Raw genomic sequence first — 115,343 nt, 5'->3', positions numbered from 1 at the left:
GCCGCCTGCGTGCCCGCGAGCGTGCTCGAGCCGCTCACCGAGGAGGCGTCGCGCTTCGTCGATCTCGCGCTCGTCGCCGCGCCGCTCGACGAGGTCGCCGAGGTGAAGCTCGCCGCCGGCGAGCGTTCGCTGGAGCTCGCGCGCGCCGGCAGCGAGTGGCACCTGCGGGCTCCCCAGGACCGGCCTGTCCCGACGGAGACGGGCCGCGCCCTGGTCCAGGCGATCCTCGACGTGCGCGCCGCGCGCCTCCTGCCCGGGGCGCGCGATCGCGCGGCGATCGGCCTCGCCTCGCCTCGGGCCACCCTCCGCGTCGTCTCGACGCCGCCGGGCGCGGTCGCCGAGGGCGAGCCGCAGGAGCGGATCGAGACGCTCGAGATCGGCGCCGAGCAGGCCGGCGTGGTGCACGTCCGGCGGCTCGAGGACGGCGCGATCGCCGAGATCCCGGCCGTGGCCGCCGGCGCGCTCCTTCCTTCCGAGGTGTCGCTACGCTCCATGAAGGTGTTCGATTTCACCCCCGATCGGGTCAGCGCGCTGCGGATCGAGCGCCCCGGCCTGGTCCAGCGGCTCCGCCGGACGGGCGAGGGCGCCTGGCGGCTCGTCGATCCGACAGGCGAGGGCCTCGCGGCCGACAGCGGGCTGGCCGACGAGCTCGCCGAGCTGCTCGCCGGCCTCCAGGCCGAGCGCTGGATCGCCGAGGAGGCTGGCCAGAGCCACGGGCTCGGCGCGCCCCGGCTCGTGGTCGAGGCCGAGCTCGACCCCGCGCCGGAGCCCGGCGGTGGAAGCACCGGCGCGGCGACGCGCGCGGCCCGGGTGGCGCTCGGCGCGCGCGCAGGCGCGGGCTCCTTCGCGCGCGCCGGGGACGGCGCTGCGGTGTTCGTCGCGCCGCCGGCGCTGGAGGCCGCGGCCGGTCGCCTGCTGCTCCGCCGCGACGTCTTCCTCGTCCCGCCTCACGAGATCGCGCGGGTGACGCTGGCCCCTCGGGAAGCGAAGCCGGTCGTGATCGAGCGCTCGCCGGAGGGCTTCACGATCGCGGGAGCGGCCGATCAGGCGACCGCCGCCGCGCTGGCCGCGAGCGTCCGGGACGCGCTGGCCGATCTTCGGGCCGAGGGCGCCGTCGCGCTGGGCGAGCCGGAGCGGCGCCATGGCCTCGGCCCGCCGCGCCTCCGGGTCACCGTCGAGCTTTCCCGGCCGCAGGCCGCCCCGGCGGAGGAAAGCGGCGCGGTCCCGTCGCGGGCGCCGGTGGGGTCGTTCACGTTCGCGATCGGCGCGGGCGACGCCTTCCGCGGCACGAACGTCGTCTACGCCCGGCGCGACGACGTGCGCGCGGTCTACGCCATCGCGCAGTCCCGGGTGCGACCGCTCCTCGAGGCGGCGGGCATCGCGGGCGACTGAGCGGTCCGCGGCCCGATCGAACGGACTATTTCGTTCTGATGGCTCACCTGTGCTAGGCGACGTGCTGGACATGGCGAAGGCGGACATGGCGAAGAGGCAGCGCCCGCTGACGGTCGACATCCCCCGTCCCGGCGATGAGCAGCCGGTCTGGTCGCGGGTCGGGGTGATCGCGCTGGTGGGGTTTGTCGTCGGCGTCGCGTGGCCCAAGCTCGCCGGCGTCCGCATCGGCCCGACCGTGCCTTCCGACGTCAAGGCGACGGCCGAGGCCACGGCGGCGCCGGCGTCCCCTCCCCCCGCGGCAGCGGCGCCCGGGACCGCGGAGCCCGAGGCCAAGCCTCCCGAGGCCGCCGCGAAGAACCAGCAGCAGATCGTGGTCGGCCCTGGCAGGATCACGCGCTGCTCCGACAAGAAGAACAAGAAGGTCGAGGACTGCGGAGAGCTCCAGTTCGATCCGATCGCGCTGCCCCGGCTGAAGGAGCTCGCCCAGTGTCCGGCGGCGCTCGGCGTGAACGGCAAGCTCCCGATCGGCTTCGAGCTCAACTTCGAGAAGAAGGAGGTCCAGGTCGTCAAGGGGAAGAAGACGAGCCTGCCGGCCTCGACCGTCAGCGGCATTCTCCAGTGCGCAGCGCGGGAGTTCTCGAACGTGTCGCTCGAGGAAGTCCCGCACAAGTACCGCCGGTACTCCCTCGTTTACACTGCCACCTTCTATCCCCCGGGCGCGCAGGCCGACGCCGGGAAGGCCGAGGCCGGCGGCGGCGAACAGGAGCAGGCCGCCGGCACGACCACGAGCGAGACCGCCGTGAGCGGCCTGGCCACGGTGAGCTGGGATACTGCGCTCGTCCGCGGCGCGCCCAAGGAGGGTGATGTGGTGATGCGGCTGGTGCGTGGCACTCGGGTCAAGCTCGTTGGCCGGCAGAACGATTGGTACAAGATCGAGCACCGCGGCAAGACGGGGTGGATGTACCGGGGCGCCATCGGCCTGTAGCCGGGGGCCGCGAGCGTCGGCCTGATGGGAGACACGCGGGCGGCTTCAGGCGCGGATCCCAGGGCCGCGCCCGAGCGATGGCGCGTCGGTTCGCGTAGAATGGTTGGGCCGATGACGCGCAAGTTTTCGCTCCCCCTGCTCCACCTGGCCCACGCCGACCGCGCGACGGCGCCTGCGTCGGCCACGCCCACGGTGGACGCGGTGCGTGAGCGCCTCGGCGGGCGCGCGTCGACCGAGCCCGGCGTGGGCGAGCTGGTCCTGCTGACCACCACCACGGGCAAGGCGCTCCCCGGGGTGGTCCTGTACAGGGGTGGCACCACCGTCGATGTGTGGATTGACACCACCACAACGGCATCATCCACCCGGGACGAAGCGCGAGGCCTGGACCTCGCGAGCGCCGCGACCCGCCGGGGCGTGGTTCACCGAGCGCGCCCTGCCGATCTCGCGCCGTTGCGCGTCGCTGCGCCGGAGTCGCTCCTCGCCATCGCGGCCGACGCGCGCGTCTTCGCGGCCCTGAGCGAGGGCCAGCGCATCCGGTTTCAGGACGGCGGCGATCTCGCCGAAGGCACGCTGGTGGAGAAGTGCCGCTTCGGCGGCCTGGTGCGGCGCGACGACGGCACCCTCCTCGGCATCGGCTTCCGCCGGCTCTGGCCGGCGCGGTCCGAAGGAGCCAAACGAGGCCAGCGGAACTGAGGGGGAACTGAGGGGGAACTGAGGGGGAACTGAGGGGGAACTGAGAGGGAGACGGTATCGCACACTGGCCAGCTCCCTGGGGTACGGCCGGCGGCGCACGTGCGGGCTTGTGCCTCCTCCGCGGACGCGATAAGAGAGCCACCGTCATCGTAGCTCGCGCGCTGCGCGTCCAGCTCGGAGGATACCCCTTGAAGCTCGCCCCCTCGTTCACGATCGCCCTCGCGCTCGCGCTCGCCATGCTTCCGGGCTGTGGTGCTTCGCTGTCCGGCCTGTGCGAGGACAAGTGCGATTGCACTGGCTCGTGCAGCGAAAGAGACGAGGTGGAGTGCGTGGACGCCCTCGAGGACGCCGAGAGATCCGCGGAGTACGACGGCTGCCAGGACCAGTTCGACGAGGCCATCTCCTGCATCGACGATGAGTTCGTGTGCGACGGCAGAGACGTCGCCATCGCCGGGTGCAACACGGTGATAGAGAACCTGCGCGAATGCGCCGGACTGCCCGTGTCCGGCGCCGTCGTGGCCCAGTTCTTCTGATCGACGGCCGGCGCCGGGCCTGTCGCGCGCGCCGCGTGGCTCCTCTGCGCCCCTCGCGACAGGGCACCTCGCGCGGGGCGCGCTCGCGGCGCTCGGGTAGGTGTCGCGGCAGGCCTCACGCGGCGCCTGCCGTCCCGTCTTCCTGCAAGCTGCTCCTGCGCGCGGAGGGCCTTTCCGGTCGCCAGGGTTCGATCGAAGCAGCGCCTGGCGCGCGCCGAGAGGGCGAGATCGCTTATTCGCCGAGGTGGGTGCGGACCTTCGTGAGCAGCGTATTGCTGTCGAAAGGCTTGATGAGGTAGTCGGTACACCCGTTCGCGAAGCCGATCTTGATGCTCGTCTGATCGCTCCTCGTCGTCATCATGATGATCGGCACGGTCTTCGTCGCGTCGAACGCGCGGAGCCACCTGCAGGCCTGGAAGCCGTCCATCGCCGGCATGACGACGTCCATCAAGATGAGATCGGGGCGCTCCGAAATCGCCTTCGCGATGGCCTCCTTGCCGTTGCGCGCGATGACGATGTCGTAGTCGTCCACGCCGAGCGTCAGCTGCTGTGACAGCAGCGAAGTCAGCGAGTCGTCGACGACGAGGATCTTCTTCTTTCGAGCGGTCTCGCTGGGCTGGCTACTTGGCGCGGACGGCCGGCTCCGCGGCGCCGAGTCGGAAGCGGAGGCCGTTTCCGGAGAGCTCTTTCGCGAGGAGTCGACACGACGATCGGCCATGAGGGAGCCTCCATGAGGAGGCGCCGTTCCCTGGGACGCCTCCGGAGTGTTCAGGTTGCAACGAGTGATCCCCCCGTCACCTTATCAGGATCGCTACCGCACCGGAACCAAGTTCCACTGTCACCCGATGTGGCCAAACCCGCGAAAGTACTCCTGAACAGACAGCTGCGCGCTCCCCCGCAGCGAGCCGCCGAGGCCAGCTGGCGAGAGGAGGAGTTACCCGCAGACCTGCGAACCCACGACAAGCGGCTGCGCCGTGCGGAACGGCTGCTCACGCTAGCGTGTGAGGACGGTACGGCGGCGTTTGCTCGCCGATCCAAGCAAGAGAACGGTAGTGCCCAGGGACGGAATCGAACCGCCCACACGAGGATTTTCAATCCTCTGCTCTACCAACTGAGCTACCTGGGCTTGCTGCGGGCCCCGCGCTTACGCCGGAAGCGTCGGTCACGGGCGGGCTACGTTACGCGGATGTGGTCGAATGTCAAGGAATTCTTCGGCGCGCTCCGCGGAGCGATCGAGCAGCCGGAAGGCGGCCGCGAGCCACGAGGCGCGCAGGTAGGCCGCGGCGGCGAGCGCCGCGAGCTGCGCGGCGAGCGCGGCCGCGACGCGCGGGCCGCTGCTGACCCCGGCGAGGTGCATGCCCAACGCCCCGCCGGCGAGCGCGACGGCCGCGAGGGCGCCCCGGGACGCACAGGCCCAGACGGCCGCTAGCGGAGCGCCGCGCAGCGCGTCGAGCCCTCTGGAGACGGCGGTGTAGAAGCCCCGCTGCTCACCGACCACGGCGACCCGCGCGAGATCGTGGAGCAGGGCGATGGCCGCGACCGGCACCAGCGCGACAACGGCGACGGCGATCGCCGCAAGGTCGCGGCCGCGCGGCAGGATCGGGAGCTCCGCGCAGAGCTTCGTCCCGGGGAGCAGGACGAGCGCCGCAGCGGCGACCTGCGCCGCGAGCGCGACGCCCCAGAGCAGCGCGAGCGGGCCCAGGGCGCGCGCCGCGCGGCCTCCCAGGTCCTGCGCGGAGAGCGGTCCCTTCTGGCTCAGCGCGGCGAGGAGCACCGCGAGCGGGAGCAGCCCGAGCGCGGCGGCCAGCAGGGTGCCCAGGCCGAGCTGCGTGGCGAGGGCAGCGGCGGCGTGCGCCGAGAGACGCGCGAGCTCGCTGAGCATCAGGCCGCCGGGCTCGAAGAGCATCGCGTCGCCGCGCGGGTATTCGCCGACGATCTGGGCCACGAAGACGGACAGCGGCGCCGCGACAACGAGCGAGGCGAGCGCCCGGTAGCCGAAGTACAGCGCGACCGCCGCTGGCCGCTCGTGCGCGGCGGGGCGCCCCGCCGCGCGCCCTGGCTCGGCCCCCGCGGCCCCCTGCGAGCCCGGATCGCTCGCGCCCCGCTCCGCCGGCGCGCTCATGGCCCGAGGAGCGTGAGCGCGAGCCCCACGGCGAAGCTCGCGCGCGAGAGCACGCCGGGCGCGAGGAGGTCGGGGCGCGATCGGCGCGCGTTGTTCGCAAGGTCCTCGTCGAGCAGCACCCGGTGGTCGGGGTCGATCACCACCGCGACGAGCGGAGAGGCGCCGGCGTAAGGGATCGCGGCGGTGCTCTCACGCGCATCCCACCGCGCCCGCTGCACGCTCCCGTCCTCGCCGTGCAGCGCGACGTCGACGGGGAGCACGAGCGAGCCGCGGCGCCGCACGACGGCGCGGCCGCGGTAGCCCGCCGCCTCGATCCCGGCCTCGCCCGGCGCGGGCGCCGCGGTGTCCGCGGGCCATGCGTCGAACGCCTCGACGGTGTAGTCGACCCACGCACGCTCGAAGAGCCCGGCTCGGAGCGCCTCGGCCGCCTCGTCGCCCACCTCCCGCCGCACCGCGTCGAGCAGCGCCTCGGGGCCGGGGTGCCGGAACCGGTTCTCGCGCGCGTAGCGGCCGACGGCTCGCCGCACGAGGTCCTCGCCGTACACGCCCTCGAGGGTCGCGAGGAGCACCGCGGGCCTCCCGTACACGAGCCCGAGGTAGTCCTTTCCGTCGACGAAGCCCGCGGCCGGCTGGGCGACGGCGCCGTTGTGGCCCGACGTGAGCGCGTCGGCGCGGTACTGCGCGCGGAGGTCGATCTCGAGGCCGAGCAGGCGCGCCCACGAGCCGTCGCCGTAGCGCGCGCGCAGCGCGCCCGCTTCCGCGTAGGTGGTGAGGCCCTCGTCGAGGAACGGGTAGCGGTGCTCGTTCGTCGCGACGAGGCCGTAGAACCACTGGTGCGCGAGCTCGTGCACCGTGACCGCCTCGACGAAGCGCACGCCCACGGCGGGCCAGAGCCAGCTGCCGCCGGTCGTGATGAGCGTCGGATACTCCATGCCGCCCGCCTCCTCGGCGCCCTCCGGCGGGTGCACGATCGTGAGCGTGCCGTACGGGTAGCGGCCGAACGCCGCGCCGAAGCGCTCGAGGCCGAACCGGACCAGGTCGATCTCCAGCGCCGCCTCGCGCTCGCTCCCCTCGGGGAAGAGGCACCGGATCGCGACGCCGTCGCCGGTCGTGGCGCGCAGCTCGCGGAAGCGGTCCCACGCGGCGAAGGCGAAGTCGTGCACGTCCTCCTGCACGAACCGGCGGATCGCTCGCCCGTCGGCCCGCCGCTCCTCCACGAGCCGGCCGGTCGCCCCGACCGCGAAGCGCTCCGGGACGTCGACCGTCACGTCGTACGCCCCGAAGTCGGCGTAGAACTCCGAGAGCCGGTGGTAAGGGAAGTGCGCCCAGCGCCCGTCGGGCTCGAGGCGCGCGATCTTCGGGAACCACTGCCCCACCATGTGGAAGCTCCCGTGGTGACCCGTCCTGAGCGCGAGCGACGGGAGGTCCGCGTCCCACGCGAGATCGATCGTGATCGCCTCGCCCGGCGGTACGGCCCGCGGCAGCTCCACCCGGATGTCGGTCTCGTCGTCGGGATCGCCGGGCGTCGTGGGCTTCCCGCGGGGCCACACGTCCGCGCCTTCCATCTCGCGAACCGCGAAGCGGGTCACCTGGATATGCCCGTAATCATAGAGCATTTCGCCACCGCGAAAGCCGTCGATGGACGAGCGGAGGAACACGGTGCGCGGGTCCTTGAAGCCGTTCAGGTAGAGGTGGACGAACAGCTCGCGCTGCGGCTCGCGCGACGCGTTCCGCCAGACCAGCGTGCCCTCGCCGTGCATCGTGTGCTGCGCCGGATCGAGGCTCGCGCGCAGCGTGTAGCTCGCGATCGGATCGGCGTGGGCCGCGAGCTCGGCGTCCGGCGGAGGCGCGGGCGCCGGAGCTGCCAGCGCCGGCGCGGCGCTCGCGCCGGAGGGAGCGGCCGGCGACCGCCGGGCCGGAGCGTCGGGCTCGATCGGCTGGACCGTCGAGAGGAGCGACGCGCCCATGCGGCCGGCGAGCAGCGCGAGGAGGAGACCGACAGCGGCCTGGAGAGCCGTGCGCACCGGTGCAACCTAGCGAGGTTGCGGCATCGCGGAAAGGCGGGTCTGGGGACGCGGCGGTCGCGGCGGTCCGCTCGGAGCGATGAGGCGACGCCGCGACGTCAGGGGAGGCCGGCGCCTAGACGCTGCAGACGATCCCCTCCTGCACGAGCTCGTACAGGAGCCGCAAGGCCTCGAGCGACTGCATGCCCGACACGTCGAGGATCTCGTCGATCGAGCTGTAGCCGTCGATGCACGAGAGCAGGAAGCCCGCGCGGTGATCGAGGTTCAGCGAGCGGAGCTGATCCGGCGACACCGCGAGCCGCAGCACCCGCGAGCCGTCTCCGAGGCGCGACTGGTACATCTGCCGGAGCGCCTCGACGCAGCTGTCCGCGTACTGCCGCGCCATCCAGTCCTTCGGGTTCTCCTCGAGCAGGCCCTCCGCGAGGATGAGGGCGCCGCCGAAATCGCCCTGATCGAAGCGGTGCTGCATCTGCTCCCGCGGCCCCTGGGCGCTCAGCTGGGGCTCGGTCGCGCGTGAATGAACCCCCTTGTCGACCTTCGCGACAGCCGCGGGCGCGCGCTCGGTCTCGGAGCGGCGCGGAGCGCGCGCCGCGCCCTGCGCCTCGCCCGAGACCCTGTACGAGGTCGAACCGGCGAGCGCCCCCGTCCCGCCACGGAACGCGGGCTCGTCGTCCTCCACGATCAGGCCGTAACGGAGCGTGCCGGGCGGCGGCGTGATCGGCGGCTCGTCCACCGGAGGGCCCGGCTCCTCGAACCCGAGATCGAGGCGGAAATCGATGCCCAGCGGCCCGCCGTCGTCCGGACGAGGGGCGCGCCCCTTCGCCGCCGGGGGGAGGTGGACGTCCCGCGCATCGACCGGCGGACCACCGAAGACGTCGATCTCGCCAAAGCTGCGCGGGTACGACGGGCCCGGCTCGCGCAGGAGATCGTCGTCGAGCTCCGACCCGAAGTCGCGCTCGGGGTCGAGCGATCCGAACCCCATCCGCCCGCCGGGCCGCGACGGGACCCCGGGCTCGTCGCACTCCAGGCCGAGCCTCGCCGCCTCTCGGCCGAGAGAGCCGTGTTTGGCCGAGAACGAGGAGCCGGGCGGCGGCTCCCAGGGGATCGTCCTGCGCGGCGGCGGGGCGGGCGGATACCCCTCCGGCGGAAAGGCCTCCGGAGGGCGCTGCCGCTGGGCGGTGATCTCGGAGCTCGAGTGAGAGCGGCGGGTCATCATCTTTGCCACGTAGTCGCTGACGGGGATCGGCGGCGGGAGCGTGATCTTGCCCTCGCCGTCCGGCTGCAGAGGCGTGCCGGCGGGCGGGGTTTCCATGCGGGGTGAGCCCTTCTCCTCGCGGGCGAGCGCAGCGAGCGCGAGGAGCTCCTCCGAGGCGACCGGTTGGGTGTCCTCGAGCTCGTCCACCTCGTCGAGCCCCCAGGAGGAGTCCAGGGTCTTGGAGTCAGGCGGCACCGACCGCATCGTCTTCCCTCATCGCGGCCACCCATCACCCCTGTGGCCTGGCTACGACGCCCTTGAACATCCGGTGGGTGCGCGAGAGCGCCTCCATCTGCTCCTTGACCGCGGCGGCGTCGCGCCGGCCGATGGCCTGACGCGAGCGATCCACGATCCCGCGCGCCTTGCCGATGGCGTCGCGGCCGAAGTCGCTGGACGCCACGATCTGCTCGACCTGCGGGAACATCCGCTCGATCTCGGCGATGAGCTTCTCGGCCTCCTGCCGGACGCCCTCGAACTGGTCGCTCGCGCGGCGATCGACGAGGTACTCCTTCGCCGCCTCCATCATCTCGCCGACCTCCTCCTTCGTGAGGCCGCTCGACGCGGTGACCTGGATCGACTGCTGCTGGCCCGTCTCCAGATCCTTCGCGCTCACCGAGACGATGCCGTCGCTGTTGATCTCGAACGTGACCTCGATCTCGACCTGCCCCTTCGGCGCGCGGCGCAGGCCGGTGAGGATGAACTCGCCGAGCAGCTCGTTGTCCGTCGCCTTCTGGTGCTCGCCTTGCATGACCAGGATCTTCACGGCGGTCTGGTTGTCGCGGCTCGTCGTGAAGATCTTCGACCGGCTCGTGGGCACCGTGGTGTTCTGCGGGATGAGCTCCTCGAAGTTCGACCCGAACGTCATGATGCCGAGCGCGTGCGGCGTGACGTCGAGCAGGATCATCTGCTTCGTCTCGTCCACGAGCGCGGCGCCCTGCACCGCCGCGCCGAGCGCGACCACCTCGTCGGGGTGCACCCCCTTGCAGGGCTCGCGCTCGAAGAAGTCGCGGACGGCCTCCTGCACCCTCGGCATGCGCGTCATGCCGCCGACGAGCACGACGTCCTCGATCTCGTCGCGGTCGAGCCGCGCGTCCTCGAGCGTCTGGCTGCAGATCTCGATGCACCGCTCGACCAGGTCCTCGCACAGCTCCTGCAGCGTGGCCCGCGAGAGCGTCCGCTGGAGGTGCAGCGCCTCGTTCCGCGCGCTCGAGATGATGAAAGGCAGGTTGATCTCGGTCTCCAGGACGCTGGACAGCTCGCACTTCGCCTTCTCGGCCGCGTCCTTGAGCCGCTGGAGCGCCATCCGGTCCTGCCGCAGATCGACGTCGTGCTGCTCCTTGAAGCCCTGCACCAGCCAGTCGATGACGCGCGCGTCGAAGTCCTCGCCGCCGAGGAACGTGTCCCCCGCCGTGGCGATGACCTTGAAGACCCCGCCCGCGCCGATCTCGAGCACGGAGATGTCGAACGTGCCGCCGCCGAGGTCGAAGACGGCGATCGTCTTCTCGACGTTCTTGCCGAACCCGTACGCGAGCGCCGCCGCCGTCGGCTCGTTGACGATGCGGATGACGTCGAGCCCCGCGATCTGGCCCGCGTCCTTCGTCGCCTGCCGCTGGTTGTCGTTGAAGTAGGCGGGGACCGTGATGACCGCCTTGGAGACCGGCTCGTTGAGGTAGTCCTCGGCGAACAGCTTCATCTCCTGGAGGACCATCGCGCTGATCTCGGGGACCGAGTACGTCTTGTCGCGCAGCTGGATGCGGACGTCGCCGTGCGGCCCCTCGACGATCTTGTACGAGGCGGTCAGGATCGCGTTCTTCACCTGCGGGGACGACCACTTCCGGCCGATCAGCCGCTTCGCGGCGTAGACCGTGTTCTCGGCGTTGGTGATCGCCTGCCGCTTCGCGATGTGCCCGCAGAGCCGCTTCCCGGCCTCGGTGATCGCGACCATGGACGGCGTCGTCTTGTACCCACCGCGATTCGGGATGACGGTCGGGACGCCCTCCTCGACGATGGCAACGCACGAGTTCGTGGTGCCAAGGTCAATGCCGATGACACGCTCCATCGATGCCGCTGCTCCTCTTGTGATCTTCGGCCCGAACGGCCGCTGAGGCCACGATGCTAGACCGTTTCGCGGAGCCGAGCGGGCCAATCGTGCGCCGGCCATGCGGAAGGCGCCGCCCCGGGCCTGCCCGAGGCCGGCGCGCCTTCTGTAAGGGCCGGCGCTAGACTTGCTTCCCCTGCTGTTTGGCCTGCTCGCGCGCCTGCGCGACGAGACCGCGCAGCCTACCATCGTTCCCTGCGAGCTCGGCGGCGCGATCGAGCTCGCCGGCCGCGCTCTTCGCGAGCCCCGCGGCCGCGTACGACAGCGCGAGCGTGATCCGGTACTCCACGGAGGTTGGCACGAGCTCCACCGCTCGCCGCGCAAACTCCACCGCCCGCCGCGAGCTCTCCCCGGCCAGGAGCGTCGCGTGCGCGACCCGCTCGTGCGCACCGGCGTCGTCCGGGCGGCCGTTGCACACCTTCACGTAGCTCAGCGCCGCCTCGACCCAGCGGCCGTTCTGTGCCTCGTACTCGGCCTGCTTGAGGTACCCGTCCGCCAGCGCCACCGCCGCGAGGCGCTCCACCTCGGCCGACGCGCTCTGGAGCTCGGCGTCCTCCGGAGCCAGCGACGCGGCGATCCGGTACGCGTTGGCCGCGCTCGCGAACTCGCTCCGCTCGAGCGCGGCCCGAGCCACGTCGGAGTACCGCGCGATCTGGCTCCGGAGCGCCTCGTTGCGGGCGTTCTCGTAACGCGCCTTGAGCGCCTCGACCGCCCGTATCGACTCCGGCGAACGCACGCCGGAAGGGGTCTTCGGCGGCGCCGCAGGGGCGCCTGCCGCCGCAGCTGGCGCGACGGCCGCTCCAGGCGCAGCGGTCGCCACGGCCGGCGGGGTGGCCGCCCGAGGCGCAGCGGTCACCGCGACCGGCGGGGTGGCCGTCCGAGGCGCAGCGGTCACCGCGGCCGGCGTTGCAGCCGCCCCGGACGCAGCGGCCGTCGATGCAGAGGGCGCCCCTGGCGGAGCGCGCCGCAAGCCTCCGGTGAGCTTGCGCGCGAACGTCTCACGCCGGTCCTTGGCGGTGGGGGCAGGCGCGACAGGCGAGGCCGGCGCTGCGCTCCGCGCCGGCGCGCCTCCGTTGTCGGGCGAGCGTCCTCCTGCGGGCGGCTGCGCCGGCGACGGCTGAACCGGCGCGGCGGCGCCGGAGGACACAGCGGGCGCGCCCTGCTCTGCGGGCGCGCGCTCGGAGGAATAACGCCCGGGCGACGCGCCCATGTCGCGCGGATCGGCGAACGCGGCGCGCACCGTGGCGTCGACGGCGGTCGTTATCGTGGCGATGTCGCGCGGCGTCTGCTCGATCAGCGCCGCCATCGTCCGGTTCTTGTGGGTCTGCTCGAGGTACGCGTCGTACTCGGCGCGCCGCTGCTTCGACGTCAGCGTGTCGTGCGCCAGCGTGATGCGCGTGAAGATGGCCTCGATCTTCGGCTTGTAGGAGCCGAGCTGCTTCCGGAAGTAGGTGTCCGGGTGGAACTCCGGCGCGAGCTGGTAGTAGGCGCTCTTGATCTGCTTCTTGTCCGCCTGATCCGCGACGCCGAGCAGCGCGTAATAGCTGAGATCCTCGAGGCGGTAGTAGAGGTCGAGGATCCGCCGCTTCCGGTCGGAGGCGAGCTCGACCGGCTCGTCGAGCTCGGCGGGATCGTAGAGCGGCAGGGACTCCACCTGCTGCAGCGCGTCCCGACCGAGCGGGGCGGCCTCGGACCCGGACGGCATCGTCTTCTCCGGATCCACCGCGGCCGCGCGCCGCGCGGCGTCCCGCGGCGGAGGCTGTCCGGAGGGCTCCCCGTCCAGGAGGATCGCGCCGAGGTCGCGCAAGCGGCGCAGCGCCTCGACGGTATCGCCGTGCGACATGCCCGTGATCAAGGACAGATCCCGATCCGTCAGGACGCCGTCGATGCGGGACAGGAGGAACGCCTCCGCGGGTTTCAGCGGGAGCGACTTGAGATCGTACCCGGGCTTCGGCCTTGGAACACGGAACGTCATCGGGTCGAGCGGCGGCCCCCTCCCGCTCGAGTCTAGCGACGAACGCGCGCCCGTCGCAATTGCAGACCACGGCGAGCGCGCCCTTCAGCGCGGCTTTTCCCCGGGGCCCGTCAGGGCCTCGGTGATCACCCGGTCCTGGATCGAGATCGCCCGCTCCAGCAGCCCGACCGCCCGCGCGCGGGCCTGCGTCGCCGCCTCGCGATCCCCCTTCGCTTCGAGCGCCTTCGCGCGGCGCTCCTCGACAACGCCCGCGACCTCGTAGAGGTGGCCCTGATAATGAGAAGGCGCCGGCGCCAGCCGGAGGCCCGCGTCGATGTCGCGCGCCGCGGCGTCGAACTCGCCGGCCTCGCTCCGGAGCTCCGCCAGCCGGGCGTACGTGTCCGCCGTCACCTCGGCGACCTCCGGCGGGGCCCCCGGCGGCCTCGGCGCGGCGATGATCCCCTCCAGGGCGCGGAGCGCAGCGGCGCGATCGCCCGCGCCGAGCGCGACGTCGGCGGCATGGTGCGCCGCGCGCGCCCTCGAGAGGAAGGCGAGGAGCGTGGGATCGACGACCTGGGCCGGGGCGCACGCGCACGCCGGATCGCCCGGGCCCCCGGCGGCGCGCGCCCGCTCGTCGCCCGGGGCGCACCCGAGGTGCGCCGCCGCGAAGAGCCCCAGGCAGACGGCGACGAGGCGCGGGCCCCGCATCAGCGCACCCCCCACGCCGCGTAGCGGTTCTGGCGCAGATCGGACGCGCGCGCGGCGGCGATGCGATCGATCCGCTCCGTCTGACCGCCCTCCCGCGGAAAGGGCGCGGCCGGATCGAAGAGCGCGGCCGTCGAGCGCGCCTCGATCAACAGGGGCCGCGCGGCGAGCGCCGCGGCAGGAGCAGCGGCCGCGGGCGCGCGCGCGACGGAGGCGCGCTCCTCCCTGAGCTGGCCGACGATCAGCGCCACGGCCGCCGCGGCCGCGGCGAGGGTCGAGAGCGCCGCCATCGTCACCGGCGCGATGCGCCGGGGGCCGCGCGCGGGCGCGGCGCGGAGGGCCTGGTCGATGAGCGCGCGCCCCGGGAGCTCCGGGAGCGCCGCCGGACGCCACGCGGCCCGGAGCGCGACAGCGAGCTCCGCGAGCTCGTCGCGCGCGTCAGGCGAGCCGAGCGCCCCCTCGCCGCCGGAGCCGCCACCCCGCCCCGGCCCGCCGCCGGAAGCGGCGCGGGGCCCCAGCGCCTCCCGCAGGCGCTCGGCGGCGCGCAGCTCGGCCTTGGTCGGCGGCGCGCCCTCGTCGCCGAGCGCGCGCGCGAGCAGCGCCTCGTGGTCCGCCCTGTCGAGCCCGGCCGGGCGGGCCGCCGCCCTGAGCGCGTCCGCGAGCGGGACCTCGCCGCGCTCGAGCGCCTCCGCGAGCGCGCGCGCCGCGCCCAGCTCGTCGTCGGACGCAGGCGCGACGGGCTCCGCGCCGGGCACGACGAGCGCGAGGCGCCGGCCGCGATCCGCGCCGGCGCGGCGCTGAAGGGGCCCGTCGCCGGTCGGCGGCGAGCGCGGATCCGAGGGCGGCCGCGGCTTCATCGCGCTCCTTCCTTGCGCTCCGCGCGGGGCGCGGCGAGCGCCTTCTTCAGCGCGGTCATGGCGCGGTGCAGGACGACATCGAACGTCGCCACGCTGACCCCGAGCGCGAGGGCCACCTCGTCGCGGGGCCGCTCGTCGAGCACCCGCAGCCGGATCGCCTCGGCGTAACGGGGGTTGAGGCGCCCGAGCGCGTCCTCGACGCGCGCCCGCGCGTCGGCGAGATCGCGCTTCTCGCAGAGCTCGGCCTCTCCGCGCGCGGTGAGGTCGGTCTCCGCGGCGTCGATCTCGCGCTGGAGATCCTCGGGCTCGAAGAGCGCCTCGCGGCGGCGCGCGCGGAGCATGTCGAGCGCGATGCGCAGCGCGATGACGCGGAGCCAGGGATAGATGCCGCAGCTCTGCCACTGGAACTGATAGAACCGCTCGATCACGCGCGCGTACGTCTCGGCCAGAGCGTCCTGCGCGGCCGCGTCGGAGCCGAGGCGGGGCAACAGCACCGCGCGGTACAGCGCTGGCCCGTGCTTGCGGAGCAGCTGCCCGAGCGCGAGGCGATCGCCCTGCGCCGCGCGGTCGCACAGCAGGCGCTCCGCCTCGAGATCGGGCCTCGCTGCTGCCACCGCCGTCACAGCGGCGACGATACCCGGACGCAGAACGGAGCGCACCGGTGTCCGCCTCGCGCCCCTCTCGGGCCGGCGCGCCCCGCGGGGAAGGAGCGCCTGCGCGCCGCCGGCGAGACGCCGCGCGCCCCCCGCGAGGAGGGCGCGCGGCGGCTCGCCAGCGGCAGGCGGAACCGACCGCGGGAGGGCCACGGCATTCACCCCTCGACAACGGCCCAAACCCGTGGACCTTACGGCCAGGAGCCGCCACATTGTGCCGGACTCCACGCCGAGCGTCCGGCGTGAAAGGAGCCCAGGTGACCCTCGATACAGCGTTCAGGTCCCCCCCACACCCCGGCGCCGGGCAGCGCTTCGGGGCCGCTCTGTGACGGCGGGGCCGTCCGGCGAACGGAGGCGCGCGCTGCACTGCGCGCGCTGCGGCGCCCTCAACGGCGGCGACTTCAGCCGCTGCATCCGCTGCGGCGCGCCGCTCCTCGCGCCTGTCGCCCACGCCGCGCCCACCCGAGGACGCATCGACGGGCGAAGCCTGCTCGCGACCAAGATCCTGGGCGGGCTCACGGCGTTCGTGTTCGTCGGCCAGCTGATGGCCGCGCACTCCCGCGATCTCGGCCTCCTCTCGGCGTGGGACACGTCGAGCTACCTCCGCTTCGGCGCGCTCCTCCTCGCGCCCGGCGTGCCCTTCGAGCCGTTCCGGCTGCTCTCCGCGGTCTTCGTCCACATGGGCGTCCTCCACTTCGGCATGAACATGGTGACGCTCGGCATGCTCGCCCGCGCCGCCGAGCCCGCCGTCGGCTCGGCGCGGTTCGCGATCGCGTACGTGCTCACGGGCCTGTTCGGCTTCGGCGCGAGCGCCGCGTGGAACGTCTTCGTGCAGCCCGAGGTCGTGTGCACCGCGGGCGCGAGCGGCGCCGTGTTCGGCGTGATAGGCCTCCTGCTCGGCTGGCTGCTCCGCCGCCGCGACCCGCGGTGGAAGGACCTCGCGCTCCAGGCCGTGTTCTACATCGTCCTCTTCGGCTTCGTCGTGAACGCGTCGAGCACGGGCGTCCGCATCAACAACGCCGCGCACATCGGGGGCCTCGTGAGCGGCGCGCTGCTCGGGCTGAGCTACGCGGGCCCCTCGCGCGGCCGGTACGAGGGCGTGATGAACGCCGGCGCGCTCGCCAGCGTGCTCGCCTGCCTCGCGGCGCTCGCGCTCGCCCAGCGCTCGCCGGTCTGGCGCGCCGTGGAGTCGCTCGACGGAAACGCGCGGCAGGAGGCGCCCGGGCCCGAGCTGCACGGCCAAGCCAAGGGGCGTCCCGAGGACGCGCTCGCGGCGCTCGGCCCTCGACCGGCGGGCTCGCTCGTGCCGGGGGCTCCTGACGCGACGCGACGCTGATTGCGGCGCACGGCTCGAACGTCTAAGCGCCATCCTCGCATTCACGTGGGGGCGGGCCAATCCGTCCGTTCCCTCTCAGGAGACGTCATGGTCCGAACCTCGTCGCACATCGCCTCGTGCGTGCTTGCCGCGTCTCTCCTCAGCGGCTGCCATGTCACCATCCAGAGCGGCAACACGCCGGCAGAGGCCTCGCCGCCGCCCCCGCCGCCCGCCAAGAAGGCCTCCCGGTCGCGCAAGCCGGCCAAGCCCGACCCGGAGCCCGAGCGGCGCAGGACCCCGAAGTGGCGCCTGCCCACGAACAACGCGCCGCGCATCGCCGCCCCGAACGCGTTCGGCAACGGGGAGGGCGGCGCCTTCCGGGGGCTCGCGTACGTGATCCCCGAGAACACCCAGAAGCTCCCGACCTTCGACGGGCTCGTGCCGTTCGCGGTGCTGTTCACGGACAAGTTCGAGGTGAAGTCGCAGGACTTCTCCGGCGGCTTCCCGGGCGCGCTCGCGCAGAACGAGTGGTTCGCGATCCGGTTCGAGGGCGAGTTCAAGGCGCCCCAGGAAGGCGTGTTCCAGCTCAGGCTCACCTCGGACGACGGCGCGGTCCTCTACATCGACGACAAGCGCGTGGTCGCGAACGACGGCGTCCACAGCGCGAAGACCGTGGACGGCGAGGCCCGCCTCACGGAGGGGACGCACCGGCTGCGGCTCGATTACTTCCAGGCGCAGCGGGGCCAGGTCGCGCTCATGCTCCAGATCGGCCAGAAGGACAAATTCGAGCCGCTCGTCGGCCTCCGCTGACGGCGCGCCGCGCCGGCCGCGCCTCCCGTGCCCCGCCCTGGCGGGCACGGGACGGGGGTGGCGCGCGCGCGCGCGGCTGGCTTTCATGCGCCCGCGCACGTCCCGGCGCTCTCGTTCGCCTTTTCGTGTATCGTCGCCGCCGCCCATGGCGTCGGTGAACCCACTGTCGCGCGAGCTCGTCTTCAAGATCGTCTATTACGGGCCCGGCCTGGGCGGCAAGACGACCACGCTGGAGTACTTGCACGCCACGGCGAAGCCCGAGTACCGCGGCAAGCTCGTCTCCCTCGCGACGCCGGTCGATCGAACGCTCTACTTCGACTTCTTGCCGGTCCGGCTCCCGCAGCTGCGCGGGATGAACGTGAGGCTCCAGCTCTTCACGGTGCCAGGGCAGGTCTACTTCAACGCGACCCGGAAGCTGGTGCTCACGGGCGCCGACGGCATCGTGTTCGTCAGCGATTCACAGGCCGTTCGCGCCGACGCCAACATGGAGAGCATGGAGAACCTGCGCGAGAACCTCGCCGAGCAGGGGCGGGCGCTGGAGCACGTCCCGCACATCTTCCAGCACAACAAGCGCGATTTGCCCGGTTTGCTGCCGCTCTCGGAGCTCGACGCGATGTTGAACCCGTCCCGCGTCTTCTCGCTGGCCACGTCGGCGAAGACGGGGCTTGGGCTCTACGAGGGGCTCGAGGAGATCAGCGCCGCGGTCCTGCGCGCCTTCGAGAGCCGCCTGCCCGACGCGATGGGGAGCGGGCTGGGCGGGTTCGACGCGATCGAGGGCGGGCTCGCCACCGCCCTGCGCGACGCGTCGCCGCCGCCGTCGGCGCCGCTCGACGCGGTGATCTCGCGGCTCGCGCCGCCCAGCAAGCCGTGGTCGACGATGCCGCCGGACTCGACGATCGCGACGATCGGCGATCCGAGCGAGGGCGCCGCCGCGCCCGGCGCGACCACGTCACCTGGCGGTGAGCTCGCGCCGCGCAGCGCCGGCGTCAGGGATCCGGTGAGCCGCGGGCTCCCTTCGTCGCTGCGGCTCGCCGCCCGGAGGCTGGCCGCGCCGGCGGACGCCCCGGCGACCGCGCGCGCGGACGGCCCGTCTGCGGGGACGAGGCACCTCGCCCAGCCGGGCCTCTCGTTCGTCGCGCTCTGGCCGACCGCCGAGCGGGAGGCGATCGCAGAGATCGAGGCGACGATCGCCGCGGAGCGGTATGCCGTCGCGCTCGAGCGCTGCGACGCGCTCGTCGCGGGGATCTTCGACAAAGCGGCGGAGCTCGCGGGCTCGAGCGGCGCGGCGCGCGATCCAGCGACGGTGCCGGCGCTGCTCGGCCTGGACGGGCGCCGCTACCTCGGCTTTCGCGCCGTGGTCCGCAGAGCGCGCGCCGGCGGCGAGATCACCGAGCGCGACGCGCTCAAGGCCCTCGCGTTCGTCATCGAGGCGCGGCTCGCAGAGAGCGCGATTTGACGCGAGCCACGCGGCGGGCGCGCGCCCGCCGCGCCGTCAGAGCCGATCGAGCGAGGCGACGCCGGAGTAGCGGCGCATCGACACGCTCATGAGGAGCGCGATCGCCACCATCACCGTGGTCACGCTCGATCCGCCGTACGAGAACAGGGGCAGCGTGACGCCGACGACGGGCAGCACGCCCGACGTCATGCCGAGGTTGATGACCGCGTGCCAGAAGATGATCGCCGCGCAGCCGACGCCGAGCACCGCGCCGAAGCGATCCTTCGCCATCGACGCGATGCGGATCCCCCACACGACGAGGAACGCATAGAGGCACACGAGGACGATGCACCCGACGAACCCCCACTCCTCGGCGAAGACAGGGAACGGGAAGTCCGTGAACTGATCCGGCAGGAAGAGGAACTGGTTCTGGGTGCCCCGCAGGTACCCGCTGCCGAACAGACCGCCGTTGCCGATCGCGACGCGCGAGTGGTGGGCGTGCCAGCCGCGGTGCAGGAGATCCTCCTCGGGGTGGAGGAACACGAGCACGCGCGCGCGCTGGTAGTCGAGCAGCACGTACTCCCAGATGATCGGGATCGCCACCGCGATGGACACGACGAACAGCGCCGCGCTCCTCCACCGCACGCGCGTGACCGCCGCGATCGTCAGGAAGACGAACACGAGGATGGTCGCCGTCCCCAGATCGGGCTGCTTGAGCACGAGGAGCGCGGGGACCGCCGTCAGCGCCGCCGGGATCGCGAGATCGCGGAGGGTGCGGCCCTCGTTGCGCGGATCGTCGTGCAGGAACTTCGCCAGCGCGATGACCAGGAACACCTTCATGAACTCGCTGGGCTGGAACCGGAACGCGCCGAACTCGATCCACCGGGCGGAGCCGCGCACGTCGCGCGCGAGCACGAAGACGAGCGCCAGCGAGAAGACGCCGAACGTGTAGAGCACGTAGCCGAGGCGCTCGAGGTGCCGGTAGTCGAGCGCGATCAGCACGCCGCCGATGATGCCGCCCATGAACAGCCAGTACACCTGGCTGATGTAGAGCTCCGCGCGCGCGCCGGAGTAGACGCTCGTCGCGCTGTAGAGGTTGACGACGCCGAGCACCGCGATGGCCACCGCGGCGATGAAGAGCGGCCAGTCGAAATGATCGCGATCGCGCGAAGAGAGAGAGTCACCCCGGATCATGGCGTGCGCCCCGACGCGGCGGGCGCGCGGCCCGCGCTGCTCTTGCCAGCGCGCGGCCCCTCGTTCGGGCCGCCGCGGCGCTCCTTCGCGAGCTCCTGGTACGCGCGGACGACCTCGAAGGCGACCGGCGCCGCGTGCTTGCCGCCCGTGCCGCCGTGCTCGACGAGCACGACCACGGCGACCTCGGGCGAGCGCGCCGGCGCGTAGCCGGCGAACCAGGCGTGCTCGCGGTTGAAGTACCAGACCCGCTCGGCCTCGACGCCGCGGGTGAGCCGGTGCGAGACCTGCGCCGTCCCCGTCTTGCCCGCCATCTCCACGCCCGCGACGCGCGCCTTGAACGCCGTGCCGCCCTCCTCGTTCACGCCGGCGACCATCGCCCGGTGCACGAGGGAGAGGTTCTCCGGCCGGATGTCGATCTGGCGGCGCACGCGCGGCGTGAACTCCTGGACGACCGTGCCGGCGCTCGTCTCGACGGCCCGCACGATCTGCGGCTGGTACAGCGTGCCGCCGTTCGCGAGCGCCGCGTACGCGAGCGCGAGCTGGAGCACCGAGACCGTCGTCGCGCCCTGGCCGATCGCCGCGTTCAGGCCGAACCCGAGGCGGAACTGGCCCTTGTTCCGGAGCGTCATCCACGCCCGGGTGGGCATCCTGCCCCCCGCCTCGGCGTTGATGCCGAGCCCCGTCCGCGCGCCGAGCCCGTAGCGCTGGCCCATCTCCGCGATGACGTCCATGCCGACGCCGTACTCCGCCGCGAGCCGGTAGAAGTAGACGTTGCACGACTCGGCGATCGCCTGCTGCATCGCGACCGGCCCGTGCACGTGCGTGCACCGGAAGGTGCGCTTGCCGAACGTCAGCGCGCCCCGGCACCGCGAGGACTGGCGGGGATCGATGAGCCCCTTCTCGAGCGCCGCCAGCGCGGTGAACGGCTTGAACGTCGAGCCGGGCGGGTACGCACCGGACAGCGTCTTGTCGAGCGCGGGCTTCAGCGGATCCGAGTAAAGTCGCCGGAACGCGTCGCGGATGACCTGCTTCCCCGAGCCGCCGGAGAGCGCGTTCGGGTTGTAGCCGGGCTTCGAGTACAGCCCGAGGATCCGCCCGGTGCGCACGTCGATGACCGCGACGCCGCCGGCGAGCTCGCCGCGCATCGCCTTGTCGATCGCCTTCTGGATGTCGGCGTCGAGGGTCAGCCGGAGATCGCGGCCGGGGATCGGGTCCACCCGCCGCGGCTCCTCGATGATCCCGTCGCCGCCCGTCCTGCGCCGCCCCTTGGCGTCGACGAGCACCTTCTCCCAGCCGCGCGTGCCGCGCAGGTAGCTCTCCCAGGCGCGCTCGATGCCGGTGACGCCGATGCGATCGCCCTCGATGTACCCGACGCTGCGGAGCGACGCGAGCCGCTCGGCGTCCACCTCGGCCATGTAGCCGAGGACGTGCGAGCCGACCTCCTCGTACGGGTAGTAGCGCACCGGGACGGGCACCACGTCGACCCCCGGCAGCTCGGCGTCGTGCGTCGCCAGCGTCGCCACGGCGTCGCGCGAGATGTCCTCCTTGAGCAGGATCTGCTGGTTCTTGCGCGGTCCCTCGTCGGCGCGGATCGAGGTGATCAGCGCCTCCAGCCGCGCGCGCTCCTCGATCCCGATGCCGAGGTACTCGACGAGCTTCGGCCAGATCGTCTCCATGTCGAGGCGCCGCGGGACGACGTAGACGTTGTACGATGGCCGGCTCGCCGCGAGCACCTTGCCGTTCTTGTCCCGGATGATCCCGCGCGTGGTCGCGAGCGTCACGCGCCGAACGATGTTCTCGCGAGCGATGGCCTGGTTCTCGTCGACCTCGAGGATCTGCAGGTAGAACAGGCGCCCGAGGAGCACCATGAATCCGACGACCATGCCGAGCGCGATCCACCGGAAGCGCCGGCGGAACTCGCTCACGTCGGAGCGCTGGACGAGCAGGCTCACCGCGGGCTCTCCCCTGGCCGCGGGACGTTGATCGTCGCCTGGTGCACGCGCTCGGCCATCCGGAAGACGAACGGCGCGAACAGCGCCGTCGAGACCGCGTGCGGCGCGACGAGCCGGGCGAGCGCGCGGGTGCGCGCGGCGTCGCCCCCGAAGATGGCGGTGAGGATCACGATGAGCACCCCCTCGACGAGGCCGAAGACGAAGGCCAGCGCGATCTTCGTGAGGAGCGTCTGCGCGGCGAGCCGCACGCCGGCCGCCCGCGAGACGACGAAGGTCGCGACGGTGATGAAGGTGAACAGGCCGACCGGCGCGCCGGTGAAGAGATCGAGCAGGTACCCGAGCAGGAACGCGAGCGCGGCGCCCCGCGCGATCGAGTACTCGTGCACCCCCATGAACACGACGAGCGGCAGGAGCAGGCTCGGCGTGGAGCCCGGGATGTTCAGCTTGCCGATGAGCCGGAACAGGTTCGACTGAAGGATCAGCAGGGCGGCCCCCATCGCCAGGAACGCGGAGTTTCTCATCGCGTCACCTCCGCTGCGCCTGGGGGGGCGTCTCCTCCGGGGGTGTCGTCGTCACGATGAGCACCTCCTCCAGCCGGGAGAAATCGACCGCCGGCGCGACGTACACCTGCTGGTAGATGCCGAAGTCGCGGCGGACGACCTGCGTCACGGTCCCGACCGGGATCCCCTTCGGGAAGCGCCGGCCGACGCCGCTCGTCACGAGCAGATCGCCGACCTCGATCTCGTCGGTGCGCTGCACGTACTCGACGCTGCAGGAGTACTTGCTCTCGTCGCCCGTGCCGCGGACGAAGCCGCGCGCGCCGGTGCGCTCGACCACCACGTCGACGCCGCTGCCCCCGTCGACGACGAGCCGCACGTCGACCGTGTCGCCGGCGCTCTTCAGCGTGGTGCCGACGACGCCGTCCGCGGAGAGGACCGGCAAGTTGGAGCCGATGTCCCGCGCCTCGCGATCGAGCGTGACGCGGACCACCCGGAAGAAATCGTTGGTGCTCTTGCCGACGACCTGGGCGCTCACCACGTCGGTCCGGAGGCTCTGGCGCAGGTCGAGCAGCCTGCGCAGGCGGCGGTTCTCTTCCTCGAGCGCCTCGAGCTTCCGCACCCGCTCCCGGAGGCGGGCGATCTGCGAGGCCTGCCTGGCGTTGTCTTCCTTGACGTCGACCAGGTAGATGTAGTCGCCCCAGAGGTTCGAGAGCCCGCGCGCCAGCGTCGCGGCCGCGTACTGGATCGGCGCCGCGATGCTGATGATGATCCGATCGGCCCCCGTGTTCTGCTTGGGGTCGCGCATGCTGGCGCGCAGGAACCAGAACGGCACCGCGAGCGCCAACAGCACGATCACGAAGTCGCGGTAGCGTTTGAGGTTCACCGTGGCTCCCGGACCCAGGTAGTACGAGGCGCCCCGCGAGGCCACCCCTCTCGACGCCGCGCGCGGCGCCCACCCCGGCGCGGGGCGGCTCGCCGCGCGCCGCAAACACCCCCGCCGGCGTGCTCACGGGCGGGACACGAAGACGACCCTCAGCTGATCGTGACCTCTTTCAAGAGCTCGAGGTGATCCAGCGCCTTGCCGCTGCCGAGCACCACGGCGCTGATCGGGTCGTCGCACACCATCACGGGCAACCCCGTCTCCTCGCGGAGGAGCACGTCGAGGTTCTTGAGGAGCGAGCCGCCGCCGGTGAGCACGATGCCCTTGTCGACGATGTCGGCCGCCAGCTCGGGCGGCGTGCGCTCCAGCGCGATGAGCACGGCGTCCACGATGGCGTTCGTCGGCTCGCTCAGCGAGTCGCGGATCTCGTCGGAGTTGACGACGACCGTCTTGGGGATGCCCGCGACCATGTCGCGCCCCTTGACCTCCATCGTGAGCTGCTGCTCGAGCGGGTACGCGTTGCCGATCGTGATCTTGATGCGCTCCGCGGTCTGCTCGCCGATGGCCATGTTGTACTTGCGCTTCATATAGGCCATGATCGACTCGTCCATCTTGTCGCCGCCGACGCGCACGCTCTGCGAGTAGACGATGCCGGCGAGGGAGATCACGGCGACCTCGGTCGTGCCGCCGCCGATGTCGACGACCATGTTGCCGCTCGGCTCGGTGATCGGCAGCCCGGCGCCGATCGCGGCCGCCATGGGCTCTTCGATGAGGTAGACCTCGCGCGCGCCGGCGCCCTCGGCGCTCTCCTTCACCGCCCGCTTCTCGACCTCGGTGATGCCGAACGGGACGCAGATGATGATGCGCGGCTTGACGAGCGTGCGGCGGTTGTGTGCGCGCGCGATGAAGTACCGGAGCATCGCCTCGGTGATCTCGAAGTCGGCGATGACGCCGTCGCGCAGCGGTCGCACCGCCTGGATGTTGCCGGGGGTGCGACCGAGCATCTCCTTCGCCTCGCGGCCGACGGCGAGCACCTTCTTGCCGCCGCGAGCATCGCGCTGGACGGCGACCACCGAGGGCTCGCAGGACACGATCCCCTTGCCCTTCACGTAGATGAGGGTGGTTGCGGTGCCGAGATCGATCGCGAGATCGTTCGAGAACAGGCCGTAGAGCCAGTCGAAGATCATCGCTTCGCCCTAGAAAGGAAAAAGGTTAAGCCGAGCACCGCGGAGGACGCAGCAGCCCGACCAGGCGCCCGCTTGCGCGGGCCCTGCGGCAGCGGCCAGCGGTGCAGCGTGGCCTAGCCCTTCGAGATCTTGCCTTCTTTGTGCTCGGTGTGCTTGCGCTCGGTCGGGCAGAACTTCTTGATGACGAACTTGTCCGTCATCGTCCGCTTGTTCTTCGTCGTGTGGTAGTTCGCGCGGCCGCAGTTGCCGCACGTCAGCTTGATGATGTCGCGCATCGGAGGTCTCCGAAGACAGGGCCGACCTGTTTCCACAGGCGGCCCTGGTTGAACCCAGGCACGGGCAGCACGGGAGCGCTAGCACCGCAACCGGCGGGGGGCACCAGAGGACGTGTGCCGGATCAGCGACGCCCGACCGCCCGTCTGGAGGGCGCTACCCTACGAGAAACGATGCAGTTGTCAACCGGGAGCGCTCATTCGTCGTCCCAGTCATCACCGCCGCGGCCGCGATCCCAGTTCTTGTTGTTGCTGCGCCGGCCACCACCACCGGCGCCACCACCGCCGCCGGGAGGACCGTCCCCGTCGTGACCGCCGCGCCGCCGGCGATCATCGAAGGTCTTGCGCGCAGGCGGCGGAGGAGCTCCGCCGCCGCCACCACCACTGCCGAAGCCGCCGCCGCCGCCGAAGCCACCGCCGCCGCCGCCGACGAAGCCGCCGCCACCACCGCCGAAGCCGCCGCCACCGCCGCCGAAGCCGCCCGGACGGTCCTCGCGCGCCGGCCGCTCACCCTTCGGGTGAGCGAGGTTGACGACGAGCCGCCGACCGCGCACGTCCACGCCGCGCAGGGCATCGATCGCGGCGCGCGCCGCCTCGGCGCTCGCCATCGTCACGAAGCCGAACCCGCGCTTGCGACCGTCAGGATCCATGGGGAGGTGGACCCGCACCACCGGACCGGCGCCGGTCGAGCCGATGAGCCCCTCGACTTCCTCGACGCTCGCGTCGTAGGGGAGATTGCCGACGTAGAGGGTGCGATCGGGCGCTGCAGCCGGCCCGCCGCCGCCCATACCGCCACCGCCGCCAGGGCCACCTGGCCCGCCGCCGGGGCCACCGCCGGGGCCCATCGGGCGCCCCTCGCGCCGCGGCGGCTCGGCCTGGAAGGGGCGGACCGAGATGGACTTGCCGCCCTGAAATGAACCGTCGAGCGACTCGCGCGCGGCGTTGGCTTCGCCGGTCGTCGAGAGTGTGACGAAGCCGAACCCGCGCGGACGACCCGTCGCGCGATCTTTCGGAAGACTGACCTCGACGACGTTGCCGCCGGTGGCCTCGAAGAGCTGCCGCAAAACGTCTTCGGTGATGGAGTCGGGCAAGCCCGCCACGAACAACTTACGCGAATCTTCAGCCATTGTAGAAAAACCTGGGGTTGGCCCCTGCGTTCCCTCTTATTTGGTCCACTCGCTCCGTGATCGATGTCGATGACGCGGAGCCTTTCGCGAGCGCGCCTCTCGATCGCCCCTCCCGCCCCTCCGTCGGCGGAAGGAGCGACCGAGCTCAATCGAGCGAAGGTCGGCGGGCCGACCCTCTGGTGCAAACTCCACCCCACGATATCTGGCGCCCCTGGCGCGTCAAGGGACCCGCCACGGGCGGGCGAGCCAAATGAAGGCCCGGAAGGAGCCGTCCGTGACCAGGCCGCACCCGGCCGCACCCCGCCGCGCCTTCGTCCCTCAGGCGAGCGCCGGTCCAGGCGACCAGGGACCCAGCAGCGCGCGCTCCGTCACAGGCGGGTTTCGCCAGGCCGGCGCTCGGGAAACCCGGCGCTCGGGAGGGCCGAGCGGCCCAGCGCCGCCCGGCGAATGAGCGCATCGCGCGGCGTGGATCTGCCCGAAACCCGAAACGACCGGTCCAAGGCGCCCAGGTGCGGGATCACCTCTCGGCCCGGGCGCGGGAGGCCCGAGGCGCCTCGGCCTCATCGTCCTCGTCGGACGGATCGTCGTCCGCGACGCGCGAAGCGCCGTCCAGCGGGCTCGCCCCGGCGCTCGACGGCTCGCCGCGCGCCGCCATGCGCAGGAAATAGAGCCCCACCGCGAACAGACCGAAGCATGCCCACTGCGCGGGCGTGAGACCGGCATAACGCGGATCGCCGCCGACGACCGTGCCCTCCCGCTCGCGCAGGAAATCGAGCGCGAACCGCACCGGAGCGTACGCGGTGCACATGATCCCGGTGTAGAAACCGAGCGGACGATGGGGGTTCCGGCGCCAGAGCACCGCGAACGCGATCGCGAGCGGGATCGCGAGCACACACTCATATAGGCCCAGATCGAACCGGCCGACATGTCCCGTCCCGAGCGGGTATTGGACCGCGAACCATGCGTCGGAGATACGGCCCGGATGATCGTGGACCGACGCGCAGCCCGCGCGCCCGAAGACCCACGCGAGCGGAAACGCGCTGTTGACGACCTCGCAGTAGGGCATGATCCGCTCGCGGCGATAGAAGCGCCACGCGAAGGCGCCGCTCAGCGCGCCGGTGAAGCCGCCGAAGCTCGACAGGCCGTCCCAGAGCGCGAAGAGGTAGAGAGGATCTCGGGCGACCCGCTGCGGGTGATAGAAGATCGCGTCGAGGACGTGCCCACCGATGAACCCGGCCGCCACGACCCAGAAGATGAACTCGCTCATCTTCTTCTCGTCGAGGCGCCGCTCGCGCGCGTGCCGCGTGGCGACCACGGCGCCGATGTAGACGCCGAGCGCCACCAGCGTGCCGAACGGCTTGATCGAGGGCGGCTTCGCCGGATCGATGAGCTGCCCCACGAGCGGGATGTGCTCCAGGAAAGCGAGCGGGATCTCGGGGAGCTCGATGTAAGGGATCAGAGGGCCTGACACGTCGCTCCCCTAGCGCAGCGACGAGGCGAAAGCCATCCGCCGTCGATGACGTCGGAGCGACAAGGCCGCGGCGGGGGCGCGCTCAGCGCGGCGGGGGCGCGCTGAGCGCGGCGGGGGCGCCGGGGACGCAGCGAGGCCGCCTTCGCCCGGTCGAGCGCCGCGCCGCCGCGCCGCGAGGCCACCGCGCCCGCGCTAAGTCCGCCGCGACGCCGCGCCGGCGTCGTCAAGAGTTCGCCAACCGCGGGGGACAGGCGTAAACCTGCCGCATGAGCCGCTCCCCCGTGCGCGTCGCCACGCTGACGCTCAGTGACACCCGCACCCTCGACGATGACGAGGGCGGACAGCTCCTCGGCGAGCTCCTGAAGCGCGCCGGCTTCTCCGTGACCTCCCACGCCGTTCTCCGCGAGGAGCCCGAGCTGCTGCGAGCGGCGATCGTTCAGATCGCGGACGCAGGCTCGGCCGACGCCGTCGTCACCACGGGCGGGACCGGGATCGCCCCGCGCGACAGGACCCTCGAGGCGCTCGCGCCGCTCTTCGAGAAGACGCTCGACGGCTTCGGCGAGGCGTTCCGGCGCCTGAGCTGGGACGCGATCGGGCCGAACGCCATCCTGTCGCGCGCCGCGGCGGGCGTCGCGCGAGGGCTCGTGGTGATCGCGCTGCCCGGCAGCCCGAAGGCGGTGGAGCTCGCCGTCACGCAGATCATCGGCCCCGTCCTCGCGCACGCGGTCACGCTCGCGTCCGGCAAGGGCGGCCACCACCACCGGCACCCGCAGCCCGCGCAGGGCGAGGAGCAGCGCGGATGATCCCCTTCGAAGAGGCGCTCGATCGGCTGCTCGCGACCGCTGCCCCGGTCGGCCCCGAGCGGGTGTCGCTCGACGACGCGGCTGGGCGCGTGCTCGCCGAGGACATCGCGGCCGCCGATGCGATGCCCGCCTTCGACTACAGCGCGATGGACGGCTACGCCATCGCCTCCGCCGACCTCGCGGGCAGCGGGCCCTTCAGGCTGCCCGTCCGCGGCGAGAGCGCCGCTGGCCGCCCGCTGCCGGCGCTCCAGCCGGGCACGGCGTGTCGGATCTTCACCGGCGCGCGGCTGCCGCCCGGCGCCGACACGATCGCGCCGCAGGAGGACGCCGCGCGCAGCGGCGACGAGATCACCCTGCAGGAAGCGCCGCGGGCGGGCGCCTGGGTGCGCCGCCGGGGCGCGGACCTCGCGGAGGGCGCCGTCCCTCTGCGCAGAGGAGCGCGGCTCACCCCGGGGAAGGTCGCGCTCGCGGCCGCGCTCGATCGCCCGAGCGTCCTCGTCGCGCGCCGCCCCGTGGTCACGGTGATGTGCTCCGGCGACGAGCTGCGCGCGCCCGGCTCGCCCGGCCCCGCGGGCACGATCCCGGAGTCGAACAGCTACTTCATCGCCGCGACCGCGCGCGCTGCGGGCGCCGCGGTCCGCATCGCGCCGTTCGTCCCCGACGACGCGGCGCGCGCCGCCGAGGCGGTGTCGACGGCGCTGCGCGGGTCCGATCTCGTGGTGACCGTCGGCGGCGTGAGCGTCGGCGACCACGACATCGTCCGCCCCGCGCTCGAGGCGGCCGGCGTGTCGCTCGATTTCTGGCGCGTCGCCATCAAGCCGGGCAAGCCGCTCGCGGTGGGGCGCGCCGAGCTCTCGCGGTGCGGCGTCGTCCACGTGCTCGGGCTGCCAGGCAATCCGGCCTCGGCCTCGCTCACGTTCGTCCTCTTCGGCGTGCCGCTGCTCCGCGCGCTCCAGGGCGACGCGGCGCCGCGGCCGCCCCGCGTGATCGTCCGCGCGGGCAGCGCGCTCAGGCGCCAGCCCGGTCGCGCCGAGTTCCTCCGCACCCGCCTCGACGCCTCGAGCGGCGAGCTCGTCGCCCGCATCGCCGCGAACCAGGCGTCGGGCGCCGTCACGAGCTTCGCCGAGGCCGACGCGCTCGTCCTCGTGCCCGCCGATCGGGAGCGCATCGACGAGGGTGATCGCCTCGAGGCCATCCGCCTCGCGGAGATCTGACCGCGCGCCGCGCAACGCCGCGCGCTCCCCACGGCGCGCGGCATTGCCTCCAGCGCGCGGAATTGCCACGCGGCCGGCGAATTTACGTCACGAGCCCGCGCCCGATCACACAGCGCTCGGGCGGAGGGCTCACCTTGACCCTCGCGCGGGGGCGCCGGAAGATGGCGGAGCGATGCTCATCCTCGGGATCAACGCCTACCACGGCGATGCGTCGGCCGCCCTGCTCGTCGACGGCCAGCTCGTCGCGGCGGCGGAGGAGGAGCGGTTCAGCAGGATCAAGCACTGCGCGGGCTTCCCGCGGCTGGCGGTCGAGTACTGCCTCGGCGCCGCGGGCGCGCGGGTCGAGGACATCGATCACATCGCGATCAGCCGCGACACGAGGGCGCACCTCGGCGACAAGCTCCTCTACGCGCTGACGCGGCGCTCACCGGCGGGGCTCCTCAAGGGCTCGCTCGGCGCGAGCGACCCGAAGGTGCACCTCGGCGCCGCGCTCGGCGTCGACCCGAAGCGCATCCGCGCCGCGTCGCACAACGTCGAGCACCACCGCGCGCACCTCGCCTCCGCGTTCTTCCCCTCGGGCTTCGACGAGGCGGCGGTCCTGTCCATTGACGCCTTCGGCGACTTCGTCAGCACGATGTGGGCGCGCGGCCGCGGCAACAAGCTGGAGATCCTCCGGCACGTCGGCTTCCCCCACTCGCTCGGGCTGTTCTACTCGGGCCTGACGCAGTACCTCGGGTTCCCCAAGTTCGGCGACGAGTACAAGGTCATGGGGCTGTCGGCGCACGGCCAGCCGGATCTGCTCGACAAGCTCCGGCAGGTGGTGCGCGTCAAGGACGGGGCGTTCGAGCTCGCGCTGGAGTACTTCCAGCACCACACGAAGGGCATCGCGATGACCTGGGAGGGCGAGCCCCGCTACGGCCCCATCCACTCCGAGCGCCTGATCGACCTGCTCGGCCCCGCCCGCAGCCCGAAGAGCCCGATGGAAGATCGCTTCATGGCGGTCGCCGCCTCGACGCAGGCGGCGTTCGAGGAGGTCTACTTCGAGCTGCTCGCGACGGCGAAGCACCTCACCGGCTCGCCGCGCCTCGCCCTCGCGGGCGGCTGCGCCTACAACAGCGTGGCCGCCGGGAAGATCCGCCCGAAGGGGCTGTTCGACGACGTCTTCATCCAGCCCGCGGCCGGCGACGCGGGCACGTCGTTCGGCGCGGCGCTCTACGTCCACCACCACAAGCTCGACAACCCGCGCGGCTTTCACCAGACGCACAGCTACTTCGGCCCGGCCTTCTCGCAGGAGACCATCGACGAGCTGCTCCGGAAGGAGCAGGTCGCGTTCGAGACCCTCCCCGACGAGGACCTGATCCCCCGCGTCGCCAGGGCGATCAGCGAGGGCAAGGTGGTCGGCTGGTTCCAGGGGCGGATGGAGTACGGCCCGCGCGCGCTCGGCAACCGCAGCATCCTCTGCGACCCGCGGCGGCCGGACATCAAGGACGCGATGAACGAGCGGATCAAGCGCCGCGAGATGTTCCGCCCCTTCGCGCCGGCGCTGCCCCTCGAGCGCGTCGGCGACTACTTCGAGCAGACCTCGCCGGACCCGTTCATGGTCAAGGTCTACAAGATCAAGCCCGAGCGCCGCGCCGAGATCCCCGCCGTGACGCACGTCGACGGCACGGGGCGCCTCCAGACGGTGACCGCCCAGGAGAACCCGCGCTACCACGCGCTCCTCAGCGAGTTCGGCCGGCAGACGGGCACGCCCGTCCTCCTGAACACCTCGTTCAACGCGAGCGAGCCGATCGTCTGCACCCCAAAGGAAGCGCTCGACTGCTTCCTCCGGACCAAGATGGACGTGCTCGTCCTCGAGCGGGCCTACCTCGAGCGCGCGCCGGCCCTCTAGGCAGACCGCGCGCGCTCCTGGCAGGCCGCGAAAAGCCCGCCGGAAGCGGCCGGGGAGGCTCGGCCGAAAGTTCGTGGTTGACGTGGAGCGAGGGGACGGCAAATGGGCGTCCCCGGCATGTGGAAGAACGGGACGCCGGGCGCCCTGCCCCACCTCGACGGAGCGCCGGAGCAACCGGTTCCGACGACCGGGGGTGCTCGGACGCCTTGCCTCGAGCATGATGCCGGCCCGCCGCGCTGCGTGCGCGCGGACCTGGTACCCCATGGGCCCACGGCGCTGCATGCGCTCACGGCCCCTCCTGCGTAAGGGTCCGCGCCGCGGCGGCCCAGGCGGTCAAAGAGGATGGATGCGAATCGGATGAAGCTCGTACTCGAAGACGGGACGACCATGACGGGCCGGTGCTTCGGCGCCCCGCGCGCGGTGAGCGGCGAGGTCGTCTTCAACACCGGCATGACGGGGTACGTCGAGACGCTCACGGATCCCTCGTACAGAGGCCAGATCCTGACGATCACGTACCCGCTCGTGGGCAGCTACGGCGTGCCCGCGCCGCGCAAAGCGGGCAGCGTCGACGGGCCCTACGAGGCCGACCGCATCCAGCTGCAGGGGCTCGTGGTCCAGAGCTACGTGGAGCGCTACAGCCACCACGCCGCGGTCCGCTCGCTCGGCGCCTGGCTCGCCAGCGAGGGCATCCCGGCGATCACGGGGATCGACACGCGGACGCTGACGCGGCGGCTCCGGGAGGTCGGGACGATGAAGGGCTGGCTGTTCCCGGCCGAGATGGACCTGGAGCGGGTGAAGCGCTCGGCCGAGGCCGTGGACATGCGCGAGGAGGTGTTCCGCCTCGTCTCGCCCCGCGAGCCCGTCACGTACGAGGGCGGCCCCCTGAAGGTGCTCCTCATCGACGCGGGCGCGAAGGACAACATCGTCCGCTCGCTCCTGCGGCGCGGGGTCACCGTCATCCGCGCCCCCTACCACGCGCCCATCGCCGAGCTCGCCGAGAGCGCCGACGGCATCCTCATCGGCAACGGCCCCGGCGACCCCAAGGACCTCGGCCCGCTGGTCGCCGCGGTGCGCGGCCTGCTCGGGACGTACACGAAGCCGATCTTCGGCATCTGCCTCGGCAACCAGATCCTCGCGCTGGCCGCCGGCGGCGACACCTTCAAGCTGCCGTACGGCCACCGCGGCGTGAACCAGCCGGTGCAGGACCTCCTGAGCCGCCGCTGTTACGTCACGAGCCAGAACCACGGGTACGCGGTGAAGCACGAGTCGCTGCCCGCCGAGTGGGAGCCCTGGTTCGTCAACATCAACGACGGCACCAACGAGGGCATCCGCTCGCGGCTCCGCCCCTTCTTCAGCGTCCAGTTCCACCCCGAGGCGACGCCCGGGCCCGAGGACGCGGGCTACCTGTTCGACGACTTCCTCCGCCTCTGCGGCGCGATGAAGGGGTCCTCCGATTCGCGACTCAAGACCGCGGGGGCCGCTGCCGCGGATCCCCGCGCCACCCCCACCGCAGGAAGGAGCTGAGCCATGTACGGCGCGTATCTCCCCAAGAAACCCAGGCGCGTCCTCGTGCTCGGCTCCGGCGCGCTCCAGATCGGCCAGGCCGGCGAGTTCGACTACTCGGGGTCGCAGGCGATCAAGGCCCTCAAGGAAGAGGGGATCGCCACCGTCCTCGTGAACCCGAACATCGCCACCATCCAGACGAGCGAGGGGCTCGCCGACCGCATCCACCTCTGCGCGGTCACCCCGGAGTTCGTCGAGCGGATCATCGTGAAGGAGGAGGTCGACGCGATCGCCCTCTCCTTCGGCGGGCAGACGGCGCTCAACTGCGGGCTCGAGCTCCACGACTCGGGCATCCTCGACAAGTACGGCGTGCGGGTGCTCGGCACCCCGATCAAGGCGATCCGCGACACCGAGGACCGGCGGCTCTTCATCGAGCGCCTCGACGAGATCGGCGTGAAGACCGCCCGCAGCCGCGCCTGCCGCTCGGCGGCCGAGGCCATGGCGGCGGCGCGCGAGATCGGGTTCCCCGTGATGCTCCGGGGCGGCTACGCGCTCGGCGGCAAGGGCAGCGGCATCGTCGAGAGCGAGCGCGACCTCGAGGACGCCGTGCGCCGCGGCTTCGCCGGCGGCGTGCCCCAGGTGCTCGTCGAGGAGTGCCTCCGCGGCTGGAAGGAGATCGAGTACGAGGTCGTCCGCGACGGGCGCGACAACTGCATCACCGTCTGCAACATGGAGAACCTCGACCCGATGGGGATCCATACCGGGGAGTCGATCGTCGTCGCCCCGTCGCAGACGCTGAACGACGAGGAGTACCAGCTCCTCCGCTCGGTCGCGCTGAAGACGATCCGCCACCTCGGCATCGTGGGCGAGTGCAACATCCAGTACGCGCTCGACCCGCACAGCGCCGATTACCGGGTCATCGAGGTGAACGCGCGCCTCTCCCGGTCGAGCGCCCTCGCCAGCAAGGCGACGGGCTACCCGCTCGCCTACGTCGCCGCGAAGATCGCCGTCGGCTACACCATGCCGGAGATCGCCAACGCGATCACCCGCAGGACGACGGCGTTCTTCGAGCCGGCGCTCGACTATCTCGTCTGCAAGGTCCCGCGCTGGGATCTCGGCAAGTTCCGCGGCGCGTCGATGCGGATCGGCAGCGAGATGAAGAGCGTCGGCGAGGTCATGGCCATCGGCAGGACGTTCCCCGAGGTCATCCAGAAGGCGCTCCGCATGCTCGACATCGGGGTGAAGGGGCTCGACCCCGACGCGTTCACCTTCAAGGACCTCCGCGACGAGCTGCAGAACGCGACGCCGCTCCGGATCTTCGCCGTGGCCCGCGCGCTCCAGGAGGGGATGTCGGTCGACGAGATCCACAACCTCACCAAGATCGACCGGTGGTTCTTGAACCAGATCGAGCCGATCGTCCGGATGCACCGGGATCTGAAGACGCTCAAGGTCGCCGTCCCCGCGCAGGCCGACAAGGCCGCGGCCGCGCAGGAGCCGGCGTTCGAGGAGGCGACCCTCCGGGAGGCGAAGCAGCTCGGCTTCAGCGACCGGATGATCGGCACGCTGACCGGCGCGCCGCGGGGCTCGATCCGGGAGGCCAGGAAGCGGCACGGCATCGTGCCGCACCTCGCGCAGATCGACACGCTCGCGGCCGAGTTCCCCGCCGAGACGAACTACCTCTATTCGAGCTACCACGCGTCGGCCACGGACGTCGCGCCGTCCTGGCGGAAGAAGATCATGGTGCTCGGCTCCGGCGCTTACCGCATCGGATCGAGCGTCGAGTTCGACTGGTGCTGCGTCAACGCGATCCGCGCGGCCTCGGAGCTCGGCTACGAGACCATGATGCTGAACTACAACCCGGAGACGGTCAGCACCGACTACGACACGTGCGACAAGCTGGTCTTCGACGAGATCAGCTTCGAGACGGTGCTCGACATCTACGAGCGGGAGCAGCCCTACGGCATCGTGGTCAGCATGGGCGGGCAGGTCCCGAACAACCTGGCGCTCCGGCTGCACGAGGCGGGGGCGCGCATCCTCGGCACGAGCCCGGGGAGCATCGACACCGCCGAGGACCGGAAGAAGTTCAGCGATCTGCTCGACCGGCTGGAGATCGACCAGCCGCGCTGGGCGCACGTCGTCGACGCGGGCCAGGCGGGCGAGATCGTGAACAAGCTCGGCGGCTTCCCCGTCCTCGTGCGCCCGAGCTACGTGCTGAGCGGCGCGGCCATGAGCGTGGCGCACGAGCCCAACGAGCTCGATCGCATCCTCGCCCGGGCCAAGGCCGTCTCCCCCGTTTACCCCGTCGTCGTGTCCAAGTTCGAGACCCACGCCCGCGAGGTGGAGATCGACGCGGTGGCCGATCGCGGGGAGATCATCCTCTGGGCGATCAGCGAGCACGTCGAGAACGCCGGTGTCCACAGCGGCGACGCGACGCTCGTCCTGCCCCCGCAGTCGCTCTACATCGCGACGATCCGCAGGATCAAGCAGATCGCCCAGCAGGTGGCGCGGTCGCTCTCGATCACCGGCCCGTTCAACATGCAGTTCTTGGCCAAGCACAACACGGTCAAGGTGATCGAGTGCAACCTGCGCGCGTCACGGAGCTTCCCCTTCGTGTCGAAGGTCACGGGGAACAACTTCGTCCGGGAGGCGATGCGCAGGATGCTCGGCGTGGCGCAGCCGGTCGAGAACCGCGGGCTCGACCTCGATTACGTCGGGGTGAAGGCGCCGATGTTCTCGTTCTCGCGCCTCGTGGGGGCCGATCCGATGCTCGGCGTCGAGATGGCGAGCACCGGCGAGGTCGGCTGCTTCGGCGACGACATGCACGAGGCGCTCCTGCACTCGCTGCTCGCGACCGGCTTCAGGTTCCCCAAGAAGGGCGTGCTGCTGTCGCTCGGGCCGCTCGAGGACAAGTACTGGTTCGCCGACGAGGCCCGCGTCATCGCCGAGCACCTGAAGCTCCCCATCTTCGCGACCCCGGGCACGGCCGAGGCGCTCCGGGCGCTCGGGCTCGCGTGCACGAGCCTCGCGAAGCAGCCCGACGAGGGGGAGACGGCGATGAGCGCCATCGAGCAGGGGAAGGTGGATCTCGTGATCAACATCCCCCGCGAGTACGATCAGCTCGGCCGTCCGGACGGCTACCTGATCCGGCGGCGCGCGGTCGACGCGAACATCCCGCTCCTCACGGACCTCCAGCTCGCGCGGGCGGTCATCGGGGCGATGCGCGCGAAGAGGATCGAGGATCTGCGGACCCTGTCCTACGACGAGTACCTCGCGCGGAGCCCGGTGGCGCTCCGGTGATCTGAGGCGCCGACGCGGCGAGGAGTGGCTCCGGGTGGCTCGGGAGGTTGTGCCGAGCCGCCCGGCCCCGCGGCGGATGCCCCCGCACGGGACCTGCCGGCTTCATGGGAGCGGGGGCGGGCTCACGAACCCAGACGGCGGGCTCGCCCTCAGTCGTTCGTGACGATGAACCAGCCGTTCACCATGCCGTTGCCGGTCGACGTGGTCGATCCCTGGATCGAGCTGGTCCCCTCATTGCGGACGCACATGCCGACATTCCATTCGCCCTCTGGCAGCACCGTCGTGGCAGAGACCGAGTAGGTCGTGCGGGTCGGCGTGAAGTAGTGGCTCGCGAAGGCGCCGCCGAAGAAGTTGACGAGCTCGCTGGTGCCGCGCCGCTGGTAACAGAGGCCGAGCGGGGCGACGAACGGAGCGCGGGACGGCTGCAGCCCGAGCGGCGCAGAGGCCGATCCGGTCACGCGCTGGCTGCCGGTAATGGTCACCAACCCCGTGGGGCCGACGAAGACATACGCGGCGCTGCCACCATCAAAAAGGGGAGCAACGTTGCCCGCAATCGCGATTGTCGCGACCACACCCGTCGGCCCCTGAGGCCCTCTCGGTCCCTCCGGTCCCGTCGGTCCCTCGGGTCCCGTCGGTCCCTCGGGTCCCGTCGGTCCCTCGGGTCCCGTCGGCCCCTCGGGTCCCGTCGGCCCCTCGAGTCCCATCGGTCCCTGGGGCCCCATTGGCCCCTCGGGCCCTGTCGGTCCCTCCGGCCCCGTCGGCCCCTCAGGCCCTGTCGGTCCCTCCGGCCCCGTCGGCCCCTCAGGCCCTGTCGGTCCCTCCGGCCCCTGGGGCCCTGTCGGACCCGTCGGTCCCATCGGCCCCGCGATTCCGCTCGAGTTGCCCACCCAGTTGCCGCTCTCGTCGATGACGACCCTGCCGCCGATCTTCACCAGCTTCGGCGTGATCTCACCAACAGCGTTGTTCGCGACCATCGCATACGGGATGCTCCCGATCGAAGCGCGAGGCTGCATCTCCTGATCGTCCCCGACCGTGATTCCGATGTAGCGAACCGAGCCGTCAAAGACCTTCGCGGATTGCTCCTCGGTGAAGTCGAGCACCGTGGAGAAAAAGCCTTCGTCGAACGAGAGCGCGATCACCTCGCTCCAGAGCGGCTCGTCGTCGTCCTCGGCGGCGTAGATGGCGAACGTCACCGAGAGGACGTCATTGACCGGCTCGCCGTTGGCCGTGAAGAGCCGCCCCTGATGCGAGATCTGCATCGGCACGGCGGCGGCCGCGCCGCGCACGAAGCCGACGGAGGCGGCGAGAAGAACACCCATCGCGAGGACACGCCGTCCCATCCCGTTCATGGCACGCTCCCGTTCGCCCCGACCAGACCGCCCTGCACGCGGTAGCTCGGTGAGGTCGTCTTTCCCTGATTCTGCGTCGGCTGACCGAGCGTGAAGACCATGCGATAGCTCGGACTCCTCACGACCTTCCCCGCGCTGACCATCTCGCCCGCGGCGATGCCCCGATCCCCCACCTCGGGACGCCCACCTGCGCCACCCCCGCCCGCCGAAGCCACAGGATCGCCTGCACCAGCCCCGCCGGCCCCCCCGAGCCCCTCACCCCCCGACCCGGCCCCAGCCACGGACACGTCGGGACTGCCACAGCTACAGCCCGGAGACACGGCGAGCGATGCAACAGTCAGGCCTAGCCACACCGGGAATTGCAGTCGCGCCATCAACGTGTTCCCCTCTGCTTCCGGGGCTTACGATCCGGACCAGGAAGGTACGCGCCCGGCCACCAAGGTTCAATCTAATCCCGAGCCATTGTGCGACATCGCCGCTTTACGTCGGGGTCGACAGGCGGCGCCACGGGCTCGAAAGCGCGCCGGCGCGCGCACGCCGCGATCGCAAGGAGATGTCCGAGGCGAGGTGAACGCCGAGAATCCTGTCCCCGCCGGCGGAATGCCCTCGCCCCACGCTCTCCTGCCCTCCGCGCGCCCGCGCGGTAGCAGCTCCGCCGATCGCTGCCTCAACGCGCCGCGCCGCCGGGCCCACCTTCAGCCGCGCCCGGTGCCCCCCGACCGGCGGGGCGTCCGCAGAGGGAACACGCCTTTCCACACCGGTTTCCGCCCACCCCCGCCACGTGCAGAGCGGCGATCACCCGCACAGGAGACGGGCCCAGATCGGCGTTTTCGGCGCGGAAGCGCACGCCGGTGCGCTGAGCACCGAAAACGCCGAGGTGGGCCCGTATCCGAAGCGGGTGACCGTCGCTCGCTCTAGAGATCGTCGCAGGCCGGGGCGGCTTCGCCAGGCCCCTCGCCCGCGACGCCCGGCTGGCCCTGCGCCCCGCCGCCGCTGTTCAGCTCCTCCGAGATCGCCCCGGGGTTGAACGTCATGAACCACCGGAGCGACCACCAGAGCAGGTTGAACCAGGCCGGCACAGGCAGCCTGCGCGTGGCCCCGACCTCGGCGAGCCCCGCCGCCGCGAAGACGACCGGCAAGATGGTGCCCAGATCCGCGCGGTAATCCATCGCCTCGCGCACATCGGCGTTGATCCCGGCAAAGGCGTGCGCGACCGCGCGGGCGACGCGCGTCGGACCAGGGTGCCCCTCGGGCCGCGGCGCCCCGAGCGGGTGGCCGTCGTCCTCGCGCGCCCCGTCGACCAGCCCGGCGAGCCGGGCGCGGAGCCGCTCCGGATCGAGCCCGCCCTCGGAGCGCTCGACGATCACCGAGCCCGTCAGCGGGCGGATCGAGACAACCTCGCAGGCGGGATCGGCCGCGAGCTGCTCCGCGATCCGCTCGCACACCCGACGATGGCCGGCCAGCGCCGGCGCGCGCAGGCGGACGCGCCGCTCCAGGGCGTGGACGACGAGGACCGCCAGCGACGTCATGACGACGGCTCGCCGTGGAGCTCCGAGGCGCCGTTGCTCTTGCGCGCAGCCCGCTCGCCGCGCGCCCCGCCCGCGGCCTTCTGGCGCACCCGCTCGGCGATCTCGGCGAAGAGATCCTCGACGTGCTCCCGCTGGCGCTCGAGCAAGCCGAGGCCCAGCCTGCCCAGGTGGAGCCCGAGCGCCGCGATCTCGACGACCACCGGGCGGAGGTGCTGCTTCTTGCCCATCAGGAGGACGGCCGTGCCGACCCCCAGGGCGAACGACGGTGGATGGAACTTCATGATGCCATGTCTCCCTTGCGCAGCCCCGCGACGCGCGCGGCGCGCACGCCTTGCTTGCGTCTCGCGGCCGCCCCCGCATCCTCGCCTGCGCCCTGGTCCGTTTCCGCTTCCGCTCTCGCGCCTGCTGCTTCCGCTTCTGCTGACGCGTCCGATTCCGCTCCTGACGCCGAGCCCGACTCCGATTCCGAGTCCGACTCCGATTTCGACTCCAATTCCGATTCCGATTTCGACTCCAATTCCGATTCCGATTCCGCGCGCCTGCCGTTGACGATCACGATCTCGCGGCCAGCGCTCGCGGAGCGCCCCAGAGGACCGCGGAGCAGCGCGGGCAGCGCGCCCACGGCCACGGCGAGCGCGAGCTCCCCGGCGCGGAGGCGCTGCGCCCCCAGCAGGCGGCCCAGGGACCTGGAGCCGAGCGCGAGCGCCTGGAGCGCGGACGTGGCCGCGAGCGCGCGGGCCACGTGCGGGCTGTCCCGGCGGAGCGCGGCCGCCGCGGCGCCCTCCCCGGCGCCGGCGCGGCAGGCCAGGATGTGGAGCAGCTGCGCGGTCACCAGCGCCGTGAACGCCCTCGTCCCCGCGGTGGCCCGGCCGCCGAGCGCGTACGCCGACAGCGACGCGCCGGACATCGCGGCCGCGTCCACGCCCAGCGCGCGGAGATCGGCCGCGCCGAGCAGCCGCGCCGCAGGGTCGCGCGGGGGGCGCCGCATGACGCCGGCCTCGGCCGGCTCGAGCGCGAGCGCGAGCGCCGGCGCCACGTCGGTGAGCAGGTTGATCCAGAGCAGCTGCAGCGGCGTGAGCGGCGAGGCCCCGCAGAGGGCGCCGACCAGCATCGTGAGGACCTCGCTCGCGTTCGTCGCGACGAAGTAGGCGATCGCCCGGCGGACGTTGTCGTGCAGCCGCCGCCCCTCGCTGACCGCCTCGGTGAGGCTCGGCAGATCGTCCTCGGCGAGGACCACGTCGGCCACGGCCCGCGCGATGTCCGTGCCGCGCTTGCCCATGGCCACGCCGACGTCGGCCGCCTTGAGCGCGGGCCCGTCGTTCACGCCGTCGCCCGTCATCGCCACGATCGCGCCGCCCTGCTGGAGCGCCCGCACGATGTCGAGCTTGGCCTCCGGGGTGACCCGGCTGTGCACGGCGTCCGGCGGGATGCCGAGCTCGACGCCGATCGCGCGCGCGGTCCGCTCCTGGTCGCCCGTGAGCATCAGGGCGCGGATGCCGGCGCCGGAGAGGGCCTCGAGCGCCTCCCGCACGCCGGGGCGCGGCGGGTCGCGGAGGCCGACGAGGCCGGCGAACTCGAGCGGAGCGTCGTTGTCCGGCCGGCCGTTCTGCCGCCACGCGAGCGCGAGCACGCGCAGCCCCCGCGAGGCCATCGCGTCGTTGTGCCGGAGCGCCTCGCCGCGCTCGTCGCCGGCCCCCTCGCGCCGAGGCGGCGCGTCGCAGCGCGCGACGACCTGCTCGGGGGCGCCCTTCACGAGCTCGATGTGCCCGAGCTCCGGGTGGTCGTGGACCGTCACCATGAACGCGCGCTCGGCCGAGCGGCGCGCCTCGCTCACGCGCCGCGCCGCGAGGCGCCGCGCCGACACGGGGTAGCCGGCGGCGAGCGCGAACTCCACGAGGGCGCGCTCGGTGCCGCTGCCCTGGACGACCTTGCCCGCCTCGCTCAGCTCGACGTCGGCGTTGAGGGCGGCGATGCGCGCGAGCGCGTGCACGCGCGGGGCGGCGGCGTCGACCTCGCGCCCGTCCTCGCCGATCAGCGCGATCGCGCGCCCAGGCCCCGCGCCGCCGCCCCGGCGCGCGGCGCGCTCCACCCGCAGCGCGCCCTCGCCGGGGAGGAAGATCTCGGCCACCTGCATCCGGTTCTCGGTGAGCGTGCCGGTCTTGTCGGCGCAGACGACGCTCACCGCGCCGAGCGTCTCGGCAGCGGCGAGGCGGCGGATCACGATGCCGGAGCCGCGCAGGCGGCGGCTCGCGAGCGCGAGCGCCGTGGTGCCCACGGTGGGGAACCCCTCGGGGATGGCGGCGACGCCGAGCGCGACGGCGCTCCGCACGAGCGCGCGGAGCGGCCTCCGGCGCGCGAGGCCGACGACCATCACCGCCGACGAGCTCGCGAGCGCGAAGGTCGCGAGGCGCCGGCCGATCCAGGCGAGCTCCTGCTCGAGCGGCGGGGTGCGCTCGGACTCGCGGGAGAGCGCGCGCTGGATGTCCCCGAGCGCGGTCCATCGGCCCGTCGCGACGACCACCGCCGCGCCCTCGCCCGAGGCGATCGTGGTGCCCGCGTACACCATGCCGCGGCGCTCGGCGAGCGGCGCGCCGCCGTCGACCCTCGCTGGGCACTTCTCGGCGGGCTCGCTCTCGCCGGTCAGCGTGCTCTCGTCGGCGGCGAGGCCGTGCGCGTCGACGACGCGCGCGTCCGCCGCGACCGGCTCGCCGGCGCGCAGCGCGAGCACGTCGCCCGGCACGATCTCCGACGCGGCGAGCCGCTGCTCGCGCCCGTCGCGCACGACGCGCGCCCACCCGACGCGGAGGTCGCCCCACGCGTGCAGGAGCTCCTCGGCGCGCGACTCCGTGTACGTGCCGATCGCGGCGTTCGCGCCGACGACGAGGAGGACGGCGCCTGCGTCGATCATGTCGCCGAGCGCGAGCGACAGGCCCGCCGCGCCGAGGAGCATCGCCGTGGGCACCGTGAAGATCTGCCCGGCGAGGATCTCGATCGACGAGCGGGTCGCGACGCCGGCGAGCTCGTTCGGGCCGACCGCGCGGAGGCGGCGGCGCGCCTCGGCGGCGGGGAGCCCCTCGCGCGGATCGACGCCGAGCGCGCGGGCGACCTCGCCCGCGTCCTCCGCGTGGGCGCAGACCGTCACGTCGACGCGGCGGGCGCGCTCGCCTCCGCCCTGCCCGGCCGGCGCGCCCTCACCCTGCCCGGCCGGCGCGACCTCACCCTGCCCGGCCGGCGCGCCCTCACCCTGCCCGGCCGGCGCGCCCTCACCCTGCCCGGCCGGCGCGACCTGGTTCCCCCAGGCCCGCGCATGCCACGCGCGGCGCTCGCCCTCGCCCGCCGCGCCCTCGCGGGGGCGCGCGCAGCGGCGCGCCGCGCGCACGAGCGCGCCCACGCCCTCGGCCATCGCCCGCACGGCGCGGCGCGCGGACGGCGGCGGCGGGGCGCCGGGCACGGCGTGGGCGCCGAGCACGAGCGCGGCCTCGTCAGCCGCGTCCTCCCCCACGCGCACGAGCACCCGCCCGGTGCGCGCGCTCGCCCGCGCGGACACGACGCCGGGGATCGCCGCGAGGTCGCGCTCGATGCGCGCGGCGCGCGCAGCGTCTCCGAAGAGGCCGGCCACCTCCGCGCGCACCCGCGCGATCCCGGCGGGCCCGTGCAGATCGCGCGCAGGCGTGCGATCTGCGCGAGCGCGCCGCCGCGCGCCGCCGCCGGCCCTGCGCCCGCCACGAAGATCGATCCAGCCCTTGCCCCGACGCTCCATGATCCTCCGCGCTGAGGCGGAGGCCTTTTCAAAGGTCGAGCCAGCGCCTGTGTGCGAGCGAGCCACATCGAGCCGCCGGGCCGGCGCAGCGGCGCGCCAGCGCCCTCGTCGCTGTCACACCAGCGCCCTCGTCGCTGTCACACCAGCGCCCTCGTCGCTGTCACGCCCGCGTCGCCACGGAGGCCAGGAGGCTCTGCAACGAGCCCGGATCGATCGGCTTGACGAAGTGCATATCGAACCCGGCCTCGCGGACCCGGCGCTGGTCCCGCTCCTGGCCATAACCCGTCAGCGCGATCATCAGCGAAGGGGCGACGTCCGCGCTCTCCTCCAGGGCTTTCAAGGTCCGCGCCACGCCGCAGCCATCCATCCCGCCGGGGAGGCCGATGTCGCACAGGATGACCTCCGGCCGGAACGAGCGGGCCGCTTCGACCCCCGCGGCGCCCGACAGGGCCACCTCGACCTGGTGGCCGTTCATCGCGAGGAGCGCCTGCAGCATCTCGGCGGCGTCCTCGTTGTCCTCGATGATCAGGACGCGCAGCGACCTCACGACGCCCGCCGACCTCGAGTCGGGGCCCGGCGGCGGCCCGGCGCGCTCCGTGGACGCCTCGGGCCCGCGCGCGAGCGGCAGGCGGAGGACGATCTCCGTCCCGCGGCCGACGCCCGCGCTCTCGGCCGACGCCGCGCCGCCGTGGAGCTCGACAAGACCCTTTACGAGCGCCAGCCCCAGCCCGAGCCCACCCCGGTTGCGGTCCAGGCTGCGCTCGGCCTGGCTGAACGGCTCGAACATGCGCGCCAGCGTCGCCGGCTCCACGCCGACGCCTGTATCGCGGACGCGGATCACGGCGGAGCCGTCCGGCGTCGCCGACAGCGCGACCGTCACCCGACCGCCGGCGTCGGTGAACTTGTTGGCGTTGTGGAGCACGTTGCTGACCGCCTGCGACAGGCGCGTGGGATCGCCGGAGACCCAGAGCGGCTCGATCGGCAGATCCAGCCGGAGCTCCAGGCCGCTCGCCTCCAGCGTGCTGCGGTAGTCCTCCGCGGTCTGCCGGAGCAGCCGGGGCAGGTCGCAGCGCTCCGCCCTCAGCTGGATCCTCCCGCGCGCCACGCGGGACACGTCGAGGAGGTCGTCCACCAGCCGGGCCATGTGCGCGACCTGCCGCTCGATCACGCCGCACGCCCGCAGGAGCGACGGCTCCTCGATCCCGGTGCTCCGCAGGATCTCCACCGCATTGCGGACGGGCCCGAGCGGATTGCGCAGCTCGTGCGCCAGCATCGCCAGGAAAGCATCTTTGCGCTGGTCCGCTTCCCTCAGCGTCGCCTCCCAGGCGACGCCGGCCCGCTTCCGCTCGGTGATGTCGTAGGCGATGGTGACCAGGAGCCGCCGGCCTGCCGCGTCCCTCCCCAGCCGAGCGGAGCTGAAGACCCACGTGCGCTCGGCGCCGCTCGCCGTGGTGAGGGTGAGCTCGTTCTCGCCCGAGGCCTCATCCATGTCGAACAGGGACGCCACACGGGCGTGGATGGCAGCGCTCCTCGCCCCGAACGCCCTGTCGAGCCACGCCGTGACCGTGGGGATCTGCTCGCGGGTATAGCCGCTGATGTCCGTCCACGCGCTGTTGACGCAGACGACGTGCCCGTCCTCGGCGTAGATCATGATGGGGAACGAGGTCGCCATGATGGCGCGGCGCAGCCCCTCCTCCCGCTCCCCCAGCTGGAGCTCGGCCTCCTTGCGCTCGGTGATGTCGATGATCGAGCCGACATAGCCGAGGAACTCGCCGCCCGGGCCGAGCCGCGGAGCGGCCGAGTCGATGCACCAGCGGTACACGCCGTCGCGGCGGCGCACGCGGAAATCCACCCTGTAGGCGTCGCGCCGCTCGCTGGCCCGCACGAACGCCTCGATGGCCACCGACCGGTCCTCCGGGTGCACCGCGTCGAGCCAGCCGATGCCCAGAGCCGCCGACTCGGTCTGGCCCGAGAAGTCCAGCCAGCCCCGGCTCACGTACGTGCAGCCGCCGTCGGCGCCCGTCATCCAGCTCATGACGGGCGCGAGATCGGCCACCTTGCGGAAGCGCGCCTCGCTGTCGCGCAGCGCTTCCTCGGCGCGCCGCTGGGCGGTGCTCTCGCGCCCGGTCTCCACGACGAGCCGCCGGCGCTCCGCCCCTTCCACGAGCCGCAGGCGGCTCTCGACGAGGATCTCCCGGCCGTCGCGGGTCGTGCGCCGGATCTCGCCGTCCCAGAGGCCGTCGCGCGTGAGCGCCGCCTCGATCTGCGCGAGCGGCGCCGGCAGGACAGCGCGCAGGAGCTCGTGGCTCGACCGCCCGAGGGCGTCGCGCGCCGGGAAGCCGTAGAGCTGCTCGGCCCCGGCGCCGAAATACACGATGGCGCTCGCGCCGCCGAGCTCCCACGCGAGGGCCGCCTCGCCGAGCCCATCCAGCAGGGCCGCCTTCAGCTGCAGCTCCCCCGCGGCCTGCCCCCTGCCGCCGCGGCCGTCTTCGGGCGGGGCCGCGTGCGGGACGGGCGAGGGGGCGCAGAGGCGGGGGCGCACCGCCTGATCAGCCAACCCGCAGCAACGCTCCGACCGCACCGTCAGCAGGCATCTCCGTCGAGCGCGCCGGCTCGAAACCCAGGCCAGATGTCCCCGATGAACACACCCAGCATTTGTCCGCCTCGAGCGCATGCTGCAAGCGGCGCGAGCGTGAATCGTCACGCGAGATCCCAGGAATACCAGGCGATCTGCGCGTGCCTGGCGAGCGCGAGCAGGCGGCGCGCTGGTCGAGCGTCGATCGCTGGCCGCGCCGCTAGCCGCGGCCGAACCGCTCCACGAACCGCCGGTGCGCCTCGAGATCGGGGCCCTCGCCGCCGACGAGCTCCCTCTCGCGGTAGCCCGTCGCCACCGACAGCACGTCGATCCGCCGCCCCTCGGCCCTGAACCGCACCCGCCACGACGTCACGGCGAGGCGCATCGCGTCCCCGTCGGCGCGGATCCGGCGGTAGGGGTGCGGCTGCGGGCCGAGCGCGAGCACCCGGTCGACGCGCTCCCGCAGCGCGAAGCCGTGCGCCTCCTCGATCCACGCGGCCTGCTCGGCGGCGCGCGCGCACCACGCGACCTCGAAGCCGGGCTCGGGGTCGACCGGCGCCGCCCCGCCCGGCTCCTCCGCGAGCGGCGTGAGCCAGCCGGTGCGCGCGTGCGGGTGGGCGTCCGCGTACGGCACGTAGGGCTTGAGATCGAGCACCGGCGTGCCGTCGATCATGTCCACGCCGCCGACGCGCAGGGTGAGCCCGTCCACCCCGAGGAGCCTCACCGCGCTGAGGCCGATGGGGTTCGGGCGGTGCGGCGAGCGCGTCGACAGCACGCCGCGCCGCTTGCCGGCGCTCCGCGGGGGCAGCACCTTCGGGCGCCACCCCTCGTTGAGGTGGAACCAGAAGACCACCCAGAGGTAGTCCCACCCCTCGATGTCCGAGAGCGCGTGCTCCAGCCCGAGGCCCGGCACGAGCTCGATGGTCCCCTCCGCGCTGCCCGCGGCATGGGGCTGCCGCGGCGCGCTCACCTTGTCGGAGAACGGCGTGCGCATGACGCCGATGGGCGTGAACGTGACGGGCTTCAGCATCGCGCCCCGGAGGCGTCGGGCACCTCGACGATCAGGACCGACGGCCCCTCGAGCTCCACCCAGCCGCGCTCGATCGGGGGCCGCCGCGCCGCGCCGCCGAACCTCGGCTCCTCGCTGAACGCGAGCGCCCGCGCCTCCGGGCGGCCGAGGTCGAGCGAGAGCGCGCCCCGGAGCGCGCAGAGCGCGATCACGGCGGCCCCGCCGCCGCGGCGCTCGATGCAGATCGCGTCCGGCGAGAGCGCGTCGGCCGAGAAGGCGCCGCGCGCGCGGCTCTGCAGCGCGGGGTGCGAGGCGCGGAGGCGGAGGAGCTCGCGGTACCACGCGAGCACGCCGGCGTGCTCGGGCCGCTGCCGCTCGGCGTGGTCGAGCTTCGAGCGCTGGAACGTCCGCGGATCCTGCGGATCGGGCACCTCCGCGCCCGCGAACGCCGCGAAGTACTGGAACTCGCGCCGGCGTCCCTCGGTCACCAGCCGGCCGAGCTCGGCCTCGTGATCGGTGAAGTACTGGAACGGCGTCCGCGCGTTCCACTCCTGGCCCATGAACAGCAGCGGCGTGTACGGCGTGAGCAGGAGCAGCGCCGACATCGTCCGGAAGGCCGCCGGGCTCACCTTGTCCCCGAGCCGATCGCCGGCGGCGCGGTTGCCGATCTGATCGTGGTTCTGGATGCAGTGGACGAAGCGCGGCGGCGGCACCGGATCCGCGGGCGTGCCCCGCGGCTTGCCCGCGTGCTTGGAGATCTGCCCCTCGTAGAGCCACCCTTTTCGGATCGTCGCCGCGATGTCCTCCGCGGTGCCCGTGTGATCCTCGAAGTAGCCGTCGCGATCCCCGGCGAACAGGACGCGCAGCTCGTGGTGGAAGTCGTCGGACCACACCGCGTCGAGGCCGTACCCGCCCTGCTCGACGGGCGTCACGAGGCGCGCGTCGTTCTGGCTGTCCTCGGCGATCACGAGGACGCGCCGCCCCTCGCCGGCCGCCCGCGCGCGCTCGCCGATCTCCCGGAGGATGTGGGGATCGGAGTCGTCGACGATCGCGTGGGTCGCGTCGAGGCGGAGGCCGTCGATGTGGAAGTCGCGGATCCACATCTCGACGTTCTCGAGGACGAGCGCGCGGACCTGCTCGGCGCCCTCGCCGTCGTAGTTCACCGCGTCGCCCCAGGGCGTCTTGTGCCGATCGGTGAAGTAGCGCATCGCGTACGCGCGGAGGTAGTTCCCGTCGGGGCCGAAGTGGTTGTAGACGCAGTCGAGGATCACGCCGATCCCCGCGGCGTGGGCCGCGTCGACGAGGCGGCGCAGGCCCGCCGGGCCGCCGTAGGCCGCGAGCGGCGCGAAGAGGTCGACCCCGTCGTACCCCCACCCGCGCTCGCCCGGGAAGCTCGCGACCGGCATGAGCTCGATCGCCGTGATGCCGAGCTCCCGGAGATCGGCGAGCCGCCCGATGAGCGCGTCGAACGTGCCCTCCGGGGTCGCCGCGCCGACGTGGACCTCGTAGAGGACGAGATCCTCGAGCGCGACGCCCCGCCACCCCGCGTCGGTCCACGCGAACGAGGGGTCAAAGACCGCCGACGGGCCGTGGACCCCGAGCGGCTGCGCGCGGGAGTACGGGTCCGGGAACGGCCCCTCGCCGTCGATCCGCACCTTGTAGAGCGCGCCGGCCCCGAGGCCCGGCGCCGTCGCCTCGAAGTAGCCGCCGCCGGTCGGGGCCGCAGGCAGCGCGCCCGTGACCTCCTGGCCGTCGGCCCCGTAGGTGACGATCTCGATCCGATCGTGGTCGGGCGCCCAGACGCGGAAGCGGACCGCGCCGCCCTCGAGCCACGCGCCCATCGTGCGCTTCGCCTTCATGTCACTGGCCTCGCTGCGCCGCCCGCAGGAGCAGGGCGACGGGGAAATCGGAGAGCACGCGGTCGAGCGGGAGCGACGCGCCGTCGCCCGGCTCGGGCGGCGCGCCCGAGCCGCGCGGCGGAGCGGCGGGCAGCGACGCCTCGAGCTCGGCGCCGGTGAAGAGATCCGTGTAGAGGCCGGGCTCCACGTCGACCGAGGTGCCGGCCCACGCCGCGCCGATCGGCGGGGAGCAGGCGCCGCCGAGCAGCCGCGCGCTGAACCGGGGCGCGACGACGACGATCGAGCGCCCGTCCGGCGCGCGGCGCGCGAAGGAGACGACGTGGGCCTCGCGCTCGCCGATCGCGGCGCGCGGCACGTAGTCCCCGTCGGCCCCGAAGAGCGCGGGGTGGCGCCGGCGCAGCTCGAGCGCGACGTGCGTGACGAACAGCTTGACGCGGCCGTCGCGCGCCTCGGCGCAGAGCTCGCGCGCGAGCGCGCGGCCCCCGCCGCGGGGCCGCGAGCGCGCGCGGATCTCCGCGAGCGCCCGCTCGCGCACGGCGTAATCGACCGAGCGGCGGTTGTCCGGATCGACGAGGCTGAAGTCCCACACCTCGTTGCCCTGGTAGATGTCGGGCACGCCCGGCGAGGTGAGCTTCAGGAGCGTCTGCGAGAGCGAGCCCCACATGCCGTGGTACGCGACCACGCGCGCGAGCGGCAGGAGCGCGCCCACGACCTCCGCGGACGAGAGCGCCTTGCGGACGAACGCCTCGACGGCGGCGTCGTACTCGGGCTGCGCGTCGATCCAGGACGTGTTGACCTTCGCCTCCTTCGTGGCCTTGCGCATGTAGTCCGCGAGGCGGTCGGCGTACGCCGAGAGCGCGTCGCCCTCGGGCGCGCGCGGGCCGCTGGCGGCGCCGAGCAGCGGCTCGATCGGCAGGCTGCCGAGCAGGGTCTGGTAGAAGAGGTACTCCTCGTTGCTGTCCGGCGCGAGGCGGCCCTCGATCTCGGCCTTGAGCGGCGCGGCGGCGGCGGCGGCGCGGTGGAGCGCCTCCTCCCAGGCCGACGGCAGCTCCGAGAGCACGCTGATGCGCGCCCGCACGTCCTCGCTCCGCTTCGTGTCGTGCGTCGACGTCGCGAGCATCGAGTACGGCCACGCCCTGTGCCGCTGCACGTTGCCGCGGTGGAACGCGAGGACGCTCGATCCGTAGCGCTCGGGCTCGCCCCCGACCTCGTTCAGCGACACGAGCCGGTTGTAGATGTAGAACGACGTGTCCTCGAGCCCCTTGGCCATCACCGGCCCGGTGAGCTGCTGGAACTTCATCACGAAGTCGCAGAAGAGGTGCCGGTCCTCCTCGGGGAAGAGATCCGTGCCGTCGAGCATGAGGACCGAGCGCACGAACGTGAAGATGGAGGCCTCCATCGTCGGGTTCTGCCGGCGCGCGAGCGCGACGGCGCGGCCGATGGCGACGCGGTCGTGATCGGAGATCGCCGGCGTCCGATCGTTGATGTAGGTGCGGTAGACCGGGAAGCACGCGATGACCTCGCGCAGCGCCTCGTTCAGCGAGCCCAGGGTGAAGTCGCGGAAGCGGCGGTCGCGCTCGGTGAGGCGGTTCAGGGCGTGGGTGAGCACGTTGAGCTCGCTCGCCAGGGCCGTCCGGAGGATCACCTTCTTCTTCTCGTAGACGAGCGCCTCGAACGGCATGTGCTCGCCGATGAACCGCTCGTAGATCGCGGTCATCGGCCCCTCGCTCGAGGCGTCGACGAAGAGCTCGCCCACGAGCGCGGTGAAGTCGTAGCCGCTCGTCCCGTGGACGGGCCAGGCCTCGGGCAGCGTCTCGCCGCGCGCGAGGATCTTCTCGACGACGACGTAGAGCGGCGTGCTCGGCGAGCCGCCCGCGCCGCGCTCCGAGAGGGCCGCGCGGAGGGCCGGCTCCAGCCGGGCGAAGCGCGCTTCGGGGCGGCGGCGCGGGTCGAGGAAGCTCTTCGGCTCGGGCTCGTCCGAGGCCTCGGCGAGGAAGCGGCGCCGGCAGCGCTCGATCAGGTAGCCCTGCTGGAGCTGCTCGAAGTAGCCGATCGGGTCCCAGAGGCCGTCGGGGTGGTCGATGCGCAGCCCCGTGACCTGGCCCCGCTCGCAGAGCTCGAAGACGAGGCGGTGCGCCTCGGCGAACACCGGCCGGTGCTCCATCCGGATCGCGGCGAGGTCGTTGATGTCGAAGAACCGGCGGTAGTTGATCTCCTCGGCGGCGGTGCGCCAGAAGCTGAGGCGGTAGGCCTGCTCCTCGAGCAGCGCCTCGATCGGGTCGAAGCTCAGCGGATCGCCCGGCTTGCCGTTGATGCGCAGGACGCCCTCGGCCACCGCCGCCGCGACGTCGGGCGAGTCCGCGACGAGCGACGCGAGCCGCCGCCTGAGGATCTCCTTCTCCCGGCGCCGCTCGATCACCTTGGCCCGCTGCGTCTCGGTCCGCGGCGGCATGTTGCGGAGCCCGGTCAGGATGCTCTGCAGCTCGAGGAGCGCGTCGTGCTCCTCGCCGAGCGCGGCGACGAGCCCGGGCACGAGCGGCCCGATGATCATGCCGTACGTCCGCGGGTTCACCGGGAAGACGTGATCGAAGTACCGCAGGACGAACGCGCCGCTGTCGAACTCGATCTTGAGCTCGCCGCGCTCGAGCACGCGCCCGAAGTGGTCGCCGAGCACGGGGAGCAGCACCTTGTGCTTGAGCTCCGTCTTGAGCGGCGCCCAGTCGATGTCGAAGAACGGCGCGTAGAGCGAGCTCGGGCCGTTCTGGAGGACGTCGTTCCACCAGGCGTTGTCGGAGGTGCCGACGCCCATGTGGTTGGGGACGAAGTCGAGCAGGAGGCCCATGCCGTGCGCCGCGAGCTCGCCGGTGAGCCGGTCGAGGTCGGCGCGCTCGCCGATCGCCGGGTTGAGCGCGTTGTGGTCGACGAGATCGTAGCCGTGCATGCTCTCCGGCCGCGCCTTGAAGAACGGCGACGAGTAGAGATCGCTGACGCCGAGGGCGTCGAGGTAGGCGACGACCTGGCGCGCCTGCTCGAAGGTAAAGTCCTTGTTGAGCTGCACGCGGTAGGTGGCGCGCGGCAGCCGAGGCGCCACGCCCTCGCACGCCGCGTCGGCGAGCCGCGCTGCCGTCGCCTGCAGGCCAGCGCCCTCCACATGGCCGCTCGTCTGCTGTTCGTCCGACGTTCCGGTCATCCCTCGGTTGCCTCCGGCGGCAGAATCTACTGCGAACGAAGCGATGAGCACCCGCGGATCTGCGCAGCTCGCGCGGCTCCTGTCGTTTCGGCGTGCGGCACGAAGGAACGGCCTGATGCGCCTACGGAGAACGCAGCAGCGATGAGGCTGGCGCCATGGATCACGCCGGGGTCACGCGCAGCTGCGGAGGAGCGGTGACGAGCTCAGCCGCTATCGGAGGCACGCCGAGCTCAGCCGTCGTCGAGCGTGCTTCGCACGTTCGACTCGACAGGAGCTCTCCTGCGAGGAGCGCGCTTGCTGCTCAAAGGCATCTGCGAACACGCGCCCCAGCATGACCAGAGAGCGTGTGCGCATCATTCCACCCGAACCGGACGACGCGAATGCGCGGCGCACCCCGCATGACGTTCGCATGACATTCATCGAGCGGCATGACGGGGCATGACGGGAGGCGAGGATCGAAGACGCGTGGGTCACGCTTGCTTTGTGAGGTGGCTCCGTAGTATATCCCACCGGCGTCCGTCAAATTCAGCATGGACGGCTGGTTATGCGCAAGATTGGCGTTGGAATCATCGGCTTCGGCACGATCGGCGAGCGGATCGCTCGCCTCCTCGCGCAGCGCCCCGATTTCCAGGTCGTCGCTGCGTGGGACCCATCCGCCGAGGCGACCCAGCGCATCGAGGCGTTCGACCGGGCTTGCCGGCGGAGGACCGCCGACGAGGTGGTCGCTGCTCCGGTTGAACTTATCTACATCGCCTCGCCGCCGGCGACCCACCTCGATCACCTGCGCCTCGCCGCGGGGGCGGGCAAGGCGATCCTGTGCGAGAAGCCGCTCGCGGTGGACGTCGAAGCGGCGGCGGCGACCGTGGATCGGCTCGAGCGGGCCGGCGTGCGCGCCGCCGTCAACTTCGGCTTCGCCGTCTCGCCGCCGGTGCAGGCGCTCTGGGACGCGCTGCGCGCCGGGCGCCTCGGCGAGGTGCGGCAGGCGCGCATCGACGCCTCGTTTCGCGCGTGGCCTCGACCGTGGCAGCCCGCCGGCGGCTGGCTCGCCGGCCGGCAGGAGGGCGGTTTCGTCCGCGAGGTGCTGTCGCATTTCGTGTTCCTGGCGCAGCGCCTGCTCGGGGCGCTGCGCGTCGAGCGCTCGCGCGTCGATTTCCCGGCGGACGGCATCGGGTCGGAGACAGCGATTCATGCCCGGCTGACCGCGGGGGCCATTCCCCTCGAGGTGAGCGCCTGCGTGGGTGGAGAAGAGGACGACTTCAACGCCTTCACCCTGATCGGCGAGCGTGGAGCGGGCCGCACCCACCACTGGTATAGCGCCGAGATCCAGGACGGCGCGGGCTGGGTCGATCTCTGCCCCGCGACGCCGGAGCAGGCCCTCGCGCGCAACCGGACGGCGCTGCTCGACCATCTCGCGGCGATGATGCAGGGCGGCTCGCACACCCTCGCCAGCTTGCGTGAGGCGCTCTCGGTCCAGCGCTGTATCGAGCGCCTCCTCGCTGGTGGGGCGACGGGCCTGTAATTCGAAGCCGTCGTTCGTCGTCCGTCGCGATCAGTTTCCAGCGGTCATCGTCAGTCTCCGTCAGTCACCTTCAAATACAGTCATTCGCCGCCCGTTCAGCCAGCGGAACGGAGCTCGCTCAGGTCGCCCCGTGGAATGGACTTCACGTTAGCTCACGAGAGTGGACTCCCATGGCTGAAAAACTCTTTACGAAGGTCACCTCGCTCCTGGGGACCCTTCGAGAAACGACCGTGCTCCCCCTCGAGTGTGATGGGGTCAAGCTCTTCGCCAAGATCGAGGGGCACAACCCGGTAGGGAGCTTGAAGGATCGCCCCGCGCTCTGGATCCTGCACCAGGCGATCAAGCGGGGTGAGATCCACGACAAGACCGTCCTCATCGAGTCCTCCTCGGGGAACTTCGCCGTCGCGCTCGCGTTCTACGCGCGCCAGCTCGGCCTCGAGTTCATCCCGGTGATCGATCCGAACACCACGGAGGCCTACGAGTCCCTGTTGCGAAGGCTCTGCCCGAGCGTCGTCAAGGTGACCGAGCCGGACGACATGGGCGGCTACTTGAAGGCGCGGCTCCAGAAGCTCCGGGAGCTGCGGGAGAGCATCCACGATTCGTACTGGACCAACCAGTACGGCAACATGGACGCTGTCGGGGCCCACTACCGCTTCACGGGCGAGGAGATCTGCTCGGCCTTCTCCGAGCTTCACTACGTCTTCGTGGGCGTGAGCACAGGAGCGACGATCGCCGGCATCTCCCGGCGGGTGAAGGAGGCGTTCCCGAACGCACGCATCATCGCCGTCGACGCGCAAGGCTCGGTCATCTTCGGGGGCGCTCCAGGGCCGCGGCACATCGCCGGCATCGGCGCCAGCGTCCGATCCAAGCTTGTCGACGAGGCGAAGATCGACGACGTCGTCCTCGTCTCGGAGGTCGAGACCGTGCGCGCCTGCCGCGAGCTCCTCACGCGGCACGGGCTGCTCGTCGGGGGCTCATCCGGCTCGTGCTACGCCGCGGTGAAGAAGCTCCTCCCGAGGATGCGCTCCACGAGCCGCCCCTCGGTGCTGTTCGTCTGCGCCGACCGCGGCATCTCGTACGCTGACACCATCTTCAATGACGCCTGGACGTCCAGGCTCGGCGCGTAGAGGACACGCCCCGGAGGATCCGGTCAGAGGGGCTCTCCTTTCGCGCCTCGTGACGAGCGAGGCAGAGCGGAGCCCGGGCGGCCGACCACCAGCTTTCAACCCATGTCTCTGACCGGCGATCGCGCTGCCTCGGAGGAGCGACGCCAGGCTCGGGGCCAGCGTGAGACAACGGAGATCGCATCAGAATGGATTTCTCGATCATTACGGGCAAGGTGATCCACGAGATCATCCACGCCGACATCCCGGCCTGCGTGGAGCGCGTCAAGAGCGCCTACCTGATGCACGAGGACGGGCAGACAGTGAACCCGGACAGCTATTTCCTGCGGTTCCCGGAGCAGCCGAAGAACCGCATCATCGCGCTGCCCGCGTTCCTCGGGGGAGACGTCGGCGTCTCGGGCATCAAGTGGATCGCGAGCTACCCCGACAACATTCGCCGGGGGATCCCGCGGGCCTCGGCGGCGCTGCTCCTGAACAGCTACGAGACGGGCTACCCCTTCGCCTGCCTCGAGAGCTCGATCATCTCCGCCGCCCGCACGGCCGGCTCGGCGGCGCTGGCGGCCGAGTGGATGAACGGCGGCAAGCGCGCGGTGAACAGGCTGAGCATCATCGGCAACGGCCTCATCGCGAGGTACATCTACGACTTCCTCCTCGCGCTCGGCTGGGAGATCGGGTCGGTGCTGCTGCACGATCTGAATCAGGCGGAGTCGCAGCGGTTCGCGACCCAGGTGTGCAAGCCGGGTCGCCACGGCGCGATCGACTGCGTCTCAAGCGCCGAGGCCGCGATCACGGGCAGCGATCTCGTCGTCCTCGCCACCGTCGCGGGCGAGCCCTACATCCTGGATCCGGCGCTGTTCGCGCACAACCCGCTGGTGCTCAACATCTCTCTCCGCGATCTCGCGCCGGAGATCCTGCTCGGGTCCTACAACATCGTGGATGACGTCGAGCACGTGATGAAGGCGAGCACGTCGCCGCACCTCGCGGAGAGGCTGAGCGGCGGCCGGAGCTTCGTGACAGGGACCCTCGCCCAGCTCATGCGCGGCGAGCGCCGGATCGGCCGCGACAAGCCGGCGATCTTCTCGCCCTTCGGGCTCGGGGTGCTCGACCTCGCGGTCGGCCGATGGGTCTACGACGTCGCGAGCGCGCGAGGCCAGCGCGTCGTGGTCGACGACTTTTTCTTCGAGATGGCGCGCTGAGGCAAATGAACCGCGCGCCTCGCGTGGCGCGTCCGTCCGGTGGCGACGGCGATCAGGAAGCTCGATGTCGCCGGCGTGAACATGCCGTCTGTAACAGAGGTAGCTTGTAGATGACGACGCTCGAACAAGAACCGCGGTACGCCACACTGATCGATCTGCTCGAGGCGCGGAGCGCCGAGACGTGCGGAACCAGCTTCCGCGACGACAGCGGGAAGATCGTGGCTCGCATGAGCTACGCCGACCTCGCCCGCCGCGCCCGCCAGGTCGCCTCCGCGCTCCGCCAGGTCGCGGAGCCCGGAGAGCGGGCGATCCTGCTGTACGAGCCTGGGCTCGAGTACATCGTCGCCTTCTTCGGCTGCGTCTACGCGGGGCTCGTCGCCGTGCCGGCGTACCCGCCGGATCCTGCGCGCATCGAGCGGACGCTGCCGCGGCTCTGCGCCATCCTGAAGGACGCGCGGGCCGGGCTGGTGCTCTCCACGGGCGCGATCACGTCGATGGCCGTGCACCTGTTCCAGCGCGCGCCGGAGCTCGGCGCGGCGCGCTGGGTCGCGACCGACGAGCTGCCGGCGGAGGGCGAGGGCGCCTTTCGGCCGCCGGCGGTCGGCCCGGCGTCGCTCGCTTTCCTCCAGTACACGTCGGGATCCACGGGCACCCCGAAGGGGGTGATGCTGAGCCACCGCAACCTGCTGCACAACCTGGAGAGCATCTCACGGTGCTTCGGCGCGCACCGGGGCAGCACAGGGGTGATATGGCTGCCGCCCTACCACGACATGGGGCTCATCGGCGGCATCCTCGAGCCGCTGTACCACGGGTTCAACGTGGCGCTGATGTCCCCGCTGACGTTCCTGCGGCGCCCGTTGCTGTGGCTGCAGGCCATCTCGGAGGAAGGAGCCACCATCAGCGGCGGACCGAACTTCGCCTTCGAGCTGTGTGTTCGCAAGAGCTCGCCCGAGGAGCGGCGCGCCCTCGATCTGCGCTCGTGGGAGGTCGCCTTCTGCGGCGCGGAGCCGGTGCGGGCGGAGACCCTCGATCGGTTCGCGGCGGCCTTCGGGCCGTGCGGCTTCAGGAAGACGGCCTTCTATCCCTGCTACGGGCTCGCGGAGGGGACGCTCATCGTCTCCGGCGGGGAAGCGGGCAGCGGCGCCATCGTCGGCGCCTCGAGCGCGGCGGCGCTGGAGCAGGGGCGCGCCGAGGAGGCGGCCGCCGGTGAGCCGGGGGCGCGGCTGCTCGTCGGCTGCGGCCGCTCGCTGCCGGACCAGGAGCTCGTCGTCGTGCACCCCGAGACGCTCACCGCCTGCCCCGCCGGGCACGTCGGCGAGATCTGGCTCCGTGGTCCCAGCGTGGCCCAGGGCTACTGGGGTCGCGCCGAGGAGACGAAGGGCACCTTCCGCGCGCGGCTCGCGACCGGCGAGCCGGGCGAGTTCCTCCGCACGGGCGACCTGGGCTTCCTGAAGGACGGGGAGCTCTTCGTCACGGGGCGGCGCAAGGACCTGATCATCCTCCGCGGCCGAAACCACTACCCGCAGGACATCGAGCTCACCGTCGAGCAGAGCCACCCGGCGATCCGGTCGGGGTGCTCGGCGGCGTTCCCGGTGGAGGTCGACGGCGAGGAGCGGCTCGCCCTCGCGCTGGAGATCGACGTCCGGAAGGAGCGAGACCTGCGCGCGCGCCTGTCGGCCTGCGAGGCGGCGATCGGGGCGATCCGGGAGCGGCTGGCCATGGAGCACGACCTGCAGCCGCACGCGGTGGCGCTCCTGCCGCCGGGCAGCATTCCCAAGACCTCCAGCGGCAAGATCCAGCGGCACGCGTGCCGCGCGGCGTTCCTCGGCGGAGAGCTCCAGACCGAGCTGCTCTGGCGCGCCGACGAGGTGAGGAGCGGCGCGCGCCTGGAAGCGGACGCGGACGCGGCCGCGGCGCCCGCGATCCAGCCGGCGCCGCCGCGCGCGGCGCCCCGAGGTGACGCGGCGACCGTGGAGGAGCTGCGCTCGTGGCTCTGCGGTTACCTCGCGAGGGCGCTCGGCGGGCCCGCGGGCGGGCTCGATCCGGAGGCGCCGATCACGCGCTACGGCCTGGATTCGCTGCGCGCTGTCGAGCTGTCCTCGAGCCTCGAGCAGGAGCTCGGCGCGCCGGTGCCGCTCGACGTGCTCCTGCGCGGTCCGAGCCCGGACGCGCTCGCGCGGCACGTGGCGGCGCAGCGCGCGGCGGCGTCGCGGCCGGCGGGAGGGCTGGCGCCGGCGCTGGCTCCCGCGCTCACGTCCCGCCGAGCGCCGGGCCCGCTGCCGCTCGCCCCCGTGCAGCAGCGCCTGTGGTTCCTGGCGCAGCTCGATCCCGACAACCCCGTCTACAACATCCCTGTCGCCGTCGATCTCTCCGGCGAGCTCGACGTGGCGGCGCTGCAGCGCGCGCTCGACGCGATCGCGCGCCGCCACGAGCCGCTGCGCGCGAGCATCGAGGAGCGAGACGGGAAGCCGGTCCAGGTGATCGCGGCGGAGGGGGCGCTGCCGCTCGAGATCGTGGACCTGACGGGCCTGCCCCTGTCCGCCCGGGAGGTCGAGGCGCAGCGGCGCTCGCGCGAGGAGGCGCGGCGCCCGTTCCAGCTCACGCGCGGCCCGCTCGCGCGCGCCACGCTCCTGCGCATCGAGCCGCGGCGGCACGTGCTGCTCGTCGTGGCCCACCACCTCGTGGCGGACGGCTGGTCCTTCGGGGTCCTCGCCAGGGAGCTTTCGGCGCTTTACGGGGCCTTCTCGCGAGGGCTCCCGCCCGGGCTCGCGGATCTGCCGCTGGGGTACGCCGACTACGTCCTCTGGAAGCACGAGCGCCTCGACGGCGGCGTCGCCGCGGATCAGCTCACGCGCTGGGGCGCGAGGCTGGCCGGCGCGCCGGAGCTGCTCGAGCTGCCGGCGGACCGCCCTCGACCCGCGGCGCAGACCTACCGGGGCGCGAGGTCGCCGGTGCGCTTCCCCCGCGCTCTCCGCGAGGCCCTGGAGGCGATCTGCCGGCAGGAGGGCGTCACCCCGTACATGGCGCTGCTCGCCGGCTTCGCGCTCTTGCTGGGGCGCTGCGCGGGCCAGGACGACGTGTGCGTCGGCTCCGCCGTCGCCGGCCGCCCGCCGGAGCTGAGCGGGCTGTTCGGCATGTTCACGAACACCGTCGTCCTGCGGGTCGATCTGTCCCGCGCCCGGACCTTCCGGGAGCTGCTCTCGCAGGTGCGCGACGTCGCGGTCGACGCCTACGCGGACCAGGACGTGCCCTTCGAGCGGGTCGTCGAGCACCTGCGGCCGGCGCGCAGCCAGAGCTTCTCGCCGCTGTTCCAGGCGATGTTGATCTTGCTCCCGGACCGGGAGGTCGATCTCCCGGCGCTGCCGGGGCTCGCGGCGCGCACGGTGGAGATCGATCCGGGCACCTCGATGGTGGACCTCACCCTCTCCCTGAGGAGCGGCGAGGACGGGTTCGAGGGGTACTTCGAGTACAGCGCCGACCTCTTCGACGGCGCGTCGATCGCCCGGATGGCCTCGCGCCTCGGCGCGCTGCTGCTGTCGGCGGCCTCGAGCCCCGATCGCCGCCTGTCCGAGGCCACCGTGATGGACGAGGACGAGCTGCGGCTCGTCACGTCGGGCTGGAACGCGACACGCGCGGCATGGACGACCGACGCGTGCATTCATGAGCAGTTCAGCGCTCAGGTCCGCAGGACGCCGGACGCGACAGCGTGCGTGTTCGAGGGCGAAGAGATCACGTACCGCGAGCTCGACGCGCGGGCGGACGCGCTCGCGGGCGAGCTGCGTTCGCTCGGCGTCGGGCCCGAGGTGATCGTGGGCCTGTGCGCGGAGCGGTCGATCGAGATGCTCGTGGGGCTGCTCGGCATCCTGAAGGCGGGCGGCGCTTACCTGCCGCTCGATCCCTCGTACCCCTCGGACCGCATCGGCTACATGCTCGACGACGCCGGCGCGCCGGTGGTCGTGACCGAAGAGCACCTCACGACGCGGCTCGCAGGCTCGAAGGCGCGCGCGGTGATGCTCGGCAGGGGCCAGGGCCGGCCGGAGACGGGCGCGCCGCCCGCGGCCGGCGCACGCCCGGCCAACGCCGCGTACGTCATCTACACGTCGGGCTCGACGGGGAAACCCAAGGGCGTCGTCGTGCCCCACCGGAGCGTCGCGAACTTCTTCAGCGCGATGGATCGAGCGCTCGGGCCCGTCGCTCCCGTCGCGCCGGGGGCGCGCTGGCTCGCGGTCACGAGCATCTCCTTCGATATCTCGGTGCTGGAGCTCCTGTGGACGCTCACACGCGGCCTGACGGTGATCCTCCAGGGCGAGCAGCGGCGCCGGGCGCCGCGGCGGCAGGCGAAGGGCCGCCCCGGCGCGCGCCGGCCGCTCGGCTTCAGCCTCTTCTACTTCGCCGATGACGCCGACCAGGGCGGCGGCGACCGGTATCGGCTCCTCTGGGAAGGAGCCAGGTTCGCGGACCGCCACGGCTTCATGGCCGTGTGGACGCCCGAGCGCCACTTCCACGCGTTCGGCGGTCTGTACCCCAATCCATCGGTCGTCGGCGCGGCGATCGCGGCCATGACGGAGCGGGTCGCGATCCGCGCCGGCAGCGTCGTCGTCCCGCTGCACCACCCGGTCAGGATCGCGGAGGAGTGGGCGCTCCTCGACAACATCTCGCGCGGCCGCGTCGGCGTCTCCTTCGCGTCAGGCTGGCACGCGCGCGACTTCGTGCTGGCCCCGGAGCGGTACGCGGACCGGAAGCGGATCATGCTGGAAGGCATCGACGCCGTCCGCAGGCTCTGGCGCGGCGAGCGGCTGACGTTCCCGGACGGCGCGGGGACACCGACGGAGATCCAGATCCGGCCGCAACCGGTGCAGCGCGAGCTGCCCGTCTGGCTGACGGCGGCGGGCAACCCGGAGACGTTCGAGGCCGCGGGCCGGGGCGGGATGAACATCCTCACGCACCTGCTCGGCCAGAGCATCGAGGATCTCGCGGAGCGGATCGCGATCTACCGCGAGGCCCGCCGCCGCGCGGGGCACGAGGGCGAGGGGCACGTCACGCTCATGCTGCACACCTTCGTCGAGCGGGACGCCGATCTGGTGCGCGCCCGGATCAGCGCGCCGTTCCGCAGCTACCTGCGCAGCTCGGCCGATCTGATGAGGGGGCTCGGCCGCAGCCTGGGCATCGATCTGGACGGCGCTGTCCGCGAGGAGGACCTGGACCTGCTCGTCTCCCACGCCTTCGAGCGGTACGTCGAGACGAGCGGCCTGTTCGGGACGCCGAGCGACTGCCTGGAGCGGGTCGCCCAGCTCAAGGAGATCGGGGTCGACGAGATCGGCTGCCTCATCGACTTCGGCGTCGAACCCGACGCCGTGCTCGCGAGCCTGCCGTACCTCGACGAGCTGAAGCGCCTGAGCGAGCGAGAGGACCGGCGGAGCCTGGAGGACACCTCGGCGCCGCGGCAGATCGAGCGGTATCAGGTGGATTACCTCCAGTGCACGCCGTCGCTGCTGCGCGGCATGATGCTGGAGCCCTCGGCGGCGGCCGCCCTGTCCAGCCTGCGCGCGCTGCTCCTCGGCGGTGAGCCGCTGCCTTTCGATCTCGTCGAGGAGATCCGCAAGACGTTCCCTGGCGCGCTGCTCAACATGTACGGCCCCACGGAGACGACGATCTGGTCCTCCACGCACCTCGTCGAGCGGGCGGCCGGGGCGGGGTGGGCGTCCATCGGGCGGCCCATCGACAACACAGCGCTTTACGTCTGCGATCGCCACCTCCAGCTGGTGCCTGTCGGCGTGCAGGGGGAGCTGTACATCGGCGGCGAGGGCGTCACGCGAGGTTACCTGTCACGCCCGGCGCTGACCGCGGAGCGGTTCCTGCCGGATCCTTTCTCCGGCGACGCGGGGGCGCGCATGTACCGGACGGGGGACCGGGTGCGATGGCTGCCGGACGGCACCGTCGAGTTCCTCGGCCGCACGGACCACCAGGTCAAGCTGCGGGGCTTCCGCATCGAACTCGGCGAGATCGAGGCGATGCTCGCGCAGCACGAGGCGGTCGCGGCCGCGGTTGTCTCGGTCCGCGAGGACACCCCCGGGGACCGGCGGCTCGTGGCCTATGTCGTGCCGGCGCCGGAGCGGTCCGTGGACGAGGCGGAGATCAAGCGCTTCGTGCGCGATCGGCTGCCGGACTACATGGTCCCGTCGGTCGTCGTGGCGCTGAGCGCGCTCCCGCTCACGGCAAACGGCAAGATCGATCGCAAGGCGCTCCCGCGGCCCTCGGGGGAGCACGCGATGGCCAGCTCGACCTTCGTCGCGCCGCGCACCGAGGTCGAGGGCCGCGTCGCGCAGATCTGGGCCGAGGCGCTCGGCGTGCCCGGGGTGGGCGTCGAGGACGACTTCTTCGCGCTCGGCGGGCACTCGCTCCTCGCGACCCAGGTGGTGGCCCGGCTGAGGAGCGCCTTCGGCGTCGATCTGCCGCTCGGGCTCATCTTCCAGTCGCCCACCGTGGCGGCGATCGCCCGGCACATCGAGGCGAGCGCCGGCGCCGCCGAGCTCCTGCCGCTCCGGCGCGTCGAGCGAGCCGGGCCGCTCCCCCTCTCGCTCGCGCAGGAGCGCATGTGGTTCCTGCACCAGCTGAGCCCCGAGAGCGTCGCGCAGAACGTGGCGTGGAGCGTGCGCTTCTCGTCGTCCATCGACCCGGCCGCCCTCGAGCGGAGCGTGACCGAGCTGACGAGGCGGCACGAGATCCTGCGCACGAGCTTCCCGAGCGTCGACGGGCGGCCGGTCCAGCGCATCGCCCCGCCGGCGAAGGTCCCTGTGCCGGTCACCGATCTGCGGGGCTTGCGGCCGGACGCGCGGATGGACGCGGCCCGCGAGCGGCACCTCCGGCTGGCGCTCGAGCCGTTCGATCTCGACGAGGGGCCGCTCCTGCGCGTCGAGCTGCTGCGCCTCCGCGACGCCGAGGACGTGCTTGTCGTGGCGCTCCACCACATCATCACCGACGGCTGGTCGCTCGGGGTGCTCGCCCGCGAGATCACGGCGCTCTACCAGGCGTTCTCCAGCGGCCGGCCCTCTCCCCTGCCCGAGCTGCCGATCCAGTACGCCGACTTCGCCGTGAGCCAGCGGCAGTGGCTGAGCGAGGAGTCGCTCGCGGCGCAGCTCTCCTACTGGAAACAGGCGCTCGCCGGCGTCCCCGCCGTGCTCGAGCTGCCGTCGGACCGCCCGCGGCCGCCGGTGCTGAGCTACCGCGGCGGGCGGCACGCGATCCGCGTCTCCGCCGCGATGACCGAGGCGCTCAAGGCGCTCAGCCGGCGCGAGGCGGTGACGCTGTTCATGACGCTCCTTGCGGCCTTCCAGGTCCTGCTCCACCGCTATTCGGGGCAGCAGGACATCGTCGTGGGCTCCCCCGTGGCCGGGCGGAGCAGGCAGGAGCTCGACGGGCTCATCGGCTTCTTCCTCAACACCGTCGCGCTGCGCGTGGACCTCTCCGGCGATCCGAGCTTCCTCGATCTGCTCGAGCGGGTGCACCGGACAGCGCTGGAAGCGTACGCGCATCAAGACTTGCCGTTCGACAAGCTGGTGGAGGAGCTGAACCCGGCGCGGAGCCGCGCCCACGCGCCTCTCTTCCAGGTCATGTTCATCCTGCAGGACCCCACCGGCGCCTCGCGGGCCGAGGCGCTGGAGACCGAGGAGGTCTTCACCGGAACGGCGATGTTCGACCTGACCCTGGCGCTGACGGAGGCAGACCAGCAGCTCGGGGGGCACATCGAGTACAACGCCGATCTCTTCGATCCGCCCACGATCGCCCGGATGGCGGCGCACCTCGAGCAGCTCCTCGAGGGGATCGTGCGCGACCCGACCCGCCCGATCTCGTCGCTGCCGCTCCTGCCCGCCGACGAGCGGCGGACCCTCCTCGACGACTGGACCCGCACCGAGATGCCGTTCCCCGAGGAGGAGTGCTTCACGACGCTCTTCGAGGCCCAGGTGGAGCGGACGCCGGGCGCGATCGCCGCGGTGGGCGAGGGTGGAGCAACGCTGAGCTACCGGGACCTCGACGAGCGCGCGGACGCCCTCGCCCGCGCGCTCGTGCGCCAAGGCGCGGGGCCGGACGAGGTGATCGCGCTGCTCGCGGAGCGCGGCCTCGACTTCCTCGGCGGGATGCTCGGCGTGTGGAAGGCCGGGAGCGCCTACCTGCCGCTCGATCCGTTCCACCCGCCTCACAGGATCGCCCAGGTGCTGGAGAGCAGCGGCGCGCGGCGCGTGCTCGTCTCAGGGCCGCTCGCGGCCGCGCTGCGGCGCGCTCTAGAGGGGATGGCGGCCGCGCCGCAGGTCATTCCCCTCGAGGAGGCGCTCACGCCGGGCGCCGAGATAGCGCGCGCTCCGCTGCCGCACGCTCGCCCGTCGAACCTCGCCTACGTCATCTACACGTCGGGCTCGACGGGAGCTCCCAAGGGGGCGATGGTCGAGCACCGCGGCATGCTCAACCACCTCTTCGCGAAGGTGCGGGATCTCGAGCTCACCGCGGAGGACTGCGTCGCGGAGACCGCGTCTCAGTGCTTCGACATCTCGGTCTGGCAGTTCCTCGTCGCGCTCCTCCTCGGGGGTCGCGTTCACATCCTGGGAGAGGAGGTCGTCCGGGATCCCGCCCGGCTGCTCGCCGCGATCGAGGAGCACGGCATCTCGATCGTGGAGCTGGTCCCTTCCATGCTTCGCGCGGTGCTGGCGGAGGCGCGGTCATCGGAGCGCGCGCCGCAGCTTTCGGGGCTCCGGTGGATGGTGGCCACCGGAGAGGCGCTGCCGCCGGAGCTGTGCGCGCAGTGGATCGAGGCCTATCCCGCGGTGCCGCTCCTCAACGCGTACGGTCCCACCGAGTGCTCCGACGACGTGACGCATCACCGCGTGCGGGAGGTGCCCACCGCGGCGCACGTCCCCATCGGGCGCTCGGTCGCGAACATGCGCCTCTACCTCCTCGATCGGCGGGGTCAGCCCGCGCCGATCGGGGTTCCTGGCGAGCTGTTCGTGGGCGGCGTCGGCGTGGGGCGCGGCTACCTGCGGGATCCCCGGCGCACGGCCGACGTGTTCCTGCCCGATCCGTTCTCGCCCCTGCCCGGGGCCCGCATGTACAAGACCGGCGACCTCGCGCGGTACCTGCCGAGCGGTGAGCTCCAGTTCCTCGGCCGGCTGGACCACCAGGTCAAGGTGAGGGGCTTCAGGATCGAGCTCGCCGAGATCGAGTCGGCGCTCAAGCGGCACCCGGGCGTGGCCGAGGCGGTCGTCGTGGCCAGGGAGGATCGGCCGGGGGACAAGCAGCTCGTGGCGTACGTGGTGCCGGCCGCGGGCTCGCCGCGCTCCGCCGCCCTGCTGAAGGAGCACGCAAGGGAGCTCCTTCCCGAGTACATGGTGCCGGCGTTCGTCGTGCTGCTCGACGCGCTGCCGCTCAACGCCAACGGCAAGGTCGATCGCAAGGCGCTCCCGGCGCCCGATCGGAGCGGCGCGGCCGAGAGCTTCGTCGCGCCGAGGGACGCGCTGGAGCGGGATCTCGCGGCGATCTGGGCCGCGGTGCTGGGCGCCGAGCGCGTGGGCGTCCGGGACGACTTCTTCGATCTCGGCGGCCACTCGCTCCTGGCCGTGCGGCTCATGGCGGAGATCCAGGCGCGCACCGGCCAGCGGCTGCCGCTCGCGGCGCTGTTCCAGGGGGGGACGGTGGAGCGCCTCGCCGCGCTCCTCCGCGATGAGCGGCGCCTCGATCCGAGCTCGCCGCTCGTGACGATCACGCCCGGCGCCGAGCGGCGGCCGTTCTTCTGCGTCCACCCCGTGGGGGGCAACGTCCTGTGTTACCGCGAGCTCGCGCGGCAGCTCGGCGCGGAGCAGCCGTTCTACGGGCTGCAGTCCCCGGGGCTGGACGGGGCCCAGGCGCCGCCGGCCAGCGTGGAGCAGATGGCGGCGCTCTACGTGAGCGCGGTGCGGTCGGTGCAGCCGTCGGGGCCTTACCTGCTCGGCGGCTGGTCGATGGGAGGCGTCGTCGCGTTCGAGATGGCGCGGCAGCTCGAGCGCAGCGAGCAGCGCGTGGAGGTGCTCGCGCTCATCGACGCGCAGGTCGAGGGCGTCCGGCCCGGGGCGCCGCCCACGGACACGGATCACCTCCTTCACGCCCTGTTCGACAACGATCTGGCCCGGGTCGCGGGTGGCAGCCCGCCCCCCGAGGAGGCGTTGCCGGCGCTGCGCCGTGTCTTCATGAGCAACATGAAGGCTCTCTATGGTTATGAGCCCGGACCGTACGGCGGGACGATCACGGTCTTTCAGGCCATCGACGGGCGGGCTTCATCGCCGGACGCGGTGGACGCCTGGCGGCGGCTGGCGCCCTCGGGCGTCGAGGTCGAGCGCGTGCGGGGCGACCACTATTCGATCCTGCAGGCGCCCGGCGTCGAGCCCATCGCCCGGAAGCTCCGCGCGCTCATCGAGCGGGCCCGGCGCGAGGCGCCCTGAGCGGGCCGGCGCCGGGCATCGACCGGCCCCATGCCGGCCCCGCGCGGGGCCGGCGCGCCTCTTCGCGGCGCTCGGGTGCAACGAAAGGAACGCCATCGGTGAGATTGACGACGACCATCTGCACATCCCTCGACGCCGTGGACGACGCGGAGCTCGACAACGTCACGGCGGAAGCGGACGTGTTCCTCGATCGCCGCTGGCTGCGGATGCTCGACACGCTGGATCTGGCGCCGCTCGTCCGGGGGGAGCTGTCCCTGCGTTATGTCCTGGTGCGCGAGGGGACCCGCCTCATCGCCGTTTGCCCGTTCCTCGTCACGCGCAGTCGCTCGATCTACTATCATTATTCGCTGGAGAAGTTCTTCTTCGTCTCCTGGCAGGACGAGCTCGTCAGGATGAACCCCGAGAGCGCGCGCTGGAGCCAGTGGGTCGTCCGGGCGGTCAACGCCTACCGGGCGTTCGCGCGGGCGGCCCGCTCGGGGATCGACGGGTGGGTGCTCGCCGCGAGCCCGCTCAGCTACCGTGGGGGCATCGCCGTGGCGCCCGTCGATCCGGCGGCGGTGCAGGAGGCGCACCGCGCGGTGCTCGACGCGCTCAAGGAGGAGGCGCAGAGAGAGCGGCTGCCGCTCTGCTTCTATGGCGTCGACGCCGAGCGCGCCGAGCTCAGGAGATCGCTTCGCGGGAGCGGGTTCGAGGAGGTCTTCCTCGTCTATGACAACCGGCTGGACACCGAGTTCAAGGCCTTCGACGACTACCTCGCGCGCTTCCGGAGCAAGGAGCGAAAGTCCTTCAGGCGCGACATGAGGATGGTCGGCGAGGCCGGTGTACGATTCACCGTGACGCCGGATTTCGGCTCCCTGGGCGGCGATCTCGAGCGCCTCTACGAGACGACGTACTCGAAATACGGTGAGGAGCACTTCCGTCACCCGGAATCGTTCTGGGCTCGGCTCGAGCGCCACCTCGGCCCGAGGGCGGAGGCGATCGTGGCGCGCAACGGCTCCACCGTCGTCGGCTTCGCCTCGATCCTCCACAAGGGGGACGACCTCTGGGTCTACCGCGTAGGCCGCACCGAGGATCAGGGGCTGGACGACTCGCCGCTGTATTTCAGCCTCGTCTTCTACGAGCCGATCAAGCGCGCCGTGGCGCTCGGCGCCAAGCGGATATGGCTCAGCGGCGGCACGTGGAAGACGAAGCGACGCCGCGGCGCGGTGGGTCACCCCCTGTACAGCTACATGTGGTTCCCCTCCTCGTGGTCACGAGCGCTCCTCATGCCCTACCTGTCCCTGTTCTCGCAGATAAGTCACGCCGAGATGACCAAGGTCGTCGCCCCGCCGAGCGCCCCGGAGACGGGATCCCCGGAGGCTGCGGGCGACGCGTGAGACACGCGCGGCGCCGCTCGCACCAGGCGCCATGCCACGGATGAGAAATCATGTCTGTCACGATGAGACTCGCCGCCGAAGCGCCTGCTTCAGACATTGAGGGCCAGGCGCGCCGCCCGTCCGAGCAGGACGTCGAAGGCGGCGCGTCGAGCCACCTGGTGCCGCTGGCCGGTGGACCGTTCGGGTTGTGGCCTGTCGCGTGTGTTCGCGGCGCGGGGTTCGCGGCGCAGACCATTCTGTCGCTCGCGGCCCCCGGGACCGCCGCCATGCTCGACAGGGTGCTCGACGCCGGAGGGGCCGCCCCGGCGAAGAGCGTGATCCACGCGGATCTGCAGCGCTCGTTCGAGGTGGAGACCGCGCGCGTCAGCGAGGCGCTGCGCGCGGCGGTGCAGGACGACCGGTTCCGCGAGGCGGTGGTCTGGCAGAACCGGCGCGCCCTGCACACGGGGCTCGACGGCATCCTGCGCAAGCCGCCCGGCCACCGGGACAAGAAGACGCGGCAGAGAGAGGCGCTCGTCGCCTCCTACCTGCAACGTTATTGCGTCAAGAACGACTCCATCGGCTTCTTCGGGCCCATCGGCTGGTGCCGGATCGGCCTCGGCCCCGAGGCGATCGCCGCCCGGCCCGGGCCAGGCCTGCTCGCCGCGCGGAGGGTCTACTTCGAGAGCTGGGCCATCGACGCGATCGCGTCGCGGTTGAGCGCGGACCCGGACCTCAGGCCGTTCGCGGCGCCCCGGCTGCTCCCCTACATCCGCGTCGATGGGGGCGCTCTGCAGGTGCCGACCGTCGGAGCGATGCCGCTCACGCCGGCGCAGGCTGCGGTCCTCGAGGGCTGCGACGGCGTGACCACCGCGAGGGCGCTCGCGCGGCGGCTCACCAGCGACCCGTCGCTCGGGCTCGGCGGTGAAGCGGAGGTGTTCGAGATCCTCGACAGGGCGTGCGCGATGGGCGTCATGGCCTGGGACTTCGAGGTCGCGCTCCAGCTGTCGCCGGAAGAGGCGCTGCGGCGCGCGCTCGCGGGGATCGAGGATCAGGCGCTCCGCGAGCGCGCGCTCCTGCCGCTCGACGAGCTCGAGCGGGCGCGCGACGAGGTCGCCGCCGCGGCCGGCGACTCCCGGGCGCTCGACGCCGCCATGACGCGCCTGGAGGACACGTTCCACCGGCTGACCGGCGCGGCCACGACGCGCTCCGATGGGGAGATGTACGCGGCGCGCACGCTCGTCTACGAGGATTGCAGGCGCGATCTCGACCTGGAGATCGGCGCTCCGCTGCTCCAGAAGCTCGCTCCGCCGCTGTCGCTCCTGCTGCTCAGCGGCCGCTGGGTGACCTACGAGGTCGCGCGCCGTTACCTCGGGGTGCTGCGGGACCTGTTCGAGCGGCTCTCGGCGCAGCAGGGCGGCGGCCCGGTCGAGCTCACGGTGTTCCACAAGGCCCTCGCCGAGATCGAGCCGTGGATGCGGGAGATGCGCGGCATGCCGGAGTGGGTCGGAGAGGTGCAGCGCGAGCTGCAGCGCCGCTGGGCCGAGATCCTCGGGGTGCCGTCCGGCGCGCGCTCCGTCGAGCGGGATCCGGCCGCGCTGCTGGCGGACGTGCGGCGCGCGTTCGACGTGCCGCGCCCGGGCTGGGCCAGGGCTCGTTATATGTGCCCCGATCTGATGATCGCGGCCAGGGACGTGGAGGCCCTACGCCGGGGGGAGTGCGAGCTCGTCATGGGCGAGATGCACCTGACGCACACGCTGACGGCGTCCTGCTTCGCCTTCCAGCACCCGTCGATGCGCGAGCTCATCGATCTCTGGGAGCTCGACAACCCGGCCCCGAGCGTCATCCCCGTGCTGCCGAAGGCGCAATGGTGCCAGCGCATCAACGAGATCGCCCTGGGCTCCGGGGACTTCCGCTATGCGTTCTCACCGGAGCCTTCTCCCGCGCCTGCGGCGCGGACGCTGCGCGTGGCGGATCTCGTCGTGGTGGACCAGGACGGGGCGCTGGAGGTCCACGCGCGGGGCGGCGGCTACCGCGGCGGCCTCCTCGATTTCATGGGCATGATGCTCTCGTCGATGGTCACCAACGCCCTCGACGTCCTGCCGGCCGAGGACCACACGCCGCGGCTCAAGATCGGCGATCTCGTGGTCGCGCGCGAGCGCTGGCGCTTCATCGCGTCGCAGGTGACCTTCGCGCGCGAGGAGGAGCCGCTCGCTCGCTGGCTCGCGGCGCGGCGCTGGCAGCGCGCGCACGGGCTGCCGCGGTTCATCTTCCTCAAGTCGCCCTTCGAGGCCAAGCCGTACTACGCGGACCTCGACAGCCCGATCTTCGTGGACACCCTCGCCAAGATCCTCCGGCGCGCCGGCGAGCTGGACGCGTCGGCGAAGGTGAGCGTCTCCGAGATGCTGCCGTGCATCGATGATCTCTGGCTGACGGACGCGGACGGCAAGCGGTATACCTGCGAGCTGCGGCTCGTCACCTTCGACGCCAAGGGACTCTAGGACCTTCGCCATGCCCACCATCCCTCGAATCGACGCCCTCCACACTGAAATGACCGCGTGGCGCCGTGACCTCCACGCCCACCCCGAGACCGCGTTCGAGGAGGCCCGCACCTCGGACTTCGTGGCGGAGAAGCTCTCGTCCTTCGGTGTGGAGGTCCACCGCGGCCTCGCGAAGACCGGCGTCGTGGGCACGCTGAGGGCCGGGTCGGGCCACCGCGCCATCGGGCTCCGGGCGGACATGGACGCGCTGCATGTCCACGAGGCGAATACGTTCGCCCATCGCTCGCGGAACGAAGGGAGGATGCACGCCTGCGGCCACGACGGGCACACGACGATGCTCCTCGGCGCCGCCAGGCACCTCGCCGAGACGAGGGCCTTTGACGGCACCGTCCACTTCATCTTCCAGCCCGCCGAGGAGAACGAGGGGGGCGGCCGCGTGATGGTCGAAGATGGCCTGTTCGAGAAGTTCCCGGTGGAGGCCGTCTTCGGCATGCACAACTGGCCTGGCATTCCCACCGGCCAGTTCGCCGTGATGCCCGGGATCATGATGGCGAGCTTCGATATCTTCGAGATCAAGATCACGGGCCGCGGCGCCCACGCGGGGATGCCTCACCACGGCGTCGATGCGATCGTCGCGGGGAGCGCGCTCGTGCAGGCGCTGCAGGCGATCGTGAGCCGCGGCGTGAGCCCGGTCGACGCGGCGGTGGTCAGCGTCACGCAGTTCCACGCCGGCGACACGTGGAACGTGCTCCCGGACGAGGTCACGCTGCGCGGCTCGGCGCGGGCGCTCAAGCCCGAGGTGCAGGCGCTCGTCGAGGGCGCCATACGCCGCGTCTGCGACGGCATCGCCGCCGCTCATGGCTGCAAGGTCACGGTGCGGTACGAGCGCCGCTACCCGCCCATCATCAACACACCGAAAGAGGTCGCCATGGCGATCGCGGCGATGACGCAGGTGATCGGCGGTGACAAGGTGCTCACCGACATTCAACCCACGATGGGCGCCGAGGACTTCGCGTTCATGCTGCGCGAGAGGCCCGGCGCCTACGTCTGGCTCGGCAACGGCGTCGCCGGCGAGAGCCGCATGCTGCACAACCCTGGTTACGACTTCAACGACGCGATCCTGCCCATCGGCGCGAGCTACTGGGTGACGCTCGTCGAGCAGACGCTGTCGAAGGGGGCCCTCGCCTCGCCGTGAGCGTCGACCCGACGGTGGTGCCTTCGCGCGTGGTCCCCGAGCGCCGCGCCGTCGTCCAGCACGAGCGCTCCGACATGACAGGTGCCGCCTTCGAGCGCCGGTCCGCCGCCACGCGCGATATCCAGGGCGCAACGAGCGGCGGCGACTCCACCCTCGACGGAGGCTGTCGAGCGATACAGGGATGGATACCTCGTCTCGGTAAACGCGCCCCCGGCCGTCTACTGGGTCACGTCGACGAGCTCCACCCTGGTGCGTGATTTCAGGGCCGACGGGCTCACCGCCATCAACGACATCGGGCTCGATCCCGCCCGGAGGGTGGTCGCGGCGCCGGCGTCCTCGCCGCGGCGCTCCCCGCGGTCGTCGGTCACGACGTGCTGCGCACGAAGGCCGCGACGTGCTGGGCCGTGGCTTCCGGGTGCTCGTGGTGCGGCCCGTGGCCGGCCCGCGGGTAGGTCAAGAGCTGCACCGTCGGCAGCTGCTGGTTGAGCGCGTACCAGTTCTCGACCGGAAAGATGATGTCGTGATCCCCGCCGACATGCAGGATCGGAAGGTGGGTGACCTTCAAGGCCTCCAGCACGGCATCGGCGGGGAAGAGCGGGCTGTGCGGCCTGTTGCCGAGGTAGGCAACGGCCCAGTCGACGGGGACGGGGACGCTGCGATCCTGCGTTCGCTGCGCGATGCGGCCGACCGAGCGCCGCGCGGCCTCCCGGCTCGCCGGGGACCGCGGCTCGAAGAACAGGATGATCTCCTCGTCCAGGCCGTACGAAGCAATCGCCGCCGTGTCGTAGAACAGCTGCTCTGCGGGCTTGACGTTCGGACCGGGCGGCGCGGTGCCGATCAGGACAGCGTGGCTGAGCCGCTCCGGAAACATGGCCACCGCGACCTGGGCAGCCAGCCCGCCGAGCGACCAGCCGCCGATCACCACGTCCTTCAGGTCCAGCGCCTCGATCAGGTCCATCGCGTCCCTGGCGAGCGAGGGAGGGGCGTAGCTCCTCTCGCCCGTCGAGAGGCCGAGGCCGCTGTAATCGAACGTGATCACCCGGAAGCCGTGGGCCGCCAGGGCGTCGAGGAAGGCGGGATCCCAGACATCCATGTTGCCGCGGAAGCGCGTGCACAGCACGATCGGCTTTCCCACTCCCACGGAGCGATAGGCGATTTTCCGGCCGCTCGACTCGACAAACTGGTTGGGCGCGGTGACGGCGCTCGAGATTGCATTCATGGCACGGCTCCTTGACATGGGTCCTCGGAGCGGACGATGTACCGCGACACGGCCGGCGCAGAGAACCCGACCAAGGTCGGGTGTCGAGGTCAGGCCCCGTTGCCTGGATCGCGCGGGCGGCGCGGCGGGCGCGGACCGCCCTCCGCCAGGCGAGCGCCTCACGGATCGCGCGAATCAGCTCCTCGGCGCGGAACGTCTCGGTGAGGAGCTCGAGGCCACGGACGCCTCCGTGATCACGGCGCCACCTCGATCGCGAACTGGAACGTCACCCCGAAGGTCTCGTTCTCGCTCGCCCACAGCTTGCCGCCGTGCCGCTCGATGATCGAGCGGCTGATCGACAGGCCCATGCCGAGGCCGCTCTCCTTGGTCGTGTAGAACGCGTCGAACAGGCGCGCCCTGTCCTTCGCGCCGCCGAACCCGACGCCGGCGTCCTCGACCGCCACGTGCACGAAGGACCCGCTCGATCGCCGCTCGACGAACGAGCGGATCACCACGCGGCGCCGCTCCGGCGGCACGTCCTTCGAGGCCTCGCCCGCGTTGAGCAGCAGGTTCAGGACCACCTGCTGCAGCAGCACGGGATCGCCCGGCACCTGCGGCAGATCGTGGAGCAGCGCCTGCTGGACGGAGATGCCGCGACGCCCCAGCTCGGTGGCCACGAGCGGGACGACCTCGCGGATGACCTCGTTGAGGCTGCACAGGTGATGACGGGGCGCCGATCGTGACAGCAGCGAGCGGATCCGCAGGAGCACCTGGCCTGCGCGCTCCCCGTCGCCGACGATCGCGGTGAGCGACGCGCGCACCTTCTCGAGGTCGGGCGGATCGGCGGCGAGCCAGTTGAGCGCGGCGTTCGCGTCCGCGACGATCGCCGCGAGCGGCTGGTTCACCTCGTGGGCGATCGAGGCCGCGAGCTCGCCGAGGGTCGTCACGCGCGTGACGTGCATGAGGGCCGCCTGCGCTTGCTGCAGCTCGTCGGCCGCGCGCCTGCTCGCCGTGATGTCCGTCGCGGCGCCGACGAGCTCGATCCTCCCGGAGGCGGCGACGCGCATCCCGCCGAGGACGCGGACCAGCTTCACCGACCCGTCGTCCATCACGAGGCGGTGCTCGTAGTCGAAGGTGGCGCCGTCGCGCAGCGCCTGCCGCACGATGTCCGCGACCCGCTCGCGGTCGCCCGGGTGGATGCGGCTGGACAGCTGCGCCAGCGTGGGTCGGGGCTTGCGCGGGAAGCCGACGATCTCGCAGGTGCCGTCGGACATGGTGAACTCCCGGCTCTCGATGTCATAACCGAAGCTCCCGGTGCGGCTGAGGCGCTCCGCCTCGGCGCGGTAGGCCTCGCTGCGCCGGAGCGCCTCCTCCGCCTGGCTGCGCTCGATCGCGATGCTCGTCACGTGCGCGCACCGCTCGAGCAGCTCGAGGTCGGCCTTCGTCGGCGTCCGCGGCTCCGTGGCGTAGATGCCGAACGCGCCGAGCGCCCGGCCGTCGGACGACAGCATGGGCACCGACCAGCAGGCGCGAAGGCCGTGAGCCAGCGCCTGCGCCCGGAAGAGAGCCCCGAGCGGATCCGTCTCGATGTCGGCGATGACCACCAGCTCCCGTCGCCACACCGCCGTGCCGCACGAGAACGCTTCGGGGCCGATCGCAGCGCCGTCGATGACCTCGGTGTAGCTCCGCGGCAAGGTCACCGCCGCGGCGTGCCGCAACGTCCGCTCGTCCTCGTCGAGCAGGAGGATCGACGCGTGCAGCCCGCTCGCAGCGCCTTCCACGAGACGGACGACGCCCTCGAGGATGGCGGACATGGGCTCGCCGCGGGCGATCATCTCCAGGAGGCGGTGCTCGCCGGCGATCCGCGCCTGAGTCCGCTTTTGCTCCTCGACGTCGCTGTCGAGGCCCCGCCGCTTCACCGGGTCGCCGCGGTCGTCGGGGTCCCCATCGGCACGCAGGATGGCTTCGGGAGGACGCAACGGGACGCTCATATCCGAGACGGACTATACCCCCCGGAGGCGCGGGAGAAGGCCCCTTCGGCGGCCCTGTGCAGGAGCGGGGCCTCGAGGCAGCCGACCTTGGTCGGGTAGCCTCCGCCGGCGATCCCGTCGATCGTGCTGGCCGATATCGTCGCGTGGATCTCGAAGCGGATCCCCTGATCGCTCGTCCGTAAGAGGACCGCGAGAGACCCGCCAAGGAGCCGATGTTCGGTTCCCGGTCAACCCCTCTGTGCGCCGCGGGTCCGCCGGCGGATCTCGCCGCCGGCGGCCGCTGGACTCGGGTGGCGAAGGATCGGTTACGCGCATCGGCGCTCAGAAGATCGCGCTCTTCTGTTTGCCTGCGTCGGTCGTCCGCTTCCGCGCGGGCGCTTTGCCGGTGCTCGCCGGCGCGCCGGGCGCACGAACGGTGCGCGCCGAGGCTGGCCGCGGCGCGAGCGCCGGAGACGTCGGGACGGGGCTCGCCGCGGCCGGCAGCGGCGCGGGCTCCGCAGGCTGCGGGGCGGGGGGCGGCGCCGTCGCGGGCCCGGCCGCGGGAGCCGTCGAGGTCGCGCCCGCCTGGGGTGCCGCGGGCGCCTGCGCCACGAGAGCGCCGCGGGCGGCGGAGAGCACCTCGCCGCTGATCACCCGCAGCTCGGCGGCGGCCTCCAGGCGCTGCGAGGACAGCGCTGTGGTGAGCAGAAGCCCCAGCCCGAGCGCCACGACGAGGCCAGCCGCCGCGAGGTGCAGCCCGGTCCGTCGAACCGGCGCGGCGGGCGCCGGCGCGCTCGGCGCGGCCGAAGGGCCGACCGCGGCCACGAAGGCGGAGATCATCGGCTCGATCGAGGGGAACCGCTCCGCCGGATCCAGCGCGAAGGCGCGGGCGAACCACGTCTCCAGCTCCGGCGGCGCGCCGGGGCACAGCGTCGACAGCGGGGGGCGCGCGCCCGCGAGGATAGAGGAGAGCACATCGGCGATGGTGCGGCCGGCGAACGGCTGCTGGCCGGTGAGCGCAACGTGCGCGACCACCGCGAGGGCCCACATGTCGAGCTGCGGGTCCGCGTGCCCGTCGCACGTGTGCTCCGGGCTGAGGTAGCCCGGCGTGCCCAGCACCACGCCCTCCGCGGTCTGTCGCGGGAAATCGGCCGCCAGATCCTGGCGGATCCACTTGGCGATCCCGAAATCGGCGACCTTGGCGCGCAGGCGCCCGTCGCGCCCCTCGCGGAGCAGGATGTTCGACGGCTTGATGTCGCGGTGCACGATCCCGAGGCCGTGCGCCACCGAGAGGGCCTCTCCGATCTGACGGAGGAGCGCGGCCAGCTCGGCCGCGGGCACCGGCCCTCGCGCGTGGATCAGCTGCCGGAGGGACCGGCCGCGCACGTACTCCATGACGAGGAACGGGCCCGCCTCGGGATCCTCACCGGCGTCGTGCACCGTGACGATGAAATCGGTCTTCCGCCCGAGCTGGGCCGCGACCTGCGCCTCGAAGCGGAAGCGCTCCATCGCGTCGATGGCCAGGTTGTGGCGCGGGAGCACGAGGAACTTGAGCGCGACCTCGAAGCGCCGGACGCTGTCGTGCGCGCACCACACCTCGCCCATCGCGCCCTGGCCGAGCGGATGCACGAGCCGGTACCGCCCGGCCACCACACGGCCCGGAAGGAGCGCGGAGCGCGCCTCGTCCCGCCCTGCGCCGGCCACCGCAGGAGGACCGAGCGGCGCAGGCTGCCCGCCCAGCGTGGTGGCGTCGCGCGCGGCGTCTCTCGCCGAGGAATCGGGCGGTCGCTCCAGGGAGGGCGGCTGCAGCACGCCGGTGATCTTCGTGCCGCCGCCGTTTCCCGGACCGGTCGATGCGTCCATGGGACAACGACCTGAGGAGAGAGGCGACGACATGACCTCAGCGTATCGCGAATGCGGATGCCTTTGAACGGCGAACGCCCCGCCCTCCTCGCGCACGTGCACGTGAAGGCCCACGCGGCAGCGTCGCGAGGCGCAGCGCTGCTGTACTTGTTGATGGTTGGCGCCGAGGGTACGGGCCACGGACGCCGCCCGCCGCACCGGAGCAGCAGCGCCCCCCTCATGCCCCCCGGTCCGCCGCCGATGTGCGCGTCCAGGCCGCGACACAACATCGGTTGCACCGCACGACACCGGTCGCGCGACACGGGTTCGCGTGGCCTGAACGTGATCGAACAGCGCTTCACGGGTGACATCAACGCATCGCCGTCTGAGAGAGAGCGCCGGGGCGACTACGCCCGCTGCGCCTTCACCCGCTTGACCTTCTTCTTCTCCTTGCGCTCCAGGAGCCGCAGCACGGCCACGGACCGGTCGACGAGCAGGTAGCGCTCTCCCCCTGCCCTCGCGGGCACCGTGCGCGCCGGCTCCCCGGCGGTGCGGGTGTCGACGAGCACCTCCCACCGCTCGCCGAACTCGATCGCGGGCAGCACGAACTCCAGCGGCGAGTGGTTCGCGTTGATGAGCACGAGCAGCGTGTCGCCGGAGATCGGCTCGGCGCGCGGACCGAGCGCCGACAGGGCGTCGCCCCCGAGCAGGTAGCCGATCGCCCGGGCGTTCGGGTGGGTCCAGTCCTCCGGCGTCATCTCGGCGCCGTCGGGGCGGAACCACACGATGTCCTTGAGCCCGCTCCCGTGCACGTAACCGCCCGAGAAGAACATCCGCCGGCGCAGCACGGGCTGGCTGCGGCGCAGGGCGATGAGGCGGCAGGTGAACTCGAAGAGCTGCTTCCGCCGCTCGTCGAGGTCCCAGTCGTGCCAGGAGAGCTCGTTGTCCTGGCAGTAAGCGTTGTTGTTGCCGAGCTGCGTCTTTCCGATCTCGTCGCCGGCGTTGATCATCGGCACCCCCTGCGAGAGGAGGAGCGTCGCGAGGAGGTTGCGCTTCTGTCGCTCGCGCAGCTCGACGACAGCGGGGTCGCTGGAGGGGCCCTCGACACCGTGGTTGTAGCTGTGGTTGTTGTTCGTGCCGTCCCGGTTGCACTCGCCGTTCGCCTCGTTGTGCTTCTCGTTGTACGAGACGAGATCGTTCAGCGTGAAGCCGTCGTGCGCCGTCACGAAATTGATGCTCGCGTAAGGGCGGCGCCCGCTGGACGCGTACAGATCGCTCGACCCGGTGAGCCGGTAGCCGAGGTCGGCCGCCAGCAGATCTCCCTTCCAGAAGCGGCGCACCGAGTCGCGGTAACGATCGTTCCACTCCGTCCAGAGGACCGGGAAGTTGCCGACCTGATAGCCGCCCTCGCCCACGTCCCACGGCTCCGAGATGAGCTTCGTGCGCGAGAGGACCGGATCCTGATGGATGATGTCGAAGAACGAGCTCAGGCGGTCGAAGTCATGGTGACCGCGGGCGAGGGCCGACGCGAGATCGAAGCGGAAGCCGTCGACGTGCATCTCGGTCACCCAGTACCGCAGGCTGTCCATCACCAGCTGGAGCGTCTGATAATGACGCGTGTTCACCGTGTTCCCGCAGCCCGTGAAGTCCATGTAGTAGCGCGGGTTGTGCGGCACGAGCCGGTAGTAGGTCCAGTTGTCGATCCCCTTCAGGGAGAGCGTCGGGCCGAGGTGGTTCCCCTCCGCCGTGTGGTTGTACACGACGTCGAGGATCACCTCGATGCCGGCGGCGTGGAGCGCCTTCACCATCGCCTTGAACTCGGTCACCTGCTGGCCGAGCCGCCCGCTCGACGCGTAGCGGCCCGCGGGCGCGAGGTACGCGAGCGTGTTGTAGCCCCAGTAGTTGACGAGGCCGCGCTCCCAGATCTCGCGCTCGCTCGCCATCTCGTGCACAGGGAGCAGCTCGATCGCCGTCACGCCGAGCTTCTTGAAGTGGGCGATCGCCGCCTCGGAGGCGAGCCCGGCGTAGGTGCCGCGCAGCTCCTTCGGGATGCCCGGGTGCCGCTGGGTGAAGCCCTTGACGTGGACCTCGTAGATGATCGTGTCCTGCCAGCGCGTCGCCGGCGGCCGGTCGCCGTCCCACGCGAAGCGGTGGTCGACGACGACGGACTTCGGCGCGCCCCAGGCGCTGTCGCGGTGGCAGATCTCCAGGTCGTCGAGCGGGGCCGGCGGGGGCGGCGGCGTGGAGTCCTTCCCGCGCGCCTCGGCGGCGCGGCGATCGCTCGCCGTCTTGCGCCCGCCCTCGCCCTTCTCGGGCGCCGCGCCGTCCCGGCCCGCCTCCTTGGGCCGGGCAGGGCCGCCCTCGCCGCGCTCGGGGTGCCCCCCGCGGTCGTAGGCGAAGAGCGGCGCCTTCCAGTTCGGCTCGCTGGAGAGCGCGTACGCGTAGGGATCGACGAGGAGCTTCGCCGGGTTGAAGCGCTGCCCGGAGCGCGGGTCGTAGGGCCCGTGCACCCGGTAGCCGTAGAGCTGGCCGGGCTTGAGCCCCGGCACGTAGCCATGGAAGACGTGGGCCGTCCGCTCGGGGAGCTCGATGCGCTCGCGCTCCACGACGTCGTCGACGGCCTCGAAGAGGCAGAGCTCGACCTTGGTGGCGGACTGGGAGAAGAGCGTGAAGTTGACCCCCTCGCCGTCAAAGACGGCGCCGAGCGGGGTGGGCGTGCCGGGCCATATGCGTCTGGTCATCTGAAAAACCTGTGAAGCCGCCCTATTCGCGAGATCGGCGCCGCTGTCGAGAAACAAGCGCGCGCGGCCTGATTTTTCGGTCCCCGCCCCCGGGATCGCCCGCCGTCCGGCCGCTCGGCGGGCCCGCCCTCGCGCCGCGCGCGATGTCGCGGCCCCCTCCCCCTCCTGCGCGAGCTCGGCGGCGGCCGCGGCCTCGGCGGCGGCGCGGCGGCGGTACCGCACGGGCGCAGAAGGAGCATCCAGGGCGGCGCGACCCGGGATAGACTTCGCCCCCGAACGCCTGGAGCCAAGCGAAAAACGCCCATGTCTTCCCCCTCTGCTGAAAATCAGTCCCAGAGCTCATCGTCGCCTTCCGGTCCCGGTTCCGGCGCGCGCCGCCGCATCGCGGGCGTGACGGTGCCGCTCTTCTCCCTGCGCAGCGATCGCTCGTGGGGCATCGGCGAGATCGGCGATCTCCCCGAGTTCGCCGCGTGGATGCGCGCCGCGGGCCTTCGCCTCGTGCAGCTCTTGCCGCTCGGCGAGGTGTCGGGGGGCGAGACGTCGCCGTACATGGCGCTCTCCGCGTTCGGGATCGATCCGATGTTCATCTCGCTGTCCGCCGTGCCCGAGCTCCCGGCGGAGCGCCTCGGCGAGGCGCTCGGCGACGACCTCGGGGCGCTCGATCGCGCGCGGAACAGCGCGCGCGTCGACTACGATCTCGTGCGCCGCGTGAAGGGGCGGGCGCTGCGCTTCGCCTTCGACGTGTTCGAGCGCGAGCACCACGCGAAGCAGACGCCGCGCGCGGCCGAGCTCGGCGAGTTCGTGAAGCGGCAGTCGGACTGGCTGCCCGACTACGCGCAGTTCCGCGCGTTCAAGGACGCCTTCGAGGGCAGGGCGTGGTGGGACTGGCCCGAGGCGATCCGCGAGCGCAGGCCGGAGGTGATCGAGGCGCTGCGGCGCGAGCGCGCGCGGGACATCCTCTATTACGAGTACGTCCAGTGGCTCGCGCACGCGCAGTGGGAGGCGGCGCGCGCGGATCTGCGGGGCAAGGGCGTGGAGATCATGGGGGATCTCCCGTTCATGGTGTCGCGCGACAGCGCCGACGTGTGGGCGCACCAGGGCGAGTTCCGGCACGACATGACGGTCGGCGCGCCGCCCGACCAGTTCGACACCGAGGGGCAGCGGTGGGGGCTCCCGCCGTATTTCTGGGCCCGGATGCGCGAGAACGACTTCGCGTGGCTCAGGCGGCGCTGCCGCTACACGGGGCTGCTCTACGACCGGTTCCGCATCGATCACCTGGTCGGCTTCTACCGGACGTACATCTTCCCGGAGCGAGGGCAAACGCCCCCGGGGGGCGAGCGGCCCAGGGCGACCTTCGATCCCGCGGAGGAGGCGGAGCAGCGCGACCACGGCGATCGGGTCGTGCGGGCGATGCTGGCGGGGGCGGCGGAGACCGGGGCGCAGCTCGTGGCGGAGGATCTCGGCGCGGTGCCGGGGTGGGTCCGGGAGTCGCTCTCGAAGCTCGGGGTGCCGGGCTACAAGGTGCTGATCTGGGAGAAGAACGACGTCGTGTTCCGCGATCCGGCGGAGTATCCGGCGCTCTCGGTGGCCTGCTTCGGGACGCATGACACCGACTCCGTGGTGGTGTGGTGGGAGTCGCGGGACGACCGGGAGCGCGCCGGGGTCCTCGAGCTGCCGCAGCTCGCGCCGCGCCGGCAAGAGCTCGGCCCGCAGTTCACGAAGGAGACCCACCGCGCGCTGCTCGACCTGATCCTCGGCTCGAAGAGCGAGCTCGTGCTGCTGCTCCTCCAGGACGTGCTGGCCACGCGCGATCGGATCAACGTCCCGGGGACCGTGGGGCCGCAGAACTGGTCGCTCCGGCTGCCGGCGCCGCCCGCTGCGCTCGATCGCGATCCCGAGGTGCGGGCCGCGCTCGATCGGGTGCGCGAGAGCATCGAGTCCAGCGGGCGCGGATAACGCTTCATCTCCCGCCGCCTCACGCCCCCTCGGGCCCACAGGCGATATAGTCTCACTGCAAATTCATCGACCCGCTGCAGGAGCGAGTCGGCCAGCGCGCTGACCGCGGAGGCGCCCACGCGCTGACTCGCTGCGTCGTCGCGGTATGCTTCGTGCTGTCACGAAGTATATGCCGACGAAACATTCCGGAAAACTGCCTTCTCTTAGTGTCGCCGTCGAGGAGGCCACCAGTGAACGAAATCAACGCCTCGGACACCACCTGGCTCCTGGTCTCGTCGGCAATGGTTCTGCTGATGACGCCAGCGCTGGCCCTGTTTTACGGGGGCATGGTCCGAACGAAGAACACGCTCAGCACATTCATGCACAGCTTTTTCGCCATGGGGATCGTGACCCTGGCGTGGGTGACGCTCGGGTACTCGTTGGCGTTCGCCGAATCCAAAGGCGGGTTCATTGGCGGCCTCGACCACGCGTTCCTGAACGGCGTTGGCACCGAGCCGCGCGCCGGGATGACGGTGCCTCACCTCCTGTTCATGGTGTTCCAGATGATGTTCGCCATCATCACACCGGCGCTGATCTCGGGCGCTTATGCCGAGCGCATCAAGTTCTCTTCGTATGTGGTGTTCACGCTGCTCTGGTCGCTCCTCGTCTACAGCCCGCTCTGCCACTGGGTCTGGAACCCTGGCGGGTGGCTCCTCGCGCGCGGCGCGCTCGACTTCGCCGGCGGCACCGTCGTTCACCTCTCCTCGGGCGCGAGCGCGCTCGTGATGGCGATCATGCTCGGCAAGCGCAAGGGCTACCCGACGCGCAAGATCGTGCCGCACAACCTCACCATGACGCTGCTCGGCGCCGGCCTCCTGTGGTTCGGCTGGTTCGGCTTCAACGGCGGCTCCTCGCTCGCGGCGAACGGGCTCGCCTCGGTGGCGTTCGTGAACACGCACATCGCCGCGGCGATCGCGGCGCTCGCGTGGGCGCTGATCGAGGCCGTGCGCTTCGGCAAGCCGTCGCTCCTCGGCGTGGCGTCCGGGCTCGTCGCGGGCCTCGTCGCCATCACCCCGGCGGCGGGCTTCGTCGGCCCGATGGCGTCTGTCGCGATCGGGCTCGCGGCGGGCGGGGTGTGTTACGGCGCCGTGATGCTGAAGGGCAAGCTGGGTTATGACGACAGCCTGGACGCGTTCGGCATCCACGGCGTGGGCGGGCTGCTCGGCGCGCTGCTCACCGGCGTGTTCGCCTCCACGGTGTGGAATTCGGCCGGTCAGGACGGCCTGCTGAAGGGCAACTCGGCGCTGCTCACCGAGCAGGTGATCGCGGCCGCGGTGGCGGCGGCTTACGCGGCGGTGGTCACCTTCGTGCTCGTGAAGGGGATCAGCGCGGTGATGGGCTTCCGGGTCGACGAGGAGATCGAGGACGAGGGCCTCGACGTCGCCCTCCACGGCGAAGAGGCCTACTCGCTCGGCGAGGGCGGCGCGCATGCCGTCGAGAGCGAACCCCCGGCCAGGCCGGCGCCGGCGCCTGTGCTCGCGCGCGAAGGCGCCTGATCCAGCGCAGCGGAGGCTAGCTCGCGGAGGCCGCCTGGCGGGTGCCAGGCGGCCTTCGTCGTTTTGTCCTCTTGGTAGCCCCCTGCCCTTGCCGGCAGGGAGCGGTCACCTGCACGTGAAGGCGGGCTCGCCGGTCTCCTCGCAGCCTTGCTCGCACGTGACCTTGGCGCACCCGCAGCGGCGCAGCCCTCCGCGGTCGCCGTCGGCGCGCCGGCCGCAGTCCTCGCTCAACGTGCGGCACTCGTCCTGACAGCGCTCCTTCTGGGCCGGCGACGGCGCGCAATCGACGACCGCCGCCCCGCCGGAGGAGCCCGCGCCGCTGCACAGCTCGACGGACGCGACCTGCTCCAGCAGCGGGATGATCCCCCCGATCATGCATTGAGCGTGCGGCTCGCAGACGTGGTCCCGCAGCACCGCCAGCACGCGGACGCGCTGCCCGGTCAGCGCGCGCCAGTCGGGGCCGAGCCATCGCTCGGCGTCCTCGCTCGGCAGCATCCTCCCGGCGATGAGGGGCTGCGAGCCCTTCGTCAGCGCCAGCGTACCGACCCAGCGCTCGCGCGCCGGCGCGTCGCCAGATGGCGCCCCCGCTGTCGGCGGAGACGCCGGCGGCGTGCCGGCGGGCGCGGCGCTCGCGGCGGGCGCCGGCGCAGCGGCCCGCGCCGGTGAGGCGACCCGCGCCGCCGGCGCCGTCGAGGAGGGAGCGCTCTCCGCGCAGCCCATCGCCCAGGCGCAGCACGCGCCGGCCAGCGCCCGGGGAAGCCATCGCCGCGATCCCGCCGAGACGGGGTGGAGCCGCGGGGAGCGCACCGGGATCGTGGAAGGCACAGGACATTTTTACCATACGCCGGCGTGCCTGCGCGCCAGGGCGCGGCGGTCCGGCGGAGCGGGCCGCCCGCCGGCCGCTGCTTGGCGCCCGCGGCGCGTCAGCTCGCGGCGCGCAGCCACTGCCGGGAGAGATCGAGCACGCGCGCGTTCTCGGGGATGTCGAGGAAGCTCGGGCGGTGCGCCGCGGGCAGCGCCTCTGCCCGCGCGAGAAGCCGCTCGCGCGCGCCGGCGATGACCGCGGACGCGCGCTCCCGGTCGCCCGCCGCGTGAAGCGCCTCCGCGTGGACGAGCTCGGCCAGCGTGCTCTTGTACCCCGGCGCGCTCCAGCGCTCGTGGGCCGACGCGACCTCCCGCGCCGTGGCGAGCGCGTCCGCGGCGCGGCCCGCGGCGAGCAGGATCGAGGACAGCAGCGCCTTCGCCCCCACCTGCTCCAGCGGGAACGACGCGAGGAGCTCGATCGCGGCCAGCGCCTCGCGCTCCGCGGCCTCGAGGTCTCCCTCGCGGCGGAGCAGGCTCGCGAGCGCCCAGCGCGCGAACCCTTGCTGCAGCGGGGTGCGCCGCTCGAGCCCCACCCCCAGCATCCTCCCCGTCTCGGCGCGCGCGCGGTCGAGCGCGCCGAGGTCGATCTGCACCTCGATGCACAGGAACGTCCGGAGCCACGAGACCGGCCCGAGCTCTTCCCCCGCGGGCATCGTCTCGCCGAGCTCGCGCTCCGCCCGCCGGAGATCGCCGAGCAGCAGGGCGTTCATCCCGATCGCCACCTGCCCGACGATCGAGCCGCGCCAGTACCCCGCCTGCACGAAGCTCGCGCGCGCCGCCTCGGCCATGCACAGGCCCGTCCACAGGTCCCCGTCCCGCCACGCCTCGTGGAACGCCAGCGCGGTCTGCAGCCACCCGCGCGCGACGGGGTCCCGCTCCGCGACCGGCTCGGTCACCTCGCGCACCCGCCTCGTCAGCGCGTCGGCGAGCCTGAACTCGCCCAGCTGCGCCGCGTAGTAGCTCCCGGCCGCGAGCGCGAACGCCGCCGAGGCGACCCCCTCCGGGGAGAGCTCGACCGCCTGCAGCGTGCGCACCGTCGTCATGAGCTCGTCGAGCCTGCCGAGGTGGATGTCCGCGGTCATCTTCGCGGGCACCGTCCTCACCCAGGGCATGCTCCCCGGCGTCAGGAGGCGCTGCGCCTCGTCGAGGTACAGGAAGGCCTGGTCCCATTCGCTGCGCCACGCGTGGACCTCCGAGAGCACGCCGAGCAAGCTGAGGTGCACCGCGTCCGGCGCGCCGCACTCGAGCCCTCGCCGGGCGCGCGCGATCGCCGCGTCCGGATCGCTCCCCCGGAGCGCCTGCTCGGCGGCGCGCAGGTAGAAGCTCCCGGCGCGCGGAAGGTCCAGCCCGCGCTCGAGGTGCTCGGCGAGCATCGCGGGATCGCTCGCGCCTCGCTCCTCCAGGAAGGCGGCCGCGAGCCGGTGCCCGAGGACGCGATCCGTCTCGGTGAGCATCTCGTAGGCCCCCTCCCGCAGGAGCGCGTGGCGGAACATGAACTCCTCGTCCCCCGGAAAGCGGCTCTCCTTGCGGCGGACGATCACCTCCCCGTCGACCAGCTCCGCGAGCACGTCGTGCGGCGAGACCCACGGCGCCGCGCTCCCGAGGAGGGCGCCGACGCCGCCGCGCCAGAGTAGCGAAACTTTTAGTACACGCAGAGGAGGCCGAAATTCCGGCCAAAACCGGCGATTTGCTCAGCCGGGCGGGCTGGAGCATGATCAACCTTTCGGACAGGTGAAACAAATGAAAGACGCAACCCCCAATGCCGCGATCCGGCGGACGCTCGGCTACCCGCGCGTCAGCACGAGGGAGCAGGAGATCGCAGGCGTCTCCCTGGACGCCCAGGCCGAGAGGATCGGCAACTACTGCCGGCTCCATTCGCTGCCGGCGCCGATCCTGTTCCCGGAGGTAGAGAGCGGCGGCGAGGAGAACGAGGTGAACCGGAAGAAGGTCGCCGCGCTCCTGGCGGACGTCCGCCGGGGCGACATGGTCGTCGTGACGGACATCGACCGCTTCGGGCGTGACGTGGTCTTCATTGTCAAAAACGTTCGGCAGATCATGCGCAAGGGCGCCGTGTTCGTCGCCATTGACAAGGGGTTCGATTCGCGCTCGCCGATGGCAGAGGACACGCTCGCCAACTGGGCGGTCGGGGCGGAGCAGGAGCGCCGTCGGATCAAGGAGCGGACCGAAGGGGGGCGGAAGCACCTGCGCGCACAAGGGCACTTCGTCGAAGGGCATCCGCCGTTCGGCTACGAACGCCAGCCGAAGCCCAAAGGGACGAAGACGCCGCTCCCCCTCCGCGTGGTTCCGGAGCACGCCGCGGTGGTGCGTCGCATGTTCGCGCTCTGCCTTGAAGGCCATAGCGTATTCCAGACCGCCAAGCGGCTCCGTCAGGAGTATGGCAGCATCAAGGCGTTCGGGCGCGCCTGGGTTGTTACCGCGCTGCGCAACCGAACCTACACGGGCCGTGTCGCAAAGACCAGCGTGCGGCCGAGCGCCACACGCGGCGTCGTGCAACTTCCGGCCGAGTGGATCGCTGCACATGAGGCGATCATCGACGATGAAACATTCAACAACGCCCAGCTTGCATTGAGAGGCCGTCGTCGCGGGAGGAAGCCCCAGGACACGTCCGCGACGGCGAACTACTTGCTGCGCGGCTTCTGCCGTTGCGCGGAATGCGGCGGCAGCGTCGCTGCCCGTCCGGTGGACCGCAGCGGCCGACACAAGGTGGGCTACTACGTCTGCCGTGGCCATGTGGAGCAGAAGGAGAAAGGCGTCCGATGCAAGCTCAGCGCATGGCTTCGCCAGCCGGACGCGGACGCCGCCGCAAGCGAGCAATTCTTGACGTTTGCTCGCTCGCTCCTCACTTCGCTGACGAGACCGCCGCGTCAGATCGAGAAGCCCGATTTCACCGCCCAGCGCCGCGAGATCAAGACCTCGCGGCAGCGAGTCGTGGAATTTGTCGCAAAGGGCCTCTTCACCGTCGACGACGTGAAGATGGAACTGAATCGCCTCGACGACGCGCTTGCAGCGATCGAGGCGAAGGAAGCCGAGTTCAAGGAGACAGCAGGCAACGATACCGTCGAGACTCGAAAGCACGCACACGCCTACGTCCAACAGATAGTCGACGAGTGGAATGTTTTGCCGGTAGACATCCAGCGAGCGCTGATCCGCTCGTTCTCCTCCAAAGTCGAGGCAACGAAGGACAAGCAGGTCAGGACCACATGGCGCGATCCATCGCAGATATCAGCGGCGCATGGAGCGCAGGAATTGCCAGCACTACGCCCTGCGCCGATTGTCGCAACCCTGCCCGCCCCCTCGCCCGTCGCATCGCCGTCTCCGGTCATCCCTGCGCTCCCCGCGACGACCTTGTCCGCGCGTGACCACCTCGGTTCGCCAGAAGGTGCCGTCGTTCGAGTGGGACGTTCACAGACTTGACCGCTCAGCGTTACTCGCGCTCTCTGCCGATGTCCGAATTCAGGTGTTTGACTCGCCCGGCTTATCCCCACATTGCGCCGCGCCGAGTGACGCCTACCGAAGAATGCGCACACGAGGCAACACCGAGTCGATGTCGCGGGATATTGCGGCCTTGCGCACCTCCACGAGGCGCGTCGGCGCCCCGATGGCATTGGCCCAGGAGTCTAGATCAAGCCTGTCGCTGATCACCGTGCCGAGCGTCATCCAGGCCGGCCTGTCGGAAACATCTTTGTGCACAAGAAAGACGAGTGTTCGGCTATATGCACGGGCGGCTCCAATCTCAAACGGCACCCACCACGAACCCCTCGTTCTTCGGGAGATGAGCGCTAGAAGGCATGTTGAATTCTGGAGGCCGCGCTCAACCGCATTGCACATCGCGGCCTCGTTCCCTTCCCGGGCCGCGGCCATAGAGTCATCATCGTCCACGTCGAGCCAGTAATCGAGCCCGAGTGCTTGCAGCTCCATAGCGACGAGCCTGGCCACTTCCTTGTCTTCCCACTTGTGTGAGATGAACACGCAGGTGCCGGCGGGCCGCCCATCCGCCTTAATGACACTGCGTTCGTGCAAACCACCGCGGAAGAACCTATTCTGACCGGCCATCAAATGCGCTTTTTGGTCACTAGACGCCGATAATGCTCGCCTAAGACAGTGAGCTTGCAGCTCTTGGACTCCATCGCCGCGTGCCACATGTGCGGCGCGTCCACCGGAACCACGACGTTCACGCGGTTGAGCTTCTGGAGCACGGCGAACTTCGCCGTATTGATCGGATTGGGCAGAGGCAGGTGCTCCGCCCCTGGCGCGCGCTCCGGCTCGAACGATGGATCCAGCGCGAACTCGGCGCCAGGGTTCGGGAAGAACTCAACGAGACGGCGCAACTCCGCCTGCGAGACTGGAGATGGCACCTTGCGAAGCCATACGAACTTCTTCACGTTGGTTTTGAATAAGGGGCGCTGATCCCACGACCCTAGCGACTGATCAATGTGAGCGTAGACGCTACCCGGCGTAATCTCTCCAACTAGGTTCGCCGCGGCTCCGCCTAACGCGTCCACCAGCAGCATGGTGAAGACCCCCGAGCCGTTGTCCTCGCTCGCATATTGGTCCTTTGCAGATGCAGTGAGGATCGTCACACCCTCGGCGAGCTGCACCACGTTTGCTCCCGTGTCTAAGTTGCCCGCCACACCAGAGTGGCAGCTATCGAGGATGATAACCCGGTTCTTTGCTGCGGAGCCGTTGACGAAGGTCATGACCTCGTTAAGGGGAAGACCGCCGTTGCCCATGCGCACATCAGAGGCCATCAAGTAGCCCCCGGTAGCTTCCACATGACCGTGCCCCGCGAAGTACAGCAACGCAACATCGCTGTCGTCCCGGAATAGCTGCTCGACTGCTGCCCGCAGTTCTTCCCGGCTCACCGTCGCCCCGGGTCCAGTCCCCGTCAGTAGCCGAACATCGAAATTTACTGAGCCATCCCCATTGCGTCCGAGAATGCTCGCCACGTTGTGCGCGTCGTTCACGCACCCGTGCAGCCGGTTCACGTGCTCGTAATAATCGATTCCGATTACCAGGGCCTTGCGCACTGTCCACCCCTACAGCGAATTGATGAAGTTGGTAATGTTGTCCCACGTCCAGCTCAGCACCTTCAAGCCTTCGGGCGTGGTTACCGGACGGTTGTCGGCCGTGCAGTAGATCCCGCGGATGGGCACGCCCTCCTCCTTCGCGCACTTAATCTCCCAGAGCGCACCCTCCGCATTGGCGGTGCTCTTGCTGACGAGCACGATCACGCCGTCGCAACCCTTTATCCGCGTGCGGCAGTTCGTCTTCCACTTCGCGTCCCAGGGTTCCTTCACGGACATGTCGATGAACTCGAAGGGGATCTTGGCGTTTCTCGCCTGTCCCACGAGCAGATCCCGATAGCTCTTGTCCTCGATCGCGAAGCTGATGAAGATGCGGTTCATCGTGGCCATTGAGCTCTCCTAGCGACAGATGAATCGTGCTCGCTCAAACTTTCAGGCACGACATAGGCTCGATAGTCGGGACACGCAGATGGGTCGTGCCGATCAGGCGCGCGTTGTACACGCGATGCACTCCCGCAGCGGCGCCGATTGCTGCGCCTCCCGCAGCTATATAAAGAGCTGCCTTTCCATCTCCGGTGAGCGCCCCGAGAAGCAGCCCAACGCTCGCACCAACGAGCGTGTGCTGGATCACCGTGCGCGTGGCCTCACCGTCCCAATGCAGATCGATACCTCGGGCGGCGAGGTCCTGCTGGAGCGCCTGAAGCGCGCTGGACGCGCGCGCGATGACGATGAAGCTTACTGTAGCAACCCCAGCGGCCAGGATACCGATGAGCACCCGACGGTCGACGACCTCAGCGAGGTCGAATACCCGTCCATCCTGAGGATACTCGCCACGGATCGCCCTGCCCACGACGTCGCTCCGCCAGGCGGCGTAGCGGTAGACGCGCCCGTCCAGCACTTGCGGTACAGGCAGATCAAAATTCCCATGGGGCTGCACAACGACGATGCGCTTCCCCATCCGCACCGCCGTCTCCATCTCGAATGTCGCGGTTTCGCGTTGGTGGAGCCCGGGCGTGTTCATCACCACGACCGCAGTTGCGACGGAGATCCGGTGGGTGATATTCCGCTCCACGTCCTCGGAGGTACCCTGGAGGGCCCGCTCCGGAGGCACGGAGTAGTGGGCGAGGCTAGGGTCGGCCACGCGCAGCAGCTCCTCCATCCGCCGCAAGACGTCGGCGTCATCCCAGGAATGGATTGCGAAAACATTGGCGCGCGCGTGCATGGATCCTCCAGTAGCAGGCGCACCGTAACCCGGGGACTCTGGGCGCGCAACGCAATTTTCTCGTGCGCTAGTACGGGTCCTCTGCCCGGGCGCACCGGTCGGCACTAGCCGCTGACCTGCCCAACGTCCCAGTTCAGAGGCGACGCGCAGCGTCGTCCGGTGGAACGGGCTGTTAGATAGATTGCCGGCCCCAACGAAAGCGAATAGAATCTCTGGCAATGCAGGGCTATCAACCGCAAAGACGGCATGCGAACCAGAGCGCACACAAGAATGCCGCAAAAAGACACAGAACTCTAAAGGTCGCCTGTCTATGCATCGCCGAAAGCATTTTTTTACGAGCGAGACCGTCGGAGCTCACAAGCGCCCGAACCCGCATCTCCAACTCTCGATCGAAGTGACCATCCCACGCCTCTGTCCGCAACAGCAGTGGAACCCCCGCATCGAATTCACTAACTGAAAGCAGTTTTCGAATTTGGCGCAGCACGCTCTCGGCCTCATCCCGCTTTGCCACATCGGCAACAACAATGTAGCCGCTCCGCAGACCGCGTCTTTCCCCTGGCCAGATTCGGTTACACGCTACGCGACGCCAGATGAGGGCCGTGCCCTCGCCGAGCGAAGAGGAGCGAGCGATGCCAGGAAGCAGGGAGCTGGTACAGCTGCGTGCAGAGCTGTCGAGGTATCGAGAGCAGAAGAGCCGTGGGAAATTCCCGAGCGAGCTGCGGGAGCGAGCCGAGGCGTACGCCAAGGCGCGCTCCCGCTCGGGGGCAACACCGACCGAGATCGCCACGGAGCTCGGTGTCCACAAGATGACTGCCGACCGATGGGTGGCTGACGGTGAGCGCGCACACGAGGGTGCGTTGCCAAGAGCCCCCAAGGCGGCCCAGCATGTTCCGTTCCTACCCGTCGTGGTGCGCCCGGAGCGCCGCGAGGCACCGCCTTTGCGGCTCAACGTCGCGTTTGCCGATGGGACGCGGATGCAGGTATGTGGGATAGGCGCGCGCGAGCTCGTGGAAGCGATCGAAGCGTTGCGGAGGGGACGGTGACCCCCGCGACGATAGCCGTGTATCTGGCGGTCGGTCCAGTGGACTTGCGTGGCGCTTTCGACCGGCTCGCCGCGATCACCCGGCAGGTGCTGTGCTTGGACCCGGCCAGCGGCGCGCTGTTCTTGTTCCTCAACAGGAGGCGTAACCGGCTCAAAGCCCTTTGGTGGGATCGCAATGGATACACGATCTTGTATAAGCGTCTCTCGAAGGGCGCATTTGCTCTGCCTTCGTTCACCGAGGCCGACGGCAGGTGTATCGAGCTGTCAGCACAGGACTTCGCGCAGCTGCTCGCCGGTCTGCCTGTAGAAGAGCTGGCAAGCCGCCGCCGGCTGGTCCACTGAGGCGTCTGCGCCGGCGCTCGTTCACCGCGCTGCCGGCGCCAGCGCGGCCCGATGGCGGCCGGCGCAGCCCGATGCGGAGATGGAGCAGGGCGCGCGCTGCATCGCGCCCGAAGACCTCGCGAGAGCGCGCCGCCGATGGCGCACCATGGCGGTCCTGCATTCCCGTCTTCGACGAGAAATTCTCATCAAAACCAGCGAATTTTTCTCTGCACAAGGTACTTGTCAAGAGCAAGCGCAGGGGGCATCCATGGCGCGCCTTGACCTCGACGACACGCCCCGGTGAGACCGCGCTGCCGCAGTCGACGGAGACAGAGCGCCTTGACGGCGCGGCGCTCGTGCTCGGCTATCTCCAGGCCAGGGGACAAGGACAGGGGAGCCCCGCCGGCCCCGCGTCGGTGGTCGACGCGCTGCTCCGGCGGGTGCAGGAGCTCGAGGCGAGGCTGGGTGAGCTTTCGACGGCGGAGCAGCAGGCCCAAGAGCTCGCTCGCACCGTCGCGTCGCTCAAGGCGTACAATCAACAGCTGCAGGAGACGATTCGGACCCTGGAGATCGGGTTCCGGCGCCACGTCTCCGAGCAGATCTCGCCTGACCAGCTGCGGCTTTCGCTGGCCGGGGAGCCAGATGCCTGTCCGCCTCCGACTTCGTCGCAGGTCGAGAGCGTCGACGCCGCGCCCGAAGTGGACCCGGGCGAGGCCAGCGGCCCGCCGCCGGGCTCCGCGGGACCACCGGAGCACGCGGGGACGGTAGAATCCTCCTCCGGCTCCGATCCCGGAGGTGGCAAGCCAGTCAAGCGCCACGAGCACGGGCGCCGCCGCATCGGTGTCATTCCGAGGGTGATCATCGAGTCGCTGCCGCAGGAGGTGCTGCTCAAAGGCCTCGAGCGCTTCGAGCGTGTGGGCGCCGAAGACAGCTCGAGCATCGGCTACCGGCGTGGCGGCCTCCTCGAGCTCGTCACGCGTCGCCTCAAGTACGTGGCCAAGGCGGAGGCACCGGCGGCGAGCAGCGCAGCTGAAGAGGAGCCGGCTCCTTCGCCAGCCGCCGGGCCGGCCTTGAATCACGAGCGCGGCGAGCCGCTCGTCGTGCGGGAGCACGAGCTCTCGGGGATCCCCGCGGACACGTCCTTCAAGCAAAGCCCCTTCGTCGACGGCGTCCTTGTACGCTACACGCCCGAGTCGGACGCTGCGGAGGACAGCGGACCGGTGAAGATCGCCTCGCTGCCGGAGCGCCCGATCGACAGGTGCCTTGCCGATCCGAGCCTCTTGGCCCATCTGTTCGTCCACAAGCTCGACTACCACACGCCCTACTACCGGCAAGAGGTGGAGTCGGATCGCCACGGCTTCCGCATCGGCCGCGGTAACATGACACGCTGGCAGTACGATTGTGGCGGCATCGCGATGCGCATCGCCGATGCCATCTGGAGCGACGCGCTCTCGAGGTCGTGGTTCGCCATGGATGCGACGGGCACCGCCATCCGGGCCAAGGACAAGCACCGCTATGGGCATGTCTTCGTCCTGGTCGCGCCGGGCGATGGGGTGCTGTTCCGCTATACACCGACGTACGACGGCCTCACCGTCGCGAAGCTCTTCGGCGGCTACCAGGGGACGCTCGTCGCCGATGCCTCGGCCAACCACAACGTGCTGTTCGGGCCGGGCAAGGCGCGTGAGGCCGGCTGCTGGAGCCATGCACGAAGGCGCTTCTTCAAGGCGTTCAAGGCCGGGGCGGGCAAGGAGGCGGCGTTCGCGCTCCAGACCCTCCAGGCGCTCTTCCACGTCGAGGAAGAATGCGCCCTGTGCAGCCCGGACGAGCGCCTCGAGATCCGGCAGCGCGAGTCCGCACCGATAATCGAGAAGCTCTTCGCCTGGGCCGAGGCGCAGCGGCAGGTCGTCCCGGAGCATTCGCCGTTGCGCGAGGGGCTGGTCTATCTGCACAACCAGAGGGAGGCGCTCTGCGAGTTCCTCTCCAACGGCGAGATCCCCATCCACAACAATGCCTCCGAGAGGGCTCTGCGCCGCGTCGTCAAGGGACGGCGCAACTGGCTCTTCCACGGCAGCGACGAGCACGCTGTCCGGTCTTGTGCCATCTCGTCGCTCATCGCGACCTGCCAGATGCACGGGCTCGACCCCGAGCTCTACTTGCAGGAGATCCTGACCGTGGCTCCGAGCTATCCGCTCAGTCGCATCCTCGACCTGAGTCCCAAGAACTGGGTCGCGACGCGACAACGCCTCATTGCCGAAGGGCGGCTCAAGTACCTGGACATGGCTCGGATCACCGGCTCGCGGCTCGCCTTCCGCGACCGCTGATCGCACCGCGTCGCCCGCTTCCGTCGCGCTCACAGCGCTCGTCGCGTCCGGAGCGGCCGAGACCGGCGCGCGTCCTTTCCGCGCCGAGGTGCGTCGGCTCGTCGAGCCGGTGCTGTCGTCGCTTCGCCCGGCCGCCGTCGACCTCGTCGTGGCGGGGCGCCTTCGGGTCGCATCGCTTCGGCGCTGCTTGTCCGCGCCTCGCGTCGGCCGCCGTCCGCCCACTTCCTCCGCGGACGGCTGGGCGGCGCTCTTGCGGCGTCGCACGTCGGCGGCCTCCGCCGCTCCCGAGCGCTCCTGCTGCCCGGCGGCGCGACGCGGGCGCCCCTTCGCGCGGGCGGGGACGTCCTCGCGGCCTTGCCACGCGACATGCGGCGCGGACAGCTTCAGCACCGCCGTCGTCAGGCTCGGGACTTCGACGCCTGCGTCCCCGCTCCGTCGCTCCGTCATCGCACCGCGACTCTACGTACGGGGCCGCCTTCCACAAGCACGCTTCGGAACGCGCTCGGCGGAGCGGCTACACAACAATAACTTTTCTCGGGCCGAGAATATCAATGGCCGCTTCAACCTCCCATTGAAGGCTGTGCGACCATGCGTGCCCCTCGATGACAGCACAAGACGCAAACCGCAGCAACGTACGAACCGAACCTTGCCAGTCACTGTCGCTTCTCGTGCGCAGGACGTAGCTTCCAGCCGTTGCAGTGAGGTTTCGCGCATCGCCGTATCGTTCGCGCTCCGTCCGTGGCGGCGGCTGAAATGCCATAAATCCGGCAATCGACACCAACGTGAGATAGGTCACGTGCAACAGCGAAAATGGATTCTCAGTGGCCTTCCGATCATCGTCAAATACACGAAAATACAGAACGTCCGGGTAAACCAGATCGCGCTCCGCCTGCCGAAATAGAACGTGATGTCTCAGCGCGCCGGCAGCGCACGCGGAGAATAGCACAATGGGGAGAGCAAGTGATTCGACACTCGTCGACCTTAGGGCTAGATACCCGCCGACAGACAGCAAGAGTAGGAGGCGAGAACCAGCTCTGTGCGCGGGACTGGGGACTCGTGCGACCCATCGGACCTGAGCCGCATCCATCCATGACTCTGCCTTCAGGAGCTCTGGCAAGACGACCCGACTGGACACGGCAGGCATGGCCCTTGCACCACACCGCGGCGCGGCACCCGCACGCCCGGCGTCGTCGGTCTCATGAGAGCTCATCAGTTCGCCAATACCCCCGGTTGTTGGAATTCAGTTCTATGTCAGGCTCCAAGACTTACGTCAGATCTTCGTCACCTAACCAAACTTCCCCGCCTCGCGCGCGAATATCGCGAATAGCGCGGAATGCAACCTGAGGGATGTCCGGGTCGGGATGCTTCAGAAGCGGCAAAAGCACTGCAGCAGACCGCAGTGTCCCGACACGACCTAGAATGCTGATGACCCAACAACGAGCATCTCTACCTGGGAGACTGGATCCGTCGAGCAATCCAAGCAACCATTCTTCCAGCTCCGGGATCGCCAATTCACTGATAGAGTGAAGGTCTAATAAGACATCCCACGAATCGGTTACCTGCTCAATTCGCTGCATGAGGATCGTGCGCGCCCCAACTGTACCGATCCGGCCCAGTGCCTCAACATACTGGCGCTCCATGAATCCATGCATGCTCTCGCGCGGCGATGCGCTTGCCCGCCAAGTCATCTCAAGCCATTCGAGTGCCTCGGGGGAAGGCAGCCGATGACAGCCCGAGATCAGATCACTCTCGGTATACGGCTCGCGCTCTCCGGCAAGAATTCTGTCGCGTAGAGCCCGTGCCTCGTCTATCTCACCGACCTCACCCAGGGCTAACGCGATGCTCGCCAGCAAACGTGTATCTTTCACGTTGGGCACAAAGGCCCTCACCAGCGGCACAAGCTCCACAATATTCTGTTGCCCCATGGCCCGGACAATCGAGTAGAAGGCGAAACGGTAGAGAACTCGCGGGCGATAGGTTTCACGAACAATAATCGACAATCGACCCTGAGCAGTCAACGCGCGAACGACGGCGTGCTGAATCCGATCGGGGTGCCCCTCTCCATCGGCGTGCGTCGATCGAAGCTTTCGCAGCTCGCGATCAATCACCTGTTCGACATCACGAAATGCGAATCGCCCCAATGCCGAGAGAGCCTCCGCGCGAATCAGGTCATTGGGGTGCTCTGCAAGTCGGAGGAACACGTCGAGCGGAACGCTCGCCTGCGAGTTGGCGAGCGCGTAGGCAAAGCTCCGCCTGACCGACATCGGCAGATTGCTATCCTCAACGTGGTCCGCGAATGACGAGGCGACACCTGCATCATCGATCGACGCCGCAAGGTCAATGTAAACTTGTTGGTTTGAGAAATCAGGCCCCGCAAGCGGGCGTTGAAGCCGCCGAACGGCACTGGCCGCTACGAGGCCACTCCCAAGCTCCTTGAGCACATGCTTGAGATCGTCGAGCTTGTGGTATTCAATATCGTCACTCTCGAACCAGGCAATCAACTCATCAATCACGTCCCGATCCAGCCCACGTCGCGCCAGCGTCGCGAGCTTTCGCGAAATCGGAGCACTGATCCAACCCTCAGGACGTGCTTTCCAGGTCGACACAAGTGTCTTCTGCGCCTCTCGATCGCCAAGCTCACCGAGCGCATCGAAAACGACTTCATAGGTTCCACGAAAGGAATCATGATCAAATTCATTCCATTCCAAACGGTCGTAGACTAACCCGCGTGCTCCAGGAACCTGCCGGCGCACAATTTCCACAAGCGCCCACATCCTCACGCCTAAGCTCGGTGCGTTTAGAAGATTGGCGACGAAACCATCGACGTCCACACCTCGGACGAGCGACACCGCGTCCATGACATTCCGACGAATATCTGCGTACTTGGACGAAAAGAGCGGTGTTGCGCGCTCAAGGATCAGCGATGTTGGCGCGTTTCCGTGCCCATCCATCTCAGCGAGAGCTTCGAGCGCAATCAGTGCGTTAGCGCCGGCCGCCTCTAGGGCAAGTGCGCTAGAACGCTTCGACGCAGCAATTGCCGCAGGAAGGATGGCCACCCACTTCGCTTGGGAGATTACGCTCGCGAGCATCAACGAACCGTCGTCGAACTGTACGCTGGCGGCACGAGCTGCGAAGTACTCGAGAAAAGCACGATGCCAGAAGACGAGCCCACCAGATTCGCGGGCCACGAATCCCGTCGACACGAGCGCGGCCTCGAGTTGGCCAACAGATATACCAGAATCGATATCACGCGCCGCTTCGAGCTCTACGAGGCACGCAGACAGGATTCGGCGCACCGCGTCCGACGGCAAGTTATAGGCATCGCCCAACAGGAACGATTCCAATGCGAGCCTTGAGAGCACGAGATCTATTTTTGACCACGGAATGCATGCCTGAAACCGTTTCGGCTTCTCCTCTTCCGCGGCACGAACTTCTTCGACAATGGCACGGAGAATCCTCATTCTGGTCGGTGGGACCTCCCGTCCATGAGCCACCAGAGCGACAAGTAGCGTCAGAACCAATGTGTTCGACGCAACCCGCTCAAGCCGATACTTCTTTATGCTATAGTGAAACTCCGAGGCGCGCTCCGGAATCTGAGCGTCAACAAATCGGCTAACATGCTCCGCATCCAGATCCATAATCGAATATCGACGCATTGCCCCGAGTCGAGGCACTCTAAATGGTCTGGTGGTCATAACGATTCGCGTGCGACCGAAGGATTCGATGAGCGCGCGCAGCTCACGCTCAATTACTGCAATGTCAGACTCAAAAATCTCGTCGAAGGCATCGAGCATGAGCGTGAGCCGACCTTGCGAGAGCAGCTCGTGGAGCCGCTCGTGAGATGACCGAACCCCCGCTTTGGCTATAGCTCTGAGTATCAAATTCTCGACACCCATTCCAGACGTATAATGGGCGAGCTTGATTACGAGAGGAACGGAGTTAGTGTCAGCGTCAAGGCAGCGCTCAGCCTGATCGTGACAAATCTGCATTAATACTTGTGACTTGCCTATTCCAGAATCCCCAATGATAAGCACCGGGCGAAAATCGTCAGACCGAGTAATGTCACGGTACAAGATTGCTGGAGACCGATTGTTGTCAAATTCTCGGAAGGAGTGTAATAGCTGCGCCGGAACCGTTGCTCGCGCACCTTTCAGCGCCGCTTGGAGTGTTCCGTGGAGCATCAACCCAGGTCCGGCGCCGACGACATTGCGAAGGTACGGCCGGAAGTCCGAAATATCTACCGCGTTCCGTCGCCTGACATCGTCGACATACGACGCGAGCGCGGGGGCGATGCTCGCAAGCGTCGTGAGACGCGTGCATTCCGACTGCTTCTCAACAGAATCGCGCCCAAGTAGGTGCACAAGTGTGGCCAGCTTAAGATCGAGATCCTCTATACTGTCCGCTCTTAAGAGTTCCGTGTTCGCATGATACACGGCCAAGTGAGATCCATTGGTAATAAGAAGAACGTTTGTTGTGGTCAGAGCATTGGCGTATGCGCGAAGTTGATCGAGATGATTTGTGAGTTCCTCGTCGGGCGCTTTTGCATCGCAGGCGCCGACGAATGTCGCGCCGCCATCCAGCGACAGACAAAAGTCTGGGCGCGCGTGCAACGCACGAGTGGATGTCGACTGCCTGCGATTCAACGGAACGTCAAGCGCGGGAAGAGTATTTTCTGGCAATATTTCCGCGGCGTGGTATCCGAGAACCTCAGTCAACAGGGGGTAGAGAAAGCGGTGAACGACGTCGGCCTCGTTCTTCCAGGAGACATCACGAAACCGATCGAAGAGCTTACCCATTGATCCTCAAGCCTCTGTGTTCGACCCGGTCAAAACAAGTGCCCTTCCGCTGCGCACCGCTCTGGAGTTCTTGCCCGGAGGCCCCGCCCGCCGAACGCGGAGGCAATCGCTCGCGACGGCGGAGGCGGCACGCGGCCTCGTGTCGTGTGCCACAGCGCCCGTCTTCGTGTTTACCGCGGACAAACTGCATCCCGACGCAGCCTGTGCTCGCGTTCCCGGAGATAGGCAGCGACGTCCTCGACCTATCAGCACATATCCGGAGATAAGTCGCCGGTACATAAACACCTATGCCCGTCGCCAGGTCGCCGACGCCTCGGCTGCTCGCAGCACAAGTTCCGTACCGATAGTGCCGCGCCCTATGCGACCGAAATCCGTTCGAGGGATGCTCCAGGCGCGGCAACTTGATCGCTTTCACTCCGATGATGGTATCCGAACAATCTGGCTCGCTGGTTACGGAAAGTCTGACCGGGTGATCGACCAGGCAGGTGATGGCGGCCCTGGACCCCGCCGCTTGCCACCGCCAGGCGCCAGAGCGCCCGGCGTCGTCGGTCGCATGAGGGCCCATCGAGTTTTTGAAGGCGCGTGCGCTCGGCCAGCCCGCCGAGCCGCAGCGGGAGCGCGCGCTGGAGGATGCGGTCATGGCCGTTCTCGATCGCGGCCAGCTCGCCCTCCTCACCCTTCGGGCCCACGGGCCGCTGCTCCTGCGTGAACCGCTGATACAGCCGCGGTCACACCTCATGCCCCTCTTGCGCATCGCGAGGAGGTAGCGTAGCCGACGGCCAACCCGGCATGTCAAGCCTTCGCTGCTGAGCGATCGGGCAACGCGTTCGCTGCAGCGTTGCGCCGAGTTGGTGGAGGCAGTGACGTCGAGCCGCGGGGCCGCGCCGCTGACCCCCTCGCTCCACTCGGCGCGCCTCGCCCATCGTCGTCAACGTGACCGCGAGGGGCACCGGGGGCGGGGTGGACCTTCCTGCTCGTGAGCGTCGCGGCCCCTACGTCGGAGCCTACCAGCGAACCCGGGTGGCCCCATGGCCCTCCAAAAAAGACGGACGTCGCCGGTCGCTTCGCGCCCGGCTCCGGGGACCTCGAAACGCTTCCCGGTCTCGGGCTTGGTCGAGACCGATCACGTCGTCTCCCCCTGGCCCCATGACCCTGCAACGGGGTGGCCCCATGACCCTGCGACGTGGCACCTGACTAGGATCGGCGAGCGGGCGCGATAGGCACGCACGGGAGAGGTGCGCGGCGAAAGTCCAACGCGACGCCGCTTCATCTGCTCGACCGGCGCGCTTCCCGCCGGGCAGCGCCTCACCGCAGACGAGCCTGCTGATCGCCCGGACGTGGGCTTGGCACCGCGGGCGTCCCGCGCTCCGCCGCCTCCCACGCGGCTCGCAGACTGCTTGCAAGTTTTCCTCCCCCCTCCATCGGCGGTCCCATTCGCTTCAGCGCCTCCAGGCGCGCAGCCTCCAGCCTCGACCGGCGCGGCGCCGTCGCCCGGCGCTTCTCCACGAGCTCACCGAGCACCTGCGCCGCGCGCTCCCACTGCTCCGCCGCCCCCGGCGCGTGCGCGATCCTTCGCACGGCGTTCCAGGGCGCTTCAAGCTCATCACACAGGTTGCCGATCTCAGGGTGCAGCCGTGCGATCGCGCGCAGGTGGCACCGGGTCTGCTTGTTCATCTGGAAACACTCTTCCAGGATGTGGCTCGGCGCGCGGACAACTCCGCACGCGAGCTCGTACCAGCGCCGCGAGCTCATGCGTCTACAAAAGCACCGAACCACAAACCTGCCAGAGCGAAGCCTTCATTTTCCGTTCAACTTTAAAGAGCGTTAAAGCACAGTACAAGAGTCGGCTCCTGGCGAGGGCGACGGCATTAAAGTCTGATGTAGCGTGCGACCAAGAGGACGCCGGTTCTCACATGGCACCGTGACCTGACTGGCGTTCGCTGGGGCCCGATCACGTGACCTCGGTGTGCTGAGTGCCCCCCCCCCCGGGCGGTCCCACGGCCCGGCCGTCGAGCGGGGCCAGCTCGCCCGGCGCCGCGGTCGCGAGCCGCGCTGGCATCCACCTGGGCGAGCTCCGCCTTGCGCCTGCGCCAGCCTCCCGCCTGGACGAGCTCCGCGGCCCCGTGCGCCGAGTTCGCGCCCCGCGTCAGGCCGCCCCGCGGTCGTGCCCGTCGCGCGCCGCCCTGTGGCACGCGTACGCAACAAAACGGAGGTGGGCGGCTCGCCGGAGCCCCTCAGCCGACCCCGCGCAAAATTACCAAATCGACCCCTTCGCGACCCCCCCAAATTGGCCCCTCGGGCGCTCCCTCGAAGCGGTCTAACTGCGCGACACCAGAGCGGTTTCCAGACCTGACCAGATCCCGGTAACTCGCGACGAGATACCGGATCGTCAGAATTACCATTTCGGGCCTCCTCACGGGCTCTCGTTCAGGCTCCGTCCCGAACCCGAAACGCACAGCAACCGAGGTTTGTATATGGCAGGAGCAGCTACCTTCGCGCTCTGGCGGCCCCCGACGCGCGGTCGTCGGGCCGCGCTGGCGGGCGACGCTGCTGCACGGGCGGCATCGTGCGCAGCCCCAAGCGTTCGGCCGTCAGCGTGCGGTGACCGCGACCTGCCCCACGGCGCGCTCCGACGAGCCGCCCGCGCGCGGCACGGCCACGCATGGGCGACGTCGTGTAGCTCCAGCCGCGCGGTCGCCAACACTCCGACAACGCCGTCGAGCGCCGTCCTGCCCACGGCGCCACGCCGAGCCGGGAGGCGGACAACGCTGGCGCACGGACGGCGACATCGCCACGCCAGCGGGCCGGCGTCGCGGCGGTCGGCGCGCGCCTCCGTGACGCCGCCCACGCTTCCCCGCGCCCGTGACGGGCGTGAGGCCAAGCGCCAGCGGCGGCCCTTCACGTCAGACCGGGCAGACCGGACGATGGCGCGCGCGATCGGCCAGCTTGGCGCCTCCGACTGTCTCCCGAGAAAATGTCTCCCAGGGCGCCTCGCGCGCGGACGTCCACGCGCGCCGATCCGGGCCGCGCATGGCGACGCTGAACGCGGGCGCCACGTTGGGGCCCTGCACCCGTCGATCGCGTACGAGACCATGGGGCTGCCGGCCGACGTCGCAGGCTCGCCGAGCTCCCTCGCGTCCGCTCGGCTTCAACTGCGCACGGTGAACACCATCTCTTGTGGGAATGGAAGCCAGCGCGACCCCTGGCATGTGCGCGTAGAACCCACATGCCGATTCGCCGCGCTCGGCTCGCGCATCGTGATCAGAGGCGCACGCCTGGAGCGGCACGACGTCGTCCGGGCGCCAGCGTCGCCCGCGAGCGCGGCCCGATGGCGGCACCGCGGGCCTTTTGCGTCGACACCACGACGACGCGGGTTCGTCGGCAGCTAGATCGGGACCTCATCATCTCTCAAAAGCCCATCAATCTTGCTTAGCAGTTCTCGCTTGACCCGCTGCCGGTTCAGTTCGTCTTCGTAACCGGCCTTGACAGATGATACCTTGGCGACGCCCTTCAGCATCATCAGAGCGTCGATCATTCGCTCCGCCTCGTCGTCATCCAGGTCGCGCCGGAAGTGAACAACCAGGCCCTTGACGCTCATTGCAGTCCCACTCCCCGCGAAGAGATCTCGCCGGCTTCCCGAAGCATAAGGATATTACGCAACTCACCGATGGCCCGTGCGCGTCGCCTGTAAAGCGTCGAGAGGGGCAGCCCTGCATCTTGGGCGATCTGGGCCATCGAAACTCCGCCCAAATCGTGTGCCACGAGAACGAGTCGCAGCACCGGATCGAGCTCATTCACTGCATCCATGGTGCTGGCCCTGACGTTGTCGGACTCCATCACAGCAGCAGCATCTGGCGCTGGATCAGGCACCTCGATCGAACTGACCAATTCCTCCCTGCGCTTTCGCGCACGCTCGTGGTAGTGAGAGGCAACGTGTACGGTGATCGCGTTCAACCAGCGCTCCGGCCTGCCGCGTCTCGGATCGAACCTGGGCCAGCTCTCGCAGGCGTTGAGCCAGACCTGGCCTGCGACGTCGCCACGCTGGCACTGAGGGACCCCCATCCTCTCCAACCAGAGCAACACCGCACGAACCAGCATCGGGCAAAACAAGCGCGCGTACGCCGCAGCGCGCTCTCCTTCATCCGGACAATCCATGACTTTACCCCCCTTGCGAAATCGCCCCCTATGATGAATGCGAGGCACGGCTGCGCTCACCCGTGGCTCCCTACTCCCGGAAGTGTCGTGTTCAGCGGAGAGCGCTCAACGTCCTCCCAATCGGCAATGTTCGCGGAACCCGGCCCGCCTTCGTCACGCTGTAGCGGGAAGCTCGTCAGCGTGGCAGCGCGCCGGGCGGGCTCATTCCCCGTGGCGGCGCGGACAGGGAGCGGCGACCTGAGGCGCGGCTGCGGCGGCGGCGGGAGCTTCGCGCGCGGGCTCATGGCCGCGAGCTCGGGCGACGGCACCACAGGCGGAGGAACGTCGAGCGCGCGGGGAGGTAGCGTCGGCGGCGTCGAGCTCTGCGCCGGCGACGACGCAGGACGCGGCGCGCTCTCGCGCTTGGTGACGGGCTCGCCGACCTGGATCACCACGGTCTCCTCGGCGTCCGTCCGGTCGTCGTGGTGCAGCTGCCAGAGGCGCTCCCAGTACCGCGCCGGCGTGCCGGTGAAGGCCTCCAGCTGCCGGGCAAGTCCGGGCGTCATAGGAAGGTCGCTCTTCAGCAACCGCTCCACCTCCCTCGGCTCCAACCCCGTGCTCTCGGCCAGCTTCCTTCTCCACGAAGGCATCGTCGCGCAGAACGACTCGAGGACCCTTCCTGGCCAGGGGACGGGGCGCGCGCGGGCATCTGTCAGCTTCGCGAGCGCCGCGTCGACGTGACAGTCCAGAAGGCGCCGGCATCGGTCCCGCTCCCCCACTGCCTGCTCCTTCGCATCGATGAGGGCTGCCTCCTCGTCGTCATGCGCGTGCTCGCGCGCCTCGCGAAGGCCGCGCTCGCGTCCCAGCGCTTCGCGCGCGGTGACCGCGAAGCCGATCGCGACACAGGCAATCATCGCGAGCCCGAGCGGCGAGACGAGCCACATCGCACCCAGCATGTCCTCCATAGCAATCCTCCTCCTGGACGTAAGCATTCCTACGCAAGACAGATCTCGGCCCTGTGCTGTCTGGTCTGAAGACACCCTCAGCGTCACCGTCAGCTCGCCGTCGATCGACGGCCGCCGATTCAGCGAATGTGCCTGAACAGCGCTTCGCGCTCCGCTGCGAGCCGACCGCGCGGAAACTCCCGCGCATGGGCTTCGAGCAGCAGGCGCGCCTCGTGATCGCCCTCGCCGTCGTTCTCCTCAATGGCCCTTCGGGCCTGGCTGATCAGGCGCATCTCGCGTGCGGTGACCGCTGGCCACACGGGGCGCCCCGGGGACGAGATACGAGGTGCTGTCGCCACAGAGGGCGCGGGCGTGCTGCTCGCCACAGCCTCAGCGCGCGCGCCGCCTGTCACCGCCGGCGACGCGCTCTCGGGCGCGGCGGGCGCGGCAGCGGAAGGCGCGCTGTCACGTGAGCCTTGCGCCGTGACGTCGTCTGGTGCGGGCGCGCGTCCCGGTGCGCTGGATGCCGCCGGGTGCAGCCACGATTCCGCGCTGGGAAGCGGCGGCACCGCCGAGAGGAGCGCGCCGCTCAACACGACGAACGCACCCTGCACGACGATCCTCACGCCCAGCCGGCGCAGCCAGGCCGTCCACGACGCACGGCGGTCCAGCCCGAGCACCAGCGGGACGCAGGCGCTCTCGTCCCTACCGTGCGCGGGTTGCTGGGCCGTCCACCGCTTGAAGGCCGCAACGAGTCGATCCCAAGCCCGGCGGTGCTGCGCCCTCACCGTATCCAACGGGACGTTCAGCTCGGCGGCGATCGTGGAGAGCGGTGTCCCCTCCAGCTCGTGCTTGACCAAGAGATCCCGGTCCTTGGGGCCGACCCGATCGAGCAAGTCCCGGGCCAGCTCTTCCTGCTGCCGCAAGCGCAGCAGTTCCTCCGGCGTGGGGCATTCGTCTCGGGGATCGCGCTCCTCGAACGACGTCAGCACCTCTCCGCGGCGGCGCTCGTTCCGTCTGTGCTTCCGTGCCTCGTTGAGGGCGATCGTGACGAAGTACCGCGCCGGATCGCCGCTCAGCTCGACCCGCCTCGCCACTTCCAATCCCCGCAGCAGCGCGTTCTGCGCGACGTCCTCGGCGTCGCGCGCCGGCACGCCGTGAAGCCTGGCCAGGCGTCGGAAGCGGTTGAAGCTGAGGAGATGGGTCGCTGGCTTGCCCACGGTAGGTAGCATCCCTGAGCCGCTCGAAACGGTGCAGGAAAGTGCAAGGAGCGGCAACTTTGGTAGCACCAGGTAGCACTGATACATGCGTTCAGGCGATCGAGTCTTCGCTACGCTGCCGCGAACAGGCGATCGCATTGCCGCACCCGAACGCAATTTGCCACTGCCAGGGTCACTTTGCATCGATTCGCTCCCGTTGACGCCGCGCGGCTGGCGCGAGTACCGTCTAACTATGCGATGTTCCGCACGCGCTCTGCTCTTCTCTGCGCTCCTCGCCGCAACCGGCGCTGCGAGCTCGGCCAGCGCAGAGGACGCCTATCCGGAGCCAGGACCACGTGACGGCGCAACGGTGAAGGACCATGTTCGCCGCGGTCGCAGGGCGCGCAACGCCGGGCAGTGGACCGAGGCATACGCCTCCTACAAGGCCGCCTTCGAGGCAGCAGACCCGGCGTCCAGCACGGAGCGAGAGCGCGCGGAGCTCGCCGGCGAGCTTGGCCTCTGCGAGCTCGCGCTGCGCAAGTACCGCGATGCCGCCGAGCACCTGGCCTTTAGCCTCGAGCAGCGCACGGCGCTGCCGCTCGCGCTTCAGCTGCGATTCGAGAAAGGAGAGCGCGAGGCAACATCGCACGTCGCGACACTCGTGCTCTCGGTCGATCCGCCGGATGCCGAGGTGCTCGTCGACGGCAAGTGGGTAGGCCGGGTCGCGCGGACGTACAAGCTGTTCTTGGAGCCCGGCCAGCGCATCGTGCGGGCCAGCGCCCCGGGCCGCCTGGATGGGTTCCATGAGTTCGGGGCTGTGGCCGCAACGGCGTACAACGTCAGAATGCCGCTGGCGCGTATGGCGGTGAGCCAAGCTCCGGAGAGCGCGCCGGGTTCACCGAAGGAAACGCCGAAGACCAGGAGCTCGTCGCCTGCCGTGCGGGGCCGGCCGCCCAGCCCTTGGACATCCTGGCCAGGCGCCCTGCGCATCACCGGTATCGGGTTGACCTTGGCGACAGGCTCGCTCGGTGCGGTCTTCATGGTTCGTGCGAGGGCCGCCGACGGAGACCTGGACGAGCGGAACGCGAAGCTCGACGCCGTGGGCGTCTCTCAAGGGGTATGTCGGGAAACGCCGAAACCCTCCGCGTGCGCCGAGCTGACGAGTCTCCAACGAGAGCGAGATCTCTTCGCCGGGCTCGGCACGGCGATGGTGGTGACGAGCGGTGTGGTGGGCGCTGCGACTCTGGCTTCGTTCTTCACGGACTTCTCTTTACTGCAGGCTGAACCGACCAAAGCCCGGGTCGCGCTGGTGCCGACGGTCGCGCCGACACAGGCCGGCCTCGTTGCGTACGGCGCGTGGTGATCAGGGGGCCAAGACATGTCTCTTCTCGAACCGCGACGAATGCGGCTGCTGTTGGTTGTAGGCACCGTCTCCACGGTCGGCGCGGGCGGCCTCTCCGGGTGCGCTTACGACGAAAGCTGCTACGACCGACGCCTCTGCCTCACACCGCCGACGTCTCTCTGCGACGGCGACCCCACCACGGCGCCGGCGCTCGACGAATGCGGGGTGTTCGTCAGCGAGGAGGGCGACGACAACAGCGCCGGCACGAAGGACGCGCCGGTGAGGACGTTGCAACGCGCGGTCGCCCTCGCCGCGCACGTTCGACGCAACGGCCAGGCGCCGACCCGGCGCGTGTACGCGTGCGGCGGGTTGTTCGAGGAGGCCATCTCGCTCCCCCAGGGTGTCGATATCTGGGGCGGCCGTCTGTGTGCCGGCGGCGACTGGTCCTATGGAGGGCCGCTCGACGAGCAGAACGTGTTGACCGTCATCGCGCCGCCCGTGGGGATCCCGGTGCGGGTCATCGCGGGGGACGACGATGCGGTCATCGCGGAGGAGGATGCGACGTCGGTGATCTTCGGCGTGCGTGTCGAGGCGGCCGACGCCTCCGCGGATGGCAAGTCGTCGATCGCGATGATCCTGGAGCATGGGGCCAGGGCGATCGTGCAGTCGAGCGTGATCCTCGCAGGCGACGGCAAGGATGGGGAGCCGGGCGAGGACGCGCCGAGTTTCCGCGCGAAGGCCGGCGTGGTGGGGAACGACGGCGCGGACACCTGCACCGCGGACGAGCCGATGGGCGCCCTTCCGGTCGTGACCGTGTGCGGCGATGGGATCGAGTCGACGGGCGGGTACGGCGGAGACGGCGGGATGGAGAACGGCGGGGATGGTGCTTCAGGGCTGCCGGAGCCGGCCGGCAGTCCGGACAACCGCGGCCTGGCTGGGAGCGGCGCATCCAGCATGCCGTGCACAAATGGGGGCCGCGGAGCACACGGCGCCGATGCGGAGCACGCTGCCGGAGCGGTTGGCGTTGGCCGCCTGGGCCTTGACGGATGGATCGGCGTCCGCGGGGGGGACGGTAAGCGGGGCGGCGTCGGCCAGGGCGGTGGCGGGGGTGGCGGCAGCAGATCGCGCGGCCTCACGTTCGCGTGTCCGACAGGCCGACCTCAGGGTGGCGCCGCCGGAGGATCAGGGGGCAGCGGCGGCTGCGGTGGAAAGGGAGGCGATGGGGGCGACTACGGCGGCGCGAGCATCGGGATCGTGGCATTGCAGGGGAGCGCCCTCACGGTCGAGGCCAGCGAGGTCCTCGGAGGCAAGGGCGGCAATGGTGGCGTCGGCGGAACGGGCCAACCTGGCGGTGGCGGGTCAATGGGCGGTTACGGTGGCAGGCGCCCTGCGGGTTTAGGTGACATGTTGCCCGCGTGTAACGGTGGAACCGGAGGCAACGGCGGTCGCGGGGGCGACGGCGGCGGCGGACTCGGCGGTGCGTCCTTCGGAATCGCCTCCATGAGCGCCTCCGTGAACCTTCTAGAGGATGCGACCGTCTTGCCCGGACAACCTGGTCAGGGTGGCCGCCCTGAAAATGCTGCCACCGACGACGCGCCAGGCCAGGGGCGAGCGGGGCCTGTGCTGTTCTGGTACAGGTTCGATGCGCCGGATCCCGAACCGCCTCAATGAGCCGCCCGCTTCTGGCGGCACGCCTCAGGAGACGCACATGAGAAAGATGACCGCCGCTACCCTGTTCCTTCTGGTGTCACCGTGGGCGACCGGCTGCGGAACTGTGCCCGATGTGAATGACGCTGGCGCGCCTTGCGAGGGCACCTCGTGCGATGGCGAGCCGCCCCCGGAGTCGGTCTGCATCGAGCACATCGCCGCCGGTATCCTCGACAGCGGTTGCGGCGTATTCGTCGCCGGAAACTTCGGTGGCGGCGACGACAGGCACCCCGGCACGAAGGACAAGCCCGTCTACACCATCCAGCATGCCATCGAGCTCGCGCGTGCTGGACGAGGGCGAGTGTTCCTCTGCAACGAGATCTTCGAGGAGGATCCGATCTCGCTGCCTTCTGGCGTGGACATCCTCGGCGGCTTCAACTGTCGGACATGGGTGCACGACTCCCAGCGCCCGCGGTCCATGCTCAATTACAGGGAGTTCGACGGTACCCCGCTGACGATCGAGCCCGCGGGCCAGGAGGACCAGGGGGCAGCGGACGGCGTCTCGACGCTCGCCGATCTCGACTTCCGAGTGGCCAGCGCGACTGGCATGATCGTTCGGTCCAACACGGTGGTGGAGATCCTTCGGAGCGAGATCCGCGTGAACAGCGGAAGGGCGGGCAGCGATGGCGAGAAGTGGCCCCTGTACAGCCCACCCGTCGGACCGGACGGCATGTTCGCTGCGGAGGCGTGCTCGGCGGCCATCGTCGCCGGCGGGGCTGCGGCCGTGAACCGGTGCGAGAGCGGGCTCACGAGCATCGGCGGCAAGGGAGGGGACGGGCTGCCCGACCGCGCCGACGATGGCGACGACGGTGAGCCCGCCTCGGAGCGACAACCGTCGCCCTCGGGCATCGGTGGTACCGCGGAGCAGGAGAATGTCCGCTGCTACGACGGATCCGACGGGGGCCCCGGGGCGCCGGGAACACAGGGCGCGCCTGGCGAGGGCATCGGGCGCCTCACCGAGACAGGATGGGAGGGCGACACGGGGGCCGAGGGGAGTTGGGGCACGCCGGGCCAAGGCGGCGGCGGCGGCGGCGGTCGACGGGGCGGGCTCACCATGTGCGGCGTGGCCGCCAAAGGAGGCGCGGGAGGAGGCTCGGGCGGGGCCGGCGGCTGTGGTGGTCGAGGGGGCCGCGGGGGAGCGAATGCTCATTCGGCGATCGGCGTCGTCGCGCTTCACGCCCGCTTGACCGTGCGCGACAGCATGATCACGACGGGTTACGGCGGCACGGGCGGCGACGGCGGGCCGCCCCAGGAGGGCGGCGAAGGAGGCAGAGGCGCACCGGGCGCCGACCTGCTGGACGTCTTTCAGGCCTGCATGGGCGGACGTGGCGGCCAGGGAGGGCCTGGCGGCTACGGCGGCCCCGGGCGCGGCGGCGACTCGATCGGCGTCGCCTACCTCGACGAGGATCAGCTCACGCTCGAGGGCGTCACCTTTGAGATCGGACCGCCGGGCACGGGCGGAACCAGCTGGAACCACGATGGCACGACGACGACGGGGCCGAGCGGCGAGAGGCACGAGACGCTTCGCTTTCCTGAGTAGCCGCAGTCACGTCAGGGAAGCACGGCGAGGCTTTCAACGCATCCCCCCCACTTTGTAGGCAAGCTGCTGGCCAACGTGTGCCTCGACGTCCATGGAGCCGCGCCGCCCCGGAGGGGGGGCGCCGCCGAGCTCGCCTCGAGCTTCTCGCCGTTCACGCAGACGGCGGACGCCCCGGGGAAGGGCTACCCCGGATCCACCCAAGTCTAGACGTCTGAGAAGAGGCACACGTAAATCGTCGCCTCGCCCATCAACGCCCAGTCCATCGCCAGGTCCGGCACAACCTCATTACCAAGCTCCGGAGGGAATAGCCAGCCTGTTCATTTCGACTTCACCTCGAATCTCCAAATTGGTCCAGTGGTCAACATCACGACCAGACTTCCCGGGAGAACGCGACTACTGCCGCCAGCCCAGTCCACATGGACGCTGGTGGACACGCCCAAGGGCCCGGCGAAGTACCAGTCGGACTGGGCGCGGCCGCCTGGGGCAACCCCCACCACGCGGTCACAGATCACGGCACCACACACCGGCATCGAGTAGATCGCCAGGGACGGCCCGAGGCTGGCGGTGGTTGTCTTCGTGGCATACCCAAGAGTGACCGCCGTTCGATCGTAGACCCCGATACCTGCCCCTGGAACGATGCTGAGCATGTTGTGGACTTCGAGCCGGAGGTCCCCCTCGCTGCGCCAGAGCCATCCGGCGAAGGGGCTCACGGCAAGCCTGGGTTCGGTCCCGATCTGGATCCCGCCCACGCTCACGCCGCCGTTGAACTCGAGTGCCTGGGCCGGTGCCGGAACCACGACGAGCGCACCGACGTAGAACAAGCCGATCTTGCCGAGTAAGCGCATGGACATGGTGGAAGCCCTGGCCGAGCCGCGACAGGCGATATGAGAGCGCGCACGATCTTTCTGGGCATGACGTGGGCGTCAAAGAGAAATTCGGCGAGCAGATCCCCATGCTCTGGGGTCGACGCGTCCCGGACGGCCGCACCGCCGCGGCGAAGGGCTACGTAGCGCTCGCGCCCGCGCTCCTCGTCGCCAGCCGTCGTCGGCGTCCGCTTCGACCGCCGCGCCCTGCCGCGGGGGGGCTGCACCGAACTCGCGCTCGAGCTGCTCGTCGCTGGCGCCGCGCCCGAACTCGACCAGGTGGACGGAGATCGCGCCGCGCTCGCTGGCGTCCGTCCGCCTCGACCTCCGCGCCCCACCAAGGGGGCTGCGCCGCGCTCACGCTCGAGAACTCCCGCCGCGGGCGTCACAACGCGCCGAGCAGGCTCAGGGCTCAAGGCCGCGCCGACGTGCGCCTCGACCTCCGATGGTCCGCGCCCAGCTCGGCCGCGACGATGAGCAACCCGCTGCGCTCAGCTCGAGCTCGGCTTCGGACCGGGGCGAGGTTGACAAGCCGTAGCCGCAGGGACGCAATCCATGCCCTGAATCACAGTTGACGCCGCCCCTCCGCACACGCATCTGGAAAAACTTGGAGGATGAGCATGCGCCACAGGCTGAAATTGAAGGCGATCCCTGTTCTTGTTCCTCTCGGTCTCATGGTGTGGGCGTGCAACTACGACATGGGCGAGTGCTATCTTAGGGGGACGGAAGGCACAGGGGCCGGAGACCCATACCCACCGGGGTCAGCAGCTACGGGGGACGGGTTCCGAAACGGTGACGACGTTGGGGGAGAATCGTCTGAACTGTTGGCAGGATGCTCACGAGTTTCCAGATGCACCGACATGTACGATGCTTGCGAGGACAAGGGGTGGCCTTGCACGCGTCTGATCGACCCGAAAAAGTCACTTTGCGCCGTTTGTCGTGACTTCTGCCAACGGGATGAGCCTTACCCAACCGCAGAGTGCCACAAGTGTGGATTTTACTAAACATGACGACCTCTAACACTCTTCGTGGGGCCACGCATGTAGCCTTCGACACGCGGACAACAGATCGGCTGCTGGAGATCGGCGCAACCAACGTCGTGCGCGCAGCCGATCGCCTTACCATCGGGCCGAGTCGCCTGGATGCCATGGAGCATGCCCGGACGCGTGAGGCGTGGTGTTCTTCGCCTGAAGAGTCTTCTAACAAAGACCCTTATGGCAAAGAATGGGACCGGCTCTATTCATCGGATGTCCACTGGGATCTTCCCGTTGTATTGTGGGCATCATCGAGTCTCCACGAACGGGTAAACCTCTGGAGGGCCTGTAGTTGGTTGCGCCACCTGGGGTTCGCGTACCGTGACGTCCTCATCCTCGATTTTGATCCAGTACACACAAAGATTCCCGGGAAACCGATGCCACCGTTCGACTGCTCCGCGTCAGTGTCCGATCATCCTGACGAGGTTCTTCTCGAGCGCCTCAGCAAAGCTCGCCCCTGGCCGCGCGAACGCTACAATCGTGCCGTCCGACTCTGGGATTTATACGCCGATGCGAATCCCTTACCTTTCGCCCAAAGCTGCGCCCGTGGCGTCAAAGGTTTTCCAGAGCTCGCCCCATTGTGGGCGCTGCTGTCTTCATTCCTTCCAATACTGACCACCCAAAGAGCCTTACGCCTCAGTCGATTCGACGAGCTCATACTGAATCTTCTGTCGGCGGAGTGGCAAACTCCTGTTGCCGTAGCCGTCCACAAATCGCAATTGGGGATGGATCTGTGGCAGCTTCTTTCCTGCACAGGCGACATGTTCCTGGTAGACCGTCTGGAGCAGTGGGCAGACCACGACTCGAGCGCGGCTGTGGAGCGCGCGCCTGGCCCGAAGCCGGGCCTTCCAATGAAGTCGTTCGTCTATCGGCTCACCGAACGTGGTATGAAGCTCCGAGAAGGCCTCGAACGCCTCGCGGACGCACCTAGTTTGCCCATGGCTGGGATCGAGGCGTACTCGACTTCAGCCCCCTGGGTGTTGCTCGAACATGGTGGGCTGGCTCGGTTGTGAGGACTAGGATCGACGTATCTGCACATCCGTTGACAGCGGAACGCACCTCCCTCGAGGTGTTCGTCAACCGATTGGTTGGCGAACGGCTCTCGCCGTAAATTCGCAGCGCCGCGACTATTCCGCTTGACTATGGTGGCCGCACCGTGCTGCCCGGCATGCGCTTCGACCTCTACGACCGCAGCGGCGGAGAGGAGCCGAGCTCGCGCCCGCGCGCCTCGTCGCTGGCGCCTCTCCTGTACTCGGCCAGATGGGCGACGGCGCCACGCTCGCCCTTTGCCAGCGTCGCTCCTGCACTCGGCCAGGTGGAGAGCCACTGCACAGAGCTGGCCGACGTTCACCTCGACATCTGCGACGGCCCTGAGCGTGCCCAAGTGGACGACCGCGGCCCTCCGAGTTCGTGCCCGGGGATCTCGACGTCGGCTAGGCGTGGCGCGGCCCCCCGACCGACGCCCGCGCCGCGGCGAGGGACCACGCCGATCGGCTCCGGCGCCATGTACTCAACGGCGGCCGCGCCGAGTTCCTCCTCGTTGAGCTGCTGGATGGTGAACGACCGTGTTATCGCGCAGCCCCGAACGCGTGCCCCAGGCGCAGCGATCCGAAGCCGCGCCCTTGACGACCCGCGACCGCCGGGACCGTACGGGCGCGCCCCGATGGCCCGCGCGCAGCCTCCACGGCGTCCGCCCGCTAGCCGCCGCCCATGCCGGGCACAGCCGATAACTGCTCGAAACCACTCAGCATTGTTTTTGCGTGTGGAAATTGTTTCCCCCTTGCAGAAGACGTCGCCGAACACGCTCGCCGCGCGCAGCACCTTGCGCGCCTCGCCGTCCAGCGCCCCGAGCCGCGCCTGGACCATCGCCAGCACCGTCTCTGGCAGCGCGTCGTCCATCCCCTCGGCCACGGCGCGGATCAGCTCCTCGAGGTAGAACGCGTGGCCATCCGCGTGCGCCACGAGGCGCGCCACGGTCTCCGCGTCCACGTCGTCGCCGAGCGCGTGGCGGACCAGGCGCTCGCAGGCCTTCCGCGGCAGCCGCGTCAGGTGGATCACGTTGAGCGCGCGCCCGCTCCAGAGCGCCGGGAACATCTCGTGGACCTCGGGGCGCGCGAGCCCGAGCACGAAGAACGGCAGCTCGCCGAGCGAGCCGAGCGCCGCGTCGACGAAGCGCACGGTCGGCAGATCGCCCCAGTGCAGGTCCTCGAGCACGAGCACGACGGGGCGCGCCGACGTCTCGGCGGCGAGGAAGTCCTCCCAGGCGCGGCGCATCTGCCGCCCCATCGTCTCCGCGTCCCCCCGGGCCGCGGAGAGCAGCGCGCTCTCCTCGCCCTCGAGCTCGACGCCGGCGATCTCCCCGAGGAACACGGCCACGCGCTCGCGATCGGGGCCGGGGACGTGCCGCGCCACGCGCCCGAGGAGCTTCTGCTTGCGGACCGCGGTGGCCTCGCCGTCCTGGATGCGGCACGCGCAGCGGATCGCCTGCCCGAGCAGGCCGAACGCGGAGCCCACGCGCAGCGGATCGCCGCACGCGGTCCAGATCTCGACGTGCTCGTCGTGCGCGCGGACCGCGCGCGTGAACTCGTGGGCGATCCTGGATTTGCCGATGCCGGGGGGCGCCGTCACGAGGACGGCGCGGGCGATCGGCGCCTCGGCGCACTCGGTGAAGAGCGTCGTCAGCGTGAGCAGCTCGCGCTCCCGCCCGACGAACGCGCACGCCTTGCCGAGCAGCGTCCCGGCGCTCCCCGCGACGTCGCGCTCGCCGTGCAGCTCCCTCCGCTCGCCCTCGCCGGACACCTCGAACCGCGCGCCGAGCAGCCGCGCCGTCACGTCGTCGATCGCGATGGACGGCCCGCCCGGGGCGGGCTGCCGCGCGTGGGCCCGCCTCGCCTCGCACGCGTCGAGCAGCCGCGCGGCCCTGTCGATCGCCTCCCCCACCGGCCGCTGCCTCGCCAGCTGCGCCCGGCCCGTCGAGAGCGCCATCGGCCGGGTCGGGGCCACCTTCCGGAGCGCCAGCGCGCAGCGCGCCGCCCGCGACGCCTGGTCGGTCGCGTCCCTGCCCGCGACGATGGCGACCACGGCGGAGCCGTCGGCGAGCGCTTCCATGTGCCCTCCGTGCGCCTCCACGACCGTCCGCAGCTGCGCCCCCACGGTCACATCGAGCGTCTGATCGAGCGGCGCGGTGTCGGCCGTGGCCGGCGTGGCCTCCCTCCCCACGACCAGCACGGAGAGCAGCCGCCGCTCGCTCGAGGTGAGCGCCTCGGGGCGCTCGAACTCGGCCCCGCGCGCCGAGGCCCCGGCGGCCCGCAGGGTGCTCAGGATCACGGCGGCGGTCGCGCCGTCGGCGATGCGCTCCTCCGGGTCCTTCGCGAGCATCAGGTGGACGACCGCGTCGAGCTGGGCGGGGACCTCGGGGCGGAGCGAGCGTATCGAGGGGACCTCGCCGAACAGGATCTTCGCGAGGATCGCGGGGAGGTTCTCGCCGACGAACACGGGGGCGCCCACGAGGCACTCGAAGAGCACGCAGCCGAGGGCGAACACGTCGGCGCGCGGCGTGAGCGGGCTGTGCCCGACGCGCGCCTGCTCCGGGGCCATGTACGCCGGCGTCCCGAGGGTGACCCCCGTCAGCGTCATCGGCGTCGCGTCGAGCCGCCGCGCGATCCCGAAGTCCAGGATCTTCACCTGCTCAATCTGCCCGCCCACGAGGAACAGGTTGCTCGGCTTGAGATCGCGGTGGACGATCTCGCGGGCGTGCGCCTCCGCCAGCGCCTCGGCGGCCTTCACGCCGAGCGTCAGCGTCTCTTCGACGGTCAGGCGGCCGCGCAGGAGGCGCCGCGAGAGGTCCTCTCCTTCGAGCCATTCCATGGCGAGATAGGACCTCCCCGAGGAAGTCCTCCCGTGGGCCACGTGCCGCACGATCCCAGGGTGCGAGAGCTCCGACAGGAACCTTGCCTCCCGGTCGAACCGCGCCTCGTGCGCGCCCGCCCCGAGCACCACCTTGAGAGCGACTGTGGCGCCGGTCTCCCGATCGAGCGCCCGGTAAACCTCCCCCATGCCGCCGGAGCCGGCGAGCGCGAACAGCTCGAACCGCTCCCCGACGACGTCACCGACGCGCATGGGTCGAGTATCGCCCGGCGGCGAATCCCCTGTCCAGCGCGGGCGGGGCCCGGGTAGACACGGCACATCGTTGAAGAGCTCGCAAGAGCTCGCAAGAGCTCGCAACATCTCGCGATGTCCCGCACATGTTGCGCGCTCGACAAGCACCGTGGGAGACGACATGCACGTTCGAGACGTGCTCAGCCCCAGACGAGACCAGCGCGGGCGGCGCGCAGCGGGTGGGGCGGTCCACGGCGCTGCGCGCGCGCTCAGCGCGACGCGCCGAGCGTCACTCCCATCCTCCGCGACGCCCCGTATCCGAGGTCGCGTTGCGCGACGAACGCGGCGTCGCTTCCGCCGCGTCATTCCGTCTCGTGCGGAGCGATGGGACTCCTGTCGACGCGAGGTCATCGAGCGCGGACGCCAGCGACTGGTGGCTGGACAGATCGCCGAGGTGGATATCGAGGGCGACGAGGCGCATCGCGAGCTCGGGCCGCACGCCGACGAGGTGGACGCGGGCGCCGAGCAGGGAGGCAGCGCGCTGCGTCTGCCCGAGCGCGTGGGCCACCTGGGCGTCGATGCTCGGGACGCCCGTGATATCGAGCAACACGCAGCGCGCCCCGTGTCGGCCCACCCCATCGACCACCCGCTCGAGCATCTGCCGGGCGCGATCTCCATCGAGCTCGCCGACGAGCGGGACGAGCAGCACGCCGGGCAGGAGCGGGATGAGCGGGCAGCCGAGCTCGCGCACCGCGGCCGAGAGGGCGCGCTCGCGCTGATAGGCCTCCTGGAGGCTCGCGTGCTGCTCGGAGAGCGACTGCACGAGCGCGTCCCGCTCGAGGGCGGCGCCGAGGAGCGCCCCCCAGATGGAGATGGTGCCCTC

76 protein-coding genes and 1 tRNA gene (2 of these 77 cut by a window edge) are annotated in these 115,343 nt (G+C 70.7%); 29 read left to right on the top strand and 48 right to left on the bottom strand.

What is annotated here, in order from left to right; genetic code table 11:
• The 4 genes from WMF44_RS13165 to WMF44_RS13150 all read left to right on the top strand — a co-directional run.
• A protein-coding gene (locus WMF44_RS13165; RefSeq protein WP_437299472.1) for a DUF4340 domain-containing protein crosses the window boundary here: on the top strand, positions 1-1,392 show its 3' portion. It extends 948 nt beyond the left edge of the window; 1,392 of the gene's 2,340 nt are visible here — the last part of the coding sequence; its start codon lies beyond the left edge, outside the window; its stop codon occupies positions 1,390-1,392.
• Between the two features lie 70 nt (positions 1,393-1,462).
• Positions 1,463-2,377: an SH3 domain-containing protein gene (locus WMF44_RS13160; protein WP_437299471.1), complete on the top strand. Its 915-nt coding sequence runs from the start codon at positions 1,463-1,465 to the stop codon at positions 2,375-2,377.
• Positions 2,378-2,488: 111 nt separating this feature from the next.
• Positions 2,489-3,070, top strand: coding sequence for a hypothetical protein (locus WMF44_RS13155; RefSeq protein ID WP_437299470.1), 582 nt, complete (start codon positions 2,489-2,491; stop codon positions 3,068-3,070).
• A gap of 188 nt (positions 3,071-3,258) precedes the next feature.
• Positions 3,259-3,603, top strand: coding sequence for a hypothetical protein (locus WMF44_RS13150; protein ID WP_437299469.1), 345 nt, complete (start codon positions 3,259-3,261; stop codon positions 3,601-3,603).
• 232 nt (positions 3,604-3,835) lie between these two features.
• Here WMF44_RS13150 and WMF44_RS13145 read toward each other — a convergent pair whose 3' ends face one another.
• From WMF44_RS13145 to WMF44_RS13100, 10 genes are all read right to left on the bottom strand, one after another.
• Positions 3,836-4,321, bottom strand: a complete 486-nt coding sequence (locus tag WMF44_RS13145) for a response regulator (RefSeq protein WP_437299468.1) — start codon at positions 4,319-4,321, stop codon at positions 3,836-3,838.
• Positions 4,322-4,656: 335 nt separating this feature from the next.
• Positions 4,657-4,729 (bottom strand) — tRNA-Phe (locus WMF44_RS13140).
• Positions 4,730-4,765: 36 nt separating this feature from the next.
• Positions 4,766-5,725, bottom strand: coding sequence for a hypothetical protein (locus WMF44_RS13135; protein WP_437299467.1), 960 nt, complete (start codon positions 5,723-5,725; stop codon positions 4,766-4,768).
• On the bottom strand, positions 5,722-7,749 hold the full coding sequence (locus WMF44_RS13130) for a M1 family metallopeptidase (RefSeq protein WP_437299466.1): 2,028 nt from the start codon (positions 7,747-7,749) through the stop codon (positions 5,722-5,724). Before WMF44_RS13130 ends, WMF44_RS13135 begins: the two co-directional genes overlap by 4 nt.
• 115 nt (positions 7,750-7,864) lie before the next feature.
• Positions 7,865-9,199: a hypothetical protein gene (locus WMF44_RS13125; RefSeq protein WP_437299465.1), complete on the bottom strand. Its 1,335-nt coding sequence runs from the start codon at positions 9,197-9,199 to the stop codon at positions 7,865-7,867.
• 34 nt (positions 9,200-9,233) lie between these two features.
• On the bottom strand, positions 9,234-11,063 hold the full coding sequence (gene dnaK, locus WMF44_RS13120) for a molecular chaperone DnaK (protein WP_272103249.1): 1,830 nt from the start codon (positions 11,061-11,063) through the stop codon (positions 9,234-9,236).
• A gap of 160 nt (positions 11,064-11,223) precedes the next feature.
• Complete coding sequence (locus tag WMF44_RS13115) at positions 11,224-13,077, bottom strand: DnaJ domain-containing protein (protein ID WP_437299464.1); 1,854 nt, start codon at positions 13,075-13,077, stop codon at positions 11,224-11,226.
• Between the two features lie 84 nt (positions 13,078-13,161).
• Complete coding sequence (locus WMF44_RS13110; RefSeq protein ID WP_437299463.1) at positions 13,162-13,764, bottom strand: hypothetical protein; 603 nt, start codon at positions 13,762-13,764, stop codon at positions 13,162-13,164.
• On the bottom strand, positions 13,764-14,618 hold the full coding sequence (locus tag WMF44_RS13105) for a hypothetical protein (RefSeq protein ID WP_437299462.1): 855 nt from the start codon (positions 14,616-14,618) through the stop codon (positions 13,764-13,766). Before WMF44_RS13105 ends, WMF44_RS13110 begins: the two co-directional genes overlap by 1 nt.
• The gene (locus WMF44_RS13100; RefSeq protein WP_437299461.1) at positions 14,615-15,241 is read right to left on the bottom strand and encodes an RNA polymerase sigma factor; all 627 of its coding nucleotides are present in this window, start codon (positions 15,239-15,241) and stop codon (positions 14,615-14,617) included. Before WMF44_RS13100 ends, WMF44_RS13105 begins: the two co-directional genes overlap by 4 nt.
• Positions 15,242-15,596: 355 nt before the next feature.
• On the opposite strand from WMF44_RS13100, the gene WMF44_RS13095 reads away from it, so the two are divergent.
• The 3 genes from WMF44_RS13095 to WMF44_RS13085 all read left to right on the top strand — a co-directional run bounded on the left by WMF44_RS13095 (position 15,597) and on the right by WMF44_RS13085 (position 18,852).
• A complete protein-coding gene (locus WMF44_RS13095) occupies positions 15,597-16,607 on the top strand; it encodes a rhomboid family intramembrane serine protease (protein WP_437299460.1) in 1,011 nt (336 codons plus the stop codon).
• Positions 16,608-16,694: 87 nt separating this feature from the next.
• On the top strand, positions 16,695-17,396 hold the full coding sequence (locus WMF44_RS13090) for a PA14 domain-containing protein (RefSeq protein ID WP_437299459.1): 702 nt from the start codon (positions 16,695-16,697) through the stop codon (positions 17,394-17,396).
• A 145-nt stretch (positions 17,397-17,541) separates the two neighbouring features.
• Positions 17,542-18,852, top strand: a complete 1,311-nt coding sequence (locus WMF44_RS13085; RefSeq protein ID WP_437299458.1) for a GTP-binding protein — start codon at positions 17,542-17,544, stop codon at positions 18,850-18,852.
• 36 nt (positions 18,853-18,888) lie between these two features.
• On the opposite strand, the gene rodA is transcribed toward WMF44_RS13085, so the two are convergent.
• The 8 genes from rodA to WMF44_RS13045 all read right to left on the bottom strand — a co-directional run bounded on the left by rodA (position 18,889) and on the right by WMF44_RS13045 (position 27,414).
• The gene (rodA, locus tag WMF44_RS13080) at positions 18,889-20,025 is read right to left on the bottom strand and encodes a rod shape-determining protein RodA (protein WP_437299457.1); all 1,137 of its coding nucleotides are present in this window, start codon (positions 20,023-20,025) and stop codon (positions 18,889-18,891) included.
• Positions 20,022-21,977, bottom strand: a complete 1,956-nt coding sequence (gene mrdA, locus WMF44_RS13075; RefSeq protein ID WP_437299456.1) for a penicillin-binding protein 2 — start codon at positions 21,975-21,977, stop codon at positions 20,022-20,024. Before mrdA ends, rodA begins: the two co-directional genes overlap by 4 nt.
• Positions 21,974-22,498: a hypothetical protein gene (locus tag WMF44_RS13070; protein WP_437299455.1), complete on the bottom strand. Its 525-nt coding sequence runs from the start codon at positions 22,496-22,498 to the stop codon at positions 21,974-21,976. The genes mrdA and WMF44_RS13070 overlap by 4 nt, the downstream gene beginning before the upstream one ends.
• 4 nt (positions 22,499-22,502) lie before the next feature.
• Entirely contained in the window at positions 22,503-23,360 is an 858-nt protein-coding gene (gene mreC, locus WMF44_RS13065; RefSeq protein WP_012235041.1) for a rod shape-determining protein MreC, read from the bottom strand.
• Between the two features lie 149 nt (positions 23,361-23,509).
• Positions 23,510-24,544, bottom strand: a complete 1,035-nt coding sequence (locus WMF44_RS13060; protein WP_276598056.1) for a rod shape-determining protein — start codon at positions 24,542-24,544, stop codon at positions 23,510-23,512.
• 113 nt (positions 24,545-24,657) lie between these two features.
• Positions 24,658-24,819 carry a 50S ribosomal protein L33 gene (gene rpmG / locus WMF44_RS13055; protein ID WP_012235039.1) on the bottom strand — a complete coding sequence of 54 codons (162 nt, stop codon included), beginning with the start codon at positions 24,817-24,819 and terminating at the stop codon, positions 24,658-24,660.
• A 194-nt stretch (positions 24,820-25,013) separates the two neighbouring features.
• Positions 25,014-25,943 (bottom strand): RNA recognition motif domain-containing protein, encoded by a 930-nt coding sequence (locus WMF44_RS13050; RefSeq protein WP_437299454.1) that lies wholly within the window; start codon positions 25,941-25,943, stop codon positions 25,014-25,016.
• A 517-nt stretch (positions 25,944-26,460) separates the two neighbouring features.
• Positions 26,461-27,414, bottom strand: a complete 954-nt coding sequence (locus WMF44_RS13045; protein ID WP_437299453.1) for a prolipoprotein diacylglyceryl transferase — start codon at positions 27,412-27,414, stop codon at positions 26,461-26,463.
• A 266-nt stretch (positions 27,415-27,680) separates the two neighbouring features.
• Between WMF44_RS13045 and WMF44_RS13040 the strand changes: the two genes are divergently transcribed.
• The 5 genes from WMF44_RS13040 (at position 27,681) to carB (ending at position 36,122) form a co-directional block, all read left to right on the top strand.
• Positions 27,681-28,217, top strand: a complete 537-nt coding sequence (locus WMF44_RS13040; protein ID WP_437299452.1) for a MogA/MoaB family molybdenum cofactor biosynthesis protein — start codon at positions 27,681-27,683, stop codon at positions 28,215-28,217.
• The gene (locus tag WMF44_RS13035) at positions 28,214-29,431 is read left to right on the top strand and encodes a molybdopterin molybdotransferase MoeA (RefSeq protein WP_437299451.1); all 1,218 of its coding nucleotides are present in this window, start codon (positions 28,214-28,216) and stop codon (positions 29,429-29,431) included. The genes WMF44_RS13040 and WMF44_RS13035 overlap by 4 nt, the downstream gene beginning before the upstream one ends.
• Before the next feature lie 172 nt (positions 29,432-29,603).
• Positions 29,604-31,322, top strand: coding sequence for a carbamoyltransferase family protein (locus WMF44_RS13030; RefSeq protein ID WP_437299450.1), 1,719 nt, complete (start codon positions 29,604-29,606; stop codon positions 31,320-31,322).
• 357 nt (positions 31,323-31,679) lie between these two features.
• Positions 31,680-32,846, top strand: coding sequence for a glutamine-hydrolyzing carbamoyl-phosphate synthase small subunit (gene carA / locus WMF44_RS13025; protein WP_437299449.1), 1,167 nt, complete (start codon positions 31,680-31,682; stop codon positions 32,844-32,846).
• A 3-nt stretch (positions 32,847-32,849) separates the two neighbouring features.
• Positions 32,850-36,122 carry a carbamoyl-phosphate synthase (glutamine-hydrolyzing) large subunit gene (gene carB, locus WMF44_RS13020; RefSeq protein ID WP_437299448.1) on the top strand — a complete coding sequence of 1,091 codons (3,273 nt, stop codon included), beginning with the start codon at positions 32,850-32,852 and terminating at the stop codon, positions 36,120-36,122.
• A 149-nt stretch (positions 36,123-36,271) separates the two neighbouring features.
• Here the strand turns inward: carB and WMF44_RS13015 are convergent, their stop codons facing one another.
• The 9 genes from WMF44_RS13015 to treY all read right to left on the bottom strand — a co-directional run bounded on the left by WMF44_RS13015 (position 36,272) and on the right by treY (position 51,393).
• Complete coding sequence (locus tag WMF44_RS13015) at positions 36,272-37,471, bottom strand: collagen-like protein (protein ID WP_437299447.1); 1,200 nt, start codon at positions 37,469-37,471, stop codon at positions 36,272-36,274.
• Positions 37,468-37,644, bottom strand: a complete 177-nt coding sequence (locus WMF44_RS13010) for a hypothetical protein (protein ID WP_437299446.1) — start codon at positions 37,642-37,644, stop codon at positions 37,468-37,470. Before WMF44_RS13010 ends, WMF44_RS13015 begins: the two co-directional genes overlap by 4 nt.
• A gap of 741 nt (positions 37,645-38,385) precedes the next feature.
• Positions 38,386-39,000 carry an HMA2 domain-containing protein gene (locus tag WMF44_RS13005; RefSeq protein WP_437299445.1) on the bottom strand — a complete coding sequence of 205 codons (615 nt, stop codon included), beginning with the start codon at positions 38,998-39,000 and terminating at the stop codon, positions 38,386-38,388.
• Positions 38,997-39,281, bottom strand: a complete 285-nt coding sequence (locus WMF44_RS13000) for a hypothetical protein (protein WP_437299444.1) — start codon at positions 39,279-39,281, stop codon at positions 38,997-38,999. Before WMF44_RS13000 ends, WMF44_RS13005 begins: the two co-directional genes overlap by 4 nt.
• Positions 39,278-42,760, bottom strand: coding sequence for an HAD-IC family P-type ATPase (locus tag WMF44_RS12995; protein ID WP_437299443.1), 3,483 nt, complete (start codon positions 42,758-42,760; stop codon positions 39,278-39,280). Before WMF44_RS12995 ends, WMF44_RS13000 begins: the two co-directional genes overlap by 4 nt.
• A 160-nt stretch (positions 42,761-42,920) precedes the next feature.
• On the bottom strand, positions 42,921-45,302 hold the full coding sequence (locus tag WMF44_RS12990; RefSeq protein WP_437299442.1) for a PAS domain S-box protein: 2,382 nt from the start codon (positions 45,300-45,302) through the stop codon (positions 42,921-42,923).
• 253 nt (positions 45,303-45,555) lie between these two features.
• A complete protein-coding gene (tsaA, locus tag WMF44_RS12985; RefSeq protein ID WP_437299441.1) occupies positions 45,556-46,365 on the bottom strand; it encodes a tRNA (N6-threonylcarbamoyladenosine(37)-N6)-methyltransferase TrmO in 810 nt (269 codons plus the stop codon).
• The gene (gene treZ / locus WMF44_RS12980; RefSeq protein ID WP_437299440.1) at positions 46,359-48,203 is read right to left on the bottom strand and encodes a malto-oligosyltrehalose trehalohydrolase; all 1,845 of its coding nucleotides are present in this window, start codon (positions 48,201-48,203) and stop codon (positions 46,359-46,361) included. Before treZ ends, tsaA begins: the two co-directional genes overlap by 7 nt.
• A gap of 1 nt (position 48,204) precedes the next feature.
• Positions 48,205-51,393 carry a malto-oligosyltrehalose synthase gene (gene treY, locus WMF44_RS12975; RefSeq protein ID WP_437299439.1) on the bottom strand — a complete coding sequence of 1,063 codons (3,189 nt, stop codon included), beginning with the start codon at positions 51,391-51,393 and terminating at the stop codon, positions 48,205-48,207.
• Between the two features lie 544 nt (positions 51,394-51,937).
• On the opposite strand from treY, the gene WMF44_RS12970 reads away from it, so the two are divergent.
• The 7 genes from WMF44_RS12970 to WMF44_RS12940 all read left to right on the top strand — a co-directional run bounded on the left by WMF44_RS12970 (position 51,938) and on the right by WMF44_RS12940 (position 70,746).
• Positions 51,938-52,912 (top strand): Gfo/Idh/MocA family protein, encoded by a 975-nt coding sequence (locus tag WMF44_RS12970; protein WP_437299438.1) that lies wholly within the window; start codon positions 51,938-51,940, stop codon positions 52,910-52,912.
• Positions 52,913-53,082: 170 nt separating this feature from the next.
• The gene (sbnA, locus tag WMF44_RS12965) at positions 53,083-54,039 is read left to right on the top strand and encodes a 2,3-diaminopropionate biosynthesis protein SbnA (protein WP_437299437.1); all 957 of its coding nucleotides are present in this window, start codon (positions 53,083-53,085) and stop codon (positions 54,037-54,039) included.
• Between the two features lie 185 nt (positions 54,040-54,224).
• Positions 54,225-55,232 (top strand): 2,3-diaminopropionate biosynthesis protein SbnB, encoded by a 1,008-nt coding sequence (sbnB, locus tag WMF44_RS12960; protein WP_437299436.1) that lies wholly within the window; start codon positions 54,225-54,227, stop codon positions 55,230-55,232.
• Between the two features lie 110 nt (positions 55,233-55,342).
• Complete coding sequence (locus WMF44_RS12955; protein ID WP_437299435.1) at positions 55,343-65,695, top strand: amino acid adenylation domain-containing protein; 10,353 nt, start codon at positions 55,343-55,345, stop codon at positions 65,693-65,695.
• A 98-nt stretch (positions 65,696-65,793) separates the two neighbouring features.
• Positions 65,794-67,071: a peptidogalycan biosysnthesis protein gene (locus tag WMF44_RS12950; RefSeq protein WP_437299434.1), complete on the top strand. Its 1,278-nt coding sequence runs from the start codon at positions 65,794-65,796 to the stop codon at positions 67,069-67,071.
• Between the two features lie 50 nt (positions 67,072-67,121).
• The gene (locus WMF44_RS12945) at positions 67,122-69,551 is read left to right on the top strand and encodes a lantibiotic dehydratase (RefSeq protein WP_437299433.1); all 2,430 of its coding nucleotides are present in this window, start codon (positions 67,122-67,124) and stop codon (positions 69,549-69,551) included.
• Between the two features lie 10 nt (positions 69,552-69,561).
• The gene (locus WMF44_RS12940; RefSeq protein WP_437299432.1) at positions 69,562-70,746 is read left to right on the top strand and encodes a M20 aminoacylase family protein; all 1,185 of its coding nucleotides are present in this window, start codon (positions 69,562-69,564) and stop codon (positions 70,744-70,746) included.
• Positions 70,747-70,964: 218 nt separating this feature from the next.
• On the opposite strand, the gene WMF44_RS12935 is transcribed toward WMF44_RS12940, so the two are convergent.
• The 5 genes from WMF44_RS12935 to glgX form a co-directional block, all read right to left on the bottom strand.
• The gene (locus WMF44_RS12935) at positions 70,965-71,114 is read right to left on the bottom strand and encodes a hypothetical protein (protein WP_437299431.1); all 150 of its coding nucleotides are present in this window, start codon (positions 71,112-71,114) and stop codon (positions 70,965-70,967) included.
• The gene (locus WMF44_RS12930) at positions 71,111-71,965 is read right to left on the bottom strand and encodes an alpha/beta fold hydrolase (RefSeq protein WP_437299430.1); all 855 of its coding nucleotides are present in this window, start codon (positions 71,963-71,965) and stop codon (positions 71,111-71,113) included. The genes WMF44_RS12935 and WMF44_RS12930 overlap by 4 nt, the downstream gene beginning before the upstream one ends.
• Before the next feature lie 233 nt (positions 71,966-72,198).
• Complete coding sequence (locus tag WMF44_RS12925) at positions 72,199-73,923, bottom strand: ATP-binding protein (RefSeq protein WP_437299429.1); 1,725 nt, start codon at positions 73,921-73,923, stop codon at positions 72,199-72,201.
• A gap of 333 nt (positions 73,924-74,256) precedes the next feature.
• On the bottom strand, positions 74,257-75,777 hold the full coding sequence (locus WMF44_RS12920) for a serine/threonine-protein kinase (protein ID WP_437299428.1): 1,521 nt from the start codon (positions 75,775-75,777) through the stop codon (positions 74,257-74,259).
• Between the two features lie 386 nt (positions 75,778-76,163).
• Positions 76,164-78,497, bottom strand: coding sequence for a glycogen debranching protein GlgX (gene glgX, locus WMF44_RS12915; RefSeq protein WP_437299427.1), 2,334 nt, complete (start codon positions 78,495-78,497; stop codon positions 76,164-76,166).
• A 303-nt stretch (positions 78,498-78,800) separates the two neighbouring features.
• Here glgX and WMF44_RS12910 point away from each other — a divergent pair, with 303 nt between their 5' ends.
• Positions 78,801-80,453 (top strand): 4-alpha-glucanotransferase, encoded by a 1,653-nt coding sequence (locus WMF44_RS12910; protein WP_437299426.1) that lies wholly within the window; start codon positions 78,801-78,803, stop codon positions 80,451-80,453.
• Positions 80,454-80,683: 230 nt separating this feature from the next.
• On the top strand, positions 80,684-81,988 hold the full coding sequence (locus WMF44_RS12905; RefSeq protein ID WP_437301559.1) for an ammonium transporter: 1,305 nt from the start codon (positions 80,684-80,686) through the stop codon (positions 81,986-81,988).
• A 105-nt stretch (positions 81,989-82,093) separates the two neighbouring features.
• On the opposite strand, the gene WMF44_RS12900 is transcribed toward WMF44_RS12905, so the two are convergent.
• Together WMF44_RS12900 and WMF44_RS12895 are read right to left on the bottom strand one after the other, a co-directional pair.
• Positions 82,094-82,813 carry a hypothetical protein gene (locus WMF44_RS12900; protein ID WP_437299425.1) on the bottom strand — a complete coding sequence of 240 codons (720 nt, stop codon included), beginning with the start codon at positions 82,811-82,813 and terminating at the stop codon, positions 82,094-82,096.
• A gap of 98 nt (positions 82,814-82,911) precedes the next feature.
• Entirely contained in the window at positions 82,912-84,420 is a 1,509-nt protein-coding gene (locus WMF44_RS12895) for a hypothetical protein (RefSeq protein ID WP_437299424.1), read from the bottom strand.
• A gap of 172 nt (positions 84,421-84,592) precedes the next feature.
• On the opposite strand from WMF44_RS12895, the gene WMF44_RS12890 reads away from it, so the two are divergent.
• The gene (locus WMF44_RS12890; RefSeq protein ID WP_437299423.1) at positions 84,593-86,287 is read left to right on the top strand and encodes a recombinase family protein; all 1,695 of its coding nucleotides are present in this window, start codon (positions 84,593-84,595) and stop codon (positions 86,285-86,287) included.
• 93 nt (positions 86,288-86,380) lie between these two features.
• On the opposite strand, the gene WMF44_RS12885 is transcribed toward WMF44_RS12890, so the two are convergent.
• Genes WMF44_RS12885 through WMF44_RS12870 form a run of 4 tightly spaced genes read right to left on the bottom strand, consistent with a single transcriptional unit; the run spans position 86,381 to position 89,119 of the window.
• Entirely contained in the window at positions 86,381-86,926 is a 546-nt protein-coding gene (locus WMF44_RS12885) for a toll/interleukin-1 receptor domain-containing protein (protein ID WP_437299422.1), read from the bottom strand.
• Positions 86,926-87,900 (bottom strand): caspase family protein, encoded by a 975-nt coding sequence (locus WMF44_RS12880; protein ID WP_437299421.1) that lies wholly within the window; start codon positions 87,898-87,900, stop codon positions 86,926-86,928. The genes WMF44_RS12885 and WMF44_RS12880 overlap by 1 nt, the downstream gene beginning before the upstream one ends.
• Before the next feature lie 9 nt (positions 87,901-87,909).
• Positions 87,910-88,278 (bottom strand): TIR domain-containing protein, encoded by a 369-nt coding sequence (locus WMF44_RS12875; RefSeq protein WP_437301558.1) that lies wholly within the window; start codon positions 88,276-88,278, stop codon positions 87,910-87,912.
• A 43-nt stretch (positions 88,279-88,321) separates the two neighbouring features.
• Positions 88,322-89,119, bottom strand: coding sequence for a hypothetical protein (locus tag WMF44_RS12870; protein WP_437299420.1), 798 nt, complete (start codon positions 89,117-89,119; stop codon positions 88,322-88,324).
• A gap of 590 nt (positions 89,120-89,709) precedes the next feature.
• Between WMF44_RS12870 and WMF44_RS12865 the strand changes: the two genes are divergently transcribed.
• From WMF44_RS12865 to tnpC, 3 genes are all read left to right on the top strand, one after another.
• Positions 89,710-90,162 (top strand): helix-turn-helix domain-containing protein, encoded by a 453-nt coding sequence (locus WMF44_RS12865; RefSeq protein ID WP_437294748.1) that lies wholly within the window; start codon positions 89,710-89,712, stop codon positions 90,160-90,162.
• Positions 90,159-90,503: an IS66 family insertion sequence element accessory protein TnpB gene (gene tnpB, locus WMF44_RS12860; protein WP_165373740.1), complete on the top strand. Its 345-nt coding sequence runs from the start codon at positions 90,159-90,161 to the stop codon at positions 90,501-90,503. Before WMF44_RS12865 ends, tnpB begins: the two co-directional genes overlap by 4 nt.
• A gap of 257 nt (positions 90,504-90,760) precedes the next feature.
• A complete protein-coding gene (gene tnpC / locus WMF44_RS12855; RefSeq protein WP_437294747.1) occupies positions 90,761-92,803 on the top strand; it encodes an IS66 family transposase in 2,043 nt (680 codons plus the stop codon).
• 514 nt (positions 92,804-93,317) lie between these two features.
• Here the strand turns inward: tnpC and WMF44_RS12850 are convergent.
• From WMF44_RS12850 to WMF44_RS12820, 7 genes are all read right to left on the bottom strand, one after another.
• Positions 93,318-93,749, bottom strand: coding sequence for a hypothetical protein (locus WMF44_RS12850; RefSeq protein WP_437299419.1), 432 nt, complete (start codon positions 93,747-93,749; stop codon positions 93,318-93,320).
• A 319-nt stretch (positions 93,750-94,068) separates the two neighbouring features.
• Positions 94,069-97,599, bottom strand: coding sequence for an NACHT domain-containing protein (locus WMF44_RS12845; protein ID WP_437299418.1), 3,531 nt, complete (start codon positions 97,597-97,599; stop codon positions 94,069-94,071).
• A gap of 1,305 nt (positions 97,600-98,904) precedes the next feature.
• On the bottom strand, positions 98,905-99,273 hold the full coding sequence (locus WMF44_RS12840; RefSeq protein WP_437299417.1) for a hypothetical protein: 369 nt from the start codon (positions 99,271-99,273) through the stop codon (positions 98,905-98,907).
• A 1,711-nt stretch (positions 99,274-100,984) separates the two neighbouring features.
• The gene (locus WMF44_RS12835) at positions 100,985-101,197 is read right to left on the bottom strand and encodes a hypothetical protein (RefSeq protein WP_437299416.1); all 213 of its coding nucleotides are present in this window, start codon (positions 101,195-101,197) and stop codon (positions 100,985-100,987) included.
• The gene (locus WMF44_RS12830) at positions 101,194-101,754 is read right to left on the bottom strand and encodes an RNA polymerase sigma factor (RefSeq protein WP_437299415.1); all 561 of its coding nucleotides are present in this window, start codon (positions 101,752-101,754) and stop codon (positions 101,194-101,196) included. The genes WMF44_RS12835 and WMF44_RS12830 overlap by 4 nt, the downstream gene beginning before the upstream one ends.
• 56 nt (positions 101,755-101,810) lie before the next feature.
• Positions 101,811-102,698, bottom strand: a complete 888-nt coding sequence (locus tag WMF44_RS12825) for a helix-turn-helix transcriptional regulator (protein ID WP_437299414.1) — start codon at positions 102,696-102,698, stop codon at positions 101,811-101,813.
• A 119-nt stretch (positions 102,699-102,817) separates the two neighbouring features.
• Positions 102,818-103,897, bottom strand: coding sequence for an RNA polymerase sigma factor (locus WMF44_RS12820; protein WP_437299413.1), 1,080 nt, complete (start codon positions 103,895-103,897; stop codon positions 102,818-102,820).
• Between the two features lie 349 nt (positions 103,898-104,246).
• On the opposite strand from WMF44_RS12820, the gene WMF44_RS12815 reads away from it, so the two are divergent.
• Genes WMF44_RS12815 through WMF44_RS12805 form a run of 3 tightly spaced genes read left to right on the top strand, consistent with a single transcriptional unit; the run spans position 104,247 to position 108,465 of the window.
• Entirely contained in the window at positions 104,247-105,239 is a 993-nt protein-coding gene (locus WMF44_RS12815) for a PEGA domain-containing protein (protein ID WP_437299412.1), read from the top strand.
• Between the two features lie 15 nt (positions 105,240-105,254).
• On the top strand, positions 105,255-106,889 hold the full coding sequence (locus WMF44_RS12810; RefSeq protein WP_437299411.1) for a hypothetical protein: 1,635 nt from the start codon (positions 105,255-105,257) through the stop codon (positions 106,887-106,889).
• Between the two features lie 37 nt (positions 106,890-106,926).
• The gene (locus WMF44_RS12805; RefSeq protein WP_437299410.1) at positions 106,927-108,465 is read left to right on the top strand and encodes a hypothetical protein; all 1,539 of its coding nucleotides are present in this window, start codon (positions 106,927-106,929) and stop codon (positions 108,463-108,465) included.
• Positions 108,466-108,782: 317 nt separating this feature from the next.
• Here the strand turns inward: WMF44_RS12805 and WMF44_RS12800 are convergent, their stop codons facing one another.
• On the bottom strand, positions 108,783-109,316 hold the full coding sequence (locus WMF44_RS12800; protein WP_437299409.1) for a hypothetical protein: 534 nt from the start codon (positions 109,314-109,316) through the stop codon (positions 108,783-108,785).
• A 1,018-nt stretch (positions 109,317-110,334) separates the two neighbouring features.
• On the opposite strand from WMF44_RS12800, the gene WMF44_RS12795 reads away from it, so the two are divergent.
• Positions 110,335-111,375 carry a DUF1835 domain-containing protein gene (locus tag WMF44_RS12795; RefSeq protein WP_437299408.1) on the top strand — a complete coding sequence of 347 codons (1,041 nt, stop codon included), beginning with the start codon at positions 110,335-110,337 and terminating at the stop codon, positions 111,373-111,375.
• A gap of 334 nt (positions 111,376-111,709) precedes the next feature.
• Here the strand turns inward: WMF44_RS12795 and WMF44_RS12790 are convergent, their stop codons facing one another.
• Complete coding sequence (locus WMF44_RS12790) at positions 111,710-114,481, bottom strand: protein kinase domain-containing protein (protein ID WP_437299407.1); 2,772 nt, start codon at positions 114,479-114,481, stop codon at positions 111,710-111,712.
• Between the two features lie 268 nt (positions 114,482-114,749).
• Positions 114,750-115,343, bottom strand: the 3' portion of a protein-coding gene (locus tag WMF44_RS12785) for a substrate-binding domain-containing protein (protein WP_437299406.1). Its footprint extends 1,629 nt past the window's final position; only the last 594 of its 2,223 coding nucleotides appear in the window; the start codon falls outside the window, past its right edge; the stop codon is at positions 114,750-114,752.

The organism is Sorangium sp. So ce426 (assembly GCF_051475585.1).
In the GTDB taxonomy this organism is placed as follows: domain Bacteria; phylum Myxococcota_A; class Polyangia; order Polyangiales; family Polyangiaceae; genus Sorangium; species Sorangium cellulosum_B.
This window is presented reverse-complemented; position numbering and strand designations above follow the sequence as displayed.

Excerpts from the sequence above, each read along its gene's own strand:
- glgX (WP_437299427.1), bottom strand. The coding sequence starts at position 78,497 with ATGACCAGACGCATATGGCCCGGCACGCCCACCCCGCTCGGCGCCGTC.
- WMF44_RS13105 (WP_437299462.1), bottom strand. The coding sequence starts at position 14,618 with ATGAAGCCGCGGCCGCCCTCGGATCCGCGCTCGCCGCCGACCGGCGAC.
- WMF44_RS13155 (WP_437299470.1), top strand. The coding sequence starts at position 2,489 with ATGACGCGCAAGTTTTCGCTCCCCCTGCTCCACCTGGCCCACGCCGAC.
- WMF44_RS12825 (WP_437299414.1), bottom strand. The coding sequence starts at position 102,698 with ATGGAGGACATGCTGGGTGCGATGTGGCTCGTCTCGCCGCTCGGGCTC.
- WMF44_RS12795 (WP_437299408.1), top strand. The coding sequence starts at position 110,335 with ATGACGACCTCTAACACTCTTCGTGGGGCCACGCATGTAGCCTTCGAC.
- WMF44_RS12920 (WP_437299428.1), bottom strand. The coding sequence starts at position 75,777 with ATGGACGCATCGACCGGTCCGGGAAACGGCGGCGGCACGAAGATCACC.
- sbnA (WP_437299437.1), top strand. The coding sequence starts at position 53,083 with ATGGCTGAAAAACTCTTTACGAAGGTCACCTCGCTCCTGGGGACCCTT.
- WMF44_RS13070 (WP_437299455.1), bottom strand. The coding sequence starts at position 22,498 with ATGAGAAACTCCGCGTTCCTGGCGATGGGGGCCGCCCTGCTGATCCTT.
- WMF44_RS12930 (WP_437299430.1), bottom strand. The coding sequence starts at position 71,965 with ATGAATGCAATCTCGAGCGCCGTCACCGCGCCCAACCAGTTTGTCGAG.
- dnaK (WP_272103249.1), bottom strand. The coding sequence starts at position 11,063 with ATGGAGCGTGTCATCGGCATTGACCTTGGCACCACGAACTCGTGCGTT.
- rpmG (WP_012235039.1), bottom strand. The coding sequence starts at position 24,819 with ATGCGCGACATCATCAAGCTGACGTGCGGCAACTGCGGCCGCGCGAAC.
- WMF44_RS13035 (WP_437299451.1), top strand. The coding sequence starts at position 28,214 with ATGATCCCCTTCGAAGAGGCGCTCGATCGGCTGCTCGCGACCGCTGCC.
- WMF44_RS13085 (WP_437299458.1), top strand. The coding sequence starts at position 17,542 with ATGGCGTCGGTGAACCCACTGTCGCGCGAGCTCGTCTTCAAGATCGTC.
- WMF44_RS13110 (WP_437299463.1), bottom strand. The coding sequence starts at position 13,764 with ATGCGGGGCCCGCGCCTCGTCGCCGTCTGCCTGGGGCTCTTCGCGGCG.
- WMF44_RS12845 (WP_437299418.1), bottom strand. The coding sequence starts at position 97,599 with ATGGGTAAGCTCTTCGATCGGTTTCGTGATGTCTCCTGGAAGAACGAG.
- WMF44_RS13030 (WP_437299450.1), top strand. The coding sequence starts at position 29,604 with ATGCTCATCCTCGGGATCAACGCCTACCACGGCGATGCGTCGGCCGCC.
- treY (WP_437299439.1), bottom strand. The coding sequence starts at position 51,393 with ATGACCGGAACGTCGGACGAACAGCAGACGAGCGGCCATGTGGAGGGC.
- WMF44_RS13005 (WP_437299445.1), bottom strand. The coding sequence starts at position 39,000 with ATGACGTCGCTGGCGGTCCTCGTCGTCCACGCCCTGGAGCGGCGCGTC.
- WMF44_RS12955 (WP_437299435.1), top strand. The coding sequence starts at position 55,343 with ATGACGACGCTCGAACAAGAACCGCGGTACGCCACACTGATCGATCTG.
- WMF44_RS12800 (WP_437299409.1), bottom strand. The coding sequence starts at position 109,316 with ATGTCCATGCGCTTACTCGGCAAGATCGGCTTGTTCTACGTCGGTGCG.
- WMF44_RS12805 (WP_437299410.1), top strand. The coding sequence starts at position 106,927 with ATGAGAAAGATGACCGCCGCTACCCTGTTCCTTCTGGTGTCACCGTGG.
- WMF44_RS12840 (WP_437299417.1), bottom strand. The coding sequence starts at position 99,273 with ATGAACAAGCAGACCCGGTGCCACCTGCGCGCGATCGCACGGCTGCAC.
- WMF44_RS13115 (WP_437299464.1), bottom strand. The coding sequence starts at position 13,077 with ATGACGTTCCGTGTTCCAAGGCCGAAGCCCGGGTACGATCTCAAGTCG.
- WMF44_RS12875 (WP_437301558.1), bottom strand. The coding sequence starts at position 88,278 with ATGAACCGCATCTTCATCAGCTTCGCGATCGAGGACAAGAGCTATCGG.
- WMF44_RS12890 (WP_437299423.1), top strand. The coding sequence starts at position 84,593 with ATGAAAGACGCAACCCCCAATGCCGCGATCCGGCGGACGCTCGGCTAC.
- WMF44_RS12790 (WP_437299407.1), bottom strand. The coding sequence starts at position 114,481 with ATGCGCGTCGGTGACGTCGTCGGGGAGCGGTTCGAGCTGTTCGCGCTC.
- WMF44_RS13040 (WP_437299452.1), top strand. The coding sequence starts at position 27,681 with ATGAGCCGCTCCCCCGTGCGCGTCGCCACGCTGACGCTCAGTGACACC.
- WMF44_RS12940 (WP_437299432.1), top strand. The coding sequence starts at position 69,562 with ATGCCCACCATCCCTCGAATCGACGCCCTCCACACTGAAATGACCGCG.
- WMF44_RS12870 (WP_437299420.1), bottom strand. The coding sequence starts at position 89,119 with ATGCACGCGCGCGCCAATGTTTTCGCAATCCATTCCTGGGATGACGCC.
- WMF44_RS12885 (WP_437299422.1), bottom strand. The coding sequence starts at position 86,926 with ATGGCCGGTCAGAATAGGTTCTTCCGCGGTGGTTTGCACGAACGCAGT.
- WMF44_RS12945 (WP_437299433.1), top strand. The coding sequence starts at position 67,122 with ATGTCTGTCACGATGAGACTCGCCGCCGAAGCGCCTGCTTCAGACATT.
- WMF44_RS13000 (WP_437299444.1), bottom strand. The coding sequence starts at position 39,281 with ATGAAGTTCCATCCACCGTCGTTCGCCCTGGGGGTCGGCACGGCCGTC.
- rodA (WP_437299457.1), bottom strand. The coding sequence starts at position 20,025 with ATGATCCGGGGTGACTCTCTCTCTTCGCGCGATCGCGATCATTTCGAC.
- treZ (WP_437299440.1), bottom strand. The coding sequence starts at position 48,203 with ATGAAGGCGAAGCGCACGATGGGCGCGTGGCTCGAGGGCGGCGCGGTC.
- WMF44_RS13090 (WP_437299459.1), top strand. The coding sequence starts at position 16,695 with ATGGTCCGAACCTCGTCGCACATCGCCTCGTGCGTGCTTGCCGCGTCT.
- WMF44_RS13160 (WP_437299471.1), top strand. The coding sequence starts at position 1,463 with ATGGCGAAGGCGGACATGGCGAAGAGGCAGCGCCCGCTGACGGTCGAC.
- sbnB (WP_437299436.1), top strand. The coding sequence starts at position 54,225 with ATGGATTTCTCGATCATTACGGGCAAGGTGATCCACGAGATCATCCAC.
- tsaA (WP_437299441.1), bottom strand. The coding sequence starts at position 46,365 with ATGCTGAAGCCCGTCACGTTCACGCCCATCGGCGTCATGCGCACGCCG.
- WMF44_RS12830 (WP_437299415.1), bottom strand. The coding sequence starts at position 101,754 with ATGGATTGTCCGGATGAAGGAGAGCGCGCTGCGGCGTACGCGCGCTTG.
- WMF44_RS13015 (WP_437299447.1), bottom strand. The coding sequence starts at position 37,471 with ATGAACGGGATGGGACGGCGTGTCCTCGCGATGGGTGTTCTTCTCGCC.
- WMF44_RS13145 (WP_437299468.1), bottom strand. The coding sequence starts at position 4,321 with ATGGCCGATCGTCGTGTCGACTCCTCGCGAAAGAGCTCTCCGGAAACG.
- carA (WP_437299449.1), top strand. The coding sequence starts at position 31,680 with ATGAAGCTCGTACTCGAAGACGGGACGACCATGACGGGCCGGTGCTTC.
- WMF44_RS13135 (WP_437299467.1), bottom strand. The coding sequence starts at position 5,725 with ATGAGCGCGCCGGCGGAGCGGGGCGCGAGCGATCCGGGCTCGCAGGGG.
- WMF44_RS12910 (WP_437299426.1), top strand. The coding sequence starts at position 78,801 with ATGTCTTCCCCCTCTGCTGAAAATCAGTCCCAGAGCTCATCGTCGCCT.
- WMF44_RS12995 (WP_437299443.1), bottom strand. The coding sequence starts at position 42,760 with ATGGAGCGTCGGGGCAAGGGCTGGATCGATCTTCGTGGCGGGCGCAGG.
- WMF44_RS12865 (WP_437294748.1), top strand. The coding sequence starts at position 89,710 with ATGAGGGCCGTGCCCTCGCCGAGCGAAGAGGAGCGAGCGATGCCAGGA.
- WMF44_RS13060 (WP_276598056.1), bottom strand. The coding sequence starts at position 24,544 with ATGATCTTCGACTGGCTCTACGGCCTGTTCTCGAACGATCTCGCGATC.
- WMF44_RS13050 (WP_437299454.1), bottom strand. The coding sequence starts at position 25,943 with ATGGCTGAAGATTCGCGTAAGTTGTTCGTGGCGGGCTTGCCCGACTCC.
- WMF44_RS12970 (WP_437299438.1), top strand. The coding sequence starts at position 51,938 with ATGCGCAAGATTGGCGTTGGAATCATCGGCTTCGGCACGATCGGCGAG.
- WMF44_RS12810 (WP_437299411.1), top strand. The coding sequence starts at position 105,255 with ATGTCTCTTCTCGAACCGCGACGAATGCGGCTGCTGTTGGTTGTAGGC.
- WMF44_RS12835 (WP_437299416.1), bottom strand. The coding sequence starts at position 101,197 with ATGAGCGTCAAGGGCCTGGTTGTTCACTTCCGGCGCGACCTGGATGAC.
- carB (WP_437299448.1), top strand. The coding sequence starts at position 32,850 with ATGTACGGCGCGTATCTCCCCAAGAAACCCAGGCGCGTCCTCGTGCTC.